We start from the raw sequence: 115,343 nt of genomic DNA, 5'->3' as shown, positions 1-115,343 counted from the left end.
GCGACTAAAACAAAGTCACAATTTGTTAAGTGGCGAGCAACAAAACCTTGAGGAGGAGAATCCATAAAACCTATCCATAAGTCTAATTGCTCTGAGATCAAATCAACACGATGATCAAATAAGCTGAGTTCAAGATTAACTAATGGGTTTTGTTCATGAAATTCATTGATATAAGGCGCCACATGATTTGAAGCAAATGACTGGGCAATACCCACCCGTAATGATCCTTGCTGGCTATCACCAAAAATCAACAGCTCACTCTCAGCTTCATTAATTTCATCGACAACAACTTCGCAATGTTTCGCAAAAATTCGCCCTGATTCTGTTAACGCAAAAGAACGTGTTGTTCGCTGTACGAGTTGTACACCTAGACGTTCTTCTAATTGTTGAACCAGTTTACTCACTTGAGTACGCGAAATTTCCAGTAATTGAGCAGCCTTTGTAAAACTCTTCTGCTTGGTTAGAGCATTAAACACCACCATTTGCTGCGCTTTTTTTAACATCGATAGCCTTTATTAACATAAAAAGTCTGGTTAGGAAGTCATTACAATTTAACTATCCATTACAACCGTTCATTTTACTATAGATAAAGTGTCAAACAACTTTCTGATATAGAGGCTCATATTCATATCGTAAATAAGCTTTCATCTAACAACGATTAAGTTCTACGCATCGTAACATTCAATCTTTGAGAATATAAATAGGTGAAAAATCGCTCACAAGCAGCTGTAACTATATAAATTACCCCATAAAAACAAGATACCAAATAGCGATAAAGCACACTTACCGCTTTAATAACATTCAATTAACGCCCCAATTAATCCCTATTAAGTATTTGTGACAACATTCATAGAGTGTTCAAAGTTCTGAAACATAAGTGTCACACAACTTTCCTAATCTTTGTCACGTTCATTTATATCTACAGTAATAAGCAACCACGAAGGACTAGGAAAATGAAAACAAAGATTATCGGTGCAATCGCTTTAGCAGGAACAATGGTAGCTAGCACTGCAGCAATTGCAGGTGAAACTATCTCTGTTGTAGGTTCAAGCTCAGTAACACCGCTTATGGAAGTTTTTGGTGAGACTTACGCGAAAGGAAACGATGTAACAGTAGAGGTTCAAGGCCCAGGTTCATCAGCTGGCATTCGTACTGCACACGATGGCTCAGCCGATTTTGGTATGTCTTCTCGTGCACTTAAAGCATCAGAAGAATCGCCTGAAGTACAAGAAGTGGTTATTGCTCGTGACGGTATCGCTGTTGTTGTTAATAACAACAACCCGGTTTCTGACCTAACAAAAGAGCAAGTTGCAAAAATCTATAAAGGTGAAGTAACTAACTGGAAACAAGTTGGCGGTGAAGATAAGCCAATCGTTGTTGCTACACGTGATACAGCATCAGGCACTCGTGGTGCTTTTGAAGACATCATGAAACTAAAGAAAAAAATCAATGGCGTTAAAGTTTCAGCTATTTCACAGAAAGCACAAGTTGCTAGTGGTAATGGTCAGCTGAAAACAACCGTTGCAAACAACCCATTTGCTATTGGTTATATCTCTTTAGGTTCAGTAGATAATACTGTTAAACCTCTAGCGATCGACGGTCACAAACCTTCTGTTGCTGCAATCAAGTCTGGTGACTACACAGTACAGCGTCCATTCCTTGTTGTGTTCAAAGAAGGCCGTCCATCTGCTGAAGCGCTAAAATTCCTATCTTGGATGAAATCAGCAGACGCACAGAAAATTGTTGAAAACAAAGGCTTCATTTCTACACATTAATTAGTATTTTACGCTCAGCTCATTAGGGCTGAGCGTTTTTTGTTTGTCAGTAACCGGTCACTTTTGTACTGGTTCTGGAGTAAGTAATGACCATCGCGAATATTGAAAAAACAGCAAAGAGCACTTCTTCGCTAAAATCAAAAAAACGAATTGATTGGCGAGAAATAGTCTTTAAAAATCTATTTATGCTAAGTGCCGCTATCGGCATTTTATCTCTTATTACCATTGGCTACTTTATTTTCCGCGAAGGTTATGCTGCCTTTGCGCAAGCTGGTGTAGCTGGTATCGTCCTTGGTACTGATTGGTTACCACCAGCGCTATACGGCATTGCACCAATGATCGTTGCATCACTGGTTTCAACGGCTGGTGCTGTTGTGTTAGGTGTACCCATTGGTGTTTTAACTGCTATTTTTATTGCAGAAGTAGCCCCAAAACGTCTAGCCGATTTAATTCGTCCAATGATCGAACTATTAGCTGGTATTCCTTCTGTCGTTTATGGTTTCTTTGGCTTAGTTATTATCGTGCCGCTTATCCAAGAAGTGTTTAATGTCCCTGCTGGTAACACTATTCTGGCGGGTATCATCGTGCTTGCCGTCATGATCTTACCAACAGTTATTACGGTATCTGAAACCTCTATTCGCGCTGTACCTCGTGCGTATAAAGAAGGGTCTTTAGCATTGGGAGCATCATCGATGTTCACCATTTTCAAACTACTGGTTCCGGCAGCTCGCTCAGGCATCATGACTGGCGTCATCTTAGGTGTTGCTCGTGCTCTAGGTGAAACGATGGCAATTATTATGGTGATGGGTAACTCCCCTGCTATGCCTGATGGTCTATTAGAGTCGGCACGTACACTAACGGCAAATATTGCTATCGAAATGTCTTACGCAACCGGTATTCACGCCAGTGCATTGTACGCTACAGGTATTGTCCTTCTGGTTTTCATCATGATGCTAAACGGCGCGCTTTTGTTTTTAAACCGTGAGCGTGCGAGGTAAAAGTTATGTCATTAACAGCAAATACATCGGTATTGGCCAAAGCCAACCCGCAAGCACAAAAACGTAAAGATCAGATCGCTTTATTTTTAATTTGGTTATCAGCAGGTATCACGGTTGGTTTTTTACTTTGGGTGATTTGGTACATTTTAAGTAATGGTCTAGCCCATGTTAATTGGTCCTTTATTACTTCTGGCTATACCACTATTGGCCAAGAGTCAGGAATTTGGCCAATGATCGTCTCAACTATCTATATGGTTATTGCTTCTATCTCAGTTGCAGCACCGTTAGGTATTATGACGGCTATCTACTTAACTGAATACGCAAAAGTAGGCAGTCGTTTAGTTAAAGTCATTCGATTCTGTACAGAATCACTCGCTGGTATTCCATCAATTATTTATGGTTTATTCGGTATGACATTCTTCGTGGTTGTTATGGGTTTTGGCTATTCAATTTTATCGGGTGCATTAACACTCAGTATTTTGATTCTGCCTGTTATTATTCGAACCACAGAAGAAGCACTAATGGCTGTTCCTCAAACCTACCGTGAAGGTTCTTATGGTTTAGGCGCATCTAAAATTTACACCATCTGGCGACTTATTCTTCCTAGTGCAATGCCAGGAATTGTAACAGCTATCATCCTCAGTGTCGGTCGTGTTATTGGCGAATCCGCACCGGTATTTATGACCGCAGGTATGGTTGCACGTATACCTGAAAGTGTTTTTGACTCTGGTCGAACGCTTACCGTGCACCTTTATAAGTTAACCCAAGAACTTTACACCGTTCATGAATGGAATCAGGCATACGGTACTGCCACTGTTCTTATTGTGATTGTTCTTATCATTAACTTAATTACCAAACTAATTGCGAGCCGTTTCAACACTGCGACTTACTAATTTTGAGGAAGATAAAATGAATAAATTTAATATTGAAAACCTAGATCTTTACTACGGTCAGAACCAAGCGCTAAAACAAATTAACTTACCGATTCCTAATCGTCAGGTAACCGCTCTTATTGGTCCATCAGGTTGTGGTAAATCTACCCTACTTCGTTGCCTTAACCGCATGAATGATCTTATTGAAGGCGTAAACATCAAAGGATCATTGACCATGGATAGTGAAGATGTTTATGGCAATATTGATGTCGCTCAGCTACGTATTAAAGTCGGCATGGTATTCCAAAAACCAAATCCATTCCCAATGAGTATTTACGAAAACGTTGCTTATGGTCTACGTGCACAAGGGGTTAAAGATAAAAAGACCCTTGATGAGATTGTAGAACAATCTCTTCGTGGTGCCGCATTATGGGACGAAGTAAAAGATCGTTTGAAATCACACGCATTTGGCCTATCAGGTGGTCAGCAGCAACGTTTATGTATTGCACGTACAATCGCAATGAAACCTGAAGTTATTTTGATGGATGAACCAACATCCGCACTTGATCCTATTGCGACCAAAAAAATTGAAGATTTAATGGAGTCACTGAAGAAAGATTTCACCATTGTTATCGTTACTCACTCAATGCAGCAAGCACGTCGTATCTCTGACCGTACTGCATTTTTCCTTATGGGTGAATTAGTAGAACATGATGAAACGCAAAACCTATTTAATAACCCTCAAGATGAACGCACTCGTGGTTATGTAAATGGTGATTTTGGTTAATTAATAGAAGTTAATTAACGTTCTTCCTCTTCGCATTTTTTAGAATAATAATAGCGATGGTACTTTTTGCCTCTTCCTTGTGAAGAGGCTTTTTTATATATGTTGCATTTGAAATACTTGTTTTAATAATTTAAACATGTATTATTAATACATGTTTAAGAAAGAGCGAGTAGTCCAATGTCAGATTTTGCTTTAACACACAGAGAAACCACTAAATTTTCTGAGCGCCTAGCGTATAAAATCACACAGCTTCTCAAGTATTCTCTTAATATTTTCTATGGCAAAAAATACGCTAAACGTGCTGTGATTTTAGAAACCATTGCTGCCGTACCAGGCATGGTTGCCGGTATGTTTAACCATTTAAAAGCCCTTCGCCGAATGAAAGATGATGAGGGGTGGATCAAAGAGTTATTAAGTGAAGCAGATAATGAACGTATGCACTTAATGATCTTTTTAGATATCGCTAAACCAAGCTGGGTTGAACGTGGACTTGTCTTATTAGGGCAAGCCGTTTTCATCTGTGTATACAGTATTATTTACCTCACTTCATCAAAGATTGCGCACCGTGTCGTGGGTTACTTTGAAGAGGAAGCTTGTAAAAGCTATACCGAATTTTTAGAAAAAATTGATAGTGGTGAACTTGAAAATGTCGCAGCGCCACAAATTGCAATTAACTACTATGAGTTACATGATGATGCAAAACTGCGAGATGTTGTATTAAGAATCAGAGAAGATGAAGCTAAACATCGCGATCGTAATCATAACTTTGCTGATTGTTATCAAAACAAGGATTTACCAGCTCACCAAGCCTAATCAAAAATAATATTGGAGAGAACTTATGGCATCTATTCCTAATAGCTTTATTAACTACAAATCAACCTCAGTATTTAATCGTGACACTGTGCCGAAAATGTTAGTTCATGAGCACAACACCCGTGAAGGTGTATACGGAAAAATTAGTGTTATATCTGGGACTCTGAAATTTTATGGCTTTACAGAAAGACGAGGAGAAATCGAACAAGAGGTTGTTATTCAGGCAAATGACTCACTCATCAGCCCGCCTCAATACTGGCATAAAGTTGAATTAATGACACCTGATACTCAATTTCAAGTCCATTTCTATGCAGACAAAGACAGTGAGATAGCGCGCCAAAACTTAAATGAACGTTCATAATAAAGTTACAATAAACCACGACAAGTCACTAAATTGTCGTGGTTTTCTATTTTTCATATCAACTTAAACGATTATTTGTACCATCCATTCTTCTTGTTGATTACTTGCAAATTTCTAACTTTCCGCTTTAAAACTAATATATAATCTGCGCCTATTTTCTCTAGCCAGCAAAAATATGCATTAATTGAATTGTATATATGGCTTTTCTTTGATTATGTTTACACCAGTAGGAGTTAACCGCATTATGCGCTTTCTGGTATTAATATTATTACTTGTGTCTTCTCTTAGCTTTGCCGAGAGTAAGACCGATACGTCCAAGCAAACCGTTAATCCTAAAGTAGAGCAACTACTTCAACTCAATAGTGAAATAGTAACCTTATCTAAGGAGACAACTACATTAACGGGATCTTCTCTCGATGTAGTCCGCTTACAAATACTAAATAAAAATAACGAACTTCGTGATATTCTCGCGAGTATGATTAAAAGCAACGATGTCGATAAAAAGTTGCTGTTAACACAAGTAGATAAACAAGTTGTATTTGTTAGAGAAGCCAATAAATTTCTTGATGAAAAATTAACACGAGATCAGGAAGTTCTCGATAAAGCTAAAGATGCTGACAAACTTGTTGCTTTAAAAACAATAGCTGAAACACGTCAGTTTTCAACTTCAATTCTAAAAGAAGAATGGCAAAATTATCAATGGCTAGAAAAGCTAGGAAAACCAGCCCCACAAGCTGTAAAAGAATTAACCGACAAAATTGAGCACCGCCTAGCATTTACTTCAACATCTCTAACTTTTGATAGCCAAGCATTAGATGTTGCTAATAAGCAATTAAAATCAGCCAGTGAAAGTGAAAAAAGTACACTTCAACTTTCCCAGATCCTAGCTCAACGTCAAGTTGATAATGATACGACTAACTTAGAAAATCTGATTGAGATTGCAGATACGGTAGGTATTGATACTGCTGAGTACAAAAAACAACTATTCGAACAAACCGGTAACGTTACTGATGATTTGCTAAATAGCAAAGTTATTTGGTCTATCGCATCGGGTTGGACAACAGATCTAAAAGATTGGTTACTAAGCAACCTGCCACAAATGCTATTTAAAGTGTTTATTTTTGTTTTGATCATCTTTGCATTCAAAACATTGAAAAACATTGTAAGAAAAATGGTAAAGCGTGCAGTTTCTACAAAGAACTTAAACATGTCTATCTTGATGCAAGAGTTCTTTATCTCTATGTCAGGGAAAGCCGTTTTTGCTATTGGTTTGCTTATTGCTTTATCTCAAATTGGCCTAAACCTAGCCCCTATTCTAACGGGTTTCGGCGTTGCCGGTATTATTGTTGGTTTCGCATTACAAGATACGCTATCAAACTTCGCTGCAGGTATGATGCTACTGATTTACCGTCCATTTGATGTCGGTGATCTGGTTGAAGCTGGTGGTATTACGGGTAAAGTAAGCCATATGAGTCTTGTAAACACCACAATCAAAACATTCAGTAACGAGATGCTAATGATCCCAAATAGTAAAATTTGGGGTGATATCATAAAGAACGTAACGCACGAAAAAGTACGTCGTGTAGACATGATCTTTGGTATTGGTTACAGCGATGACATTGAAAAAACAGAACGTGTGTTAAATGACATTGTTTCTGAGCATCCGGCAGTACTACGTAGCCCGGAGCCAACAATTAAATTACACACTCTAAACTCTTCATCTGTTGATTTTATCGTGCGCCCTTGGGTGAAAACAGACGATTACTGGGATGTATACTGGGATATCACACGTGAAGTGAAGATGCGCTTTGATCGTGAAGGTATTTCAATCCCATTCCCACAGCAAGATGTGCATCTTCATATGGTTGAAAAAGCCATTGAATCTAAAAAAGCTTAAATAGACCAAATAAGTATGGGCAAGGTATTACCTCATCTCTGTAATACCTGCCCTTTTTAGCGCTAGCTATATTCGTCATTTTATAACCATCACGTTATATCCATGCCTTCTCTCTTAAAACATGATTCATCAGCGATAACACGTTACAATATGAGAGATTTGGAATAATTAAATCTTCAAATAATCTTATACTTAGCATAACGAATTACATTTGGTTACGTAAATAAATGTAAAGTAATACTCTGGTAGAGTAATGTAAGCTATAGTTATTTATATAATGAAACAGTGTACAATAACGCCGACTTAAAAATAGAATTTATTCAGGAATGATTATTATGAAAAAGCGTCTTTTATCAGTTTTGGTACTTCCTTTGATGCTAACCGCTTGTGCAGGTAACAGTGCTATGAACTCAGCGCCACATAAAGTCACTGCAAACGAAATCAGCAATGGCAATTGGGAATTAGTTCAAATCGATCACAAAGCTCTTGCATTACAAGCACCTTTCCAAGCCCCTAGTCTAGAACTATCTTCGGATCTTGCCGCTAACGGTAACGCAGGGTGCAACCGTTACTTTGGTCAAGCAGAGCTTAAAGATGGACAACTACGCATTGAAAAAATGGGGATGACAATGATGCTTTGTCCTGACGATGCAATGAAAGTTGAGCAAACATTTTCAAAATCATTATCAGACTGGAACAAAGTTGCTATTTCTGGCGACACGCTGACACTAACAAATGCAAAACACACATTAACGTTCACGAAAAAAGTTGCTGATACTAAATAAGCATTTACTTTAGAAAAACAGACAGGCAGCCTTGAAGCTGCCTTTTTTATTTCTCTCTTTTACTTATTTATCCTACTGTTTTAATAAACTATTGACGTAGTAATTTCTGTACTGACCATATTTTCAAGTGCTGCTTCCTTTTCAAGCTAGTTATGTGTTTTCAAACCACAATCAGAGTTGCAAAATTTTTGATTTGCTTTCTGTTGTCTACACGTTGACATCCAAATATTCACTTTGATTATGAATATTTCTCATGTTGATAGTATGGCGATATAAACTCATCCACGCTAATATGGACGTGTAGCCATCTAGATGTTTGGGTTATAGCAAAAAACGATAAGTTGATAAAAGAACACGCTTTCACAAGGACGTAGACAAGCATGATTGAATTAAAACATCTTAGAACATTATCAGTATTACGAGATACTGGCTCATTAACAGCGACAGCTAATACATTGTGTTTGACCCAATCGGCTCTTTCTCATCAATTAAAAGATCTGGAACAACGTCTTGGTGGTCAGCTATTTTTACGAAAAACTCGACCTGTAAAATTTACTGCAGAAGGTGATATTTTATTAAACCTTGCAGATACAATTATTCCGCAAATCACTCATGCAGAACATGAACTTGCTAACATAAAACAAGATGCGAATGGTCGCTTACATATGGCGATTGAATGCCATTCCTGTTTTCAATGGCTAATGCCTGCATTGAAGGAATATCAGGGACAGTGGCCAGCTGTAACACTAGACTTCTCATCAGGCTTTGGCTTCGAACCATTACCTGCTCTTGCTTGCGGTGAGCTAGATTTAGTGATCACGTCTGATATTCAGCCACGTAGCGAGATCCATTATGAACCTTTATTTGATTTTGAAATGCGATTAATCGTTAGTGTTAATTCCCCTTTAGCAGAAAAGCCTTTTATCACACCGCAAGATATTGCCGCTCACACCATGCTGAGTTATCCCGTACAAAAAAATCGTTTAGATGTCGTGAAACATTTCCTACAACCTGCTGGCATAGAGCCGAAAGCTTGGAAACAGGCGGATAATACTTTGATGCTTGTGCAAATGGTGTCGGCTGGATTAGGCGTTGCCGTACTACCTAATTGGGCTATTCATGATTTTGCGCAACAGGGGTTAGTCGTAAGTAAGCCGTTAGAGCAAGGCTTATGGCGACGTTTATTTGCTGCGATTAGAGCATCAGAACAACAACGTCACTATCTACAAGCTTTTTTCGCAACGGCAAGGCAACAATGCCAGCTCCATTTAGAAGGTATTAAGTCGGCATAATTTAGACAAAATAAAAGCCTCACTTATGAGGCTAATTTATAGATTAATGTATTATCGGAATTGATTGGTTATTGGATCATACTGATAGCCTAGCTGTGCCAACTTATCTGTCAATTCGCCTTCATCTAGTTCATAACGACTTAATAATTCAGACATGCTACTGCACTCTAAACGTAAGCGTTCATTCACTATCCCAATGACAATATTGCCATCCATACTCAGTAGATTATTAATTTCCATACACCTTCCAGCTCCCTACATAATGGCTTAATTAAAAAGTGTTCATGTTACTCATTAAGCATAGACGTAGATAACCAATACAAAAAAGCCGCTATAAAAGCGGCTCTATTTCATTGTTTTTAATATCGATAGTTTTAAAACAAAACTAACTGTAAGCCCGCAGAAAACATCAACACTACAAGCGCAATCACTAATTGCCAATTGTTCGCTTTTTTATTTAATAAGATGTGACCTGACCAAATCACCAAGCCAATCACCATTAATGCTAACGCCGTAATAATTTCTATTATATGGTGGCTTGTAGTTACCTGACCGAGAGCCATGATCTGCCAGATCATAAATAAAATCGTTAATATTGCACTGATGAAACCAGCAAACGGCAATATACGATGAAATGCCTGTAAACGCGTACGCGCAAAAGTCAGTAAAACATGGGCTAATGCACTACCATATAATGCGATAGCAACTAGGCTAATCGCAATTTCAGGCATATTTAAGGTGGGTAATAACACAAGCCAACAAATAAAGGCTAATACATCACTGCCATATAAAACTTTAATAGGCCCAGCATCACGTGTTTTCCCTGTTTTCACTTTCATCGTAAAGAACGCTAATGACAGTAAAGGTAACACGGCTAAAGGCTGTGCTATAGCGGCGAGTAACCAACCAACAAGCAATACTGGTAACATTTTATGAACACGACCACGTTGACCTGGGCAAATTTCGCCCTTCATCAAAACAATGGTAAGGATAAGTTGCGCACCAAGTAGCGCGGGCACAAGAAAGGTTAAGTAGCCTGCCATAATAAACGTCATTGAGTAGATAAAAAGTACAGCGATTATACCGAGTTATTCTGTGATGTGAATATATGGCTAGATTTTCTAAATTGAGGCTACATTTTAAAATAAACCAATAATGTCATTTATTCTATTTGAGACGCATTTTGCATATTTTATTAAAAACTTCTTAACTATAAGAATTTTTAATAATTAAGCCATCTTTCATAGTGAAAGCGATAAAATTAAAAAGAAGTTTAGCTATTTAGTCTTTAACTTCTAATCATCATAATTATTCAAACTGCAGGAGGTTTATATGAGAAAATCACAACTTCTCCCACTGTTATTGCTACTTAGCAGTTCACCCGTATTTTCCGCTATTTATTCTTGTGCTGACATACCACCAGGAAGAAATACCTTAGAAACCAATAACTCAGAAATTAATGCCTTTTATGTCATTAATTGTTCTGATCAAACCTTAACCTATAGTTACCAATATAACCCAGCTTCTTTTAATTCAGAACAGTTGCATGGTTTAGCGAAAGAAATGATAAAAAATATGCACTCAGATAAAGCGATTTTAAATAAACAATATCCTTTTGTTAATTTTCTCAGTTTTAAAATATATCATGGTTCAACATTATTAGATTCAGTCATTGAGAAAATAAAATGATCGTTTTTAATCTAACTCCATAAGCGCATCAAAAGCAGCATCATCATCAATCAATATATCAAGATTATATTCTGTTGCTGCGGCTCTAACTCGGCGATCAGGATCTGTCGATAAAATGTGAATAAATCGTCCTTGCTTAGCCAGTAGCAAGCGCTGCTTTACGGTTAGATCTTTTATTTTATTTTCCATTTTTAATGCACCATCCATATACACCAAGTTTTATATAAGATACCTTAAATCACGTCTAAAATATATATAAAACTTTAAATATCAGTATCACTGACTATGAATGGATTTATCATCATTCTAATAGCCTGATATACTAATAAAATAAGGTCTATCTCTCTTTACTTTACTGGACAAGGCTATGAAATTCTTTTCCCGCTTATCACTCACTATTTGTATTTTATGTATCAGCTTATTTTCATCTCTTGCTTTGGCTGCAAATAAAACACAGGACGTACATTTTCAAAAAGGTGCAACTAGCGCTGAATATCCTGCAAAAATAAAAGGTTACGATTTTAACGATTATGTTTTTTATGCAAAAAAAGGGCAGGCACTAACGGCAAAACTTCTGACAAAAAGTACGAAGTTGTGGATTAACCTATCTAATAAGCACTTAGAATCAGGCGTTGATCTCAGTGAATACTCTGAAGCACTCAATAAACAAGGCGCTTATATTCTGCCATACAGCGGTAAATACACCATTCGAGTTGGTCAATATCGTGCTTTTGCTCGTCGTGGTGAGCACAGTGATTTCACATTATTGATTGAAATAAAATAGTTAAAGTACGTTATAGATCCTGTCTATAACGTACTATCAATATCCACTAGATCATTATCCAAGTTGTTCTATTATTTGCGCTTTACTTTTTCCGGCTTCTCGGGCTAATAATCCACATAAAATAAACATTGCACTATAAAGTACCGTTCCACCAGCAACGACACTTTCCCATCGGCCATGCTGCCAACAGTAAATTAATAAGAAGCCCCCTACACTACCGCCCACATAGTAATGCACTAAATACATCGCTGTTGCTGTAGCTTTAGCAACTTGTGCGTGTTTACTGACCCATGCATAAGCAAGTGAATGAGTAAAGAAAGCGCCAGAACTAATCAGTAATAAGCTAATGATGATCATTGGACGTGATTCAATTAGACCTAACCACATTCCTAGAAAACTAATCACTCCACCTAATAATATGCCACTCACAGGACTAAATCTATTAGCCCATTTACCGCTGAATCTTGATGTAAATGTGCCACTTAAATAGCAAAGGAAGATTAAAGCAGCCCAGCTCAATGGTAAATTAAACGGTGCCGCGACCAATCTAAAACCAGATACCGAATAAAGGTTAACAAATAGCGCAAAGTTAATACCGCCAATCAACATAGCGATCCATAATATAGGTTGCTTTATATGCTGTACCAAATGCTTGCCATGAACGCGAAAGCCTTGGCGATTAGGCTTAAAGTGTTGCTGTTTAGGTAATAACTTGATCACAATGATTGCACCAACCAAACTAAAACCAGCCAATCCTAATACGGCGAGATGCCAGCTATAGTGCTCACTGACAATACCGCCATATAATCGCCCAACGATCCCCCCTAGTGAATTCGCACTAATATAGCTTCCCACCGCAACCATAAGTGCTTTAGGTGTAAATTCTTCAGCCATATAAGCAACAGCAACAGCAATAAAGCCAGCAACAGAAATCCCCATTACAGCTCTTAAAATGGTAAGAGTGATTAAACTATTGCTAAAAGCCATGATGCTTCCAACGACGGGTAATAATGACAAACTCACTAACATAATCACACGCCGTCCGACAATTTCAGAAGCAATCGCCCAAGGGATCAAGCACACGGCTAACATTAATGTCGTTGCCGCTAGTATCCAATTAATAGCTGTCGCACTCACACCAAATTCTTGTGCCATAAGTGGCAGCATAGGCTGAAATAAATAAAGGTTACAAAACACAATAAAAGAACCTAATGCCAATGCAAAACAAGCTTTTTTATAATGAGACGAATGGAGTTCAATCATATATTCACCAGAAAATAATGCTCAATACATTACCCATATCATTGAGATAAGCATTAACGTGGGAAGAATTATCTATCAAAGAGTAGTTACGGTATCAATTGCCATGCAATAATGAAAATATATAATATATATAATCATAATAACTTTGGTTTATAGCTATGGATTCTCGACAACTTACCTATTTTGTCGCACTAGCAGAAACAAATAATTTTACGCGAGCAGCTGAAAAGTTACACATTGCTCAACCCGCGCTCAGCATGACAATCAAAAAACTAGAGCAACAACTGGGCTTGTGCTTATTTTCACGTAATGAACGCAAAGTAGAATTAACCGATGAAGGAAAAGTATTACTTCTTCACGCCAAAGCGATTATTCAGAAAATTAATGATGCACAAACCGCAATGGCTGAATTACGAGGATTAGAAAAAGGAGAAGTGCGTGTCGGTATTCCAAGCATGTTAGGCTCATATTTCTTTCCAGAAATCATTATGGGCTTTAAGAGTCAATATCCACATTTAAAACTGAGTATTGTAGAGGCTGGCACTCAATCAATCAGAAAGATGATCATTGATGGTGAGTTAGATTTTGGTGTGATCATTAATCATGAACTGCCTGATTCATTGCATCCAGAGCCGCTATTGAAATCACAAATGGTTGCTGTAGTTTCAGAGAATCATGAATTCTCAAAATATAAATCCCTTTCTTTTTCTGATTTTTTCAACCAAGAGCTAGTCATGTTTAAACATGGCTATTTTCATCGAGAAACAATCGATAGCATCTGTGAGAAATACCATTTCACACCTAACATTTCATTTGAAACTAACTTACTGGCGATGATTTTTAAAATCGTGAGACAAGATTTCGCCATCACTACATTACTAGAGATGGTGACAGAGTATGAACCAAAGCTTGTCCCAATTCCTTTTGAACAACCGATCTTACTTGATATCGTGATGGCATGGCGTAAAACAGGATATTTATCATTAGCTGATCAAGCATTTATTGATTATGTAAAGCAGCACTGCTGCCAACAATAATTGCATTCTATAAATATCATTCAACACTGCAATAGTTAAGTCGCTTTATCTTATTAATCGAGTTGATATTAAATCTTATTATCTCTTAATAGAAAACAATATGAATATTGTTATTTAACAGTTAGATAGTAACAACATTCAATTAATCACTATATTATTTATCATAAAATTAACAATCAACAGTAAATACTGTTTTAGATCATAACTTATCTGATTAAATCTCGTTAATAATTTTATTTTAGTTACATTACTAGCAGCAAATACCACCACATAGTAATAACTTTTTACAATTAGATTTAAAATGAAATGAGGAGTCTTCATGACGGAGCTATTAATAGGCTTGGTGATCACCATCGCCGTTGGCTATTACATTGTTAAAGGATATAAAGCTGCAGGAGTATTACTCACCGCGGGAGTTTCGTTATTAATTATTGCAGGCTTATTAGGTCATTCTGTTTTACCTGCAAAAGTTGCATCAACAGGTAATTTATTCACCGATTCTCTTGAGTATGTAAAATACATGCTGCAGTACCGTGGTGGCGGCTTAGGTCTACAAATCATGTTGTTATGCGGTTTCGCATCATACATGACCCACATTGGTGCTAATAATGTCGTGGTAAAACAATTTTCAAAACCTTTGTCATTAATTAAATCGCCTTATGTACTATTAGTTGCTGCTTATATTGTTGCTTGTTTAATGTCTCTTGCCGTGAGCTCTGCAACTGGTCTTGGTGTGCTATTAATGGCGACACTATTCCCAATGATGACTGCTATGGGTATTTCTCGCCCAGCGGCAGCGGCAGTCTGTGCCTCCCCTGCTGCGATCATCCTATCGCCAACGTCAGGTGATGTGGTGGTTGCTGCGGAAAAAGCAGGTTTACCATTACACGTGTTTGCCGTTGAAACCGTATTACCAGTTTCTATCAGTGCCATTATTGTAATGGCGGTCGCTGCTTTCTTCTGGAACAAATATCTTGATAAGAAAAACAACACACCAATGGAGCGTGTTGATATTTCTGAAATGGAAGTGACAGCGCCTGGGTATTACTCAATTTTACCTTTCATGCCAATCATTGGGGTATTCCTATTTAATGGTGAAACTATCCCTGGCCTAAAAATCGATATTTACACCATTGTTGTGTTATCTATTACCATTGGTGCAATTGTCGATTTTCTGACTAATCGCTTAAACGGCAAAGTTACACTTGAAAATCTAGAATCTTGCTACGCAGGTATGGGTGATGCATTCAAAGGCGTAGTGATGCTATTGGTCGCAGCTGGTGTGTTTGCGCAAGGCTTAATGTCTGTTGGTGCCATTGATAACCTACTCGCATTGGCTGATAAAGCGGGTGCCGGTGGCGTCGCGCTAATGCTATTACTAACAGCACTAACGGTTGCCGCTGCTATTGCAACAGGCTCAGGTAATGCGCCTTTCTATGCCTTTGTTGAACTTGCACCTCAACTTGCGGGTAAGTTAGGTTTAAACCCTGCATTCCTTATCATCCCTATGCTTCAAGCATCAAACTTAGGTCGTACTATCTCACCGGTATCAGGTGTTATTGTTGCAACCTCTGGTATGGCGAAAATCAGCCCATTCGATGTGGTTAAACGTACTGTTGTACCTGTGGTGTGTGGCTTAATTACCGTCATTTTAGGTACTGTCGTGCTTGTACCTATGTACGCTTAATCGAAATTAATATGATAAATACTCAAGCCTGTAGAGCGCTCTACAGGCTTTTTTTATTGCTTCTAAAACGGCAGAATAACCACTCAACCATCGATTAAAGTTAACTACAGTGGATAAACAACAAGCTATTTATCAAATTATGAGTTTTGGCCCTGAACGTGACAATGCCTTTTCTGTCTACCTTAATGCAGAGTCATCGGCTCAAGACACACCATTTATTGTTACTAAATCTTTGCTCATTCAAGTACTGAATAAATACTTAACGCAAGAGATTGATGATGACGATCTTGAACAATGGGCGAATTTGATCAATTTTCGTGACGATATTGATGGCGATGCGATTGAAGATTGGCTCTTTGCGTTAGGCAATCAAGAAATGATGGGAAATCACGGAAATAAAAAAGCGAACATTGAACGTATGCTCGCTTTACTCAGTTATCAAGAATAATTTATCACCGATTTTAGCCCGCTCTTAGGGCTAAAATCACTTTAATATCTAAGGGTTGCTGATATAGTGAAAACGCAACCTCGCGCTCATCTACTGCGAGAATAGACATCCTATCAGCTAATTCATTGCCTTCGATGCCGACGTGTCCATTCACATGGTAAATTTGGATCATATCTTTAATTGTCTGATAGCGCTCAAACATTGGTTGGATCAAATCTAGATTTTTGATCTCCCCCCCTGCTTTTTTCCAACCATTATTTTTCCACGATACCGCCCATTGAGTAATACACTGAATCGAATAACGTGAATCACAAAATATCGCGACACTTATGCCACCTGCAATATACTTTTCAGCTTGGAGTAAGGCTTGATATAACGCATTTAGCTCAGCGGTATTATTGGTGCCTTGCGGGTTATATAAACCAAACCACAATTCATTTAATTGGTTTTCTCGATACAGAGCTAAACCTGAACCTGCTTTACCGGGATTAGGATCACAACCGCCATCAGTAAAGATTTTAATCTCTGCTTTTACTGCAAGTACTTGCTCTGCGGTCAAAGAGCCTTTACTCGTTTTAACGGCTTTTGCGGTATTTTTTGTGGCAGCGGATGCTCTATATGTGGGAACTTTACCACCAAAAGCAACTTGCGCTTCTTCTTGGCTAGGAAATGACTTGTATTTAGCACCAGTGAACTTGTCCACTTGCTGTTTACAACTCGCCCAATCGGTATATATTCCCGGCTCTCGTCCTTGCCATACAACATAAAACTTTTTCGCCACGTCAATCTCCAACACACATCATTGAATATTCAGTTATATACTAACAGTCATTAGCTATTTTTTTCAGGTATGATGCGCTAATAGTTTATTATTAAATGTAATCAAATGGAGTGAGTCTGTGAGCAAAGAAGTTAGAGTTGATATCGCGCACATTTTATCCGAAATTGGTGTCAATATTGAACCGCATGACAATATATCAACAGTATTTTTCTTAGTGTTATGTGTTGGAGTCGCTTTTTTTACTTATGTGATCGTTCGCTGGGGATTACTGAAAATTGTCAATACCATGCTCAGGCGATCAAAGGCCTCATGGGGTTCAGTAATCGTCAAACATGCGGTGTTTGAAAAACTGTCACTGATCATTCCTGCCGTTGTGCTTAACTTACTCATCCCACTAGTACTTGATAAACATATTATTCTTAGTGGATTAATAGACCGTCTTCTAAGTTTATGGCTTATTTTGGCTCTTATTCGAAGTAGTTATGCTTTTTTAGATGCCAGTAATGATATTGCCGATATCAAATTAATGAGCCGTGATCTACCAATAAAAAGTTTTGTTCAATTATTTAAGTTAATCATCTTTTTAATTGGTTTTATCATTGCTATTTCAGTACTCGCCAATCGCTCTCCCGTTTATTTCTTAAGTGGTTTAGGTGTTGCGACAGGTTTAGTGTTATTAGTCTTCCGCGATACTATCTTAGGCTTTGTTGCTGGTATCCAGTTATCAGCAAACCAAATGGTAAAAGTAGGTGACTGGATCCAAATGGATAAATATGGTGCTAATGGCAGTATTGAAGAGGTCTCATTAACCACGGTAAAAGTGAAAAACTGGGATAACACCGTAACCAATGTTCCCGCTTATGCGCTGGTTCAAGATTCCTTTATTAACTGGCGCCAAATGCAAGAATCAGGTGGTCGTCGCATTAAGCGCTCTGTGTTAATCGATATTGATACCATCAAGTTTATCGACAGCAATGATGAAGCACAGTTAGCAACAATAAATTTTGTACCTGCAATTCTGACAAAGAAAAAACAAAACCTACCACCAAATACTGGCTTAACCAATGTTGCGATATTTCGTGGTTATCTTGATGTATATCTCAAACAACATCCTCAAATACGTCAAGATATGACTTTTCTTGTACGTGAATTAGAGCCGACCCCCAATGGATTACCAATCCAAATTTATGTTTTTGTGAATGATACGCGATGGGCTTTTTATGAAGATGTGCAATCAGATATTTTTGACCATATCTTTGCAATGATCCCTAAGTTCGGTCTAGCGGTTTACCAAAGCCCGGCAGCATCAGATGTTAGAAGTTTGCAACCACTTACGGCAATTGAACAACAGTCTATCGCTGAAAAACAAAACTTTTAATTATCGAACTTAGAAATGGCAAGCGATATAACGCTATACTCTCAGCGTTTATAGCTTGCTGTTTTACTCCGACAGTTACAAATACATTAAGGCGTTACCACACAGCGCCTAAATATATCCTGCATCGGCTTATAATTGCACACGACCCCTTGAATATTCGCATTAAGCCACTGCTCTGCGGTTACGCCACTAAAATTAATGTTATAGCCACAATTAATTACTATGTGTTCAAACAGTATTCGCTGTGTCCGCCCATTTCCCTCTCGAAAAGGATGTAATACATTGATATCGCAATAATATTGTGCCAATCGCTCAATCAACTCTTCAAAGGGTAACCCGACCAGATAACGTTCAGCTTCAAGTTGGTTGAATAAACGAGTGGTTTCTTGCGGTAAACGACTCACGTGACAAAAACGTGTATCGTCTTTTGATATATCAATCGTACGGCACTGACCCGCCCACTCAAACAAATCATCAAAAAGCCATTTGTGTAGCTGACAAAAATACGCGAAATCATAAGGTGGTGAGTCAAATTCAATTCCCATCGCCGCCAATATATTAAATTGAGTTTCTGCCTCATCAAATAAAGCTTCATCTCTAATATTGAGCTTATTAATCAATACATAAGAATTTTCGTAAGTATAAGGATCTTGATCTGTACCGTACTTATCGTCCACATTCACACCTTTTCAGTGTTCTCTTGTTGATAATACCTAATCAGTTGCAGGCGCAATGCATTACGCTCTCGCATATTTTTTATCGGTGAAGGCACACGAATGTCATAGCCTTCTAACCGCATACTTTGCGTAAAGTTAGCCATTTTAACTTGCTCACAATAGGCATGCTTATCTTCAAAGCTTGTTAATATCGGCAGCGATTTATTCTCCTGCTCATTAGTCTTCATCCATTTTCTCACTTCTCTTTTTTCGTCCATTGTAAACATTTTTATGTTTTATGATTCATAGTTCATTTAATACATCTAATTTAACGCTCTATATGAAATATTTTTAGCATAGTTAGCTATTATAAAAATGATGTTTCAGTAATGATTTATCCATAAAAATTCTCTGGTTTTATAGGGGCTAGTCAGTGATACCGCTAACCGTTATAATTCCCGCCTCAAAATATAGAGGTCAAAACATGCACACGAAAGTAACACCTATTGATAGCTATCCTAAGTATTGGGCTGAATGCTATGGCACAGCACCATTTTTACCGACATCTCGTAAAGAAATGGATGCGTTAGGTTGGGATAGCTGTGACATTATTATTGTTACTGGTGATGCCTATGTTGACCATCCTAGCTTTGGTATGGCGGTCATTGGTCGCCTATTAGAAGCCCAAGGTTTCCGCGTTGGTATTATTTCCCAGCCGAAGTGGGACAATAAAGATGAGTTCATGAAACTGGGTAAACCAAATCTCTTTTTTGGTATTACCGCCGGTAACATGGATTCGATGATCAACCGCTATACCGCCGATCGTAAGCTTCGTCATGATGATGCTTACACCCCGAACAATGAAGGGGGCAAACGTCCCGATCGCGCAGTACTCGTATATTCTCAGCGCTGCCGTGAAGCATTTAAAGACGTTCCTATTGTATTAGGTGGTATTGAAGCGAGCCTTCGACGTCTTGCACACTATGATTACTGGTCTGACAAAGTCCGTCGTTCAGTATTAATGGATGCAAAAGCCGACATTTTATTGTTTGGTAACGCTGAACGTGCACTGGTTGAAGTTGCGCACCGTTTAGGCAATGGCGAAGATATTAAATCATTAACGCGTATCGCGGGTACTGCGGTAATGGTGAAAGAAGTTCCTGAAGAGTATAAAGAAATTGACTCTTCACGTATTGAAAAGCCCGGCCGCGCAATGGTAATGCCAAACCCATACGCAACCGAAGAAAACTGTGACACTAATAAACAAGAACAAAAAAACGAAGCCAAAGTAGTACGTGTACAGCCGTCACGTCACGATGCAAAAACAACAGTTGTTCGTTTACCGTCATATGAAAAATTAGCTAATGACCGTATTCTCTATGCCCACGCTAGCCGTGTGATGCATTTAGAAACCAACCCCTACTCTGGCCGTGCTCTAATTCAAAAACATGCTGATCGAGAGCTTTGGGTAAACCGTGCACCGATCCCGCTCTCAACTGAAGAGATGGATTTTGTTTTCGGCTTACCGTTTGCACGTGTTCCGCACCCAAGCTACGGCAAAGCAAAGATCCCAGCTTATGACATGATCAAAACCTCAGTGAATATCATGCGTGGTTGTTTTGGCGGGTGTTCTTTCTGTTCAATCACTGAGCATGAAGGTCGAATCATCCAAAACCGTTCAAAAGAATCGATTTTGAATGAAATTAAAGATATTCAAGAAAAAGTGCCGGGCTTTACGGGTACTATTTCGGATCTTGGTGGCCCAACAGCAAACATGTATCGTTTAGGCTGCTCTGATGAACGTGCAGAAGCCAACTGTCGTCGTCCATCATGTATCTTCCCTAAGATCTGTGAAAAGCTGAATACTGACCATAAACATACTATCGATCTGTATCGTGAAGCACGTAATCTAAAAGGCATTAAGAAGATTATGATTGCGTCAGGCGTGCGTTATGACTTAGCGGTTGAATCACCAGAGTATGTTCGAGAACTTGTGACTCACCATGTTGGTGGCTACTTAAAAATTGCCCCAGAGCATACCGAAAAAGGCACCCTTGATCTGATGATGAAGCCAGGCATGGGTACCTTTGATCGCTTTAAAGAAATGTTTGAACAATACAGTCAGGAAGCAGGTAAGAAGCAATACCTGATCCCTTACTTTATTTCAGCACACCCGGGCTCCACAGATGAAGACATGCTTAACCTTGCATTATGGTTAAAGCAAAATGATTACCAGTGTGATCAGGTTCAGAACTTCTATCCGTCACCAATGTGTAATGCAACGGCGATGTATCACTCTGAAACAAACCCACTGAAAAAAGTAAAATATAAAGGCCGCGAAGATTTATCTGTTGCTAAAGGTGAACGTCAACGTCGCTTACACAAAGCACTATTACGTTATCATGATCCAGCTAACTGGGCATTGATACGTGATGCACTCATTTCGATGGGCAAAAAGCACTTAATCGGTAATCGTTCAAGCTGTTTAGTTCCACCACCAGGAACTGAAGCTGAGCTAACCCCAGCAGAGCGTCGTGGCTCAGGTCGCCATGGTTCTAAGCGATTTGCGACTAAGCATCCAAATCAACCAGATATCCGTAAAGATGGAAAGCGCAGCCCAACACCCCGTAACGGAAAGCCAACAGTAAAAGGTAAACCTTCAGCCAATGGAAGACCTACGGCTAATGGTAAACCTGAAGGGACAGGTAACCGAAGTGAGACAAACGGCAATAAGCGCCCAAATAACGGCAACAATGCAGGTGTCCGTAATGGCAAACCTGCAGGTAATAAAAATCGCAACGGAAAGGCAGGTCGACCAAATAAACCGACACGCAGTCGAGCTGGCGCTTAATATTCATTAACATAGCCCGTTACAAAAAACGCCACTTCTATGTGGCGTTTTATTTAACCAAATATTGACATTTGGTATGTATAATAGATAGTAATTGATACAAAACAAACTGTTAAAATCAGCTTGCTTAACTGTTATGTAACTTGCCTGCACTTATAATTAGGGACGTCAATTACTTGTGAAACCAGTATATAATTTCTGTTTATTAGCGATGTTTACAGCCCCTTGTGTTGTGACAGCGGCACCTAATGACGACTATGAGGCATGCTTATTGTATGCTGTAAAAAATCAAAGCGGTGATTTAAAACTTAGCCAAATCCGTAGTCGTTGTGAAAAATTAATAGCTGAGGCTAAAAAAATCAGTAACGAGCCTATGATCTCACAGCGTTTACAACGTGAACGTGAGACTACGTTTGATCCGTTTGTTATTACACCTCACCGTATGAACTACTTCCTTCCTGTTACCCTCACTGACAGTATTAATCGTGATGCTTATAACGGTACAGAATGGGATAATCACTTAAAGAATGCTGAAGCTGAATTCCAGATAAGTTTTAAAACACCATTAAACTACGATGATTTACTCATTGATGGCGATGGCGTATTTCTTGCTTTCACATTAAATTCTTACTGGCAGGTATATGCTAGTGACATTTCACGCCCATTTAGAGAAACCAACTATCGCCCTGAAATGTTTTACTTAGCGCCTACACCATGGAAACCTCTTGGTGGTAATACATGGGCAACAATAGGTATCGAACATCAATCAAATGGTCGAACTCAAGGGTTATCTCGTAGTTGGAACCGTGTATATACCGACTTCATCTTTGAAAAGGGAAATTTTGCCTTCTCATTTAGACCATGGTGGCGTATTCCTGAAGATAAGAAAAAAGAACCCACCTCTCCATCTGGTGATGACAACCCTGATATCGAACATTACATGGGGCATTACCAAGTCGGTGTGGTTTACAAGTGGGATGACTATGAATTCAGCTTTGTTGGACGTGAAAACTTTGCCTCTCATAAAGGCTATGGTGAAGTTGGTTTAACTTTCCCGCTCTGGGGTAAACTGCGCGGCTATACTAAATACTCAACAGGCTACGGCGAAAATCTGATTGATTATAACCACAAGCAGCAACGTATTGGTGTGGGTATTGCTCTAACTGATATTTTGTAATTATTGGATCTATCATGACGCTTAGTGTTTTCATATTTAAATAAATAAGCGTCATGCTGCTCTAGCGGAACAGCTCGAACCCCATAAAGATAATTGCAGCGCTACCTAATATGGAAAAAAGACCAACAACAACCTTTCTTTGGTTCGTAGGCGACATATAGCGCATAACCCAATAAGCAAACAGTAACAGACCAATTATCACAGCAATCTTCAACATATTTATCCCCTATTGGTCAAAGTGCGTTATTTAATGATGTAAAAATCTTCCTTTAAATACACGATATTATTACTTATTTTCTCTTTTTAGCTTAACACATAGTTCATCTTTAGGACAAAAAACATACAAACAAAAATAGCGCAGAACTGCGCTATTTAAGTAAATAATAAAAAGAATTAAATCTCAAACATTGGAATGCCTTTCAATTGCGGTATCACCTGTTGAAGTTGTTTTTCTTGCTCAGCCAGACCTTCAATAGAGCCACATAAACTATCTGCTTTTACTTTCATTTGCTGACTACGTTGGGCCATTTGTTCGCCTAAGCGTGCTTTTAATTCGGAAAATTTTGATTGAAGCTGCGTAAAATCTACATCACCGTTTTTCATTTCATCAGAAAGCGCCGCAAATAAACTCGCTATTGATTGAACACTGACTTGTTTCATTGCCGATTCAAACTCGGTTTTCCAATTAGTATCCATATTAGAAAACACATCAGCAGGCATAACAAACTCACCCTGCTGATTATAAAATTTCTCATTAGCCTGCTGACCAAACTGAGCAATTAACGTTTCAACGTTTTTAAAAGCATCTTGTGAATCAAAACTATTGGCTACTTCACCCAATACATCCGTTGCCATCCCAACGCCTTCTTGTGCTAGTTGTGCCATCTGCGGTAGGTAAGTCTGAACATTGTGGCTATAGGCCTCGACTGCTTTTTGCTGCATTGCCGTTAAATCAATTTTTTCACCATTAATATAAACTTCATTATTTTTATCAATCAGTAACTTAGGCTTACCTTGCTCATAAACAGAAATATTCCCCTTATCAATGTGAATTGGATGTGGCACATCTACAGGGCAACTCTGTGCCAATACTGAGCTTGAACTTAATAACAGTGTGCCGATCAATATCTTGTTCATCACTTTATCTCTTAAAATTATCTCTGCGAGTGATTGCCTTTTTATTAAGACCATAGTTTTCCAATTTTACTCCATATTCCATCGCGATTTGTTGCTTGTAACGACTCGTTATGTTTCTTTGAATAAAAAACCAACAATAACAACACATTGTTCAATAACAGTTGAATTATCCTCGTCATTTCTTCAACATAGCTTTTAAATTCAACCAATTTGGAATTCTCGTGGAAAAAGTGGCAATATTTGTTGATGTACAAAACATCTACTACACCGTCAAAGAAAAGTATCGTGCTAACTTCGACTACAATGCTTTTTGGGCGGAAGTTTCACAAGATAGAGAAATCATCGCAGCTTACGCTTATGCCATCCATAAAGGAGATGAAAAGCAAAGACAATTTCAAAATATTCTGCGAGCGATTGGCTTTGAAGTAAAACTAAAACCATTTATCCAACGCAGTGATGGCTCTGCTAAGGGAGATTGGGATGTGGGTATTACACTAGATGTTATCGAACATGCACAAGATGCTGATCGTATTATTTTACTTTCAGGCGATGGTGACTTTGATTTGTTAGTTGATAAAGTACAGACCAAATATAATACCAAGGTTGAAGTGTATGGCGTACCGGGCTTAACAGCAACATCACTTATCAATACCGCAACACATTACCGTGAAATTGAAGATACCCTTTTACTGGGACGTTAGTCGTTGTATAGCATAATAAATAAGGCCAGCTCTATCAAACAATAAAGCTGGCCTTATCTCGTTTACTCTCTTTATTTACTCATTACATGTGCCATTGGCTGACCATGAATTTCTAGTAGTTCGTGTACTGAAAGCCATACCATTTTTACAGGAACAATAATGAAATAAATCGACGCTAATACAACCATTGTTGGATCGGCATAGACTGCATATCCAGCATACTGCGTCATCATTAATAATTTAGCGATAAAGAAACCAGCAAGTACAGCAACACTGATCACCGTGTCCATAATCCACTGTTTTGCTTCAGCATCGGCTAACGCTGATTCAATATTCTCGCTCTTCAACTTAATATAACGGTAAGTCGCATAACAGCCAGTAACACTTACCATACCAAATGCAAGTGCAACGCCCGCATTAATATCACGACCACCCGCTAAAATTGCTTCAACGGCTGAATAAAAAGACCATAAACACATAATGGCAATAACAGAACCTTTAATCGCAATAACAGCAGGCTCAATCATCGCAAATTGAGGGGTTGTCTTATCCACTTCAGGCTTATGAATATAATGCGCAGCACCCAGTGATAACATGGTTAACGCTAAGCTGACGAGTGAATAGGCACCATCAAACACAATTACTAACGAGCCAACAATAGACCCTAAAACAATCCCTATTACTGCAAATGAAAATGATGATATTGTTGACAACAATAGCAATCCACGCTCTTGTTGTATCTTGCTAGACATATATACCTCAATCGACAAATTATTCGTCGTTTTTTGTTGTTGAATTATCCTAGGTACATAATACTGTGACTTAGATTAATAATATAATCTCTGAGCGACAAGTTATTCGTCGCTAATATGAGCATATAGGTTTGTATATTTAACGGGCAAAATTCTGCATGAGAACCAATCAGATTGAGATGTATTTGTATGCAATTAAGACAGGGTCTATTGCAGAAGCCGCACGAAAATTAGGAAAAAGCCGCACTACAGTCAGTGCCGCTTTAAGTGCGCTGGAAGATGAACTCGGTATTGCGCTTTTAAATCGAACAGGAAACCAAATAATTCCCACCAGTATCGGTGATGCAATTGCTAATGATTTCGAAAGAATGCTACTCATTGCCCGTGATATTGAAACCCGCTGTGATCAGCATTTAGCCGGTGTTGAATCCAGCATTCGTATCGCACGTGATGATTCATTACCAGAAGCTGTGTGGCGTAAACTACTGCGTGATATTCGTAAACAATTTCCCCAAACCAGTGTCTCTATTTATAGTGCTCCGCCACAAGAACTAGAAGAAATGGTGACCCAAAATCTTGTTGATGTCGCCTATGGATTATTACCAGATACCCATCAGTTGTCACGCGTCAATCAGATCGATTTAGGTCAAATTCGCATGATGTCCGTTGCCCATAAAGATCATCCGCTTAGTCAATTACGTAAAGTGACAGCAGCCGATCTTGAGCGTTTCACTGAAATTGCCGTAGCATACATCGACGAAGAAAACCTGAAAATTGTTACGCCGAAGGCTGGTAAATACATTGCATTATCATTTTACGAACACCTTCGTGATGCGGTGCTAGATCAAACCGGTTGGTCTTATTTACCTGCGATTCTAATTAATCATTACTTGCGCGACGGCACACTTAAAGTCATCAAGTATAACCGAGCAATGAACTGGCAAGCTTATGGTGAGGTTGTAGAAACCGAATCGCGCCGAACACCTGTCATTAAATGGCTTTCAGAGCAAATAGAAGCTTACTTGTTTGATGAAAGTGATTAGAAATTAATTAAATAGCCACTTAAAAGTCATAAAACCGCGATAGCGTTAAAATTCATCCTAAACAGAGTGTTGAGGAATCATGAATATCAATAGCTATCGCACCTTATGGCTATCTGATCTCTATTTAGGTAACCGTGATTGTAAAATTGATTACCTCCTCAACTTTTTAAACATAACCAAGCTGAAACCATTATTTTAGTGGGTGATATTATTGATTTATGGCCTCAAAGAAATCGCTCTTATTGACCATGCATTACTAAACCTATTACTCGATAAAGCACACCACGATTGTAAGATCATCTACATTCCAGCCAATCACGATGAAAAAATCCGTGACTTTCTTCACTACGATTTTGGTCATATACAACTCGAACGCCAATACACTCATACCACAGCGACTGGAAACAAAAGACTGGCGTTACACGGTGATGAATTTGATGATTTGATCACCATTCATCGCTTTCATAATTATTTAGGAGATAAAGGCTATGACTTCATGCTTTTTCTCAATCGCTGGCTACACCATAGTCGCTGTCAATTAAATAAACCTTATTGGTCCTTAGCTACATATTTAAAGTAAAGGATCGATAAAGCGCACCAAGCTATTGCTCGTTTTCGTCAAGCTGCGATTAGTCACGCAATAAACAATCCGGTTGATAGAATTATATGCGGCCATATCCACCAGCCAGATCTTCAATATTGTGACGGTATTATGTATGCCCATTGCGGTGACTGAGGCGAAAATTCCCCCCTTTTAACTGAAACTCATGATGGTGTAATTAAATGACGACACTGGACAGAGACCCATTGTGAATTAATTGCTGATAGTCGTAACTTATTTAATCAGAATAAAACACAGCCACTTAAAAAAATACCGCATAGTAATCAATGCTACAACTAGCAACTAACTCATTGATTTGTAATGTTTAATCACAAATCAATCACTACACTTAATTACACTTATAGTTAGTCATTCACTTCTGTGAATTCAGATAAATAATGATAATTTATCTTTAAATTAAATGGACACCGCTAGATAGAACGGTGTTTTTAATCCATTATGTGCGTCGTTTTTATAATATCTGGAACAGAAATATGATGAGAAAGTTGGTTGCCGAGTTTATCGGTACATTCTGGTTAGTGCTTGGTGGTTGTGGTAGTGCGGTTTTGGCTGCTGCTTATCCTGACTTAGGCATCGGTTTTCTCGGTGTAGCATTAGCATTCGGTTTGACTGTTGTAACTATGGCATACGCGATAGGTCATATTTCTGGCTGCCACTTAAACCCAGCAGTAACTGTTGGTCTATGGGCGGGTAATCGCTTCCCTACAGGTGACGTTATCCCTTATATTATTTCTCAAGTACTTGGTGCTATCGCTGGTGCTGCTGTCCTTTACGTTATCGCAAGTGGCCACGCTGGTTTCAATCTCGCTGGCGGTTTCGCATCAAACGGTTATGGCGAGCATTCACCTGGTCACTACTCATTATTATCTTCTTTCGTTACTGAAGTAGTGATGACATTTATGTTCCTGTTTGTGATTTTAGGTGCGACCCACAAGCTAGCATCACCACAAATGTCAGGTTTAGTTATTGGTCTTGCGCTAACACTTATTCACCTAGTCAGTATTCCTGTAACAAACACATCGGTTAATCCTGCACGTAGTACAGGTCCTGCTTTGTTCGTTGGCGACTGGGCAACATCTCAACTTTGGATGTTTTGGGTTGCGCCTCTTATCGGTGCGGTTCTAGCTGGTTGGGTATACCGTTGGTTAGCACCAAATAACGACTAATATCATTATTACATCAGACACTAAAAAAGCGAGCATCAGCTCGCTTTTTTAGTGTCTTCGCTTTATCAATAATTAAGCTTCTTGCACCGTTTTTAATAACACTTGTACAGGGTGCTGAAATTTAATGTGCTCAAAACGTTTTACTTGGCTTCGACAAGAGTATCCCGTAGCCAGACAACGTGAAGGATCTAATTTATCGATATTGGGTTTCCAGCTTAGGTTATACACCCCTTTAGAGGTCTCTAACTTATCTTTTTCATGACCAAATGTACCAGCCATACCACAACAACCCACCGCAACAGATTGAAGCGCTATACCAAAGTGACTAAATATCGTCTCCCATTGCTTTTCAGCATTAGGCATCTTGGTTTTTTCAGTACAATGAGCAAATAAATACCAAGGTTGTTCTTCTGTCGCTTTATATTGCTTTAACTCTGGCAATAAGGGTAATAACCACTCATGTGCGGTTAACACTTCAAAGTTACCACGGGTTTCTTTTAATACTTCAGCGTATTCATCGCGGTAACAAAGTACAAGTGCAGGATCGACACCCACCATTGGAATATTGAGCACGGCTAATTGATTCAAGAAATCAGCCGTGTTACGAGCGGTTTTCGCAAACTGACGCAAGAAACCTTTTACATGCTGCGCTTTACCATTTGGTTTAAATGGCACTAAAATTGGCTTTTTACCCAGTTTTTCAGCCAAAATAATGAAATCTTTTACCACTTCAGCATCATAGAAGCTGGTAAACGGATCTTGAACAATCAGCACATAATTCTGACGCTCTTGCTCTGACAGCGCTTGTAACCATTGCAGATCAAAACGCAGCGCATGGTGTCCATCAAGTTTCTCGGTTAATGTCGGCAAGGACAATAACGGCATATCAACATACCCAATCGCTTTTTCAGTGAGTTTTTTCGACCACTCCGGACGTGTTAAGGCATTCATCACCCCTGGCGCTTTAGCCATTAACGGTAAATAGTTTTCAACATACGCGACTAAATAATCTTTCGCTGGGCGTTGATAGCGGCTGTAATAGATATTCATAAAGCGTGAGCGGAAGCTTGGAACATCTACTTTGATTGGACATTGACTTGCGCAGGCTTTACATGCCAAACAGCCATTCATCGCTTCCATCACTTCATGGGAGTAATCATATTGCTTACGACGTTCGCCATAAGTATTTTTTAGACGATCAATGATCTGTTTAATCGTCGGTGTCGTGGTCAATAACTTATGTTCTAACTCATCCGCATTAACGCCCTGCTCTGCTAATTGACGTAGCCATTCGCGAACCAGTCCTGCTCGCCCTTTCGGAGAATGGCGACGATCTGCGGTGATCTTCATCGATGGGCACATAGGCGAGCTGGTGTCATAGTTAAAACACAAGCCATTACCATTACATTCCATCGCTTGTTTAAAGCTATCTCGCGTTGTTATAGGGATCTGACGATCAAAAAAACCTCGCTTTCGATCATCAACCTTCACTAATTGATCATCGCTCTCTAATGGCGTACAAATTTTACCCGGGTTTAAACGATTGTGTGGATCAAACGCAGATTTTATTCGACGTAACTCTGTGAATAACTCATCGCCAAAGAAAGCCGGACCATATTCAGAGCGGAAGCCTTTACCGTGCTCGCCCCACATCAATCCGCCATATTTTGCCACTAGCTCAACAACTTGATCAGAGACTTCTTTCATCAAGCGCTCTTGCTCTGGATCGCACATATCAAGTGCCGGACGAACGTGTAAAACACCCGCATCAACGTGACCAAACATGCCATAATTTAATTGCTTTTCATCAAGTAACTGACGGAATTCAGCAATAAAATCAGCTAAGTTTTCAGGAGGTACACAGGTATCTTCCGCAAATGCGATAGGTTTTTGACTACCTTTTGCTGCACCCAATAAACCCACGGCTTTTTTACGCATAGTGTAAATTTTTTGGATGCTCGCCAACTCTTCACAAACTTGATAGCCAATAATGCCTGCTTCATTTGCCGTTATCATGGCATCGAGTCGCTCACACAGTGCTTTTACTTGTTGTTGGTTCTCGGCAATATCGTTGCTTGCATACTCAACCATATTAATCCCAAGCATTTCTTTGCCAGGCACATCGGTTAATAAGTCACTAACAGTGTTCCAAACAATATCTTGTTTTGCGAGATTCAATACTTTGGAATCGATGGTTTCTACCGATAGCGCTTTGGCTTCAACCATCATTGGCGCATTACGTAGCGCTGAATCAAAGCTATCGTATTTAATATTTACAAGCGTTCGTGATTTCGGGATCGGCGTAATATTCAGTTTCGCTTCTGCAATAAACGCAAGCGAACCTTCTGCACCACACAACAAACGACCAATATCAAATTGTGTTAGTTCATCGTCATAAACATTTTTTAAATCATAACCCGTTAAAAAGCGGTTAAGAGGTGGAAACTTATCGATAATTTGCTGGCGTTTTTCACGACATATTTGTGCTGAGGTTTTCACAACTTTTGCAGCGAGATCATCACCTGATATCGACTCTATTTGCGTTTCATCTAACGCTTCGGTTTTTAATACTGAACCATCAACAAGGACTGCCGTTAACGACAATACATGATCAGACGTTTTTCCGTATTTTAACGACCCTTGACCCGAGGCGTCAGTGTTAATCATACCGCCCACGGTAGCGCGGTTACTGGTCGATAAATCAGGAGAGAAAAAATAACCGTGAGGACGTAACGCATCGTTAAGTTGATCTTTTACGACACCTGTTTGTACTCGAACCCAACCTTGTTCAGGATTAACTTCCAGTACCTTATTCATATGGCGTGAAATATCGACAACCACACCAGGCGTTAATGATTGGCCATTGGTTCCCGTACCGCCCCCACGAGGAGAAAAGGTGATTTTTTGATAGTTTTTCTGTTGACCAATTTGACCAATTAACACCAGATCATCGATATCTTTAGGTAAGATAACCGCCTGAGGAATAACTTGATAAACGCTATTATCTGTTGCAACAGCGAGTCGACTCGCATAGGTTTTCTCTATCTCGCCTCGAAAACCTGCCGCGGATAAATCGTCAAGGAATGAAAGCACCAGTTGCTCGATACTGTGCTGATGGGTTAATGCTGGTAACATTGTGCTCCTTCTCCAGTGTACGCTATCACTTATAGCGGAGTCGTGTCCTACGACTACTGGCCTTCTCTCATTTAATATTTATAGCCTGATCGTTATAAATTCGATCATCGGCACATCAATTGTAGATATTATTATCACTTTACTTTACCTTACAACGCGATAGAACAAAACAAACAATCCTTGCTTGTCACTTCCGCTTCCGCCTTGAAGGTGCTTATTTCAAACGATAGCTATGCGCAGTCATCAATACGCACGCCATAACCATGACGACAATAGCTAATGTTTTTATCAATAATATAGCGACTGTACTTATTACGATCTCTACCCATAATGAGCTCAAAAATCCAATCGCCAATACAGAACCAAGTAGCATCACTGCTAATTTCAATTTTTGAGTATAAGTAATTGTCTGTCGTGATTGACCTCTATCAATAAAGACAGCGGCACTCATTGCAAGCGTACAGGCTAATAAATACACTTGCTGAGGGACTTGAAAATAGCTCACACCCACAGCAATTATCACGCTAAGTAGCGCCCAAAACCGCCAATTACGCACATGCTGATAGGCTGAGCCTGAACGTTGCCACCAAATAAACAAAGCTAAAAGCATTATCCCAACACTCAAGCCAAGTACGGTATCTGAGATAAAATGCACACCGAGCCAAACCCTTGCGATAGCTTGTAAACTAATCGCAATAATCAACAGCGGCAGTGTCTTAAAGCGAAACGTCGTTAGGTTTGAAGTCAAGTGGGGTCGATAGCGATGAATCAACAACGGCAAATTGTACCAAAGCAATCCCCATAGTACCGTTGCCATTAATGTATGGCCGCTCGGCAAACCAAAGCCACTGGCTGCTGTTTGTTGTAACTCTGGCCAAATATAAAATGGACGAGGTGATGCTAGCGCTAATTTCATTACCGAAGCAATAAAAGTGACAGTCACAAGAACGCTTGATAAATACAACATTGCTGTGACACCAAAACCGACGGTAACAACGAGCAATAACAAGCCAATAAACAGCTTTTCACCGGGTAAGTTAAACACAGATAGCACTCGTTGAAAAAGTGATTGGTAACTATCAGGCAGCGATTTGATTTCTTGTTGAAATGACTGAATCTGTGTCAGCTCCCATTGATGTAACCTACTCACCGCTTGGTAGTCTGCGGCATTGGTTGTAATTTCACTATTGGGTACTTGTGATAATAAGTGTTGGATCAGTGGAACATCATTAGGATAGCGATAATCTTTTGGCGTAATGTTTTCAGCTGACAGTAAATATGCACACTTCACCTCTTTGGTAAAATGCTTCGCTTGCCAAGTACTAATTAACAAATCATCATTTTCTGTCGTTGTTAACGGTTGGGTATAAGGCGAGATCACTGTTGTTGGAATGGGCTGCTTCGCTACACACGCAAATAACGTTGTGTTACCCCGTAATTTTAGCAACTTCACCGCGTCAACATGAATGCCAGTTTCTTCATAGACTTCACGTACAGCAGCCTGCTCAGGGCTATTCATAGGATCAATTCGACCGCCAGGTAAAGCCAATTTCCCTGATATTTCTTCTTTTATAACGACAACTTTATTACCGTGACGGATCAAACATGCTGAGCCAACCAATGGAACAGCCTGAGCTGGGAACGAAAAAAAGAGAATAAGAAATAAAGTGAAAATAATCCTGTAAGGCTTTATTGCAGACAATGAAGGCGTCGTACTAATACGTACCATGGAAAATAGTATCCAAGAAGAATAGAAAGAAGAAAGCTGAGAAACGCAGTGTAACTCAGCTCGCTAGACATAACGCTAAAAGAATAACAAAATGCTATAAGCCACCCATTAAGGTGTATTTCATCTCAGTATATTCTTCTAAACCTTGATGCGCACCTTCTCGGCCAATACCTGATTCTTTTACCCCACCAAATGGCGCGAGCTCTGTAGAAATTAACCCTTCATTCACTCCGACCATGCCATATTCCAGTGCTTCACTCACACGAAAAGCGCGTGATAATGATTGGGTATAAACGTAAGCAGCAAGTCCTGAGTCAGTATTATTAGCACGTGTAATAACATCTTGCTCATCCGTAAACTTAAACACAGCAGCTAACGGGCCAAAGGTTTCTTCACTCGCCACTAACATATTATCGGTTACATTACTGAGCACCGTAGGCTGAACAAAGCAGTTTGTTGAAGACTCTCGTGTACCTATGACAAGGTTAGCTCCTTTCATCATAGCGTCGTTAATATGTTTTTCGACTTTCTCAACCGCAGCTCGGTTTATCAACGGACCTATGGTTACGCCATTATCAACACCATTGCCAACCGTTAGTGCTGACACTTTTTCTGCTAGCTTTTCTACAAATTGCTGGTACACATCACTATGAACATAAATACGGTTAGTGCATACGCATGTCTGCCCTGCATTACGAAACTTAGAAACCATTACCCCATCAATCGCGCGAGATAAATCCGCATCATCAAACACAATAAATGGCGCATTACCACCTAACTCCAAAGATACTTTCTTAACAGTAGCGGCTGATTGTGCCATCAAAAGCTTACCTATTGCCGTTGAGCCTGTGAATGAAACTTTGCGAACTCGCTTATTGCTCATAAGCTCTGCGCCAATTTTAACGGCATCTCCCGTAATAACATTAAACAACCCAGCAGGAATGCCCGCCCGATGCGCGAGCTCTGCAAAGGCGAATGCAGTATAAGGGGTATCAGGGGCTGGTTTTAATACCACGGAGCAACCCGCAGCAAAAGCTGGACCACATTTACGTGTGATCATTGCTGCAGGAAAGTTCCAGGGTGTTATGGCAGCAACCACACCAACAGGCTGGCGAGAAACTAAAATACGGGCGTCTTCTTTATGGCTTGGAATGATCTCACCGTTTAGACGCTTAGCTTCTTCGGCATACCATTCAACAAAACTCGCCGCATAGGCAATTTCACCTTTCGCTTCAGCCAGTGGCTTACCTTGTTCGGCAGTAAGAATATGAGCTAATTCATCACGGTGTGAAACAATTAACTCATACCACTGACGTAAGATCATCGAACGGTGTTTCGCTGTTGTTTTTGACCACAATCGATACGCTTTATCTGCCGCATCAATCGCAATATTGGTTTCTTCTACACCCATAAGTGGAACATGACCAATAACTTCATTTGTCGCCGGATTAGTAATATTTACCGTTTTACCAGAAAAGGCGTCACTCCATTGGCCATTAATAAATGCTTGCTGTTTAAACAAGCCACCAAAAGAAAAAGTCATTCGTGTTTCCTATTATTTCGTCAATATTGAGTATCTATTTAATGTTGATTATTGTAATACAAATAAATGTTAAACGTTTAATATTCAACTTTCATTTTACCAGTAACCAAATTTTTGTTGCTAATAATGCGGCAGATCGGCGAGTAAGCAACTAGGCTAAAGAAGAGTTGAATATTAATTTGTAATGGCATGATACATAGGCTTGTTTTCTAGCCTTACGAAAACAGGTAACAATAGCAATGACTAGAAAAATTGCAGTAATTCGGCACGGCATAAAACACGGTGCCATCGTCACCTATATCGATACCCCGCATCTTCCTGATACCAACCCCTTTATCCTTTGGGATCATTATTTATCTACTAACCGAGCACATAATGAACTAGGTTTTCATGGCCACTCAGGTATCGATGCTGTCAGCTATCCCGTTATCGGATCAATCCAAAACGATGACAGTATTAACGGTAAAAATCACATTCAAACGGGTGATATTCACCTCACCACCTGTGGTTATGGTATGGCACATAAATCACTGATGAAACCACACAATGGGATCGCAGAAGCGTTTCAAATGTGGACCGCTTCGCCTTCAGAGAAAGAAGGAGAAATGACTGCGCCATCAAGCACTCATATTGCCAGTAAAAAACTACCTCTCGTTGAAGGCACACACGCGACAACAAAAGTACTCATTGGTCACTACAATGGTGTTGAAAGCCCAATAAAACACAACTGCAATATTATCTATCTTGATATTATTGTCACGTCATACGGTAGTTGGACATTTACACCACCAGAGACCCATGTTGCAGGTTTTATTTATTTACGCTCAGGTCACGCCTATATCGCAAATAATCAACTACATCCGAATCAAATGGGAATTTTTGCTCACTCGCAATTACCCATTACCGTCACAACCACAAACCACAGTGCACGTTTTTTTATTGCGTTAGGCGAGCCATTAAACCAACCTTTAATAACAAAAGAAGGCTCGGTTCATTCTTCAAGCAATAATTTACACATCGCATTAAAAAATATTCAACAGATCATAAAACAATTACAGCCCATTGAAGAAAAAACATAAATAACAACGCCCTGTAATTTAAAAAGAAATAAATATTACAGGGCGTTAGAAAATTATGGGCGTGATGCTAACTGATAAGTACCATTGGATTGAAACCACAGCGCTTGTTTTTGTTTGCGACCCAATAGAATTGGACCATCATCAAAAAACAAAAAGTTTTTCCAGTTACGTTTAAATACACCCCATTTAGTTTCTACAATATTGTACTTTTCGTAGCAAAAATAAATCGTTGTATTATCTTCCCATTGCAAAGCTGTCAAAATAGCAGCTGGCAATGATGCATCATCATCGTTATCCCAAGCATCTTGCCAATCTTCAGGCTCTGACCAGTTTTTTGTATCTGCCGCCCAATCACCGTGCTCAAAGTGATCAGAATCCGGACTCTGTTTACTAATATGTTCCTGCCACAATTGCGAAGAACGCGCTTGGGTTAACGGTTTTATTTGCTCAAGATCTGTCGTAGGAACAGGCATCGAAGCATGGGTAAAAATCCACTTACGCGTGTAATTATCAAGTTCGGTGTAATTCATCAATTAGCCTAAATATATAATGACACCGCAATGTACATCAGACACAAAATTTGTTCCAGTTACAGGCTAAGAAAAAAGCATTCTTCATCGATGATCTCAATGTATCAAAAAAGCTACGATCATCATCGTACTTCATCCATCACTTCCCGTGATTATAATTATCCTGTTTTATTTTTCGTTACCCCATAAATTGCTTACCCAACCGCCTGCATTGTCATCATAATGACTATCATCAAATGTTGTTATTGGCTTTATGGGGTGTTCATTATTATGACTTTCTAGTAGCTGTGATATGTGCATCGCCATAGGATCACCTGTCGATTTCATTTGATGCCGAGTTGCAACTTCTTTGATAATTTGTAATCGATATGACGAGTTCATTTTTTTCATCACACACTCCTCTTTCTTTAGACATAAACGTATAAAAAATAGGCGCGCTAACACTAAACGTCAAATAACTGTATTACTAGTGTCACAACAGACAGGTATAGACCTCGAGATAAAATTTCTTAAATAACAACACGTTATTTTTTAATTAAAAGATGATCTTTACGACCGTTTACAATCAAAATCATAACCACATGATTTAAAAGGAATTAATAATAGATTAATTTTTTATTTCATTTCAGTCCTATTATTAATTATTACGCTGAAAAAGACATTTGCAGAATGATCTATATAATCGAAGTGGCTTGGTGCATAAAACACATGCTACTTGATCATCTTGTTACCAAACCTGTTAAACTATAAAACGCTAATGTTCGTTATATCTAAATGTTTAGGAGTACCTGTGCGTTTATTGTCTTTATTTACTACGTCGGTTTTATCTTTATTGAGTGTAACAGCCATTGCAGCACCGACAAGTAATCCTTCAACAGCACTACAAAAAGTAAGTCATGCCACCTATTCTTTTCCGAACCAATTTCATCAATGTAAAAAGACATTAAATTACAATATCTTTTTTAAAGGTCAGAAAATTGGTCATTATCAACGTCACATTGTTTGGAAAGGTGATAACGCTGATATTTATACCAACAGTGAGGTTGATGTTTTAATCACTAAATCAAAAATGCACTCTCATACTCAATTACATTGGTCAGATGCTGCTCAACGCTTCATCACGGATAAATTTCAACGAACGATCACTGGACTAATGGCAGGAAATGTCAGTGTAACGTTTAGTAACGATGGCCATAACTCTACAGTGACTGATGATGGAAAAACGCAGAAATATACCAATGCTTTCGCGCCTATTCTTGATGGAGACACAATTGGTAGCCAAATGCGTCTTGATTTAATTGAAGGTAAAAAGAACTTTGATTTCATCATGCAAAATAGTGACGAAACTAGCCACTACTACTTTGCAGTCGTGGGTAATGAAACAATCGATACTAATTTTGGTACTCTAAATACTATTAGGGTTAATCAAACGAGAAAAAGCGATCGCCAACTTTCATTATGGTTTGCGCCATCACTTGATTATCAACTCGTAAAGGCAACTTATCACCGTAAAATTGTCGATTTAGAAGCGGTACTTATGAGTAAAAAGATTGATTGCCCACCAAAGCAGTTATTCAAAAAGTAATCCTCATTGGTAGCAAGAAGCCGAGTTGACTTATAACTCGGCTTCTTATTTATTTCATCGTCACTTTGCCACCAATGATTTTAAATGCAGGTGTACCTCTTACTAATGCATCTCGTGCGAATACCACACCACATTCAGGGCATATTGCAGATTCAATCGTAAAATCTTTTACAATTCTTTCTTTAAAACATTTTACTAACGCCCCTTTTCCACCTTTTCGATATTTAAATAAGAGCGTTTTACATTTAGCACAAAAGATATCAACTGTTTTTGTCGGCCCTTTTTTATTCGGTTTTGCCACCGTAGATCTCGCTTAAATGATAACGATAAGCAGATCGTTAATTACCTGAAATCGTATTTTCAATGAGTATATCAATCTGCTTTCTATCAACATCATAAACGCCAGCTAAGTTGCCGTATTTAGGCGAATGACGATCATTTTGATAAGGGTATTGCCAGCCTGTCGTCGTTGCGATAAACATCTCTGCAAATTGATGTGAAATAGATAAACATCCCGCTAAAACCGTATCAACATAGGTTTGTGTAATAGGAAACTGCTGACAAGGTGGTAAAGCACTATTATTGATATACACCCAAACTGGTTCTGATAATGTGAGCTTCGTATTTTCTAACAATTCAATTTGTTGTGCAGTAATTTGAATACGTTGATAACCATGTTCTCTTTGGTCAAAGTCTCTCAAACCTTTTTCATCAACTTCAATTAACACGCCATTACAGACACCTTGTCCCGGCTTTACGACTAAAGGTGCGATAGGATAACTGCCATCAACATTACCCCATGAACGCTGTAAACCATGCACTAATGCAGGATAAGATTTACCAGTATTACCTGTACGGTTTCGCGAGTATTTATTGATCAGGCTTCCATAGCCGAAAATATACATCCAATCACCTTTCTTTCTTTTCGTTACCACAATTGAAAACATTAAAGAATCGACAGAAAGTAAACCATTTCTGTAACTCAAGTTCAAATCGCTCTGGGCTTAATGGTGAAAATCGGATTGAATCTCCCGGTTTTAATTGACTAACCAAATTAAGATCGCGCTGAGTAATGCAACCTAAAATAGGATATCCTCCCAACGTTTGTCGATCATTGAGTAAAATAATGGGCTCTCCTGATGCAGGAAATTGAACCGCTCCCTTTGCTATAGGTTGAGAGATCAATGTCATCTTATTGGGGAGGATCTTTTCCCCTACAAGCCGATAGCCCATGCGATCACTATGTTGACTCACTTGATATTCTGACTGATAAAACTGCTGCTTTTGCTGTGAAGAAAACCACTCTGCTTGATATGATTCAATAATAGATACCGTTAACTTTTCGGCATAATGGGGTATATAGCGTGCGGGTACTGCTTGAAAATGATAAACGTTATTTCCACCATATTTAGAAAGTCGTTGCCCCTCTTTTAGTGACTGCCCCGTACCATCAAAACCGCCCAGATGATTCCTAGCGACTGTCGATACACTACCTAGACTTTCTTTAACACAAAATCCACCGTCAATGGCTAAATATGCTCTTAACCCCTGACGTGCATAGCCTAACTGCAATACTTGCCCACGCAATAAGCGTACTGTTTGCCAGGGCATAACCTTTTTCCCATCAATCTTGGCTTGCATATCAGCACCAGTGAGAGCGATAGTACAATCGGTAAGAACGTTAAAACTGACTTGCCCTAATGTGATCTCTATTTGAGCTGCATTAGGATCATTATTTAACAATAAATTCCCCCAGCAGAAAGCATGAAGATCCATTGCGCCACCTTGGCTTAATCCATGCTCTGCCACACCATATCGACCGAGATCTTGCAACTGCATTAGCATCCCTGATTCAATGATCTCTAACGCTTCCATAACTGCCCTCCTAGATCTAAAAATTCTTGTTTGGTGATCGCAAAAAATTGCACCTGATCGCCAATTGAAAAAATAGATAACGGGTACTGATCAGCTAAAAATAAGGATTGCGGACAATTACCAATAATATGCCAACCTCCTGGACTTTGATCGGGATATATTGCGGTTTGGTTATCGGCAATACCGACGCTTCCTGCTGGTATTTGAAGCCGAGGTGACAACAGTCTAGGCATTGCGATTTCAGCATCCACCGAAGATAAAAAAGCAAACCCAGCAGTAAAACCTATTGCACCTACCTGATAGATTTTATCACTATGTCGAGTAATGACTTGTTGCTCTGTTAACTGGCTATGAGCGGCGACAGTAGCTAAATCTGGCGCAACATCTGAATGATAATAAACAGGTAATTGATGCAGTTTTGATGTTGAATGGCGAGAGCCTTTATAACTTAGTCGATGATCAGCAAACCATTGCTCACTTGCCGCAACCAATAAAGAATAACAATTACAGTCCAGCCGAAAATGTAACATCACTTTAGTATACGAGGGAGTAACATCGATTAATTCACGACTATATTGTGTTTTAATAAACGTCACGTAATCAGCAATCATGGCTGTTGTTTCAGCGGTAATTTTCTGCCCAAATTCCACCATCATGGCTGATTCAGTTAACCGACTAATAAGCATAATAACGTCCTATTTATTATCATTTGCTGACTGCAATAACAGGGCGATCTCTTTAATTGTTGCAATTGATTCAGGGTTATCACCATGCACACAAATGGTATCAACCTGTAATGTTAATAATTTCCCACTCTGGGTTCTCACTTTACCTTGAGCGAGTTGTAATACTTGCGCTTTTATCAAATCAGGATGGTGATGTACTGCACCAGCTTCATGTCGTGGAACTAATAATCCATCGGCTGTGTAAGCTCTATCTGCAAACGCTTCAAAAAGTAAAGAAACACCTTTTTGTCTGGCTATTTGAATATATGCCTCATTATTTGCTCGTGACAGGACCATAAGAGAAAGAGGAAGAACACGGGAAGTATTAAGTTTTGCGATCGTTGAAACAATGACTTCGAAAATTTCAGGATCTTGCATCATTTGGTTATATAACGCGCCATGAGGCTTCACATACGTAATAGATACAGCATTCAGCCGACATAACGCATCTAACGCCCCGACTTGGTAAGCCACACTATGACTGATTTCATCCAACGTATGGGGAATAGGCCGTCGTCCAAACCCTTCTTTATCATTATACCCAGGGTGAGCACCTATGATCACATCATGATGTTTAGCTAAAGCAATCGTTCTTGCCATCACTGTCGGATCGGATGCATGAAAACCGCACGCAATATTCGCCATATTGATCCATGGCATCACTGCTGCATCATCTCCCATATTCCAAGCACCAAAACTTTCGCCCATATCACAATTTAATTTCATCATGCCCTCCTTACAATCATGCCAAATCACGGACTATCAATAATTATCTTAGCCCTCCGAAGCATCAGAGTATTGGTATTTAGCAAACCAGCCTTTTCCTTTGTTATTGAAATATTACATAATTATCACATAAAACACTTTTTAAAATTTGCTAATACGTGACCTTTCAGCCATTCTTACGGCATTGTGAGTAATCGCAGAAATTTAACGCTGAAGCTGATAATTAATCAGTAATAAAGGATGTTTATGAAGAAGTTATTTATTTTATTAGGTGCTGTAACATTACTTTCTGCATGTACACCGGAAGTGGGCAGTGAAGATTGGTGTAACCAATTAAAAGAAAAACCAAAAGGTGATTGGACAGCGAACGAAGCAACCGAATTTGCTAAAAGTTGCATCATTCGTTTCGGCACTGATAGCGATAAATAACAAAAAAGAGCCTTTCGGCTCTTTTTTATTTGATGTACTCACATTACAGACGAAAAAAAAGCTCATCTAATGATGAGCTTTCTTTATAGATGGTGCCCCGGGCCGGACTTGAACCGGCACAGCGCGAACGCCGAGGGATTTTAAATCCCTTGTGTCTACCAATTCCACCACCAGGGCACGCAATTACTTGCGATGGGTAAGACACCATCTGTAGATATCGCTTATTCGCTATATCTTTTAATTCTATTTTTTCTTTTTTACCTAATAGGTAAAATAAAGATGGTGCCCCGGGCCGGACTTGAACCGGCACAGCGCGAACGCCGAGGGATTTTAAATCCCTTGTGTCTACCAATTCCACCACCAGGGCACGCAATTACTTGCGATGGGTAAGACACCATCTATAGATACCGCTTATTCGCCATATCTTTTAATTTGGAGCGACACACGAGGTTCGAACTCGTGACCTCAACCTTGGCAAGGTTGCGCTCTACCAGCTGAGCTAGTGTCGCATAATATTCTCAAAAGAGAATGGAGGCGCGTCCCGGAGTCGAACCGAGGTCCACGGATTTGCAATCCGCTGCATAGCCACTCTGCCAACGCGCCATTTTGTTCACACCGAGGAGTGAGTTGCTCTTCGGTATGGGGTGCATTCTACGTAATGTAGCTTTTGAGTCAATACTATTTTTTAAAAAATAATGCTAAGCGATTATTTTACAACCAAATTATATGATTCAGCCTGTGATTTGGTCATCATAAGATGTAAAAACATCATTGCGTTACATCATATCTCGCATTGCTGCAGCAGGGATCACTGCTTTAGAATGAGTCTGTACTTTTAAAGTCAGCTCTTTTCCAAGATTAAGTGAATGGCGAATGCTTTTACCGCTAATCCTTCCGGCCAGATATCCTGCAATAAACGCATTATCTGCAATATAATCCGTCGTCTGCCCTATTGGTTGGATCACAGATATCTTCATTTGAGTATGAAGGGCTTTAAGATCGCTTATCGGGTGGTCGCTATATTGTTTAATAACTAATTCACAGCAGTTCGAGTGACTATAGCGTTCAATAATGTCAAAGCTAGTGCCCCAGATTCGTTGTTCGTCTTTTATCTCAATGAAAGCAATGTCTATATATGGTAATAACTGACATATCCAGTATCTTGCTTGCTGTGGTGTCCACATATGAGGCCGATATCGATTATCAAAATAGACTTTGCCGCCATCTATTTTATATTTTTCTAACAGTACCAATAACGCTGCTTTTGCTTCATCGGTTAATAATGCAAAGCTTACTGCACTGATATAAATAGCATGATAGTTATAGTTACTTAATGCTATTTCAAGTGGTGATGACTCCCTTGAAAAGTAATAACGAGCAGCATTATCTTTATTCCAAAAATGGCGGTAACAGTGCCCTTCTCTATCTGTCTCGATATAACAAAGATCAGGGAATTTAGTCGAAAGATACCGGACTAAACTCGTATCAATGCCTTCTTGCTGCCAACACGATAATAATGATAGTGATAACTTATCAGTCCCTACGGCAGTCGCATAACTGACAGAAATAGCTCGAGATTGTCCAAGCCGAGACAAATACAAGGCTGTATTGGGTACATCTCCACCATACGTTGCATACTTAGTCGTGTTATTTATTTCAACAAGCGCTTCACCAAAGAAAACAATTCTCATACGGATACCCCATCGTCAGATATCTAAGATTATGCTTCCATTCATATTCATCGTTATGTTGTTTATTAAAGCCTAATACAAATACGACGAATATTGATAATACAATCATCTAGATTTAAAGTATTTTCAGTTCATTATATGGCATAAATGCAATCTCCATGATTAACGTTATTAATGACGTTTTATCAGCTCTCTTCGATGAAAATAGATAGCTACTGCGAAGATACTTTTGTCTCATTATTTAAAAGAAACGACTTAAATACTGATGATTATCTATGCTATTTTTGTCGGCAAGATCTCATCATTATATATTATTACGTTATTTAACTAAGGTATGTAATGTACATGGATTCAAGCCTTTTTATTTGATCTTGCTGTTCTTCTTTTTGCAATGTCGGTAGGTTTTGCCGTTTCGTTTCTAACAGTAAAATATGATGAGATTGATGAGGTAATTGAAAGCAAAATTGAAGCGTGTTTTTTCTCTGGGGCGCGCCTTATCGGTAGCGGCTGTATTGCTTATCTCTTGATGTAATTCAATTTTCAGAATAATTTGACCTATCTTTTACGCTTGTAGCCGTGACAAGCGTTTAATTCCTCTTCCGTATGCTTTAACCTCATTTATACGTTAAACTTTCATCTATCTATTACTTAATCGCTTTCTTAGCTTTAATAAGCAATAGATCATTGAATACCCAACGCCAACTAAATACTTGCCTTAAATAACGGAAGATGTAATGGAAGCGGAACAAATAGAAATTCTCAATTTTATCTCACAGTATCCGCCTTTTGATACTTTGCCAGAAGAGCAACTTCATCAACTTGCTCTTGAAGTCGAAGTCGCTTATTACCGTGCGAGCACCATGATATTGAATACTGGCGATAGCATTCATGATCTGTTTTTAATTCGAAGTGGTGCTGTTGAAATATACCGCCGTAAGGGCGAGCTCTACAATCGTCTTGATGAAGGTGATATTTTCGGCCAAATGGGCTTGTTGATGAACAACCGAGTCCGAATGCCAGCAAAAGCGCTAGAAGATACTCTACTCTACTGTATTCCCAATACTCTATTTATTGAACTTTGCGATAAATACGATAGCTTTGCGGATTTCGTTGAAGTTGAAGATGGGGCTCGTTTACGTCATGCCGTATCAAGCCAACATGATGAAAATGATCTGACGACATCAAAACTAAGAACTTTGATCACTCGTGATGCCGTCATCATTGATCAAAACGAAACCATTCAAACGGCAGCACAAACAATGGCTGAAGAAGGCGTTTCTGCATTATTACTCAGTGACAGTAATGCTACCGATGACGATGATGAAAACGATTATGTCACGGGAATTATTACTGATCGTGATTTATGTACCCGAGTATTAGCCGAAGGTATTTCAACCTCAAAGCCTGTTTCTTCAGTCATGACAGCAGAACCCATTACACTCGATCATAATGCCTATGTATTTGAAGCGATGCTGACTATGCTGCGTTATAACATTCACCATTTGCCTGTACTTAGAAACAAACAACCAATAGGTGTTATTAGCGTTTCTGATATTGTTCGCTATGAATCGCAAAATAGCTTACTTCTCGTTAGTAGTATTTATCAGCAGCAATCTGTAGAAGAGCTCATTCAATTATCAGCACAAGTTAAAGACTGCTTTGTGCGCATGGTTAATGAAGACGCTAACTCGCACATGATTGGCAGCGCAATGGCAGAAATTGGACGCAGCTTTAAACAGCGTTTATTAGAATTAGCAGAAGAAAAGCTCGGTCCACCACCTATTCAATACTGTTTCTTGGCCTTAGGCTCTATGGCACGAGATGAACAACTCATCGTCACAGACCAAGATAACGCCATTATTTTAGATAATTCCTTCGATCATGATAAACATAATGCGTACTTTGAAGCACTTGCGACTTTTGTTTGTGATGGCCTTGCTGCATGTGGTTATGCCTATTGTACTGGCGGCATTATGGCGACAAATCCAGAATGGCGAAAAACCCGACATGAATGGGAACAATGTTTTGCTGATTGGATTGATAATCCAAAACCTCAAGCGTTATTAAATAGCTCTATCTTTTTTGACTTAGGCGGTGTTTGGGGCAGATTACGTTGGGCTAAACAACTTAATGGTTTTATTGTTCGTCGTGCCCGTAACAGCCCTCGCTTTTTAGCTTGCCTTGCACGCAACGCAATCAATCGCACGCCACCATTAGGCTTCTTTAAAGATTTCGTAATGGAAAAAGATGGACGTCATAATAACTCGATTAATCTAAAACGTCGTGGTACAGCGCCATTAGCAGATTTGATTCGTGTCCATGCCCTTGCGGTAGGTTCACGTTCACAAAATTCGCTCGAACGTTTGGACGATATTATTGAAAGTGGAATTTTACCACCGGGACGTGCTCAAGATCTTCGCGATGCCATGGAATATATTTCATTGGTCCGTATTCGCCATCAAGCATTGGATGTTGAAGAAGGACAAGAACCTGATAATAGTATTGAGCCTGAAAATATGTCCGATTTTGAACGCCGTAATCTTAAAGATGCTTTCCAAATTTTAAGTAAAGCCCAAAACTTCGTGAAATATCGCTATCAAGCAACACGTTAAGGGTAACGAAGCATGTTTAGAGAAGTATTCAAAAAAACATCATCAACCCACTTCATTCGTAATACTCCGATAGTGGATTGGCAAACAAAGTTTGCGGAACTTGCCCATGATGCTAAAGACCAACGAATTAAACAATATTATCAACATGGTATTTTTAGTGGTGATACCCCATTAAAGGACATTGAATTTGTTGCTTTAGATTTTGAAACAACAGGGCTCAATGCTAACAAAGATGACATTATTAGTGTCGGGCTTGTTCCCTTCACCATCAATCGTATTTATTGCAGACAATCACAGCATTGGGTGGTAAAGCCAAAAGCAAAACTAGATGAAGACTCCGTCATCATTCATGGTATTACACACTCAGATGTACAAACGGCGCCAGATATACGTCGAATTTTAGAAGCGGTATTAGATTCTTTAGCAGGTAAAGTCGTAGTGGTGCATTACAAAGCCATCGAACGACAGTTTATGGATAAGGCATTACGAGTGCGATTAAACGAAGGTATCCAGTTTCCTGTTGTTGATACTTTAGCGCTTGAATCATTTATCCAAAACCAGCAATACAGTGGTATTTGGGCGAGATTAAAAGGGAAAAAGCCAGGTTCAGTTCGATTAGGGAAATGTAGAATTCGATATGGATTACCCGCTTACCAACCTCATCACGCGTTAACAGATGCCTTAGCGACAGCTGAGCTATTACAAGCTCAAATCGCATATCACTTCCCCCCCGATACGCCAATTGATCAAATTTGGGAATAAAAAAAAACCGCAGTATGAACACTGCGGTTTTTATTACCATTTTAGGCTAAATCACCCTTATAATTTTACTTGTACTTTTCTGTTCTAAAGCCAAGCAATAGGCTTACACACATTAGCAATAATATAATAGTAAACGGAAGTGCCGTTGAAATAGTGCCAGCTTGAAGCGCTTGAATTGCTTGAGTACCACCTACCCACAACAATGCAATCGCAATTAAACCTTCAATAACAGCCCAAAATACGCGTTGTGCCACAGGGTTATCAATTTTACCACCTGCAGTAATACTATCGATAACCAATGAGCCTGAATCTGATGAAGTAATAAAGAATACTAAAACAAGACAAACAGCAATAACAGATAAGATAGTACCAAAAGGTAGTGCATCAAACATCTGGAACATCGCCAGTGGCACTTCAGTAATACCATTTTTTCCTAACGATCCAATGCCATCCATCACTTGGTGAATGGCTTGACCGCCGAATACTGACATCCAAACAGTTGTAACCACAGTCGGCACAATCAAGACAGCAATTAAGAACTCACGAACAGTACGACCTTTTGAGATACGTGCAATAAATGAACCTACAAATGGTGACCATGAAATCCACCATGCCCAGTATACAATTGTCCAACCGTGTAACCATGCTTGGTCTGTACGTCCAAATGGGTTACTGAGTGGAATGAAGTTCTCTACATACCCCACAATCGTTGTTGGGATTGTATGCATAGAAACAGTAAAACCAACGGCGCCGACAAAAACAAGAAGAACTAATGCTACCAGCATATTGATATTGCTTAGCAATTTAACGCCAGAATCAATACCTTGTGCTACTGAGTAGATGGCAATTAAAGTAACGACAATAATAATGCCAATCTGTAATCCCAAACCACCATGAGTACCAAATACGTGGTTGATACCACTTGCCGCCTGCTGAGCCCCTAGCCCTAATGATGTCGCTAAACCGAATAGCGTCGCAAGCACAGCAAGAATATCAACAATATGGCCAGCCCAACCCCAAGTACGATCGCCAAGGATAGGATAAAACACCGAACGAATAGAAAGTGGTAAACCTTTATTATAAGCAAAAAATGCCATAGAAAGCGCAACAACACCGTAAATAGCCCATGGATGTAAACCCCAATGGTACATAGTTGCACCCATCGCGACTTTAAAGGCCTCTGGCGTTTCAGGTGTCACACTTAGCGGTGTTGAACCACCCCATCCGGTATAATACGCGGCAGGCTCGGCAACACTCCAAAACATTAAACCAATCCCCATACCTGCAGCAAACAGCATGGATAACCAAGATAAGGTTGTATGTTCAGATTCAGCTTCTTTACCGCCAAGGCGAATACGCCCGTAAGGAGAAATGATGAGCCCTAAACAAAAAATAACAAAAAAGTTTCCCGCTAAAAGAAACATGGTATCGAATTTATTTACGATAGCATTTTTAACACTATCTAACGCTGCTTTTGCTGTTGCAGGATCGCTGATAAGAATTGCTGCTAAAAAGAGAACAATTAATCCTGCACTAACGCCAAATACCGCATTATGGACATCAAAGCCCCATTTTTGGACATTATCTTGTCCAATTGTATAGTCGGTATTATGAATACTATATTTATCGTGCTTACTCATTTATAAAGTCCCGTTATGATTACAACTCAAACCATCAATACTTAGTCCTGTAAATAAAATCTGAGCGGCAATATATAACCATTTCATCATAATAACTGTCAATAGATGGCTTAATCGTCTAAAAACAATTCATTTGTTATAAAAAACACCATATCCCATAAAAAATAATGATATCAGTGTGTAAAATTAATAATGCTTTTCATTGTACTCTAACTACTACCCTATCAACTTTAGACTGTTTTTTTATCGTTGGCTGATAAATATAATTTTATCATCGTAGTTATTTTTATACTTTAATTCATGATGTTATAACTTAAGCTTAAATTTATAAAATTATCAGCTATCAAAGTTATCTCACTTCCGTAAATAGCTTTTTATTATTAATCACTGCATTAACTAGCAATATAAAAATAGAAATTGAGAATGCCGATTTGCTAGAAATAGTGTGCAACTCCGTAACACTCGTTATCAATAATGTGGGAATACTTACCTAAAAAAAACAATTCAATGGTGCTTTTTTATACACCCTACAATTAAAATATCCCCTTAACTAGGCGAAATCTAAATGAATATGAGTACAGCCTTTTTTACATGCAATCCCTGGTTGTTCGCTTTTTTCAGGTGGAACTAAGAATAATGATTGATCGCATTCTTTACAGTTAACTACTTTACCTTGCATCACTTTTTTAATAATAGCTTGTTGGTCACCAAACGATTGTTTGGCCTGTTTGTTTAATTGAGAAAAATCGAGTTTCATAAGGTCAGCTCATACATGTACTATTAATAGATATAAAAAAGGGCTTTTCAGCCCATTTTTATAATTCAAAATCATCAAACTCAGTTGCTTCAACTTGGCGCTCAAGAAAAGCGACTAAATCGTCATGACCGCCAATATATTTATCATCTAAAATAATTTGAGGTACAGTACGAACCGTTAGCCCTGCCTTTTGTTCGATGAAATCAACCATCACTAATTTTGATAAATTTAGTCCTAAAACAAGTGTTGTATACTCGATACCACGCTCATCAAGTAGTGCTTTTGCTTTCACACAAAACGGACAATTCGGCTGCGTAATTACTAAATTGTCGTATTGCTCAAGCTGTTCGATTGTTAGGTTTTTTACTTCAGTCATCACAATGCCACTTCTTCTATAAGATAAGTTGGTCAAGATAATTGAAACTTGCTTAATAGTAAAACATCTACTTCACACCTGTTTACGATCTAAACAATATTTAATTTTAGTTGCACTGTTCACTTTCTATTCGCAATTACTCATTGATAGTCAATTAGTAAAACCCCCTTTCCAACAGATAAAATATAACAATTTGTTTTATAAGAAATTAAAATACAAATACTGAATAAAATAACGATAGAAAAGTTAACAAATTTTAACCTTTCACATGTTGAACATTCATCGAAAATAGATGATATTAATTACCTCACTACCGTTAACTGTTTCGTCAGTCCTTTTGCATTCAAACACTAACGGATAATCAAAAGCAGCCCAATGAACAATAATAAATCGCTTTTATCACGGAATTTAACTGCTCTGTCATTACAGAGTTAAGGAGAGAGTTGTGGATATAATAGCTACACCACAAACATATAATAAAGGTGAGTTAACTCAATTACTGGATATTGCACGCAATGCTATTCATGACCATTTTTCTGATCGTCCGATAAATGCACCTCGGCTTAATCATTACACGCGAAAGATGCAACAACATGCAGCATGTTTTGTTACCTTAGAGGTGAATAATGCATTGCAAGGCTCTATGGGGACAACTATTGCTTCGCGTCCATTAGTCATAGAAGTTCATAATAAAGCCGTGGCTAGTGCATACGAAGACCGTCGCTTTATGCCTCTTTCTGAAGAACAACTTGATGAATTAACAATCGAAATCGAAGTATTATCGCCACTTGAAACGTTGCCAATTCACTCTCATCAGGCCTTAGTCGAACACTTACAAATACCTAGCAATCGCCAAGGTATTGTATTAATTGATCGCTACACGCAAACAACAATGCTACCAAGTGCGTGGAGAAAAGGGATCACACCAGATCATTTTATTCAGCAATTGAAACAAAAAGCGGGGTGGTCACCAAGCTATTGGTCACCCAATATGGTTGTTAAAACCTTCACAACTAGCGCACTGAAAGAAAAATACGCCAAAATTCGTAGTAAATATTTCTAACAGCCTACGCAAGCAGCAGTAACTGCTGTTGCTTGCTTATTCAAACCTTTCCGGTACTTTGTCAAAATATTTAATTGATATTGTTTGATTCTCAATCAATTCTATTATGCGTAAATATACCTTTACCCTTCCTATGCTATTTTGCAATCAATCCATACGGTATATGCTTGAACATTTGAGGATGGTCGCTTAGCGTCGGCGCTAAATGCGTTTCTTTCCAATCGAGTAACATTATCGCAAGTACATTGCGGTGCTCACCAGAGACTAAATCTATATCACCCGTTACTGATGGGATCATTCCATGCTGAGGATTTATTGCTTGCTGAATCACCTTGCGGGTTTTCTCTACTACGGGATCTGCCTCTAACCCTGCCAATAAAAAGTTAATCCCGACCTCTGCAATAACATCCTCTTTCGTTTCAGCAATAATCTTATCGATATTTTTGCGGTAGTAATCAAAAATCCATTGATGATCTTTTTCATGGAGCGGTAATTGATAGTATTTCGATGCCGCAAAAATAATATGCGTTAACCCATAAATTTTATTGCTGTATTGCAGAGAAGATAATTGATTGTCTTGACTATCAGGATAAGTTTCACGAAAAGCAATAATGAAATCATTCACCACATCTTGTTCACCCAGTTGTCTTAACCAATAGACTTGATTTGCAAGTTGTGCTGCCCACGCTTGGATCATTTCAGGATCAGTAACATATTTTTTAAAATCATAACGGCGAAGAACCTGCCTTAATTGCGCATCATTTTGATGCTTTAATCCATACTCATCGGCACGCGCCATTGAGCCGAGCAACCCAACGCCTAAATATACATATTCAGGCATCGTTTGAGTCGCTTTATATCGACGTTGGCTACGCTCTTTAGGTGATGTTTTATAATTCGCTAATCGCGCTAAACTGTATCGCTGTACTTGCTCAGGTGTCACAACTTCTGTTGAATAGCGATTTAAGTTACTCGCAACTCGCGCCATGTCCTGCCATATCGCGGCTGCGTATTTAGGATCTAACGACTGCCGATACATACGTAAGCCATAATGCCCCGCTGTATAGGCTGGCAATGTATATAACTGAGGCTCAAAGGTTTGGCGGATCTGATTAGCGCTTTGTCGATATGTCGGATTAAGCTGTAAACTATTTGCCGCAACAGACCAACAAAATAAAAGACAGAAAAACCAATAGCGGCTAAGTACCAAACGCATAATGACTCCCCCCGAAAAATAACCAGGGTGAAGAGTAACATTAGGTATTACTATCTCTGTTAACTTTTATCTCTAAATAATTGTTATAATATAAATATGCCAACATGATCACATCGTCATTTAGTCCGCAATATTAATATCAACCCACACCATTCGATGATCTGATCCTGCAGAAGGCTTTTCTCTACCTTTACAATCTAAAATAAGTTCACGTAATAAATCATGTTTATCCGGCCAAAAAACCCCCGTTTTTATCACATCTAAATTTCTTGACGGCAACACATAATCTAACCGCAACCCAGCTAAATGCGTCCACTCATTTTTACGGCCAGTACGCTTTTGCCAAGGATAATAATGCCTTGCACCTTCACTTTTAGGCGTCTGCTTGCCACTACTAACCCTTGTATTTATTTTATCGAGTTTCAGTAGGTGTTTAATCGCGTCCTTAAATCCGTCGCCATCATCTAAATCAGCATTTAAATCCCCCATTACAATAAAGGCATCATCAGGTTTTAATCCACCAACTTGATCATTATCGTCAACTAAATAGGATTCATCATTAATGATGTCGATTAAAAGCTGGATTTCATCATGATTACGTTTTGCATTTCGACGTTCGTTACCGTCAAACACAGGAGGGGTTGGATGACAACACAGTAAATTAATTTCTTTATCTTCAACAACAATAGGCACAACAACATGATTTTTAGAAGATAAACGTAATATCTGCTGAGCTTCTTTTGAATAATAATCGACAGGCATTAAGTTATTCGGCATATCCTTCCAAAGAAAGTGCTGCCACGTTCGAATATTCTCTTGCTGCAGTGGACATTTAGATAAAATAACAAAACCAAAATGACCATGAAATTCACCGTAACCTTGGGCATCTTCTGGTAACGTGCAGAGACCATCACCGTTTAGATCTATTTCGGTTATTAGGCCGGTATTGGATGAAGGGCAATAGCGATAAGGGTAATCAATCGCAGATTGTTGATATTGAGAATGAGATAAATAATGCTGACAAAAATTATCAAGGCTACCATCATCGCCCCCATTACCAGGGTGATCAAATTCACACAGTAACAAAACATCAGCATTAACATGCTGGATAATAGCGGCGAGTCGCTGAAATCTTTTATTAGTTAAACCCGATGTTTGCTGAAAAATACGCCCTTGTTCTGGCTCAGACATCGCGACATTAAACATAGCCACACGTAAGGATTGTTTTGTTTCTAAAACGGTTGGTAAAAACTCTGCCACACGTTATCTCGTTATCAATCATTGAAAACGGCATTGTAAACATCTAACCCATGTTTACAAATACAAACCTCGTAACTTAATTTTTCTAAAGATAAAATTTTAATTAAGATGACTTAACCAATGTATCTATCGCTAAGCGGATTTGTTTTGCATCATATCCTGCTTGATGCCTCATCGCCCCTAAGTTATCTAAAGCCAATTTAAAGTGTACCTGACCCAGTCCATTTTGATTTTTTAACCAATGGCTTACCTCTGTAAGCACAAAAGATGGACGCATATGTGCTGCATGGTATAAACGCCCCAGCCAGAATAGATCCCATTCACTGTCACATAAAACCAAATCATATTGACCTAAAGTCGTATTTAAATGTTGGCAAACATCCACTACTTGCATCCCAGTCTCTTCAATCATTGACCGAGATATCTTATGGATATTGTGTTGAACATCTTTATCCCAATGAGACCAGTTATCGGATGCAGATAGCGGATTAATTAACATGCTACTGTTTGTTCCATCTGGTAAAGAATACCCAACCTCAATCGGATATGAATGTTCAGATAAACCTGATGCCTCAAAATCAAGTATTGCCCACATTTCACACTCCCTGTCTTTATAACTATGCTGTTAATCATCAATGTCCCTACTGTGACAACAACCCAATAACTATTTAAAGAATGCCCACACCTTTTAACTTTAGACCGTCACTCATAACACAACAAAACTTTCATAGATAAGGATTACTTTTAAGACACACTACACATAAGTAATAAAAGACTTACTTTAATTAATCGTTAGTAAATACAGCGCATTGCTGCATTTCCCCATCATTTAACGATATAATTACTGACACTGTATTTTGACCTAAAAATAGCTATGATTACTTCTCCCACTCCTCTGATTGGCTTTGCGGGCTTTAGTGGCTCAGGAAAAACAACGTTATTAGAAAAAGTAATCCCGTTACTCAAGCAACGTGGTATTCGATTAGGTTTAATAAAACATAGTCATCATGACATTGAACCTGATGTACCAGGTAAGGACTCTTATCGATTACGTCATGCGGGTTGCGGGCAAACATTACTGGCAACAAAATCACGCCACATGCTTTATTTTGAATACCCAGAAGATGAACGTAAAGATCCTGAACTTAACGACTGTTTAGAGCAACTCGATCACAGCAAACTCGATCTTGTATTAATTGAGGGGTTCAGAGAGCAAGCTTTTCCTAAAATAGAAATTCATCGTCCGTCTTACAATAAACCCTTATTGTATCCTAACGATCCTTACATTATCGCATTTGCTACTGACGCAGATACTCAACTATGTCCGCTACCGCAGCTAAATATCAATGATCCTGAGTCTATTGCGCAATTTATTCTTACTTGGTTAGAAAAAGATGGTCACTAGAAAGATGACCAGTATAAATACAGCCCGTTTTTGTCCGCAGTGTGGCAAATCAAGCTTAACCCGTTTAACCGATAAGCAATTTACTTGTAGCGCCTGTAATTTTACCTATTTTCACAACCCAGCGGCTGCTGTTATGGTTGCGCTGTCATATGAAGATGAGTTACTGGTAGCAATAAGAGGTAGAAATCCAGGATTAGGATTATGGGATTTACCTGGCGGATTTGTTGACCCTAATGAATCCTTAGAGCAAGCAGCAATACGAGAAATACAGGAAGAACTCAACTTAACGCTGACTGATTTCACATACCAAGGCTCATTCAGTAATACGTATTGCTACAAAAATATTGAATATAAAACCTGTGATACTTTTTTTAGTCATCAATTATTAGATAAACCAACACTAACGGTACAGGATGATGTTGCTGATATTCTGTGGGTAAAAAAACAAGATATCAAACTAGAAAATTTTGCTTTTCCCTCAACGCAACGCGCTGTTGAGTTATGGTTGAATAATTAATAAGTTTAAGAATAAGAAGTATCAACGTCTATTGATACTTCTTATCAATGGGTTACAAAAGATTATTGATTATATGAGGATGGCTCTTTGGAGAAGATCATTACCCCCAACTGGCCGTTGACTTGATATGAAAGCGCTAATTTACCCGCGAAATAAGTGAATTGACTCACCCCACCTAATTGCTCTAAATATCGTTGTTGTTGTTCTGCAGCTAAAGGATTATTGCACTGTTTTTCAGTCACCAATGTATGCTGCTTTAATACATTAATAAAGCCCGGACGCGGCTCTGATGTAACGGAAACCGTATAATTATTACAGGCAACTGAACCAGTAAAATGTCCATTAATATAACGTAATCGAATATCGTTTTCGGCACTCACCGGATCGCCATAACGCCAGCTTTCTAGTCTCCATTCAGTATTAGATAAAATATCTGGGGTTAAACGAACAATTTTTCGTGTGTTCGGCTCTTCTATTAATTGATTATGACTATCTAAATGCCAGACATGTTGAACCACATCACCAGGACAACAAGCTGAATCGTTTTTACCCGGCTGAATAACATCTAAAATAATTTTCTTATTCAATATTTTTAGATCTTTAACTCGAAAACGATCGCCGACAAACTGAGTCGCAATATTTTTTAAATGGCCACTTTCTTTGTCAACAACAGCTATATACAAATATTGCCCTGTTCCACCCGGTGAGTAATTTAATAAAACCACTGCCATTTTGTTATTACTTTCCGTCAGTGAACCCACAGCTTTAATATCATCAAGCAGTATGACTTGTGGCATGACTGAACCACCAGGTTGATACGGTTCTCCTGCCCATAAACCATGCTGTAATTTAATCGGTGTACCAATATCTTCGATACCGTTATAGCGAGCATCTTTTAAATCGTGAAAACTATATGTGGCAAGTGGTGCCAGAACGGTGGCATTAATAGCGGTAAGATTATCTAAGCGAGAATGATAAGTTGACACTAAACAACGTTGAGCATCAGATTGATGTAAACAACCTTTTCTTGTTTCTAACCAGTTTTTCTGTGTTTCCTTTATCACAGAAGCTTCGCTTACCATCGACTGGGTTAAAACTTGCTGATACATGTCTACCATCAGCTTATGTAACAGTGATAATTTAGGATCTTTACAAATTAATATATCAACATTAGAGGTCACTAAATGGCAATCTGAGCCGGCATTATCGGCTGCCATGAGCGTTGTACTAAATGTTGCGATAGCTCCTACAAATAAGAGCACCAAACATCTCATTTTCATTCCTCTATTTTCCACTTACTGTTATCAGATAAACAGTTACTGGATTAATTCGACCGACATTTTATTAATTAGTTCCTTACTCTCAATAAGTTACTAAATAAATAATAACATCACGAATTGTTACATTAATTGTGAAATCAGTAACCTCATCGTCTATGCTTGCATCCTAAAGTAAAAAAAACTTTATTTTGCGGATAATTATAAGGAAATTATATGTTTAAACGCTCTTATCTCAGCTTGGCAATCCCAGCTATTTTGGCACTTTCTGGATGCGACCAAAAAACTAAAACTGAAAGTATTGAACCACAGCAAGTTACTAAACCTACCTCTGCTGCTGTAACCACTTTACCAGCAAAATTAGTGCATCATGCCGATACGATTTACTCCGGCGGCGATATTATTACAATCAATGATAAACAGCCTGAAGTTGAAGCCGTTGCAGTTAAAAATGGAAAAATACTGGCGACAGGTAGTCTTTCTGATATTGAAAAGCACAAGAATGCAGAAACAAATATTGTTGATTTAAAGGGTAATACACTAATTCCAGGGTTTGTTGATGCACACGGTCATGTCTTCAATGTAGGCTTACAAGCATTATCCGCTAACTTACTACCCCCACCAGATGGTGAAGGTCGTGACATTAATAGCCTGATTGAATTAACCAATCAATGGCATAAAGACTTTCCTGAGCGTAGTGATAAAGTAGGCTGGATTATTGGCTTTGGCTATGATGATTCACAACTAACCGAAAAACGTCACCCTACAGCTGAAGATTTAGATAAAATCTCAACAGAATTACCCGTTATTCTGATCCACCAATCAGGCCACCTTGCAGCAGTAAATAATAAAGCGCTGGAAGTTGCTGGTGTCACGGATAAAACTGAAGATCCTGAAGGTGGTGTTTTTGTACGTAAAAAAGGATCTCAACAACCTAATGGGACGTTAGAAGAAAATGCGTTCTATTATGTATTAGGTAAAGTACTTGCTAATATGAGTAATGAAGATAATGAAAAAATCTTCAAAGCGGGAATGGAACTCTATAGTCAATTTGGCTATACCACAGGCCAAGAAGGACGTGCATTTCCTAACATTATGCCGATCATGCAAAAAGTCTCGGAAGAAGGTAATTCCCCAATTGATGTCGTTGCCTATCCTGATATCGTGATCGCAAGCCAAACCATTTCTGGCCCTTACCTAAGTAATGACTACAAGAATAACTTCCGTATCGGTGGTGCAAAACTCACGATTGATGGATCACCACAAGGTAAAACAGCATGGTTAACTCAGCCTTACTTTGAGCCTCCTAAAGGCAAAGATGGCTCTTACGTCGGTTATTCTGCTATTTCAAATAACGATACCTTCAAATACGTCGATCAAGCCTTTGAAAATAACTGGCAAATACTTGCTCACGCCAATGGCGATGCTGCCATTGATGTTTTTATCGCCGCAGTAAAACAAGCTGAAGATAAATACGGCAAGAAAGATCGTCGCCCAGTCCTAATCCATGGACAAACCATTCGTCCAGATCAAATCAATAGCTTAAAAGAGCTAGGAATTTTCCCATCGTTATTCCCAATGCATACTTATTACTGGGGAGACTGGCACCGAGATTCTGTTTTAGGTCCTGAGCGCGCTGAATTTATTTCACCGACAAAAACGGTCTACGATAAAGGAATTAAATTCTCGTCACATCATGACGCGCCAGTCGCTCTGCCTGATTCAATGCGCGTATTATCTGCAACAGTTAATCGTCGTTCTCGTACAGGCGATATTATTGGTCCTACAGAACGTGTAAGCCCATTAATTGGATTGAAAGCGATGACAATTTGGCCTGCATACCAACACTTTGAAGAAGATAAAAAAGGCTCAATTGAAGTAGGGAAAGAAGCTGATTTCGTTATATTATCAGATAATCCGCTGAAAATAGATCCATTAAAAATCGAAGATATTAAAATCCAAGCTACGATTAACGATGGCAAAACAGTGTACCAAATAACTCAGTAATTCATGCACACCAGCTTTAATTGAAACTAGAACTGGTGTCTTCGCTTTGTTCTATATTCCACTTACTTTTTATCCCATCATCATCTATTTTTATAATCAGATGATGATTTAATTAATCGCCATCAATTGTCTTACAAATTATTTTCGCTAGAATGTCGCCTCGTTTGCCCTGATGGCAGATCAAACAGGTTCTATATGCGCTCTTTAAATCAAATTTTTATTACGTGCCTTTTTGTGATTAGCATGCCATGTTTAGCGGCAGCAAACACTGTCACACCTCCTATTCAAACCTTTGAGCAACTAGCTCAAGCTCAGCAGACGAAACAAGCAATACAAATTATTGATTGTCGAGACAGCAATTACTTCAACGGTTGGCCAAAGCGAAATGCAACTCGAGGTGGTCATATCCCTAACGCTGTCAATATTGATAGTCAATGGCTCACTCTTTTAACACCGATTCAGCTATCAAGCTTACTTAAAAATCGTCAGCTATCTCCGAAAGTACCAACCGTCCTGTATGGCGATAAAACCTCAACGACGGCAATGAGTGAAGCACTCAAACAACAAGGTTTTAGCGCTATATCTACAATTAATCAGCCCGTTACGGACTATGTAGGCAAACTGAAAGCACTTAAAAACTTTAAACACTTAGTATCTGCACAATGGTTAGATCAGCTAATCAATCACCAGCAGCCATTGTACGCACCACAGCACGGCTATAAAATTGTTGAAGTTGAATGGGGTCCACCGTCCACATATTTACTTTCACATATCCCCAACTCGCTGTATGTCAATACCAATGATATTGAAAGCAAGCCTTGGTGGAATAAAGTCAGTAATAATGATCTTAAAAAAGTCATTACTGATTTAGGCATTCGTTATAACACCACTGTCATTGTCTATGCTCGTAATAATATGTCAGCAGCACGCTTTGCTAACTTTCTAATGTATGCTGGCGTTGAGGATGTAAGACTACTCAATGGCGGCTGGAATGCGTGGGAAAACGCACATTACCCGACCCAAGCTTTCATTAATGAAAACCACGACGATGTGAGTTTTGGTAAAACGATTCCAGCAAACCCTCAATACCTGACGGATCTCCAGCAAGCAAAAACAATACTAAAAGAACCCCAAAGTACCCATTCACTCGTAAGTATTCGTACTTGGCAAGAATATATTGGAAAAACCAGTGGCTATGATTACATCAAGCCTAAAGGTCGTATCAAAGGGGCTAAATGGGGACACGCTGGTAGTGACTCTTACCATATGCAAGATTTTAATAACCCAGATGGCACAATGAAAAGTGGTTACCTCATCGCGAAACAATGGGCGAAATGGAATATTAAACCAAACCAACAAGTCGCCTTTTTCTGTGGTACTGGTTGGCGAGCATCTGAGGCATTTTTCTATGCTTATGTTATGGGATGGAAAGATATCAGTGTCTTTGATGGTGGGTGGTATCAATGGAGCGCAGATAAAAACAACCCTATTGCAGAAGGCTTACCTAAATAACATAGTTAAAGCTCTGACATAAAACGGTAGCTCTTAGCTGCCGTTTACTTATTCAAACTGTAATGACATTCACAAAGTTAAACTAATTTACTTAAAGAACAAGAAGCTAACATTCCTCTGACCAACAAATGACCATATCCTAACAGCCACTACGTTGAATGACATCTAACCACCTATTAACCTTGCACATCTTAAATAAAACTAAGTTGTGGAGGCCATATGTCAACGTTTACTATCGCTCCCGTATATTTAGTAAATAATAACGCAAAAAAAATGCGTTATGCGCAAGCCGAAATACCGCCGACCCAACCTCGGGTTAACCAAGAAAACTCAGAGAAAAAAATCTCTACCATTATGACTTTCAGTGGTTACGATAATCGTGGAGAAATACAGCCTAAAGCGCCAACTAAAGGCTGTACGATTAATATTAACGTTTAACACAAATCTCTGAACGCAAAGGGACTTGCTCAATCTGCGCCATAACCTTACTTGGGTTAGCCTGATACGCTTTACTTATCGAAGACACACCCAGCTTATGTTTCAGGTAATTAGTGTAATCATTAAACTTATACTGGCTATAGGCTTTGGGGTACATACGACTACAACTGTTATACCACTCAACATAACGTTTAAAGAACAGTGTTGCTTGCTGTGCTGTCATCTGCGACATCATTACTGCCATATCTTTAGATAATTGGAAATGCTGATAATCAATTGGCGAATTCCAAAAACCGCCCCAATATAAAAAGCCATTACGTGCAAAAATATCGACGACTGTTTCAGCCATCCCTTTTCTATCTGGTTTACCATAACGATAGATTTCACGGTTAGCATATTTTGTCCCTTCTACGGGGCTATATTTTGCCTGACCTGCGCGCGCAAAAGTCACAAATGGGTTTTGCACCGGATTTAAATCAATCGCTGCACCATAGGCGTGAAGCGATAAACTACTCGTCCCTTCTACTGGGCGATAGTTAAAAGCAGAAGTATTATTATCTGTCATCGATACCGTGTCATCACCGCGATATTTTTCAATCGGAACCGCTTTATGAATTGGAAATCCTTGTTGATATAATTCATCGAAAATTTTACCCACATAAGGCGCTGTTGCATCCATTACAATAATTTGACCATTAGTGTGAATACGATTAGAAAAATCACGATATTTAAATGTCACTTTTTTCAAACGTTGGCACTGTACTGGTGCCGAGCTCGACATCACGCCAACTTTTGACATTGCCTGACATTCAGCAGTTGTTAACGATGAAACAGTTGCAGCCAACACACTTCCACTCAAACAGCTAAAACTAATCACTAAACCTAGCGTAATAAATTGTTTATTCATCATCCCTTCTCATTAATCAGGCAAGAAAAAGACGCGTCATTGCGCGCCTTGTTTATAATAATGTTTTATCTTAAAAACTAATTGGCTTACGACCAGTCGCTGTATCTGGCTTTATATCAGCAGCTTTGTTGGCCGCTTTTTTGGTTACAGAACGATTTCCTGCAGTATTCGGTTTGCTAGTACTCTTTTTCTTATCAGCAGCTTTATTTGCTTTTTTTGACGCCGCTTTAGGAGATGCTTTTGGTTTTTCCTCTGCAACACGCATCATTTTTTCTTGTACTGGCTGGTCGCACAACACAACGTAAAACTCACCATTAAACTCAATCACATCACCGTCATATATCTTGCAACGTTTACGTAATTCAAGCTCACCGTTTACTGCAACATAACCTTCAGAGATGGCATATTTTGCTTCACCGCCACCACTGACTAAGTTGGCTATCTTTAACACTTTATATAATTCGATAGGTTGAGCTGAAACTTCAACACCAATTGCTTCAACTTCAATTTCTTCAGACATGTCGATAACTCAAATAAGAGAACAAAAAGGAATATATTTCTAATTCTACCCCACATTACAATATGAAGGAAAAAAATGAGCGAATAGAACAGTACTTCGTAAAAAAGTGATAAAAATCATTGATAGTAAAGATCTAAATGTTCACAAATTCTGAAAGAAAAGAAAATAAAGAATAAGAATCTCATCCCAAAAAACATGACAAAAATATAACTTTAGCAACTTACAATTCCTAAAAACCTGAACTAACCTTGTTTTTTGTAGCTTGATTTGCTGTGTAAATGGGCAACAAGCCTAACAGCTAGAGTAAAAAGCAAGCGAATAACGATTTTATTACGCATAGCTATGTTCTGGTTGATATAAGTAGTGCTATAATCCGCGACCTCACATGTGACCGTAATTGTTGATAGAGAAAAACAATGACAGATTTATCTAAATACAGAAACATTGGTATTTTCGCCCACGTTGATGCGGGTAAAACTACTACTACCGAGCGTATCCTTAAGCTAACTGGTCAAATCCATAAAACTGGTGAGGTTCACGATGGTGAATCTACTACTGACTTCATGGAACAGGAAGCTGAGCGCGGTATTACTATCCAGTCAGCAGCTGTAAGTTGTTTCTGGAAAGATCACCGTTTCAACGTTATCGATACTCCTGGACACGTTGACTTCACAGTTGAAGTTTACCGTTCTCTTAAAGTACTTGATGGTGGTATCGGTGTATTCTGTGGTTCTGGTGGTGTTGAGCCTCAGTCTGAAACAAACTGGCGTTACGCTAACGAATCTGAAGTTGCACGTATCATCTTCGTTAACAAACTAGACCGTATGGGCGCAGATTTCTTCCGCGTTACAGACCAAGTTAAAAGTGTACTTGGCGCAACGCCGCTAATCATGACACTTCCAATCGGTCGTGAAGATGATTTCGTTGGTGTTGTTGACGTTCTAAACCGTCAAGCGTACGTTTGGGATGACACTGGTCTTCCAGAAAACTACGAAATCACAGACGTCCCAGCTGACATGGTTGATGATGTTGAAGCTTACCGTGAAGAGCTTGTTGAAACTGCTGTTGAGCAAGATGACGACCTAATGGAAGCTTACATGGAAGGTGAAGAGCCTTCTATCGAAGACATCAAGCGTTGTATCCGTAAAGGTACTCGTACTTGTGATTTCTTCCCAACATTCTGTGGTTCTGCATTCAAAAACAAAGGTATGCAGCTTGTACTAGATGCTGTTGTTGATTACCTACCTTCTCCAACAGAAGTAGATCCACAACCACTAACAGATCCAGAAACTGGTGAGCCAACTGGTGAAGTTGCAACAGTTTCTGTTGACGAACCATTCAAAGCGCTAGCATTCAAAATCATGGATGACCGTTTTGGTGCCCTAACTTTCGTTCGTATTTACTCAGGTAAACTGAACAAAGGTGATACAGTTCTTAACAGTGCAACTGGTAAGACTGAGCGTATCGGCCGTATGGTTGAGATGCAAGCTAACGATCGTAACGAACTTACTTACGCGCAAGCTGGTGACATCATCGCTATCGTTGGTATGAAGAACGTTCAAACTGGTCACACTCTATGTGATGTTAAGCACGAGTGTACTCTTGAGCCAATGATCTTCCCAACACCAGTTATCTCAATCGCTGTATCTCCAAAAGATAAAGGCGGTTCTGAGAAAATGGGTATCGCGATCGGTAAGATGGTTGCAGAAGATCCATCATTCCAAGTTGAGACTGATGAAGATTCAGGTGAAACAATCCTTAAAGGTATGGGTGAGCTTCACCTAGACATTAAGGTTGATATCCTTAAGCGTACATACGGTGTAGACCTTATCGTTGGTCAACCTCAGGTTGCTTACCGTGAAACTATCACTAAACCTGTTGAAGATAGCTACACGCATAAGAAACAGTCTGGTGGTTCTGGTCAGTTCGGTAAGATCGACTACATCATGAAGCCAGGTGAAGTAGGTTCAGGCTTTACGTTCTCATCATCTGTAATCGGTGGTAACGTTCCTAAAGAATTCTGGCCTGCAATCGAAAAAGGCTTCAAAGGCATGATGGATACTGGTGTTCTTGCTGGTTTCCCTGTTCTTGATGTTGAAGTTGAGCTTGTTGATGGTGCATTCCACGCAGTTGACTCATCTGCTGTAGCATTTGAAATCGCAGCGAAAGGCGCATTCCGTCAATCTATGCCTAAAGCTGGTGCACAGCTTCTTGAGCCAATCATGCACGTTGACGTGTTCACTCCTGAAGATCACGTTGGTGATGTTATCGGTGACCTTAACCGTCGTCGTGGTATGATCAAAGACCAAATGGCTGGTACAACTGGCGTTCGTATCAAGGCTGATGTACCTCTTTCAGAAATGTTTGGTTACATCGGTTCTCTACGTACAATGACTTCTGGTCGTGGTCAGTTCTCTATGGAGTTCGCACACTACGCACCATGTCCTGCAAACGTTGCTGAAAAAGTAATCGCTGAGCAGAAAGAAAAGAACGCTAAGAAGTAATTTTTAATTACTCTAAGTAATCTTTTTAACCCCGAGGGCTTTGCTCTCGGGGTTATTTTTTATCACGTAAAAATCATTCCACATCACTATACACCTCCTATCATTTCATCTTTCCTCGTCTTTAAAGGTTGAGCATCTTGCACACCTTGTAACGCTATTGATAACAATCACAAGTAATCGTGTATGAAAAACAGCAAGGCTATAACTTTACTCTAATTAGAATAGTTACGATTATTCTCTCAACACCACCTATCGCGATCTCTCACTATTGTCGGTGTCGCAATAACCGCTGTTTCCGCTACAGGTATAACATTCTGTCTGACCTTGTTGAAGATGCTGATCAGCTAGCGCTGCTATCTCTTCTGATCTAGATATCGTTTCAAATAGGAACTAAATAGTACTGAACGTTTCATAGACATTAAAAAAGGGCACTGTATATGCCCTTTTCTCATCTAAATAGCTTTGATTATGCACTGATAAAGGTGGTTTCTAATATCGCGACAGATTGATCAAAGACTTTTTGTAGCGAGCTCAGATCTAAACTTTTAATTGAACCTTCTTTCGCATTTTTTTCAAATTCAGAGCAAATATGATGAAGTTGCATTAGCCCCATGGTTCCAGCTGCACCTTTTAAGGTATGCGCTTGTTTAGCCACTTCAGATAAATTTTTATCATCAATAGCCTGATGTAGTTTTGATAACGTTAAGCTCGATGATTCTCCAAATAAGTGAATAAGCTGCTTCACTTGCGCTTCGCCCAATACTTGAAGATCACTGCCTAATACGGACTCTTTTAATAGTGGAATCGTATTCTCTGTTGGCTTCACTTCCACGCTCTCTTCTCCAATACCTTTTTCGATAATCACGCGTTTCTCACCTTTTAAGATACTGCTCATTGTATCAATCAACTGCTTTTCAACTAACGGTTTAGGTAAGAATCCTGCAAAACCAGCATTTAAATATAACTCCACTTCTTCACGAAAAACATGAGCAGAAAACGCAACCATCGGCGTCGGCTCTTCCCATGCTTCATGGCTATTATCTTCTAAGCGGCGTAAACGACTGAGTAACTGAACACCGTCAGTATCAGGTAAGTTAATATCTAATAACGCGATATCAAAACGTTGTTTTTTGTATATTTCTTCAGCTTCAGCACCATCAGCAGCCGTGACAACAGTATGGCCTAAACGAGTTAAGAAACCTTCAGCAACCATACTGTTTACTGGGTTATCTTCTACCAGCAAAATATGAGCAGAACGCATAATCACTCTTTTATCATCGGTTTCTAAATTCCCTTCGCCATGCTCAAGAGGCAATGCAAACCAAAAACAACTCCCTTCACCAACTACTGATTCTAAACCAATTTCACCATCCATTGCCGCTACAATGTGTTTGCTAATTGCTAAGCCTAGACCTGTACCTTCAATGGATTTTCGTCCTGCTTCTGCTTGCTGGAAAGCACTAAATAAAAGGTTTTGCTCTTCTTCATCAATACCAATACCCGTATCTTTTACAGAAAACAGCAATTCATCTGGCATGTCGGGATGAGGCTCTACAAAAATTGAAACTTTGCCCGTATCTGTAAACTTAATCGCATTACCTACGAGATTTACTAGCACTTGACGTATGCGACTCTCGTCACCAAACCATATTCCTTCAACTTGTGGTGAAATATGGCACTCAAGACCAATACGTTTTGCAAACGCTCGCCCTTCTAACATATTAGACACATCAGTAACCATCCGAACAACGGAAAAGTTACTTGGCCTTATATCTAAATGCCCAGCTTCAATTTTCGAGTAATCAAGAATGTCATTTAAAATATCAAGTAAGGTTTCACCACTGCGGTTTATCACATCGAGATAGCGTTTCTGTTGTGATGTTAATTGTGTATCTGCTAATAACGATGCAGTACCTAAGACACCATTCATTGGTGTTCGGATCTCATGGCTCATAGTTGCAAGAAATGAAGACTTCGCGCGGTTTGCTTTTTCGGCTTCATCGCGCGCTTTATAATGATTATAAACTTCTTCATTTAAGCGACTGTTTATTTTCTCAAGCTCGCCAGTACGTTTTGCAACTAATCGTTCAAGGCTAGCTTTATGCTCTTGTAATTCTTGCCGAGCTTTTGACTCTGCTTGCGCCAAACGATATCGCTCATTAGCGGTGTCACGAGCCACTAAAATAGCTCGCCCCATTTGCGCTAATTCATCATCCCCTTTGACGTTAATTCTGACCCCTAAATCGCCTCGGGTTAAAGCTGATAACGCACGGCTATATTCGTTAATACGGCAAATCACCCTTGCATAAACAAATCGCCACATAATGAGCACTAACGCCAATAAACCAACCGCAGAGATCACTATTAACGTATTTCGGGCAAGTGTTAAAGTATGATCAACACGTTTAACCGCTTGCTGAGTATTCACATTAGCAACATCAATAATGTCATCAACGGTATTATTTAACTGCTGGAATAACACCAAATTTTGTTGATCAAGGCGCTCGACATCTTGCTTTGCATAAATTAGTTGCTCAATAACCCCAAACAACAAACGGCCACGATTAAGCTGAGTAGTTAGCTCAACTAATTGTTCTGAACGGCTAGGATCTTCTACGGATTTAACTCGCTGACTCATGATACCTACCGCGTCGTTATAGCGTTTTTTAAGCGCCACGAGAGATTTAATATCAACAATACGACTAGAATCATCCAGCATATTGATCACTTGTAACGATAAAAATCGCAGTTCAAATAAACGTTCAGATAAGTCCATATCCACTTCAACGAGACTATCTAATGCTTTATAGACAGCAGGTTTATTTCCATCTGCGACTAAATCATAAATGCGAGACACATTAGCTACCGCAATAGTATTGGCATTTGAAACCTGAGATTGGGATAAATTATCAATTTGATGAGTGGCTTTCGTCATCTCTGTTGTTAACTTATCTAACTGACTTTGAAGATCGATCTGACGCCCTACCAGTAAACCTAATAATGCTAAATTATCAACAATACGCTTTACATCTTGTTCTAATTTGACCATTAACGGTTGATCAAAAGAAAATTGTTCAAGTGAATGCAAACTTCGATTCAACGCTTCGATATGAATGGTTAATGCACGCCCTTGGCGCATACGTTCAGATTCTGCTTTAGATTTTGCTAATACTTGCGCATTAAAAATAATACGAGAACTTAAATCTGATAACTGTCGTGCTTCTGCTAATGCAGGCACAGCTGAATTAATTACCGTACGCTCAGTTTTAGCCACTAAAGAAAAACCTGCAACACCAATCATTACTGCAATGATCATCAAGCCTGCCATTGCAGAAAAAGCTATTAACAATTTTGTTCCGATACCTTTTAGGGTAAACGTCATAAATAATCTCTACATCTAAGTGTTTGCAGCCCATACATACTAAAGTGACTTTAAGCACTTAATAATGTAGCGTGTTGCCACTCAATTAAACATCTCAAGGTTACTTGGGTATATAATATCGTATATCTGTCGTTGCTCAGTATGCTCGCTATTTCACAAGAGAAAATAAAGCGTTACTATTTTGCCAGCGATACGACTTTAAACCTAAAATAATGTTGGTATAAATGCGCATTTTTTGTTTTGTTTTGTTTTTATTTTCCATCCAAGCTTCTTCTGCACAAGAAGTAATCTCCTATCACCCCCCTTTTAAGGCTGATAAAAAAGCGACAGAAATCCAATATGATTTTTTAACTTCCGTCACTAAGCCATGGAAGATCTGTGCAGTTTACCCACATTTAAAAGATTCATATTGGTTATCGATCAATTATGGAATGGTTAAACAAGCAAAAAAATTAGGCATAACATTAAAAGTGATGGAAGCTGGCGGTTATCCCAATTTAGATAAGCAAACATTGCAGCTTCAAAAATGCCATCAATGGGGTGCAGATGCGATTATCCTAGGTACGGTAGATGACAAAGCCTATAACGGAAAACTTTCTAAACTCATCGGTAACACGCCTGTATTTTTGATGACGAACAATATTGATTTTACCGATCCTGATATTCGCCAACATGTGAAAGCCAAAGTAGGCGTAAATTGGTATGACATGGGTAAAGCGACAGGAAAATACCTCGCTAAACGTCACCCGAAAGGTTCAGGTATAGTCAAAGTTGCTTGGCTACCAGGCCCTCAACTTCGAGGTGGTACCAAACCGGTTTCTCGTGGTTTTAAAGACGCAATTAAAAACAGCGATGTAGAAATTGTGACAACCTTATGGGCCGATAACAGTAAAGAATTACAACGTAATTTAATTCAGCAAATCCTCGCATCGAAAGAGGATATTAACTACATTGTGGGTGGCGCAGTGGCGGCAGAAGTAGCAATCAGTGAACTACGCACTCACGATATTCACAATATAAAAATTGTATCAACTTACCTCAGTCATGGTGTTTATCGAGGCTTAAGACGTCATCGCATATTATTTTCCCCTACCGATAAAATGGCGGAACAAGCCATGCTATCTATCGACCAAGCTGTTCGTTATCTTGAACATAAGCCAGTCGTACTCGATATTGCACCTTCAATTGTCAATCTCACACCAGAATATTTACCTAAAAAAGTGATTGCAGAGTCGTTATCACCCGCTGAGTTCCGCCCTTCTTTTTACGTTAAAGACCACCACGTAAAACAATAATGCTTTGTCCTGCGTCATAGGCTCTTTGACGCAGGATATTTTGTTCTCAAATATAATATTTGTATCACCGCTAATAATTAGATTATTGTGTTTTACTCATTTATAAGGTTCTGATATCTATTTATTTCATCATTACGATCAGAACATCTTAGCAAGGAAATATGATGCACAGAACAACCCGCACAATGGCATCCTCTAAACATATCGCCCTCGTTGCACACGATAACTGTAAAGTTGATCTACTTCGTTGGGTTAAAGAACATAAAGATAAACTGGCATCTCACGAGCTATACGCTACAGGTACAACAGGACACCTCTTATCAAAAGAAATAGGTTTACCGATCACTTGCTTAATCAGTGGTCCAATGGGAGGAGACCAACAATTAGGCGCACTGATTTCTGAAGGAAAAATCGATATGATGATTTTCTTTTGGGACCCACTCAATTCCGTTCCTCATGACCCAGATGTAAAAGCGTTACTCCGTATTTCAGCAGTATGGAATATCCCTGTTGCGACTAACCGTGCTAGCGCAAACTTCATGATCACCTCACCGCTTCTCGATCAAGAAGTCAGTATTGAAGTTCCTGATTACGATGCTTACCTAGCAGAGCGTATCAATTAATCCTTGGTTACTTTTAGCCTTTTGCCTTCATCGTAAAAGGCTCAAACAACTTCACCGTTACGAGAAAATAACAATTAATTGAAATCCCTTCCGTTTTGGCACAATTGCTTCAACTAAATGACGAAAATACATGTAATGCGTTATATTGTTAAATAGATTATATGTAGTAGAGGAAGTTGCCAATGCAAGCGTGGATGTTAAAACAGCCAAATGGAATAAGCGCACTATCTCTCGAAGAAACCGATAAGCCTACTCCTAGCGCAGACGAAATTTGCATAAAAGTCGCGGCTGTAGGGTTAAACCCCATGGATTACAAATTAACAGAATGGGGTTACGCAACATGGAATTATCCTCAGATAATCGGATTAGATGTTGCGGGAACGGTTGAAAGTATAGGCGAGAATGTAAAACAATTTTCAATCGGTGACAGGGTCATCTTCTTTGCCGATCCTCGAACTGCAGGTGGATTTGCCGAATATGCCTGCATCAAAGCCTCTGCCGCAAGTCGTATTCCTATTACCTTATCTTTCACTGATGCCGCCGCTTTACCCTGTGCTGGATATAGTGCATGGATAGCCGTTCACGACAAATTACAAGTCCAGAAAGGCCAACGTATTGCTATTACAGGAGCCGGTGGCGGAGTCGGTGGATTTGCAGCGCAACTTGCAAAAAAAGCAGGGGCGACAGTTTATGCGATTGCTGAACGTCAACACCACCAACGCTTATTAAGCTATGGACTTGATGCAGTACTCTCGCCAGAGCAAAATATTGCCCTCGAGATAATCAATCTAACTGAAGATCAAATGCTGCATGGCGTCATCGACTGTGTCTCTGCACGTTCTGGTAGCCTTATGAGCGCGCTAATCCGTTATAACGGACATATTGTGATGGTCGCCGATCAGTTTACTCAAGTGCCGCTATTAGCGACGACTAAAGCATTAAGTATCCATGAAGTGGCTTTACATGGCACCTATGCCCACGGAGCACCAGAACATATTGCTCATCTTGCAGATATTGGTAATAAACTCAGTGAACTTGTTGCTGACGGTGAGCTTAAAAGTATGGTAGAAAAAATCGTCCCTTTTCCCAAACTTCCTGACGCACTCACTAATATTCAAAATAAAAAACATAGCGGTAAAGTGATTGTGTATGTTAATCCCTAACTAAGCTTTCAAATAGAACAAAAACGAAGGACTCATATGAGTCCTTTTTTATGACGACAACTCATCAATACTCGCCACTTCATACCTTCATAAAAGATATAAATACGCATAACACCTTTCGTTTTATATTTTTATATGGATTTATTCGTTTAAAAAATATGAGCCATTTAACAAAACAAATACATTTTATTTTCATTTAATGCTCGAACGCTCACTTTTAATGTTTCTTTGTTTTCGAAATGTCGAATATTGTAGAAGATATGCCGTGCTCCCAGACAATAACATTCGATGTGAATAATAAGGATAATTAAAATGACAATAACGAAAGCCCCCTCACTACTCGGCGAATGTATCGCTGAATTTATCGGTACAGGCTTGTTAATCTTTTTTGGTGTCGGCTGTGTCGCCGCTTTAGTATTAACAGGCGCTGACTTTGGTCAATGGGAAGTCAGTATTATCTGGGGATTAGGTGTCACTATAGCCATATATTGTACTGCAGGCGTGTCTGGCGCTCACATTAACCCAGCCGTTACTATTGCTCTTGCTGCATTTCACGGTTTTGATAAAAAGAAAGTCGCACCTTACATTATTAGTCAACTTCTTGGTGCTTTCTGCTCTGCTGCGCTTATCTATGCCCTATATAGCAACCTCTTTACCCAATATGAAATTACCCATCAATTTGTACGAAGCAGTAATGAAGCATTGGCAACCGCAGGGATCTTCTCGACTTACCCACATGCCAGTCTGTCATTTTTCGGCGCATTTGCTGTCGAGTTTGTGATCACAGCAGTATTGATGTTCGCCATCTTAGCCCTTGGTGATGAAAATAATGGCGCATCCCGTGGTGCTTTAAATCCATTACTTATCGGAATTTTAATTGCCGTAATTGGTAGCTCTTTAGGTCCATTAACAGGTTTTGCTATGAATCCAGCGCGTGATTTTGGCCCTAAGTTGTTCGCCTATTTCGCCGGTTGGGATAAAGCACTGACAGGTGGCCTTGATATTCCTTACTTTATTGTGCCGATTTTAGCTCCCATTGCTGGCGCCTGTTTTGGTGGCTGGTTATACCCTAAAGTTGTTGCAGCGCATCTGCCTCAACAAGGACAAGGTTGTACAATTCCAAATCAATGTGACAAAAACACAGAAGAAGAAGCTCGCACGCAAGCTTAACCTCTACTACCTAGTATAATTATAATAGTTTGAAACAAAGGACAAAAACATGAACGATCCAAAATACATCGTAGCGTTAGACCAAGGCACAACAAGCTCTCGTGCAGTTATTCTTGACCACGATGCCAATATCGTAAGTGTCGCACAAAGAGAATTTACCCAAATTTATCCTCAAGCGGGTTGGGTTGAACATGATCCACTAGAGATCTATGCCACCCAAAGTTCAACCTTAGTCGAAGTATTAGGCCAGTCAGGTATTCGTAGCGATCAAATTGCAGCGATCGGTATTACAAACCAACGTGAAACTACTATTGTTTGGAATAAAGAAACAGGTAAGCCAGTTTATAACGCCATTGTATGGCAGTGTCGTCGTACCGCAGAGATCTGTGAAGAATTAAAGCAACGTGGATTAGAAGAATATGTACGCGAGAATACAGGTCTTGTTCTTGACCCTTATTTCTCTGGTACCAAAGTAAAATGGATTTTAGATAATGTTGATGGCGCGCGAGAAGATGCTGAGGCTGGTAAATTACTGTTTGGTACTGTTGATACTTGGCTAGTATGGAAAATGACTCAAGGCCGCGTTCACGTAACAGATTACACCAACGCCTCTCGTACCATGTTATTTAATATCAATACCCTTGAGTGGGATCAAAAGCTGCTCGATGAGTTAGGTATTCCTGCCTCTATGATGCCAGAAGTAAAACGCTCATCGGAAGTCTACGGTAAAACCAATATTGGTGGTAAAGGCGGCACACGTATTCCAATTGCGGGTATTGCCGGTGATCAACAAGCCGCTCTCTACGGTCAGATGTGTGTTGAGCCAGGGCAAGCTAAAAACACCTACGGAACGGGCTGTTTCTTGTTAATGAATACAGGACAAGAAAAAGTATCATCAACTCATGGTCTACTCACTACATTAGCCTGTGGCCCATCAGGTGAAGCATCCTACGCACTTGAAGGTGCTGTATTTATGGGGGGCGCATCGATTCAATGGCTACGTGATGAAATGAAACTATTAGCTGATGCCAAAGATTCCGAGTACTTTGCCACTAAGGTTGATACTTCAAACGGTGTTTATGTCGTACCGGCCTTTACGGGGTTAGGTGCGCCATATTGGGATGCTTACGCACGCGGCACAATTGTTGGCTTAACCCGAGGTGTGAACTCAAACCATATTATTCGTGCGACGCTTGAAAGTATTGCTTATCAAACCCGTGATGTTATTGACGCCATGAAAGCGGATTCAGGTATTCAGCTTGCCACATTGAAAGTTGACGGTGGCGCCGTTGCCAATAACTTCTTAATGCAATTCCAGTCTGATGTATTAGATACCGAAGTTCAGCGCCCAGAAGTCACCGAAGTCACTGCATTAGGTGCCGCTTATCTTGCAGGCTTAGCTGTCGGATTCTGGAGTAATATTGATGAGCTTAAAGATAAAGCCGTAATTAACCGCACTTTCAGTCCCCACGCTTGTGATGATAAGCGTGAGCGACGCTATAAAGGTTGGAAACGCGCAGTTAAATGCGCGCAAACATGGGCAGAAATGCATGATTGCGAAGATTAATTATTCATAAAACGAATAAAAGAGAAAAAGAGCGTTCTTTGTAACGCTCTTTTTTATTTGAATACAGATAAGAGAATTGAATCACTTCTATGGAAAGGAAAATTAAAGCACAATAGATAACATTATATTTAAATGTATATCTGGCAATGCCAAGTAAGACAGGGAATTTTTTAGTGAAACAAATACCAAGACACCAAGAAATTATAGAGTTGGTGAAAAAACAAGGCTATGTCAGTACAGAAGAGTTAGTCGAACGTTTTAACGTCAGCCCTCAAACGATTCGCCGCGATCTGAACGAACTCGCCGACGCTAATAAAATTCGTCGCTATCACGGTGGAGCTACGACGCCACTTAGCTCTGAAAATACCTCTTACATTACCCGTAAATCACTTAATTTTAGCGAGAAAGACTTAATCGCTGCAAGTCTTGTTAAACATATCCCTGATGGTGCATCGCTGTTTATTGATATCGGCACTACACCTGAAGCTGTCGCACGTGCGCTGTGTGTCCAACACAAACAACTACGTGTTGTAACCAACAACTTAAATGCTGCCACGATTTTGTTATCAAACCCAGAAATTAAAGTGATTCTCGCCGGCGGTGAAGTTCGTGATCATGATGGCGGTATCATTGGAGAAGCCACGCTCGATTTCATCCAACAATTTCGCTTAGATTTCGGCATCTTAGGGATCAGTGGTATCGATAATGACGGCTCGTTACTTGATTTTGATTATCATGAAGTGCGCGTAAAGCAAGCCATTATTGAAAATAGCCGCCGAGTATTTCTTGCTGTGGATCACTCTAAATTTGGACGTAATGCGATGGTCAAACTGGGCTGTATTTCGCAAGTGGATGCACTCTTTACCGATCAGCAACCACCTGAAAATATTCTTTCAATTATTAATGAACATCAATTACAAATTGAGGTGGTTTCAGAGCATGACCATAATGAGTAAAACATGCTAACAATCGCAAAACTCATTCAATATAAAAGCGCATTTTTTTATACAAATCACATAAACGAGCAAAAACGAACAACAAACGAAAACAATAAATGATCACAAACGAAACTTAAGTTATGCTTACATTATGCTCTCTTATGTTCGTTTGCTCATTTTTTAAGGTCGTTTTATGGATATCACTAAATACAATAGCGCAACCCCTCTTCTCGATATCATCGTCATCGGTGGCGGTATTAATGGTGCTGGTATTGCAGCAGATGCGGCTGGTCGAGGCTTAAATGTTGCTTTATACGAAGCAAATGATTTTGCCTCTGCCACATCATCTGCAAGTTCAAAGCTCATCCATGGTGGTCTACGCTACCTTGAACATTATGAATTTCGCCTTGTTTCCGAAGCACTCGCTGAACGTGAGGTGCTCTTAAAAAAAGCGCCTCATGTTGCCGAGCCGATGCGATTCCGCCTTCCTCACCGTCCTTTTTTACGCCCAGCTTGGATGATCCGCAGTGGTCTATTTCTTTATGATAATTTAGGCAAACGAACCACCTTACCTGCGAGTAAAAAAATTAATCTGGCACAATCTGGTTTACTTAAACCAGAAATGAAAGTGGGGTTTGAGTACTCTGATTGCTGGGTTGATGACGCGCGTTTAGTGCTATTAAACATTATGGCTATTGAAGAAAATGGTGGCGAAGTAGCCAACTACTGCAAAGTTGAAAGCGCGGTACGAGAAGGGGATATTTGGCGCGTTACCATGGTTGATCAACGTACAGGTGAGCGCTTTGAGCGACGAACCAAAGCGCTTGTTAATGCGGCAGGACCTTGGGTTAAACAATTTTTTGATAACGGTTTAGAAACGCCATCGCCTCGTAACATTCGTTTGATCAAAGGCTCTCATATTGTCGTGCCAAAAATTCATAATGAAGAGCAAGCCTATATTCTTCAGAACAAAGATAACCGAATTGTTTTTGTTATTCCCTACCTTGATGACTTTTCAATCATTGGCACCACAGATCTGGAATACAAAGGCGATCCTCGTCATGTCGCGATTGATGAGACTGAGATCGACTACCTAATTGATATTGTAAATCAACACTTTGTTGATCAACTCAACCGAGAAGATGTGGTGTGGACGTTTAGCGGCGTTCGTCCACTGTGTGATGATGAATCAAATTCACCACAAGCAATCACACGTGATTACACACTAGAACTTGAGCAAGAACTCGACCAAGCACCTTTGCTTTCAATTTTTGGTGGCAAATTGACGACCTACCGAAAGCTGTCAGAATCGGCGATGAAACACCTAGAACCTTTCTTCCCGCAAATGGGCAAATCATGGACAGCCAATCAAGCCCTACCTGGTGGAAATTTTAGCTGTTCACGAAAACAACTCGCAGAAAGCTTACAAAGCCGTTACCCATGGCTAAGTGATAAACAAGCACTACGTTATGTAAAACAATTTGGAAGTTACTGCTATAAGATGTTGGCAGATGTAGCTTGTATTGACGATATGGGCATTCAATTTGCTGATGGTGTGTACCAAAAAGAAATTGATTATGTTATCGCACATGAACATGTAAAAACGGTCGAAGACTTCTTATGGCGCCGAACTAAATTGGGGTTATACCTAACCGATGAGCAGCAATTACAGGTCAAAGAGTACATCGATGCCAATGCTCCATCAAACAACATCGTTAGTTTCCATAAAGTCGGCTAATAATGATAAAAGCCACAACTTACTTTTACAGAAATAAAAAAACCGACCTTTAATAGGTCGGTTTTTTAACAATCACATCATTACTTAATGCGTTTAATCTTATTATTTACAGGGTACTTATCTTCGATTAACTCATTGATAAAAGAAGATGTATTATGTGAACCAGCACATACCCATACATGTTTACGCGCACGTGTTAACGCCACATAGAACAAACGGCGTTCTTCAGCATCAGTATAGTTTTCAGTACGTGGTTGCATCACAGCAGCTAAACCTGTTTCACGATCTGGAGACGGGAAAATACCTTTGTTAACATCAACTATAAAGACATAATCAGCTTCACGCCCTTTACTCGCGTGGCATGTCATGTATTTCAAGTTAAGTTGTGGCCACTGTGCTTTCCAGTCTTCAAACTTTGCTGGTTTCTGCTTATTGTTACGACCCAAGATCATCACGCTCGTTTCTTTATTATCATAAAGTTTGGCTAAACGGGTTAAATCTTGCAGCATTAAATCACTATCAAGCAAAGTAACCGCTTTCTTATTTTGTTTCGTAAAGCTGGTCAACTGCTTTTTAATTTGGCTTGGGTTTTGTTGAATAAATAAGTTTGCCACTTCACCAATCATGCTATTAAAGCGATACGTTGTTGATAGCTCAGTGATATGAGATGAACCAAAACGCCCTTCAAAGTCAGTCGTTAGGTTAACATCAGCCCCCGCAAAGCGGTAAATAGCCTGCCAATCATCCCCAACGGCAAACAAGGTTGGTGTCGACTTACCTTCTACTTTCTGGCCGCATAATGCTTCAATTAGCGCTAAACGTTGTGGCGAAATATCTTGGTACTCATCCACCATAATAAAGCGCCAAGGTGACACAAACTTACCTTCTTTAACATATTGAGTTGCCACATCAATCATACTGTTAAAGTCGATTTGTTTCTTTGATTTTAAGTACTGCTGATAAGCTTGATAGCAAGGCCACAATAACTCTAATTCGCTCTTCATGCGCGGGCGCATCGCTGGGTTATTGTTATTTTGAATTTCTTCTATTAGCGCTTCTTTCGACAATGTCGATTGACCTAATAATTCAATATGGCGCCAAACCCAAGCTTGCAATTGCTCATTTTCAGCCTGCTGTTCCATCGTGTTTTCTTTGCTAAAACCCGGAACTCGCCATTGCGTAAGGTGACGTTGCCATTTGCTCGCTGACGCTGATTTATTCCATTGTTCAATCAACATACGGGCAATCCATGCTGAACGAACACGTGCATCAATAGCGACACCTGCTACATTAGGCTTTTCTTTTTCTACTTCTGCGATGATTTGCGAACCTAAGCTATGGAAGGTAGCAACTTTCACGCGATCGCTGACTTTCTCCCCCATACGCTCCGACATTTCTTCTGCCGCTTTTCGGCCAAATGCCAGCATCAAAATATCTTCAGGTACGGCTTGCTGACTCGCAATTAAGTAGCCTGCACGAGCCACCAAAACACTGGTTTTACCCGTACCTGCACCGGCAAGTACTAAGTTATGATCTTGGTTGATTAACGCCGCTTCTCGTTGAGAGTCATTTAATGGTGAACGCTCAAAACTATCAAACCATGATCCCCATTTTTCAGATTGCTGCTTAATCCAAGTCTTATTGTGTTCTTCAACCCAATCTTGATGTTCTTCTAGCCAAGGCGAAATTTTTTCAAAGCTACGAGGACGGAATGATGCCGCTAACTCTGGTGTTAAATCTGTATCAGCAAGCGATTGATGAAGGAAAGTATGTAACGATTCATGCTCAGAGCCACGTAAATAGCCCGGCTGTGATGAAAATTTGCCAATACGCTGTAAGATTTCAGGTAAAACAGCGTCTAATTTATCAACGCGATTTCTTGCCCAATCTTGATACGTGCGGATAAGAAAAGCGGCAAACGGCTTACATTCGCTCCAAGGCAAACCATGAATAGTCCAGCAATATTGCTGATCAGAAGAGGTTAGCTCTAACGCTCCCCATAACACACCACGATGTATTTCAATTGAGCCATCCCAATCGTCAAACGAGATCACTTCTGAGCCAACTTGGCTATCTAAAACCAATGCATTGTCATCTAAAGCGATACTGTAATAATCACCCTGCACTAACCATTGTGCTAACCAACTGGCACTTAATTGCATTATCTCACCAACTTTTCCATATTCTTATATGGGCGTAATATTGAACATAGCCGCGTAAAAAAACGTGCAGCTAAAATAGAAAAGGTCCAATCACCCTATGATCGGATGTCTACCCAAGTTTCTTGGGTTTATATCGCTATAGAGTACCAATAACTCCTGTTATGCCATAGCGTTCTAAGATTTATTTACTTATTAATTCCACTAGCAGAACAAACAAATGTATTTTTGGATTCAGCTTCAATAGTAAAGTTCAACCAATGAACAAAACTTGCTCGTTTTTATCAAACGAACGTTCTTTCATGAGATGTCGATGCAGTATCTATCACCAAATTCTGTTATCGTTAAGCCGATTTCTAAGCTACATAACCCAATAATTTAAGTCTTTATAGAACTTCCATTGGATCAAATTTACGGCAAGGTTATTCTAGCCGTTCGCTGTAATTATTTATCAGAAGATTGTTAATATCTATATGCAAACTAACAAGTTACATCTAAATTTTCGCCGTTACTGGGTGAACGATAGAATAAACTACTCAATTCGTGTTCTCATTGCGTTAGTTGGCGTCGTACTCCCTTGCTGGTATTACAATTCAAATAGCGAGGTGACACCGTTAGTACTAGGGGTTATTGCTGCTGCGCTAGCTGAAACTGATGACAATTTTCTCGGTAGAATTAAAGCGCTTTCGCTCACTTTACTTTGTTTTTTAATTGCATCTGTTTCGATTGAAGTCCTATTCCCTTATCCTCTCTTTTTTGCATTAGGACTGTTCACGTCAACATTTTGTTTCATCATGTTAGGTGCAATGGGATCACGCTACGCAAGTATTGCATTTGCTTCATTATTGCTGGCGGTTTACACCATGCTAGGTGCTGATCATAGTGTCGATTTATGGTCCCAGCCGATGTTGTTACTAGGGGGTGCATTTTGGTATGGCTGTTTATCCTTAGCATGGCACATCCTTTGGCCTAACCAACCCGTACAACGCAGCCTTGCTAATGTGTTTAGCGAGTTTGCCGATTATTTAGATCATAAAAGCCAACTCTTTGAACCTGTTGCCGACTTAGTGCCGCAACCTCTTCGATTAAAAGCTGCAAGCCAAAACGCACGAGTCGTTAACGCGCTAAATTCAGCAAAAGCCACCCTGTTACATCGAGCAAGACGCGGACAACCCAACACGACAGGCGATAGATTCTTAACGATTTATTTTATGGCACAAGATATTCATGAACGTGCCAGTTCTTCACATTATCGTTACCAAGATTTAGCAGCCAACTTTAACCGTAGTGATGTGCTATTTCGTTTCCAACGTTTATTACGTTCTCAAGCCGTTGCTTGCCGTGATATTTCAACTGCATTAGCAATGGGGAAATCGTACACCCACGATGAAAAAAGCATGAAAGCCTTAAATGAACTGCAAGATTCATTACAGTACCTTCATAGCCAAAATAAACCAGAATGGAACATGTTGTTAATCCAACTCGATTTCCTATTCAACAACCTCGCCACGGTTGAACGTCAGTTAATGAACATCAATAACCCTGATGCAAGCTATAACGAAGACAGTGACGAAATTCAGTTATCAGATAACGAAGCGCATGGCTTTAAAGAATTAGGTAAACGTATCAGCGCCCAGTTCAATACCGACTCCATACTTTTTCGTCATGCGATACGTATGGCCATAGCCTTAACAGTGGGCTACGGCTGTATTCAAGCACTCGATCTGCAACGGGGTTATTGGATATTACTGACCACCCTTTTTGTCTGTCAGCCAAACTACAGTGCGACTCGCCAAAAACTACGCCAACGTGTTATTGGCACTTTGGCAGGTATCTTCGCAGGTATTCCGCTGCTTTATTTATTCCCAGGACAAGAAGGTCAACTGGTATTGATGGTTGCTGCAGGCGTGCTTTTCTTTGCCTTTAGAATGGTGAAATACGGCTGGGCAACGGCATTTATTACCTTACTCGTCTTATTCTGTTTTAACCAATTAGGTGAAGGGTATGCTGTTATTCTGCCGCGTTTAGGCGATACCTTAATTGGCTGTTTATTAGCCGTTTTAGCCGTTACCTTTATTTTGCCAGATTGGGAATCTAAGCGATTACACAAATCGATGTCAGGCGCTATCAATGCCAATAAAGATTACTTAGCACAAATTATTGGTCAGTACCGAATCGGTAAAAAAGACAGTTTAAGCTACCGTATTGCCCGTCGTGACGCTCACAATACTGATGCCCATTTAAATACGGCGATCAGTAATATGTTAGCAGAGCCTGAGCGTTACCAAATTGATGCTAATGAAAGTTTCCGATTCTTAACCTTAAACCATGCCATGCTCAGTTATATCTCGGCATTAGGTGCACACCGAACACAGCTCGATGACGATAAAACCCATCAGTTAGTGTCTGAAGCGCACCGTATTATTCATGCTCACTTAGAATGTTTAGCGGCACAACTGACAGGTAACACATGTCAAAAGGCACCCGCATTAGATCTCGATTTGGATCAGCGTTTAGGACAATGGCGTGATGAAGACTGCACCTCTGTACGTATGGTGTTACAGCAACTTCACTTGATCCACCGTATGCTCCCTGAAATGCACAAACTGGCGGAGCAGCTAGCACCTAAAGAGAAAAAACAAGAAGTGCCTGCGTAGTATTTAATATTGTGAAAAACACAAAAAGGACTGAGTGGAAACATTCAGTCCTTTTTTAATGTTTACTATTTATTCAACTCTCAAGCCAGCGTTAACGTTTGTACACATGCTTAATAAGAAGCCCTATAGGCACTAAATTCAATTTAGTGTTGTTGAGGAAACAAAAGGCTTAACACTAAAAATAAAAGTATTGTCTCAAGAGACAAGGTCAACAGAGAAAATAATCAATATATTAAAAAAGGGAACCTGATTTCTCAGGTTCCCTTTCGGTGTTGCGTTACCGCAAGCTATCTATTTTTTAGCAAGTGATCTTACTCAGTTGCTTGCTCTGCCGCTGATTCTGCTGGTGCATCTTTAGCGTGAGCTTGTAGATATTTAAGTAATACACGCTCTTCGTTCTTATCAAGTGTGTAGTACTGTTGCATTGCTTTTAGGCCATCAACCCATGCGTTTGCAGTTAGGTGTTTTGGTTCTGGCGTTGCGTGACACTGGTTACAGCTTGCATCTAGGATTTCTTTACCGTAACCCCAAATAGGCTTGATGCTTGCAAGCATATCACGTTGTGTCATCCACGCTTCAACTTGTACTTGCTGCCATACTTGACCATCAGTCGCTGTTTGTGTGTTCAACACTTTCTGTGTTTTTTGTAGTTCAGGATCAATAGACGCGGTTTGGATTTGTTTCGCCATATCTTGAACTAACATACCAGTTGTTGAACCTTTGATTTCCCAACCGGTTAGTTCAACTTTTAGCATGTCACCGCTTTGGCCAACAACTTTCACTTCTGATGCTGGGTACAATTGACCTTGTGCATCATCAGAAGCTGCATCTTTCACAAACAACTGCTTAGATGTTAGAGAGTAAAGTGTTGTCGCTTCAGGCGCTTTCGCTGCATTAATGCTTAATTGCTTAAACGTTGCTTGGAAATCGTTGTTGATATGTGGCAACTGGTGAGCAATACCTTTGTGACACTCGATACAGTTCATATCTTTCGCTGCAGCGCCTGTCATTGCAGCCGCTGCTGCTGGTGATTGCTTAGCATGATCCATCGCAGTGTAAGAGTGACAGCTCTTACACGTCGCTGAATTGGTCTCTTTCATCATCTTCCAAACATTCTGTGCCATGCGTAGACGATTTTCTTCGAATTTCTTCGGTGTATCGATATCTTTACTAATGAACTCACTATAGATATCACCAATACCGCCCAATTTCGCCTTCATGAAAGCAATTGGGTTATTTTCAGGAATATGACAATCACGACACTGTGCACGAACACCATAAGCGTTCTTAAAGTGAATGCTTGTTTTATATTCGTTGTAGTTTTCCTTCATCGAGTGACAAGCAGTACAAAACTCGTTAGTAGAAGTGAATTCAATCGATTTGTGGAAAGTAAATACGCCTGCAAGTGTAATTAATACACAAACAACAGCAATTGCTAAAACGGAATAGCGACTGCTTGGCTTTATAAGAAAGTGCCAGAGCTTCTTCATTGATGTTCCAAAATGAATTAAACGTCAAAATGACGTTAAAAGAAAATGTTACGTACAAAAATAGCAGTCGAATATGAATACGGCAATGCGAGTTATTAATAAAAAATAAATTTTTATTAATATAATTCATTACGTTGATTTTGTGATTGATTATTAACCTAAATTATTTAGAGATCTAAATGTTTTTTATCTGTCAATAGTCTTTTACTATTTGTAACACAATCAAGAATTATTGAAACAAAATCACATTTATCTATTAATAATCAACTAATTGTCAGGTTAATGCTTGTCACAATTATTATTATACCATCTTAACAAGGTCGCTATTGATAATGATTTTCAATTAACCTTTGCTTAATGCGCTAAATATTCTAGGATTTATATCGACCATTAAACATATTAAACTTAGGTGATCTTTTTTGAAAACTTACTTTCCATTTGGCCCTATAATATATTTCTCATTTCCGTGTAGCCTATCAAGAATTATTAAAAAAATAGGCATCAATACCGAATAAATATTGGGCGCATATTTTGCCTTAATTTTTTATAACTCGGACTGTCTTCGGAATATAATCATGACCCTATCACGTCGAAACTTTTTAAAAGGTTCGGTAGCAACCGCAATTGCTGCCAACGGACTCACACTTTTTCCTGCAGGCAAGGTATTTGCGGCTGACACGCAAGTTATTCCATCTGCATCTCACTATGGTCCTTTTAAAGCGGTTGTTAAAGAAGGTAAGTTAATTGGCGTTCAACCACTGAACGACGTTGACCCATTCCCAACAGAAATGTTGACTAAAGGTGTGTTAAGCCGTACTTATTCTGACACACGTATTAAATACCCTATGGTGCGTAAGTCTCTGCTTGAAGATCCATTAGGCAATCACAATCCGCATTTACGTGGTAAAGAACCGTTTGTTCGTGTTGATTGGGACACGGCAATTGCCCTAGCGGCTTTCTGTATTGCGCGTACAATCGAAAATCACGGTAATGAAGCGGTATTCAGTTCTTCTTACGGTGGTTGGTCTCACAGTGGCCTTAACCGTCCACAAACCCTACAAGGTCGTTTCTTTAACCTTATTGGCGGTCAAAGTATCTGTGCGGGTGACTACTCAGCTGGTGCATCTGAAGTTATTCTTCCTCACGTTATTGGTGATATGGAAGTGTACTCACCACAAACCGCGTGGAAAATCATAGAAGATAATACAGAAGCTGTTCTATTCATTGGTTGTGATCCTTGGAAAACAAACCGTGTTGAATTCCGTGTTGCAGACCACTCAATGCAAAAGCACTGGGAAGCGTTTAAAGAGAAAGGCATTAAGTTTATCTCTATTAACCCTCAGAAAACCCAAACGGACAAAGCTCTTGACAGTGAAATGATCAATATCCGTCCTAATACGGATACGGCGCTATTTACTGCGATGTCTTACCACCTATGTAAAACAGGTAAGAACGATCAAGCTTATTTAGATAAGTACACTGTAGGTTTTGATAAATACCTTGATTACCTAATGGGTAAAGAAGACGGTGTTGAGAAAACACCAGAGTGGGCAGAAAAGATCACTGGTCTTCCTGCCGCTAAAATCGTTGAAATTGCAGAGCTTTGTGTAACTAAACGTACTCAAATCGCAGCGGGTTGGGCACTACAACGTGCTGATCACGGTGAAATGATCCACTGGTCTATCATCAACTTTGCAGCGATTGCAGGTAAGATTGGTAAGCCGGGTGAAGGGACAGGCTTTAGCTGGCACTATGGTAACGGTGGTATGCCAACGTCTGGTAAGCGTATGCCTATCGGTCTATCTCAAGGTCGTAACCCAATCACTAAAACATGTCCGGTTGTTATGATTTCAGATATGTTGAAAAACCCAGGTAAAGCCTACACCCGTGATGGCGCGAACCTAACGTTACCAAAAGCGAAATTGATCTATAACGCAGGTAACAACCTTCTTTCGCACCAGCAAGATACTAATGAGTTAATCCAAGCGCTTAACGAGAATATTGACACCATTATATGTCAAGACCCTTGGTGGTGTGCAACGGCGAAATACTCAGATATCGTGCTCCCAACAACAACAACACTTGAGCGTGACGACATCACTTCTGGTGGTACTTACAGCAACAACAAAATTTATGCGATGCGTAAAGTGGTTGAGCCTGTAGGTGAAAGCCTAGACGATTACGAAATCTTCTCTCGTCTTGCCTTCATGTTTAACGTACATAAAGAGTTTACTGACGGTAAAACCATGTACCAACACATTAGAGCCTCTTACGAAGCTTCTGATGCGACAGATGACTTCAAAACATTCTGGCAAAACGGCATTACTCACCTATCAACACCTGCTGATGCTAACAGCTTTGTTCGTCATGGTGATTTCTACGCCGATCCTGAGAAAAACCCACTTCATACGCCAAGTGGTAAGATCGAACTTTACAGTGAAACACTTGCGAAGTTTAAAGCCTTTGAGTGTCCACCCATGCCACAATGGATGCCCCCATTTGAATGGTTAGGTAATGCGAAGAAAGATCAGGTTCACGTACTAAGCCCACACCCATGGATGCGTCTACACTCACAAATGGCTAACGCTGATGTGAATAGCTACGAGTCTGTTGATGGTCGTCAGATTGTGCTTATCAACAAAGATGATGCGGCAGCACGTGGCGTGAAAGATGGCGATGTGATTGAAGTGTACAACGACCGTGGTGCGCTACTTGCGGGTGCACGCATTACTGATGAAGCAATGCCAGGTGTTATTTACATTCACGAAGGTGCATGGCTACAGCTTGATGAGAAAGGCCGTTGTAACTCCGGCTCTATCAACATGCTAACCAGCAGTAAAACAAGTAGTGGTTTAGCACAGGCAACCAGTGCTAATACCTGTTTGGCTTACTTCAAGAAATGTACTGATGTACTAACACCAAACAAAGCGTATGAGCCACCGCAAATTGTTAAGTCTAAATTCCAAGTGGATATTTGGTCACTACAATTAGGTAAGCGCTTAAAAGCGGTTGCAGCAGAGCAAGGTCCACAGCAATCACCGGGTGAGAAACTGTTCTACGGTAGCTGTACTCTATGTCACGCAGCACCACACCCAAGTGACTTCACTTACAAGCAGTGGAAAGGTATTACAACAAGTATGTTCCCACGCGCAGGTCTAAACGATAAAGACCGTAAGCTTGTACTGGATTTCTTAAAAGAGAATGCAAAAAAAGAGTGATTGAACCCATTCACTTTAAACGCTGAAATATTTTCGGTGACAAGATAATAAAAACAAAACGCAGCCAACTTGGCTGCGTTTTTCTTTATCTCTAACGCACCACTGATGCGTTAAGATTCGTGAGCGTTAATGTTCTTTTTGCGCTTTAATTTTTGCACCATCAAATACACACTTGGCACGACAAATAATGGATCAACAATACCTAGTGCCATACCAGCGATAATAATGATCCCCAGTGAGCCCATCGCATTAGCTCCCGGCCCTGATTCCCACAATAATGGTAACGAGCCTAATATCATTGTCAGTGAAGTCATTAATATTGGACGCAAACGGGTTTTGGTCGCTTTGAGGATCGCTTCTCGCGGTGCTAACCCTTCGGCTTGTAATTCATTAGCAAACTCAGTGATTAAGATACCGTGTTTACAAATCAAACCTATCAGTGTCACTAAGCCTATTTGTGAATACACATTTAAGGTGAAATCACTAAAATACAACGCCCATAGCGCCACTGATAATGTAATGGGGAGTGATAGCATGACCACTAACGCATCGACGACACTCTCAAATTGCGCACTCAATACCATATAGATGAAGATTAATGCAGCGATAAATACAAACAGCATTTGTTGGTTTGCATCAAGGTACTGTTTGGCTTCGTCCACATAGGTGTAATTAGCATTCGTGGGTAAAATATCTGGCAGCATACGGTTTAAGGCAGCAATGCCCTCACCCATGCTGACACCATCAGCCAATCGAATAGCCAGTGAGGCAGAGGTCGCCCTGTCATATTGCTCAAGTGAGCGTGGCCCTACTTCATTCTCTATACTAATCAACGCAGACATCGGCACTAATTGCCCTTTCTTATTAGCAATCATCAGCTGTTTTAATGAATCAGGCGTCAGAGTAAACAAGGATTCCAACTGTACATGAAGCGGATAATTGGTTCCTTGATAGCTCATATCATTACTGAAACTCTTACCACTCATTGCCAACTTGAGGATTTGCTGAATATTGCGGAGCGGCACATCATATTGTGAAGCTAATACGCGATTAATATTAATCTTAAATTGGTTCTGATCGAATTTAAGATTACTACGCGCATTAGAAAATAACGGTGACTGTTGGATTTTATAAGTCACTTCGGTCAGCTCTTTTGCCAGCACTTGCTCATCAACACTACTACTGACATTGATATCGATACCGCCACTGTTACCACGACGACCACCACCTGTTTCAATTGCAGGAATAACGCCGGTATAAACACGGTTGCCACCTGCTTTTAATCGCGCATTGATCATTTCACTGATTTTCTGTGCTGATAAATCACGTTCTTGCCACGGTTTTAAGGTCACAAAACCACGAATAAAATCAGTACTAGCAAGAATCGCAACATGCGCAATATCAGGAATATGCTTAAGCTGCGTATTCATGTTATCGATCATTTTTTGCTGACTGGTGTCGTCGCTACTTCCCACCAAGGGCTGAAATAAAAATATTTGCCCTGAATCCTCATCTGGTAGCATTTCTGATGGCGTTTGGGTAAATGGCCAATAGCTACTAGCCAAAACAACGACCATCACTAATAAGGTCGTTTTTCGCCAATCAATGGTGACTGATAGCATTCGATGATAAGCATTAGATAAGCGATCTAATTGTTTATTCACTCCATTTTCAAAACGCCCTGCAGGTTTATGATTCATCATTTTGCTGCACATCATGGGTGATAATGTCAGCGCTACAATACCAGAAATAATCACCGTTCCCGCTAAAGTAAAAGCGAACTGCTGGAACAATTGTCCAGTAATCCCATCGACTAAACCTACCGGTATATAAACCGCAGCCAGAGTTAAGGTTGTAGCAATAATCGCGAAACCGATTTGGCGACACGCAATGACTGTTGCCTTAAATACGGAATCATGGAAACGTAATTGACGGTGGACATTTTCGACCACTACGATAGCGTCGTCCACCACCAGCCCTACCGCCAATAGCATCGCAAGGAGTGTCAAAGAGTTAATGCTAAAACCTGCCAATTTAAGAATGATGAACGAACAGGATAAACAGACAGGAATAGTCACAATTGGAATCAAGGCAATACGCAAATTACCAAGGAATAACCAGATAACACCCGCAACCAGTATTACCGCTAGACCGATCGCAATATACACATCTTCTAGTGCGGTAATAATAAAGGTCGATTTATCCAGCAAGACTTTCGCTTGCATGCCGCTTGGTAAGGTCATTGAATCTAACAAGCCGTGAACTTGTTCAGAGAGTACCAGTGGGTTTGCCGTTGCGGTGTACTGAGGATTTAACACAAACAACATGGCATTTTTCTTCGAGAAATCCACCAGCGGTTTCACTTCACGTTGGCTACTTGGCGTACCAATCGTGATATCTGCCACTTGATCTAATCGAATAGGTTGCTGCTGATAAGTCGCAATAATGGTCTTTTTAATATCATCAAGACTTGAAATCGCCCCAGTTGAGACCAACTGATACTGGCTTTCTGTACCGGATGTTTTTCCGCTGATCGCTGTAATGCTGTTTACGTCAGTGATTTTGTTAATCACATTATTCAGCGTCAAACCATAGTAATACACTTTATCGGGATTTAGGGTGATCAACACTGATTGACTAGAGCTTGGCGCTACACTTACCGCGCCTGCGGCAGGTAATTGTTCTAATTGAGGTAATAGCGTATCAATACCATACTGATGAAATTCATATTCCGCTTGATGAGGGCCCGGTGTTAAACCAATCAACATCGCAGGCATTCCCTGATCGTCTGATTTGGTCACTTTCGGCGAAATATCATCAGGTAACTTGTTTTCAATATTACCAATATCATTATGAATTTCACTGACTAAGGTATCGATTTCACTGTCATCAACACTCGATGCGACATCGATAATGATATTGCCTCGCCCTTGACGTGCAGTCGCTGATAAATGGCTGATTCCCTCTGTACCAGCAATAGCATTTTGAATCGGGATCAACACTTCAGTCATCATATTTTGTGCCGCTAACGCACTATCATGGACGGTAACTTGAATTTTGGATTGGCTGATTTGTGGGGTATAGCGCCAAGGCAATTTTTGACAAAAAATCAGACCAATGAATACAGGGATCAACCACAAGACAGTACATAACACCGGACGGCGTAAACACAGCTCCGTTAATTTCATTTTTTACCTGCCGTTACTGACTGTAATGATGATTGTGTCGTTGTCTGTTGCGCGGACGTGACTTCCACTTTTTGGTCAGTTCGTAGGTAGTTTTGTCCATTAATCACTAATTGATCTCCTACCGCTAACCCAGACAGAATCTGTACATAACCGTCGTAGTACTGACCGACTTTAACATCGCGTAATCTGGCTTTATTGTTCACAACAATAAATACCTGTGCGCCTTGAATATTGGTGATAAGTGATGAGGTGGGAATCGTAACTTGCTGAAGTAATTGTCGTGTTTGCTGAACAACTTTCACGTTTTGCCCTGGTGAAAACTGTTTCGCGTCTGGTAACTGCGCTTTTAAAGTCACAAGGCCCATTGCAATATTAGGCGACACGTAACTTACCGTGCCGTGAGCATATTTAGAAGGTGTAAGCTCTGAATAAACCGTCACGGTTTGATCAAGACGGTAATCTTGTTTTTGTGCTGCTGGCAGTTGATATTCAATCGACAATTGATCTGGGGTGTACAAGGTTGCAAGGGTATTACCCACAGTTACCACGTCGCCAACATGAAAATCAGTTTGACTGATCACACCATCAAATGGCGCTTTGATTGCCAACTCTGTAAGTTGAGATTCATCTTGCTCTAGTTGCGCTAAGGCCTGTTTATAATCACTTTCGCTGTCATCATAAGCACTTCGCGCAACGACACCTTTGTTCACTAACTCTTTTTGTCGTAGCCATGTTTGTTTAGTGGCGTTAAGTTGTGCCTGATCTCGTGCAACTTTTGCTTTAGCCGACGAAGGATCAAACTGCACTAATAGCTGGCCTTTCTTAACTGCTTCCCCAGCCTTGAAGTAGATAGCGGTTATTTGACTCGTCTCTAAACTTTTTAGCGCAACCGAATTATGGCTTTTCACTACCCCATAGCCCATGACCTGCTCCGTCAACGTGCGAGCTGTTACGGGCTGGGTCTCTACTTGAACGACCTTCGATGAATGCTGTTTATGAGGAGAAGAGTCGGACAGGATCTCTTGGTTACAACCCATAAGCATAATACTTACAGCAGCGAAGACTATAACTGGAATGTATTTATGTTTCATCATCATCTACTTATCTGGAAATTAAACAATATAAGCAAGGCGCTTATCTTAATTGCCAGCACCTCTAAACATACCTATAAAGAATTATATATTAACAAGGATATTTGTGAGGGTAAGTCAGAGCTATGTTGCTTTACAGTTATTTACATTCAGCTGAATGATAATATAAAAAACAAAAACAAAGGGTGGCGATAAATCGCAACCCTTTATATTTATTTGATCATCACTATATCTATTTATGGCTAAGAAAATAGCATTTCCATTGACTGATGAGGAATATTGGCTTCCATAAATTCATCACCGTATGGAGTGAAACCCAGTTTACGGTAAAAATCGACAGCATGGGTTTGCGCGCCTAAGTCTACTCGGGGATAACCTTGCTGTTTAGCATAGTTCACTAAAGCTTGGACGACTTTGACACCTAAGCCTTGCCCACGTGCAGCCTTCATGATAGCAATACGACCGATATGACCATCAGCAAGAATGCGCCCCGTGCCTAATGGCTGTTCACCATCGACCACAAGTACATGCACCGCTTGTGTATCTAAGCCATCAAACTCAATTTCAGGATCAATTTGTTGCTCTTTAATAAACACCTGCTCACGTACTAAGCGAATACTCTCTTTATTCGCATCATCAAAAGCAACAATTTTTACATCTACCATGAAATATCCTATTTATCTGAATCACAGACCTTTTTTATATTGCTGAGAAATAGTGCCAATAATGGTTTGCTCTAATGTTGCTCTCGCATTGATATCACCATGAATATACGCATTAAACAAAGAGACTAACATTGCTTTATCAGCATTTACTTCCGTTTCCGTTTTAATATCACGGAGATCGATCATAAAGCGAGTAAACTTATCAGGAAAATCTGTAACCGCCTGTAAATTCATATAGTTTTGCTGGCTATATAGCGCATTATGCGCGCCTCTTTGTTTATCCAATACAAACGAGGCGTCTTTTAAACTCAAGATAGACGCTGACTTATCACACTTACGTAGGCACTTATTATCAAAATGCTTTTTCTTACAACCTACGGTTTGATGGAATAAACACTGGCGGCTCATTAACATCATTAATGGATGATAAATACTGTAATGTAATTCAAAGTTTTCAGGGCATACCATTGGGTTAATTTGCTTACGATTGATCTCGTTAGAAACGAATGCCCCCTTCGCATTAAATTCATCAGCAATGCACTGTAGGCTAAATGAGTTAGTTAAGTTCAAGTAAGGCCCTGCAATCCAATCAATACCCTGCTGATAAGCCACATGCGCAATACCACTGTTATTCGTCACAATACAATTAGGTTTCACACGCTCAATAAACGCCACTGCCGCTTGGTAATTTTCACCAATTAAAATTGCTGGGAACCATGGCACAAGATGAGAATGCGCTTCAAATAATGCTACCGTTTTTTCCAATTCCATCGCTAAACCTTCAGGAATGGTGTAATACAGCACGGCATTATTATCTTGATTTAATACCACATCACTTGGATCAGAAATTAGTATCGCCAGCTCTGGCGTGATCCCTGTTGGTTTACGGTGATTGATACTATTACGTGGCTTTGGCGTATCAATCGGCGCTACTAACGCTTTTTCACCATTTAACTGATAACCAATTTGTTCTTTTAATTGTGCTAATTCCGTAAAAGGAACTGACGTATTTTCGGCTAATCCTGAAATATCAACATGGGTGATCTGATACTCACCTTCATTAGCCAAACTTTGAAAACGTTTTTCTAATAACTCATGAGTTAATACGTGTTTTTGTGCACGAATAAGTGCTGACTCTGATTGTAACTCTATCGTTTGATCAGGCGTTGTCACTATTACCGTTAAACATTGACCCTCTTTACCGCTAAAAATCATGGTCATGGGTAGCGAGCTAACATCCATGGCTTTCGTGACATCTTCAACGGTATTAATAATCGCTGTTTTGTCATCGTACAATTTCTGTTTTACGCCATTTACTGCATCAATTGTGGTTGCTTGATAGACCTGAGTAAAATGACTCACAGAGTTATCACGAGGGTTATCAATAAACATGCTCTTATTGATATCACCTTGGAGATACGAGTTAGAAAAATCGCGGTTAAAGACCGTAAACAGTGACGTTGTATCAGTTAGTAACGGCTTTTGCTCACAGTAACGATCGATTTGCTGACGCCATTGATCGACCACGGTATACACGTAGTGTGATTTTTTAATTCGCCCTTCCACTTTCAGTGAATATACCCCAGCATCAGCCAACTCAACCATATTCGAAAAAGCTGAGTTATCTTTCATATTTAATGGGAAATCTTTACCAGCGGCAGTGGTTTGGTATTGATCACGGCATGGTTGACTACAACGCCCACGGTTACCCGAGTTACCATTTTTCACTGAGCTGATGTAACACAAACCAGAGAAACCGATACAGTAAGAACCATGAACAAACACCTCCATAAGGACATCATGTTGATGTCCAAATTGAGCCAGATGCTTAATTTCACGAATGTTCAATTCACGAGATAAGTTAACACGGCTTGCTTGAAGCTGTTTTAAAAACAGAATTTGACCATCGTTATGGGTATTGATTTGAGTTGAAGCATGGACATCTAAAGTTGGAAAATATTCTTTAATGATGTGGAACAAGCCTAAATCTTGCAAAATCACACCATCAACCTTGGTGTTCACCAACTTATTCAATAAGCGAATAACCGCAGGAATTTCACTATCTAATACGACGATATTTAAGGTAAGAAAAATCTTACAATTGTTCTGATGTGCTAAACGAATAATGCCACTTAATACATCAAAGGTAAGGTTAGTGGCTCGATTTCGAGCGTTGAAGCTATCTAAACCACAATAAATTGCATCAGCGCCAGCAGCAATGGCAGCTTTAATAGATTCGATATCGCCACCGGGTGCCAATAACTCAAAATTCTTAGTTTTCGCAACATTGCTCATCAACAATTGTACCTTGTATAACCGCATTAAATGTGAGGACGGCTATTTTACGCGCAAGCTTTCAATAAAGTCCAATAGTGAGAGTTAAATCACACAATGGATTGAGAGGATATTGAAATCACAACTAATCGAAATGTACAGATAAGCAATTTCTGATTACAGTTATTCCAACCCCAGACCAATATCGCTATTATGAATAAAATTTGGCAACTTAGCCCTTCTGCTATCGCTCTATCGAGCTATAACTAGGATAAAAAATAATGACAAATGCAAACCCAGTAGAACTAACAGATGCGCAAAAAGAAGCGATTGAAGCAATGGTAACTGATCGTATTAATGCCATGAATAACGATAAAGTCTTGTGTGATGCGATTGATGCAAAAGTACATGAAATGGAAGAACACCTAAAAGAATATTTTCATAAGCGTTTTCATTTTCACAGCAATAAAGCATAAAACGTCTATTTGTTATTGAATTTCAAAAAGGATCACTCGTTATAGTGGTCTTTTTCTTTTTTAAAATAAGAAAACGGGATTATCTTTTAGCTTGTGGTAAACCCTGATTGGTTAAACAATTCCGTCACCAATTGAGTACTTGATGCTGAGCTCGCTAAACCAAGATCGGCAGCTTGAATATTATCTAAGGTGATGGTTTGCGTATTGCTGTTAGATGCGGTGATCATCAATTCTAGTTTGCCACTTGAAGCGTCAGCACTAATACCTGCTAATAAATCGTCGAGTTTTAACCCATCACCTGCACTATCATCCAGTACATCCGTTAAGTCTATTTTATCTTCACCTAATGCAAAGTCGGTGATGACATCGATACTGCCATCAATATTATCCAGCTCCCAGATGAACAAATCATCCCCTGCATTACCAGTTAAAATATCATTACCGCCACCAGCATAAAATATATCGTCATCATCACTGCCGATAAGCGTTCGGTCTTGATCATCATCAACAATCAATTCACCGCGACCACTAGGTGAAATGCTGGCATCAATCTCAGTTGTTGTATCTTCACCAACATTGATATTAAGTGTAATAGAGGTTGCTGATAAAACACTATTACTGTCGATGGTCGATTCTGCTTCAACAATTAAACTGGTGCTGCCCGTTGATAACCCAGTGAGATACAAATCATCTAATTGGCTAACTGGCACACGATAGGTGCCAGCTGCCATTAGATCGCCAACGATTGTGCCATTACTATCAACAAGATCGCCATCATTTAAGCCACTCACCACAATTGAAAGTTCATTAGGTGCGGGGTTAACCACCGACGCCATAATGCCAATTAATGGCAGCATGGTTCCAAGTACGGTATGAATAGAGGAAGTTTGCGGCCTATCAAGCTCAATAATAGGTACATCCGGTTTGGGCGCAACAGTAATACTGGTTTGGGTACTGTCTGTTTTAGCCCCTCCCGAGCCTGAATTACCGTTATCGTTGGTTAACATACTTAACGTATCATCGCCGTAAAAGTTAGGATCGCTTTGATAATGGATTCCAGCCGCTAATGCTGCATTAAGGTCATCTAATTTACCCGTTAACATAACATCCGATGTATTGTTGTTATCAACCGTGACCCCTGTGGTACTCAATACATTCAATGCACCATGATTAACCGATAAGTTAACTGTCATATTGCCATTATCTTCCGTTGCATCGACATCTTTTACACTGATCCCCGAAATAATAACGCCTATATCCTCTTCGGCACTAATACCAGCAGGCAAAGTATTTACTGGCGCATCATTAACGGCAGCTACATCAAATGACAGGGTTTGAATCACAGCAAGACTATTGGTCGCAAGCACACCATTATCAGATGAGCGCATGTCAAAGTTCATGGTGAAATTACCGTTCGCATCGCCGGGGTGAAACACCAAAGTATCTAACGTTGTACCACCTGAAATAATAATCCATGAGCCATCAGGTTGCTTTTCTGCACTGCCGCCGACTGGTGCATCAAAAAGACTGGAATCAGGCACATCAGTGACGACTACATGCAATTTTTCTGGGGAATTTTCTGTTGCATTTGAATGTGACGGTACAATACTATCCGTATTATCTCTTACTGCTAAATCGAGTGTCAGTGTAATAGGCTGATCTTCTTGTCCTGTATAAGAGGTTGTTACATCAGAATCAATTTTGTCGCCTACAGGTAGAATATCAACATTTATGGTTGCGGTATTTTGTGCAATATCATCCAATAAATCCTCTTTGGTAAAGACCAACACTCCCAATGCTAATGTACCACTGTAATTTTCAGCAGGTACAATATTAACCCCAGTAAGACTGCCTGTTTGCATACCGACAGGTAACGTAACACTCCACTCGCCATTCCCTAAATTACCTACAGGCCCTGTTAAGACAAAGCCATCAGGTACGTTGGTGATCTTGGCTGAAATAATTTGCTCTGAGCCATCAGTATCTCCGACATCAAAACTGATGCTACCAAGACTGATACCACCCGCCTGATCTTCATTACCTTTAATGGTGGTATCAACACCTGTAAATTTGACCGGGTCATCGACTGGGATCACATCAAAATCGACTGTTGCAGTAAACGTACCTGTCGCTTGCGCGGTTGCTGGTGTCGTTAAGGTATAGGTCACATCATCTTCAACGGTAGCAACCGCTGATATTGATACATTACCGCTAAAATCTTTTACCGGTTGAAATGGAATATTATCCAATTCCGTTTTATTAACGGTGATCGTTTGTACTGCCGTTCCATCTGTTTGAATGAAGGAACCTTGGCTGGCATCGACGGTTAACTCGACTTGTTTTAGGCTTTCAAGCCCTGATGTCAATGAGGTACTGATATCTTTTAACGACGCTGATATTCCTAAAATAACCGAGCCATCTTCATAGGCATGATTATTTTTAATGACTTCAGGCTTACCTGTATTGGTAATCGGTTGATCGTCATCACCGAGATTCTCTGTGCGCAGTACTTCCAGTGATAACGTCGGATCGCCATGAGGTGGGACATCAACTACAGGCTCTATACGAACTGTAACGGGCTTAATAAGATTTTTAGTATTACCACTGGTGGTATCGGTGTTGACAATGTGAAGATCAAATTGAAAATCACCCGCGAAGTCGGTTGCAGGATTTAATGAGATACCACTTACATCAACTTTTCCTGCCCCATCGACAGGTACTATCATGACGTATTCACCATCGATGAAGTCAAAATTAGTCCCTAAGATGGTGACCCCGCTGGGCAGATCCGCCGCTTTAATTACAATCGTCACTGAGTCATGATTTTGTTCGCCATTAACAGAGCCAATAACGATATTATCTTCAATTTGGTCACCAAGATTAATGACATTATCTTCAGTGCCAGTTACCACGTCAGGATTGAAAACAATATCCCCTGCAAGCTCAGTGATCATGCTGGTATTCGGGGTAAAATCTAATGTGATGGGTGTGGTAAATGGCACAAGTGCACTGACATCACCTTCACCGTTATCACCTAAATCTTGTACTTCAGCGCTAATGGTAATATCGATAGTGGAGTTAAAGCCCGTTGGTGCGGTGATTTTCAAGTTATCGAGTTGCGATTCAGGTATTGTCCATGCCCCAGCTCCATCACTGATACCACCTATCACAACAAAATCACCAGGCTCTGCTACTGATTGAGGAAACTTCACCACAATACGCCGTATCACTTCATCACTATGATCAATAGCAACTGGGGTATTCTCTCCTGTAAAGGAGACACGTCCAAGCGATGCTGCATCTGTTGATAGATCAATCACGCCACCTGTGGTACTGGTTAACATGGTTAAGACCGCGTCACTTGAGTCTCGAACAGCAAGAATACCATCAGGTTCAACCACGGCTTGAATATCAACAACGAGCTGTCCTGTGATTTCTTTAATCGCAGTATTTTCACCATCACTATCCGTCTGCGCTACCGTTAAATAAGATTGAAAGGTTAAATCACGATCAGAATTTTGAGGCGCGCGAAGTTGTAATGGTTTACCAGCAAGTAACTCATCACGTTGACTATCCGTTAATGTGATCTCTCCAGCGACCAATGTTAAAGGAATGCCATCAATCAATAAGGTGTAATCGGAAGGAATACCACCAAAACGTATCTGAGTAATCGTTTCGCTGCTATCAGTAAATCCTTGTGCTGCAGTTGGTCGCCATTGCACCGTATTATTTTGATCTTCTAATATATTGTTATCACTGACTAAGGTGTAATTATCTGCATCAATAACAGGCTGAATATTGATCAGAATTTTTCGATCAAAACTATGTACATCACCATCATTTTCAGTGACTAATATTTTAGCTTCTAGTTCAATATCTTGAGTGCTGTTTAATGGTGGTATTATTTCAATATTTTTTAATGACGAAAGTTCAATCTCATAAACAGGCTTACCTTCAGTATCATAACCAGTAAACACTAAACTTTGATCATTACCTTCAGCGTCTTTTAATGTGACCCCTGCGGGAATACATGATAACACTACACTTAACGTTTCAGAGTTATCATCTAATTGCTTTAAAGGCGTTTCACCACTAATAATACTGATTCCAGAAATGACTGAACTGTCTTCATCTATTAAGGTTTCAATACCTTGTGTCGGATCGTTGTTGATATAAGCCCACTCACCGACATCTAACACACCATTACCATTACTATCAATATCGATATCAAATATCGGTACGTCAGCCACGCCTTTTAAGCTTACTTCAAGCTGTTGCGTTGCCGTGACATATTCATCATTAGCGTTAACCACGACATTACTGCTATTGGTAAAACTCGCGCTATCTTTCACAACACCTTGCACTGTAATTTCAAAATCAACATTGCTTTCAGGTGTTGGTTTTAGCTGAACATTAGCAATATCTGCATAGTTAACCTCATACACACCGGAGCCTGACGGGCTTTCAACTACAACAGCGCCATTGAGTAGTATTTGTGCCCCCACGGGTAAATTAGAAAAACGAACACATTCTATTTCTGAGCCGTCCTTATCTACAGTTTCTGTTAACGTCACGTGATCGCTTAGATTAATTAACACATCTTCATCAGAACTAATTCGGGTAACTTTTAATGTGGTTTCATCAGCAACAGGTTCAACATTAATAATGATTTCACGCTCAACAGAATCAGCGGTTTGCTTGCCCGTCACAAAAACCACGTCTTCTTTACTTTGCGCCACGGCCGTGAGTTTTATGTCACCACTGTAATTCGCTGTCGGTGTGACAGATAAACTCCCCACATCTGCCGCTGATACTTGATATTGATCACCACCAAGATCAACAAGATTATTTCCTTTCAACTCACCATTGATCTTGCCACCAGCATCTGGCTCTAACGTAATAATATAAGATAATGTTTCAGAGCCATCGATATCATTAAGATCGGCTTTAAGCTGCAAATCAACACCTGTTGAATCTTCATCAATGGTGTAATGTACTTGCGTTTGAGTATCATCCCACGTTGGGATATCAGCAATCCCTTCCACAATAATTTCAAACGACGTGATCGCTTCAGGCAATGGAGCACCACTAGTCACACCAACTTGCGCTTTAACTTCAAACACTAAATTGCCATTTGCCGTAGAGAAATCAGCATCGGGAATAAAAGTGAGTCCCACTAACTCGTGTACTACATTATCTGTCGTGGTGAAATCGCCGACAGGCACAACATAAGATAACCCATCTCCACTGGTCGCAAGTGTGGTACCGTTTAAATAAAATGAACCGTGTACCTCTGTCGGAATCGTGATCAATACTTGTTGTAAAAACTCACCGCGATCATCATCACCAATATCAATTTTAAGTGATACAGGCGCCCCACTTGGTGGAGCAATGATCGTTTCATCAGGATCTTCTACTCGTCCTACATCTTCATAAGTGACAATCGGATCGGGCTCGATAATGATCTTGGCTTCTTGATCATCAATTTGTAATGTAATCGTCCGTAATTCAGTATCATCATCACCATCTGTGACCCGATAGTTAAACGTATATTCCAGTACCTCATCTGTCTGTGTTATTTCAGTGGCTGCCGAGAAAGAAACCTCACCATTAGGCTTAATCGATAACTCGCCTAATAGCTGGCCAGGAGAAATGGTATCTCCTCCTTGATGAATTGGAATAACCGTAAAACCGTTACCCACTAATGGTTGCTCTACTGCAAGATCAACAACACTCACTACAGTCGCACCATCTGCACCTTCTAATGCTTGTGTCAGTAACGACTCTCCAACGACATTTGCTTGTCCTTCATCAGCTTGAATAATGATATTTCGACCATCGGCAATATCATCAACAATGGTTAGCTTAATGGTTGAAAATGTACTTTCATCACCATCATCATCAATCGCAATCACAGGTAAAAAAACATCTTTACTGTCTTTACCGGGATCGGGGTGATCAATTGCACCAAAGAGGTTTACGGTATATTCACCCGCCGCCGTAAATGCCACAGTAAAAATCGTACGAGAATCAGCAAATGCTGAGTACGTTCCGACAGAATGCTCAAATAAGGTAACCGCCTGTCCTTGGCTTGTTAAGGTTGAATTTAAAGTGGTAAATTGCGTGGTATCTAAACGGTACTGATGAACTAAATCACTGCCTTCATCAATCGTTAATGTTCCCGTCGCGCGGTCCCCATCTTCATCAGGTGTTGAGCCTTGATGATGAGGGCCATCGGCACGAATATCACTTTCTTCAACAGTGATATCTTGTGTATTAATAATTACCGGATCAAACCCATCACTGATATTAAGCATAACGGCCACTGGGGTTTCTAAATAATCACCATCGGTATCTTGGATTTGGACTTCGAGATCAATACTAATGAGAGCACCTGAAACATTGATATAGCCACTACTATTTCCTCCACTATTGTGATCAAGTGGTAAGAATTGCTCATACGTTACCGTCACATCAGCATCTTTAGAATTCAAGACATTAACGGCTGATAAGGTTAGTGTGAAATAAGTCTGGCTGTTATACGAAGCCGTTAAAACATGGGTACTAGGATCAAAATTATAATCGAGTGTCTGCCCCCCCAATGCTGTGATTTCTGCACGTAACTCTGCGAGTAAATCAGTAAGATAATTAGCACTAAAACCAACTTTATCGGGATCTAGACGATCAACACCTGCGGTTAATGTAAAGGTTGTCGAATCAGAAACTGGATAGCCAGTAAGCGAACCTGTCGGTGCACTAATATCACCTTCAATCACATCTAAATCAGTTATGCCGGTAAAATTCCCCGTAGGATCGAGTCCATCAATAATAGTGATATTAATTTCACCATCGGTTGGACTTATATCTAAATCTTGATCGGTTGCAGTGACAGCTAAGGTAATCGCTAATTTATTGGTGGTGTCAGACTGATCCAACGGCTGTGATTGCACGACGTTGTAATCACCACTTTGTAGTAATTCAATAGTTAATACTTCAAGCGTAGGATCATCTTGCCTTACCACAGTAACCGTATTGCCGACTACGCTATATTCCGTTGCGTAACCATTACTGGTTAAGTGGGTTAAATTTGGCTGAAGCGCTGTTAAATCAATGTGGATGATCTCATCACTACCAATGTTGGTTGCTATTTTTCCGCTATCGCTATCAATTTCAGTAAATTCAGTTCCAGCATCAATACCAAAACTGGGTAAATCACCGTCTGCAATATTCACGGTAAATATTGCAGGATTTAATAATGGATCATCATCGGCATCATGCATCTGAAGCGGAATCCCTATCGCTAAATTAGCTTGGGTCATCGTCACTACCCCTGCTGTCAGTACTCCGTTAAGGTGATCAATGGGTAATGATTCAACTAATTGCGATTGTAATTCAACATTTCGGCCATTTTGACTAGGTGTAATAGTCAGCTCAAAAATGGTGTCTTGGGCAAGATTATCTTTAGTCAGCGTAATTGAAATTATCTTACTGGTGGGATCTTGGACAATAGTAGCAAGTGTATTATCACCTTGTGATGTGACTTGCTCTAACGCCGTTTTGATTGCCGTTATATTGTCACTACTCAGTAATACACTATCGGCCAGTAATATATCGTTAGTTGCAGGAATGGTTGTGGTATTGCTTGTAGTAACAGGGTTTCCCGATGTTGATGGCCCAATAGTCGGTGGGACTAAGTCACCTTCAACCACGTTAAATTCAGCATTAATTCCATTAGGATCGAGCCCATCTTTGATGATTAATTGCAGATTCGCAACATTACTTTTATCACCATCAAAATCCATCAATTGAACATCAAGATTCACCACATTTTGATTCGGCAATAGCGGCTGATCAATCGGCAAATATTGCTGAATCGTATATTGCCCATCAGGATCTATAGCGATACTTAACACTTGGGTTGATGTTCCTGCTAACTGAACATCAAATTGATTCGGTATGGACGGATCAAATACCACTTCTAATGCTGTGCCATTACTGGTTATCCCTGTAAACGCCTGACTTGGTTCGATAAACTGAACCTGTTTTATTTCATCACTATGACTGCCATAGACTAAACTTCCCGTTACCTCTTGAGGCGCTGTAATAGCACCATCAAACCCTTCAGTCCATGTTATGGATTGCTCATTAATAATAGGGATAACACCATCTTCAAAAACCAGCTTTACCTCAACAGGATCCACTAATTGATCAAAGTCAGTATCATGCATAATGATCGGAATGGTAATGTCAATTTTTCCGTCATCTAATGAAATATATTCTCCACTGACAAAATGAGAAGGATCATGATCTAAAGGTTGAAATTGAGTTAAGGTCATTTCTACTTTGACATCATCATCTTGTTGAATCGGTGTGAGCACTAACTCAAATACCTCAGCGCTATTTGATGCTTCTTTTACTTCTAAAGTCATTAAACCACTCAGTGCATTAGTGATATCAAATCTAACGCCTTTTCCACCTGTCGTAAGCTTGAGCAGCTCTGCCCCTAATTTAAAAAACACGGCATCAGTTAAATTTAAACTACTAGCAACCAAAGCATCATTAACAGCAGTAACAACAAAATTACTTGATGATGAAACAGGATAACCTTGCCCACCCACAGGTGGGTTTAAATCTCCCTCGATAATATCGAGTTCTGCAATGACACCTTGACCAGTAGGGTTCTCACCATCATTAATATCGACAATCAGCTGGCCAATATTACTGTCGTCACCATCTTTATCGACGACAAAAACGTCAAGAGCGAGATTATTAACGTTGGTTGTAAAGTTCTGATCTAAAGGTCTATTTTGCTCGACGGTATAACTTCCATTTATATCCAAGGTTATGGTTAATACATTTTGCTCAGGTGTACTGCCAATAGCCGGAACATAAAGCTGTAAAACATTTCCGTTAAAGCGATAGTCTGTTGCTTCGGCATTACTGGTTAAGCCAGCCAAGCTAGGTTGTTCAATAGCAAAATAAGCATTAGCAATATCATCACTGCCGACATCAACAGGAATGTGCCCCTGCTCTATTTGGGTTGTCATGATCTCGGTATAATCAGTGCCGGTATCTGTGCCTAACACAGGATCAACACCGTCTTTAACGATAATAAGCAACTCACCTTGCGCTTTATCACCATCATAATCTTGCGCGGTAACGGCTAACGTTAAGCGATCTTCGTTTGATACGATGGGTTGATTTAAAGGTAAATGCTGAGTGACGGTATATTTACCATCAAGCTCAATAACAACATTCAGTACCACTGAATCATCGCTAGATAAACGTATATTTAGCTCATTACCGAGCACTTCCACGTAGGTAGGTGCGCTATTACTTAACCAACCGATTAATCCTGTTTGCGTACTATCAAAAGTGAGTGTTTTAATCTCATCACTACCGAGTTCTAAGCCTATTTCACCTTCTGCCACTGTTGCTACCGCGCCTTTTTTAGGATCGGTTATCGTTGTTCCAGTATCGATTTCAAATAGCGGATCGGCACCATCTTCAACGCTGATAGTGACGATGGCGGGTTGAGAAAACGGATCGTCATCCCCGTCATTCATCATCAATGGGATGTCGATAGCAAGCTTATCATTATTGAGTAAGACGTATGTTCCACCACTATCAATTTGATGATCAAGCGGCAGTAATTGCTGCCATGCTATTTTCACATCAACATCACGCCCCATTTGTGCTGGCGTCAGGGTGATGATAAAAACATCTTGCTTAGTAACTGAATCTATTGCGGTGATGGTTTGCGCCGCAGTGATAGGATCTGCGATGTGGCTGATTTCTAGTGCTTGGTCAGATGACGTTAAACTCGATAACTCCGTGATTAATGCCGTTAATACATCGGGTAATATCACCAATGACGTCGCAACTAAACTGTCATTTGCCGCAATGATTGATAAGGTTTTTTCACTTTCAACCGGGTATAACGAAGTTGACGGTTCACGGATAGGTAAAGCGAGATCTCCTTCAACCGTTTCAAGAGTAATATTCGTACCAGTCGGATTTTGACCATCGGTAATCACTAAAGTTAACGTTGCATCATTGCTGCTGTCGTTATCAAAATCCACCACATGAAATGGCAGACTAATCGTATTGGTATTAGGTGTGACAGGTTGATCAATCGGTAAATATTGCGTGATGTTATAGTACCCGTCAGTGGCTATAGACAGCGATAAAACTGGGGTTGTCGTGCCAGTTAAAAACACCATTATTTGATTGGATTTGCCATCATCAAATTTCGCATCAAGCGCGATACTATCACTGGTTAAGCCAGCAAAAGCTGTTGTAATATCACCAATGACAACCTGTTTGATCACATCACTATTTACATCAAACTCTAATTGCCCCGAAATAGATTGTGGCTCTGCCACGGTACCTGAGAAAGCTTCCGTCCATGTTTTGATTTGGCTTTCGATAACGGGGGCTTTACCGTCTTCTAATATCACTAACGCATTCACAGGTTCGACTAAAGGATCAAAATCGCTATCATGCATTTCTAGTGGTAAGCGAATATTTATCCCGTTACTTGTAAGAGAGACATACTCTCCCCCTGAATACACCGTTGGATCATGATCTAACGGCTTTAACTGCTCGACATTCATAGTGACAGTAACGTTATGGCTGTCTTGAGTTGGTGAAAAAGTAACAATTAACACATCCGCATTAGTACTGTCTTTCCCTATAAGGGTAACAAGGCCAACGCTACTGGTTGTAAGAGTAAAACGTAGGGCTAATCCAGTCGCCGTGAGCTGCTCTAACTCACTGATTAATTCTGTTTGTACACGTGATGATATATTCAAACTTGACGCAACCAAATCATCATTCACCGCAGGGATAGTAAACGAGCTTGAAGCATCAACAGGGTAGGCATCAGCGATATTTTTAGGAGACAGATCCCCTTCAGTTAAACTTACTTGTGCTGTAATGCCCGCGCCTGTTGGGTTTTCACCATCAGTGATATTAATAATGAGTTGTCCTACGTTACTGTTATCACCATCAGCATCCGTGACCATAACAGCAAGAGCGAGATTATTTACATTAGTCGTAAAATTCTGATCTAGTGGTTGGCTTTGTTCTATTGTGTAACGACCATCAATTTCAAATACCACAGTTAATACGGGTTGTTTTGGTGATGATCCTTGCGCAGGAACAAACAACTCCAACTTGTTACCAACAGTACTATAATTCGTTGCTTGTCCATTGCTGGTTAGACCGTTTAGTGTGGTTTGTTCGAGGTTGAAAGTTGCACTAGCAATATCATCACTACCCACATCGACCGTAATTTGTCCGGTAAAGGTTTGTGGTGACATGGTTTCAATAAAACTAGTAGCAATATCCTTACCTAAAATGGGATCTGGGCCATCAACAATGGTAATATTTAATTCACCGACATTACTTTTATCGCCATCGGTATCAATCGCAATAACGCCTAAAGTCAGTTTATCTATATTCGTTTTAACAGGTTGGTTTAGTGCCTGATACTGGGTAACGCTATACTCGCCAGACGTATTAATCTCAATCGTTAATACTTCAGTCTGTGGTGCATCTGCCAACTGCAAGATGATTTTATTACCTTCAATGCGATAGACAGTCGGTTTACTATTACTCAATAACCCATCAAGGGTAGGCTGTTGAGGTTCAAAAAACATCGCCTTGATTTGATCACTTCCCACGTTGATAGGAATGCTGCCTAAAACGGTTTGGGGCGTAGCAATATCTTTGTCTTGTTCAATGATCGTAGTACCGCTATCAATGCCTAAAACAGGATCAACACCATCATTAATCTTAATGACTAATTCACCCTCATTACTGATATCACCATCTCGATCCGTCGTCGTTAATAATAAGGATAATTGTGTTTGATCTAGCGCGTTATCTTGATTGAGTGCTTGATATTGAGTCACACGATATTGACCATTAGTACTGACTTCTATTGCTAAAACCGGTGACTGATCATCAACTCTGATTACTGTGATTTTATTCCCTAGTACTGCAAAGCTTGTTGCTACGTCATTACTTAATAGTCCAATCAATGACGGTTGCTGCTCGGCGAATGTCATTACACCAATTTCATCACTTCCGATAAAAACAGGAATATCACCAGTAACACTTTGTGGCGTAGTAATATCACTATCTTGTTCTGTAAATTCAGTGCCGTTATCAATGCCTAAACCAGGAATTTTTCCATCTTCTATCACGGCTAAAAAATTAATTGGGGTTTGGGTTAGATTACCGTTGGTATCTGCAATTTGAACAGGAAGCGATAGGCGGATTTGTTCTCCGTTAATCACAATCGGTGCACGGTTAGATTCCCCTGCAAAATGATCTAAAGGAAGAAACTGTGTCACTGTCATTATCACATTAGCATCTCGACCATTGAATAATTCAGCACTTAATCCAATGGTTAAAACAATGCTTTCATCGCTACGGCTAATGCCTTTATCACTTCGACCAATGATTTGATTCGTTTCAATATCGTAACTAAAAATAATGGGGCGATCGTTAGATGATAATTCACGATTCATCGTGGCGAGTAAACTATCAATTTGTAAACTATCGAAGGCTACCGTGTTGCTATCAAGTGGCAGTGTGGCAGCTTCAACTGAAACGCTACCACTAGCAGAAACGGGATAAGTAATAGGAACCAGATCGCCTTCAACAAAGTAAACATCATTATAAAATTCACCACCGTCTGGCGATAAAATAGGAAGCGAGATATCGTCTTGTCGTCTAATTTCTGGATTATATGCAGTGTTAAAACCCGCGGTTGCAAGTAATTGGTCATTGTCATAAAGAATAACTAAGCCATCAGTAATTGATGAACTAATATCCTTAATACCAGCCGTTGTAATACCAGCCGCTGTTGCTTTTTGAATTTTAGTCGGATCTTCACCTGATAATATTGCTGCTTGTAAAGCTGCAATACTGGGCTCTAAATCCAATTCAGGTAAGGGCAAATGAACCAATTTATTATTAGAAAGGCATGCCTTACAATGTTGATTAAGCCATATATTCGTACCATCGACATGCACTAACACTTCACTACGATCAGTAAAAAGTAACGTTGTTCCTATCGCAAGATCATCACCTACCTTAACAGGAAAATATTCCCCTACCGGCATAAGAACAAACACCTGCCCTTTTACTTGTTCAACGACAATGGCTTGATCCACATAAATCTTAAACACAGCTCCTTCCCCTCAGTAAAAAGGATGCCTTAAGTATTAATCAACGGTATAAATTTCGGCACGTCTGGGCGTCTTAAATATAAGAATGTTGTGTATTTTTCACCTTGCCCCAAGAAACAAAGCATTAAAACAAACTACAAAGTACAGAACATAACAATCACAAAGTAATAACATTACAGAGATATAAACCAATAAAGATACAAAATGAATGATTTAATATTACTCAGTAGGTAAAATACACATCCTCTCTTGCTCTATTTAGTTAAAGAACCATGATTGATTTAAATGTATTACCTCTCTACCTCACTGCTGTTATCGCTTTATTATTAATTCCAGGGCCAGATATGTTACTGATTGCCAGTTCAAGCCTCAGTTACGGTCGCAAGGTGGGTATTTTTGCAAGTTTAGGTAATGCTACATCGGGTATTTTATTAACTATTTTGGCAGCTTTAGGTGTCTCAGCCTTAATTGCCGTTAACCCTATAGCATTGCAAATTCTTCGCTTACTTGGTGGCGCTTATCTATTAAAGATGGGATGGGACTGCATGCGAACACAACCTGCCGATGCGCCGGAAGAGCTCACTAAAAGTAATAAAATGGCAGCAACGCTATACCGTCGTGCCGTGTTCACTAATTTACTTAACCCAAAAGCACTTATTTTCTTTGTTCTATTCTTGCCTCAATTTGTTTCGACTCACGTTGCTGCAACATCTGGCCAACAAATGTTAGTGCTTGGTTTGTTACTAAATGTATTAGGTTTACTGTTTAATTTATTCTTGGTCACCACTGTTGGCACGTTTGGTAAATCACTGTTGAAAAGTGAAAAATTCCGTGCAAATCAGCATAAATTTATGGGTTTGATCTTCTTTGTTTTAGCCATTTGGCTATTAGCATCCCAACTTCCAACACCTGTAACACACTAATTCCCCCCCCCTGTTTAGTAGCGTTACCTATTTTGGTGACGCTATCATCATTTTAAAAGTATTTGTCTGTTAACTATCAATAATGAAAATACACCTCTCATTTATGTCTATCTAATAGTGAAATATAAAATCCCTCACCATTTTCACCTTGAATTTCACCCTAAATATCCTCATATATCTTAATAATAAGTGTTGCGTACACTCTTTGATTCACTTCTTATTAATTAATGCGCAGACATAATATGCCCCATAACAAATTTGGCGCATTAAGGATTATTATGATTATTCATGTTGGTATTATCGATCAGGACCCTGTCCGTTTGATCACCCCTTTACTAGATGAAGCCGTTCCGGCTACAAAAATGATATTTATTGGTACTGAGCTTCAGCGAGAACAGTATGACCGCCTAGCGTCTATTTTGACGCCACGTAACATAGATGTTGATTTTTTTGTGATCCCTGACAGCATTAATATCACGCTGATTAGAAGCGAGATTCATCAACTCGCAGAAGATATTAAAGCAACAGGCTGCGAAGTTTGGTTTAACGCAAGTTGTGGTTTACGTCACCGTCTTCTTTCTGCTTACGAAGTTTTCCGCTCTTATCACTGGCCAATTTATGTTATCGAACCTTACAGTGATGAAATGTGCTGGTTGTTCCCAGCTGACCGTGAGCAACAACAGGTTCAAGACCGGATCCAAATTACCGACTATTTAACTATTTTCGGTGCCCGTTGCGAGCTTTCTGATAATCCTATGCCTGAATCACTTAACGATCAGCTTTGGGAGTTAGGTCAACGCTGGGCAAGTTCTGCACTTGAATTAGGTCCAGGCCTCGCAACCTTGAATTACCTCGCGACCACGTGCCGTAAAGAACAAGTTCTTCATGTTGAGCTGAGTGATAAACAGCAAGGCTACAAAGAGCTCGGCACATTGCTATCAGACTTAGAAGAAACAGGTTTAGCAACGTACCATGACGGTGTTTTAACCTTTAAACACGAAGAAGCTCGCCGTTTTGCAAATGGGGAATGGTTAGAAAACCTTGTTCATAGCACCGTTCGCGCTATTCAAAATGAACTGCCTACAATTCAAGATCACTCATTAGGTGTGCAGGTTTACCGTAAAATTGGTGAGCGTGAGGTACGTAATGAATTGGATGTTGCAACTATCGTTAATAATAAGCTGCATATCATTGAATGTAAGACGAAAGGTATGCGTGATGATGGTGACGATACACTCTACAAACTAGAATCACTACGTGACTTATTAGGTGGCTTACAAGCACGTGCGATGCTTGTCAGTTTCCGTCCCCTGCGTCATCACGATTTAGTTCGAGCACAAGATTTAGGCCTCGCGATTATTGGCCCTGATCAGTTAGGTGACTTACGCATCCATCTGTACGAGTGGCTAAAAGGTGCGGGTGGTGAAGATCACTCTCATAACCCAGCCTAAAGCATAACGTTACTATTTAAAAAGACCTCAATTGAGGTCTTTTTTATTCTCTGTTTATAACACGGTTACGCCACACCATGCCCTTTAGACGCTTCTAACAAGCGATACCATTGTTCATGAGTTAATTGTAACTGCTCGGCAGCAACTGCCGTTTTCACTCGCTCAATTTTACCCGTGCCCAATAGCAAAGCAGGACGTGTAGGCAGACGCATTAACCAAGCATAAATCACCTGATCAATAGAATCAGCATTGAGCTCTTGCTTTAATACATTTAATGTTTCACGTACTCGATGAGCCTGTTCTGAAGTCCTGTTATAAATATCACCCCCAGCTAAGCAAGACCACGCCATTGGTCGTACTCTATGCTGCTGTAGCTGCGCTAATGTACCGTCTTCAATCGCATCAGTATGTAATGGATTAATTTCAATTTGATTAGTGATCAGTGGAAACTCTACCCGAGATTGCAACAATGAAAATTCATCTTTTGAGAAATTCGACACCCCAAAATGTTTTACTTTTCCCGTCTGATGCAGTTGCTCAAAAGCGCTATTGATCTCATCAGCATCCATTAATAGATCAGGACGGTGAATCAGCAATATATCCAGTTGCTCGATACCTAAACGCTGTAAAGACCCCTCGACTGAAGCAAGAATATGGCTTGCTCGGCTATCGTAATACGCCACTTGCGACGTACCGTTGACCTCTTTACCGCCAACGATGCCGCATTTAGAAATAATCGTTAATTCATCACGAATACTTGGCTGTAATTGTAATGCTTCACCAAATAAAGATTCACACGCTGAGGCGCCATAAACAGGCGCATGATCAACAGACGTTACACCAAGTGCTACATGTTGCTTGATAAATGATAATCGCTGCTGCGCCGTCATTCCCCACTCAGCCATTCGCCAGTAACCTTGAATAAAGTTAGAGAACAAAGCGTCATTAAGTGGTTGTTGGTTCTTCTCAGTCATCTTTACATCCATCTTGTATTTATCGTCAGCACAATTTGCGCTCACCGAACGTAACACAGGGATACAATGACTAAAGTGACAGGTTTCAAAGAATGAGAATAGTTCGACATGCAGTTAATAGAGAAAAAGCACTGATAACAGTGCTTTTTCATAACTATCTAACTCGCAAATTAATCCGTTAATTTACTTTTCACTTCAGGATCACTGAAGATTTCAACTAATTGCTCTCGGTAGGCTCGAAGTACATTATTCTGTGGTGACTCATCACTTTTTTCTTCAATTACATCACGCCCTGCAATTTGTTTTTCTAAGATCTGCCCATCATTTACTTCATAAATTTTAACTAACGTATCAGTATCAAAATTAAAAGCAGACACCCAGTTTAAATTAATACTGAAAAACCATTCATTAATGTTTAATTGCATTAGTTTATCTGCTTGATTATCAGCTAATAACACCATGATATCACTATCACTTGCACCCGAAGGAACCTTAACAGCTTCAACATTCCAACCCTGTTTTTGTAAGCCATGTAAAATTCGATGCTCAAGAAAATCTGCTAATGTTTTCTCTTTATCGCCTTCTTCAGTCGCTAAAACTTGAGATACATGCCAATCCACGGGAATCCCAAAAGTCGCATGAGCTACACCAACAAAATCTTCTGGCTTGCCTTCTTTTACTCGCTCACGTTGGTCATTGACAGAAATTAATACTTTCTTCGTAACGTTATAGTTAGTATCTGGCGCTTGTTCATGTAAGGGAATAGGACTTACACAGCCAGTAATAAAGAACGTTACCAATAATAACAAAAAGTGCTTCATTTTAATCATGTCAACTTCCATCCTTAGATTTACAAGCAAAATAGAGCAAGCAAGTTAACATAGAGAAAAAAATATTTAAGTGATAATTATCATAACAGTAACAACTTTACTACGTCGTATTTTCAACTCAATTGATGATACCAACGGTAAGTACGTCGCAGTGTAAACATGGTTAACGCTAAATAATATGCCGCTAACACAATGGCAGGTAATGCATCACGATCGGACACACTGATGATGGAATACCCACAGTACACCACAATAATGGCAGGAATAATCAAGGCAGGTTTTACTGAAGAATAAAGATTAGTAGCCAGTAACACCACATGCGCTACTACCAAAATCAGTGGTAACGTAATCATTAAAAACCACAACATAATCAATCCCTTTCTTTAATCCGTAAGCATTACATCATAGCTCTGAACAAGAGTTAGGCCAATACATTGTGGTTGGGGAATGTGTAAGTAAAAGCAATGAAGCTACACCACTGCCCCCCATAAATTATCTAATTTCGCTAATGGTTGATGACTCTGTGCCGATAATTCCACATAACTGTGTACCAGCTTAATTTTGTGCTCATTAAAGTCATGTCCCCAAATATTTGGATCTGATAAGTCAAAATGTTGGGGTATTACCTTTTTTAGTCCTGACTCGGGTTTGCGATCATTAAGCTCTAACTGAATAAGCGATTGTTGTGCCGCTTGTTGCGCTAATTTTTTATGGCCCAGTTTATCGAGTAAAGATATTGCATGGGCATGAGTAATACCATGAAGTTTATCGCCAGCGAAAAAATGCTCATCATTATTATGGTAAATATCTTGTGTACTTCGCTCAACAGCAATAACACAATGTTGCTGAATATCTATCTCACCTTTATTTAATAAACTGGATGGCTGATATTGACGATAATCAGCTAAACCGTAATAACGTCCCCAATTATCATCCATACAATTAACAATTAGCTTAGCGATATTCGAAACCATACGCTGAGTAACAACAACGTTATTATTAGCGACAGCATTTAAAAATAATGCACCATATATGATCCCATGACCTGAATGACATAATTGCTGCGCGTTAAGTGCTATAGCATTTACAACTTCACTATAATCGGTTGTTTCAGGGCTATTGGATAATGGATTCATTAAATGCTGATTATCATCGGTAAACTGCACTAACATTGCTTGTAAACTCTTTGTAGATACATTGTTGAGTGCTCCGCCATTAAGTAATGCATCACCTGCCAATAATGCCGCCCCCGTATGCCCTTGAAACCATGCGGTACTGTCAACTTCCACCACATTGGCTAACGCTAACATCCCTTTATCAATAAACTGTTCCATTGTTTTCTCCTTGTTTTAATTTCTGTAATTTCGTCACCAACGAGATTGATATAATGCAAGGATAAAACCTCAAGTTATATTGAGGTCAAACGAATATTTAATACTACCGAATCAATCCAGATAACACGATAAAAGCGAACGATTACAACAGACTACAAGGTTACCTGAAATAACAAGTAGTTAAACAATCTAAATACTGTTCTGAAATTCATTGCATTAACATTATCTTACAGAAACCTCCAACATCCCTTTAGAGAATAATGTATTGTCCACGAAACAATTTGGAGGATAAATGAAATTAAAATTTGCACCTGTATTATTTGGCTTATTTGCCAGTCTATCTGCCCAGGCCTCAGAGCCACAAGCCTTTATTGGTGTTGGTATCAATGACGGTGTCAGTAGTATCAATAATCGCTGGGAATTTAATCCAAGTGTAAGGATCGGTGCTAACTTTAACGATTATCATAGACTATACAGCTACCTGGAATTTCAAAAGGATGCATACAATTTTGTCGCTTCTTATGATTACTTTATACCGCTAACTAATAGTAAGAATTGGCGTTTCTTTATTGGAGCCAGCTCAGGAATACAAATTGCAGAATCGAGCAAAGATGATCTTATTTTAGGCGCGCAAACAGGGATTAATTATCGAATCAATAAGAACTTTAATACTGAATTGGGGTACAGAGTTCATGATACAAGAAGTGTTTGGAAAGAGCGTAATATGTCGCAACTTGATACTTTCTATATCTCTCTAGACTTTGCCGTTTAATCTAAAAGTAATTTACTGGTCATGTCACAAGCCTATTTTATTTAAACCTTTTTATTCATGACAGTAAAAAATAAAGCCGATTTTTTATTCGGCTTCATTATAAATAGACTTACCTATTACTTAGCACTTCCTTTATAATCACTGAAAACTCATACATATAATTAAAATCATATTCTGAATCTAATAATTTATAGCAATACTCATTATTACTCTTTTTTAAAATTGCTCTATGAGAAATCAATCCTGTTGAAAATGAAAAATTAACATCAAATTCAATATCACCTTGTAATAAATAATCATCAAAACTTTGACTATAATAACTTATATATATTGGCTTTTTATCCTCTGAACAAACAATAGATTTTGTATTATCAATAAGATATGGCCCATAATTACCTTTACACTTAGTTCCAAACTCTTTATTAAGAAATTTAGCCAAACTCCATAAATTATACTCTAAATCCTGAAAACTTCTTTCTTGTATTTTCTTCTGTGAAATAAGCTCAGAATCAATTTGTTCAAATAATGATTTTTTTGTCACTGTACCAAATTTAAAAAAATCAACAATCCATCTTAACATTAGACTAAACCCAAAAAAACAACCTCAGCATTCTAACATTAAGAATTATATTGACTATTTATAACATATTATTTTGTTAAGTTTATCTCGTAAAAAACATAAAAAAGCCGCTCCTAAGAGCGGCTTTCTAATATAAACATTTAAGACTTAAATCTTATTCAGCCAGCATTTTACGTGCCGCTTCTACCACGATCTTAATTGATTTCGCTTCAGTTTCTTTTAGCGTTGCGTGATCAGGGATCTCTTTTTGTGTACGGTTAATAATAACACCTGCGACACAACCTGCACGTAAACCAGAGCTTGCACACATGGTTAATAGTGTTGCTGACTCCATTTCAAAGTTAAGCACGCCCATTTCTTGCCACTCTTTCATTGAGCCTTGGAAACGACGAACTACGCGACCTGAGAATGTGTCGTAACGCTCTTGACCTGGGTAGAATGTATCACTTGATGCTGTTACACCCGTGTGTACTACAGCATGCTCATCATCACATGCTTGCTTCATTGCCGTTGCAACACCAAAATCAGCAACAGCTGGGAATTCCATAGGGGCGAAGTGCAGACTTGCACCATCTAAACGCACTGAGCCTGTCGTTACAATCATATCGCCTGGGTTAATGTTAGGCTGAATTGCGCCTGTTGTACCTACACGTAGGAAAGTGGTTACACCTAACTGTGCTAATTCTTCAACAGCAATAGAGGTTGATGGACCACCGATACCCGTTGAACACACAACCACTGATTTACCGTCTAATTTAGCGCGAAATACAGTGTACTCACGAGAGCTTGCTAAAAACTCAGGGTTATCCATTAAGTTTGCAATTTTCTCAACACGTGCTGGATCACCGGGAATAATCGCTAATTCTGCACCATTAAGATCAGCTTTATTAACACCTAAGTGGAAGACTTTATTATCAGACATAATGTTACCCTTTAATTTAAACAGCTCTGTTGTAGGTTCAGAGTGATTCTTATGAGTTATTACTATTTTAATCAATTTTTTGATAGAAAGAGTCAAACATACTGCAACATGCTCTATCAAAAACATGTGGTAACAATAACCAATGATTCAATTACTTTTAGTGAGCATGGTCACACCAATAAAAAGCAATTGAAAAATATGTTACATAAAAGTCTGATATTAATCACGCGAAAACGATATCTTATTGCCGGAATCACAAAAATTCGTTTTCTCGCGCATGTACTCTTTACTCTGTTTACCTGCCTTATAGCGAAAAAAAACGGCATGATAAACAATACATCATTGTTCGTATCATGCCGTTTAGACTAATCACTAATCACTAATGCTCAGAGCGATTAGTTTTTACTTTTCGCTTTGCGGTTTAAAGCGTAATAAACGTAATGCATTCAGTGTTACTAACGCTGTTGCGCCACTGTCTGCAAGTACTGCAACCCAAAGCCCTGTAAAACCAAATAAGGTTGTAACAAGGAACACCGCTTTTAAACCTAATGCTAAGCTGATGTTTTGACGAATATTACTCAATGTCGCACGAGACAATTCAATCATCACTGGCAATTCTGAAACTCGGTTATGGGTAATTGCTGCATCGGCAGTTTCTAATGCTACATCTGTACCACCGCCCATCGCCA

The 115,343-nt window shown here is 39.6% G+C and carries 91 protein-coding genes and 4 tRNA genes (2 of these 95 only partly in view); 46 read left to right on the top strand and 49 right to left on the bottom strand.

All coding sequences use genetic code 11. The features are described 5' to 3' along the window. A protein-coding gene (locus tag C9J41_RS04475; protein WP_107206301.1) for a LysR family transcriptional regulator crosses the window boundary here: on the bottom strand, positions 1 to 503 show its 5' portion. It extends 412 nt beyond the left edge of the window; the window shows 503 of its 915 coding nt (coding positions 1–503); it begins with the start codon at positions 501 to 503; its stop codon lies off the left edge, out of view. 450 nt (positions 504 to 953) lie between these two features. Here C9J41_RS04475 and C9J41_RS04470 point away from each other — a divergent pair, with 450 nt between their 5' ends. The 9 genes from C9J41_RS04470 to metR all read left to right on the top strand — a co-directional run bounded on the left by C9J41_RS04470 (position 954) and on the right by metR (position 9,580). Beyond that, entirely contained in the window at positions 954 to 1,775 is an 822-nt protein-coding gene (locus C9J41_RS04470) for a phosphate ABC transporter substrate-binding protein (protein ID WP_107206300.1), read from the top strand. A gap of 86 nt (positions 1,776 to 1,861) precedes the next feature. Continuing rightward, positions 1,862 to 2,773, top strand: coding sequence for a phosphate ABC transporter permease subunit PstC (gene pstC / locus C9J41_RS04465; RefSeq protein ID WP_107206299.1), 912 nt, complete (start codon positions 1,862 to 1,864; stop codon positions 2,771 to 2,773). 5 nt (positions 2,774 to 2,778) lie between these two features. Then, on the top strand, positions 2,779 to 3,666 hold the full coding sequence (gene pstA / locus C9J41_RS04460) for a phosphate ABC transporter permease PstA (protein ID WP_107206298.1): 888 nt from the start codon (positions 2,779 to 2,781) through the stop codon (positions 3,664 to 3,666). A 16-nt stretch (positions 3,667 to 3,682) separates the two neighbouring features. Further along, complete coding sequence (gene pstB / locus C9J41_RS04455; protein ID WP_107206297.1) at positions 3,683 to 4,432, top strand: phosphate ABC transporter ATP-binding protein PstB; 750 nt, start codon at positions 3,683 to 3,685, stop codon at positions 4,430 to 4,432. A gap of 177 nt (positions 4,433 to 4,609) precedes the next feature. Further along, a complete protein-coding gene (locus tag C9J41_RS04450; protein ID WP_105059943.1) occupies positions 4,610 to 5,245 on the top strand; it encodes an alternative oxidase in 636 nt (211 codons plus the stop codon). A gap of 25 nt (positions 5,246 to 5,270) precedes the next feature. Next, positions 5,271 to 5,606, top strand: coding sequence for a DUF1971 domain-containing protein (locus C9J41_RS04445; RefSeq protein WP_045084364.1), 336 nt, complete (start codon positions 5,271 to 5,273; stop codon positions 5,604 to 5,606). A 244-nt stretch (positions 5,607 to 5,850) separates the two neighbouring features. After that, positions 5,851 to 7,503, top strand: a complete 1,653-nt coding sequence (locus tag C9J41_RS04440) for a mechanosensitive ion channel family protein (protein ID WP_107287109.1) — start codon at positions 5,851 to 5,853, stop codon at positions 7,501 to 7,503. A 335-nt stretch (positions 7,504 to 7,838) separates the two neighbouring features. Next, positions 7,839 to 8,288, top strand: coding sequence for an META domain-containing protein (locus C9J41_RS04435; protein ID WP_107206294.1), 450 nt, complete (start codon positions 7,839 to 7,841; stop codon positions 8,286 to 8,288). Between the two features lie 380 nt (positions 8,289 to 8,668). Next, on the top strand, positions 8,669 to 9,580 hold the full coding sequence (metR, locus tag C9J41_RS04430; RefSeq protein WP_107246003.1) for an HTH-type transcriptional regulator MetR: 912 nt from the start codon (positions 8,669 to 8,671) through the stop codon (positions 9,578 to 9,580). 51 nt (positions 9,581 to 9,631) lie between these two features. Here the strand turns inward: metR and C9J41_RS04425 are convergent, their stop codons facing one another. Then, positions 9,632 to 9,820, bottom strand: a complete 189-nt coding sequence (locus C9J41_RS04425) for a DUF4250 domain-containing protein (RefSeq protein WP_005368511.1) — start codon at positions 9,818 to 9,820, stop codon at positions 9,632 to 9,634. Between the two features lie 134 nt (positions 9,821 to 9,954). Beyond that, positions 9,955 to 10,623: a hypothetical protein gene (locus C9J41_RS04420; protein ID WP_107246001.1), complete on the bottom strand. Its 669-nt coding sequence runs from the start codon at positions 10,621 to 10,623 to the stop codon at positions 9,955 to 9,957. A gap of 289 nt (positions 10,624 to 10,912) precedes the next feature. On the opposite strand from C9J41_RS04420, the gene C9J41_RS04415 reads away from it, so the two are divergent. Further along, positions 10,913 to 11,269 (top strand): hypothetical protein, encoded by a 357-nt coding sequence (locus tag C9J41_RS04415; protein WP_107294263.1) that lies wholly within the window; start codon positions 10,913 to 10,915, stop codon positions 11,267 to 11,269. A 6-nt stretch (positions 11,270 to 11,275) separates the two neighbouring features. On the opposite strand, the gene C9J41_RS04410 is transcribed toward C9J41_RS04415, so the two are convergent. Next, positions 11,276 to 11,458, bottom strand: coding sequence for a hypothetical protein (locus tag C9J41_RS04410; protein WP_107206473.1), 183 nt, complete (start codon positions 11,456 to 11,458; stop codon positions 11,276 to 11,278). Positions 11,459 to 11,636: 178 nt separating this feature from the next. Here C9J41_RS04410 and C9J41_RS04405 point away from each other — a divergent pair, with 178 nt between their 5' ends. Further along, entirely contained in the window at positions 11,637 to 12,053 is a 417-nt protein-coding gene (locus C9J41_RS04405; protein ID WP_107206290.1) for a hypothetical protein, read from the top strand. Between the two features lie 54 nt (positions 12,054 to 12,107). On the opposite strand, the gene C9J41_RS04400 is transcribed toward C9J41_RS04405, so the two are convergent. After that, positions 12,108 to 13,316: an MFS transporter gene (locus C9J41_RS04400; RefSeq protein WP_107206289.1), complete on the bottom strand. Its 1,209-nt coding sequence runs from the start codon at positions 13,314 to 13,316 to the stop codon at positions 12,108 to 12,110. A gap of 158 nt (positions 13,317 to 13,474) precedes the next feature. Between C9J41_RS04400 and C9J41_RS04395 the strand changes: the two genes are divergently transcribed. The 3 genes from C9J41_RS04395 to C9J41_RS04380 all read left to right on the top strand — a co-directional run bounded on the left by C9J41_RS04395 (position 13,475) and on the right by C9J41_RS04380 (position 16,488). Continuing rightward, positions 13,475 to 14,353, top strand: a complete 879-nt coding sequence (locus tag C9J41_RS04395) for a LysR family transcriptional regulator (protein ID WP_107206288.1) — start codon at positions 13,475 to 13,477, stop codon at positions 14,351 to 14,353. Between the two features lie 319 nt (positions 14,354 to 14,672). Beyond that, positions 14,673 to 16,040, top strand: a complete 1,368-nt coding sequence (dcuC, locus tag C9J41_RS04385; RefSeq protein WP_107206287.1) for an anaerobic C4-dicarboxylate transporter DcuC — start codon at positions 14,673 to 14,675, stop codon at positions 16,038 to 16,040. Between the two features lie 109 nt (positions 16,041 to 16,149). Then, on the top strand, positions 16,150 to 16,488 hold the full coding sequence (locus tag C9J41_RS04380; protein WP_107245994.1) for a hypothetical protein: 339 nt from the start codon (positions 16,150 to 16,152) through the stop codon (positions 16,486 to 16,488). 13 nt (positions 16,489 to 16,501) lie between these two features. Here the strand turns inward: C9J41_RS04380 and C9J41_RS04375 are convergent, their stop codons facing one another. Next, positions 16,502 to 17,269 carry a ribonuclease H family protein gene (locus C9J41_RS04375; RefSeq protein ID WP_107245992.1) on the bottom strand — a complete coding sequence of 256 codons (768 nt, stop codon included), beginning with the start codon at positions 17,267 to 17,269 and terminating at the stop codon, positions 16,502 to 16,504. Positions 17,270 to 17,387: 118 nt separating this feature from the next. On the opposite strand from C9J41_RS04375, the gene C9J41_RS04370 reads away from it, so the two are divergent. Further along, positions 17,388 to 18,647, top strand: coding sequence for a mechanosensitive ion channel family protein (locus C9J41_RS04370; protein WP_107206284.1), 1,260 nt, complete (start codon positions 17,388 to 17,390; stop codon positions 18,645 to 18,647). An 86-nt stretch (positions 18,648 to 18,733) separates the two neighbouring features. Here C9J41_RS04370 and C9J41_RS04365 read toward each other — a convergent pair whose 3' ends face one another. Further along, the gene (locus C9J41_RS04365) at positions 18,734 to 19,324 is read right to left on the bottom strand and encodes a putative adenosine monophosphate-protein transferase Fic (RefSeq protein WP_107294261.1); all 591 of its coding nucleotides are present in this window, start codon (positions 19,322 to 19,324) and stop codon (positions 18,734 to 18,736) included. 2 nt (positions 19,325 to 19,326) lie between these two features. Next, positions 19,327 to 19,551, bottom strand: a complete 225-nt coding sequence (locus C9J41_RS04360; protein WP_233220297.1) for a YhfG family protein — start codon at positions 19,549 to 19,551, stop codon at positions 19,327 to 19,329. Positions 19,552 to 19,787: 236 nt separating this feature from the next. On the opposite strand from C9J41_RS04360, the gene C9J41_RS04355 reads away from it, so the two are divergent. Beyond that, a complete protein-coding gene (locus C9J41_RS04355) occupies positions 19,788 to 22,154 on the top strand; it encodes a YgiQ family radical SAM protein (RefSeq protein ID WP_107287112.1) in 2,367 nt (788 codons plus the stop codon). Between the two features lie 211 nt (positions 22,155 to 22,365). Beyond that, complete coding sequence (locus C9J41_RS04350) at positions 22,366 to 23,331, top strand: phospholipase A (RefSeq protein WP_107287210.1); 966 nt, start codon at positions 22,366 to 22,368, stop codon at positions 23,329 to 23,331. Between the two features lie 393 nt (positions 23,332 to 23,724). Here the strand turns inward: C9J41_RS04350 and C9J41_RS04345 are convergent, their stop codons facing one another. Further along, positions 23,725 to 24,468 (bottom strand): YggN family protein, encoded by a 744-nt coding sequence (locus C9J41_RS04345; RefSeq protein ID WP_233217620.1) that lies wholly within the window; start codon positions 24,466 to 24,468, stop codon positions 23,725 to 23,727. Between the two features lie 221 nt (positions 24,469 to 24,689). Between C9J41_RS04345 and C9J41_RS04340 the strand changes: the two genes are divergently transcribed. Next, positions 24,690 to 25,169 carry an NYN domain-containing protein gene (locus C9J41_RS04340; protein WP_005368538.1) on the top strand — a complete coding sequence of 160 codons (480 nt, stop codon included), beginning with the start codon at positions 24,690 to 24,692 and terminating at the stop codon, positions 25,167 to 25,169. A gap of 71 nt (positions 25,170 to 25,240) precedes the next feature. Here the strand turns inward: C9J41_RS04340 and C9J41_RS04335 are convergent, their stop codons facing one another. Continuing rightward, positions 25,241 to 25,921: a cation transporter gene (locus tag C9J41_RS04335; RefSeq protein WP_107206281.1), complete on the bottom strand. Its 681-nt coding sequence runs from the start codon at positions 25,919 to 25,921 to the stop codon at positions 25,241 to 25,243. Positions 25,922 to 26,079: 158 nt separating this feature from the next. Between C9J41_RS04335 and C9J41_RS04330 the strand changes: the two genes are divergently transcribed. The 3 genes from C9J41_RS04330 (at position 26,080) to aqpZ (ending at position 28,752) form a co-directional block, all read left to right on the top strand. Then, on the top strand, positions 26,080 to 26,964 hold the full coding sequence (locus C9J41_RS04330) for a LysR family transcriptional regulator (RefSeq protein ID WP_107206280.1): 885 nt from the start codon (positions 26,080 to 26,082) through the stop codon (positions 26,962 to 26,964). A 211-nt stretch (positions 26,965 to 27,175) separates the two neighbouring features. Beyond that, positions 27,176 to 27,544 carry a hypothetical protein gene (locus tag C9J41_RS21990; protein WP_233217618.1) on the top strand — a complete coding sequence of 123 codons (369 nt, stop codon included), beginning with the start codon at positions 27,176 to 27,178 and terminating at the stop codon, positions 27,542 to 27,544. Between the two features lie 518 nt (positions 27,545 to 28,062). After that, the gene (gene aqpZ / locus C9J41_RS04320; protein WP_199194428.1) at positions 28,063 to 28,752 is read left to right on the top strand and encodes an aquaporin Z; all 690 of its coding nucleotides are present in this window, start codon (positions 28,063 to 28,065) and stop codon (positions 28,750 to 28,752) included. Between the two features lie 72 nt (positions 28,753 to 28,824). Here aqpZ and C9J41_RS04315 read toward each other — a convergent pair whose 3' ends face one another. The 3 genes from C9J41_RS04315 to C9J41_RS04305 form a co-directional block, all read right to left on the bottom strand. Next, on the bottom strand, positions 28,825 to 31,887 hold the full coding sequence (locus tag C9J41_RS04315; RefSeq protein WP_107294259.1) for an FAD-binding and (Fe-S)-binding domain-containing protein: 3,063 nt from the start codon (positions 31,885 to 31,887) through the stop codon (positions 28,825 to 28,827). Positions 31,888 to 32,101: 214 nt separating this feature from the next. Beyond that, positions 32,102 to 33,616 carry a phosphatase PAP2 family protein gene (locus tag C9J41_RS04310; protein WP_107294258.1) on the bottom strand — a complete coding sequence of 505 codons (1,515 nt, stop codon included), beginning with the start codon at positions 33,614 to 33,616 and terminating at the stop codon, positions 32,102 to 32,104. Between the two features lie 94 nt (positions 33,617 to 33,710). After that, positions 33,711 to 35,159 carry an NAD-dependent succinate-semialdehyde dehydrogenase gene (locus C9J41_RS04305; RefSeq protein ID WP_107294257.1) on the bottom strand — a complete coding sequence of 483 codons (1,449 nt, stop codon included), beginning with the start codon at positions 35,157 to 35,159 and terminating at the stop codon, positions 33,711 to 33,713. A gap of 239 nt (positions 35,160 to 35,398) precedes the next feature. On the opposite strand from C9J41_RS04305, the gene C9J41_RS04300 reads away from it, so the two are divergent. Then, positions 35,399 to 36,238 (top strand): pirin family protein, encoded by an 840-nt coding sequence (locus tag C9J41_RS04300; RefSeq protein ID WP_107245984.1) that lies wholly within the window; start codon positions 35,399 to 35,401, stop codon positions 36,236 to 36,238. Between the two features lie 53 nt (positions 36,239 to 36,291). Here the strand turns inward: C9J41_RS04300 and C9J41_RS04295 are convergent, their stop codons facing one another. Further along, positions 36,292 to 36,768 carry a DUF2947 domain-containing protein gene (locus tag C9J41_RS04295; RefSeq protein ID WP_107287116.1) on the bottom strand — a complete coding sequence of 159 codons (477 nt, stop codon included), beginning with the start codon at positions 36,766 to 36,768 and terminating at the stop codon, positions 36,292 to 36,294. 168 nt (positions 36,769 to 36,936) lie between these two features. Continuing rightward, positions 36,937 to 37,158: a hypothetical protein gene (locus C9J41_RS04290; RefSeq protein WP_107206273.1), complete on the bottom strand. Its 222-nt coding sequence runs from the start codon at positions 37,156 to 37,158 to the stop codon at positions 36,937 to 36,939. A gap of 400 nt (positions 37,159 to 37,558) precedes the next feature. Between C9J41_RS04290 and C9J41_RS04285 the strand changes: the two genes are divergently transcribed. Further along, positions 37,559 to 38,353, top strand: coding sequence for a DUF3108 domain-containing protein (locus C9J41_RS04285; protein WP_107206272.1), 795 nt, complete (start codon positions 37,559 to 37,561; stop codon positions 38,351 to 38,353). 49 nt (positions 38,354 to 38,402) lie between these two features. Here C9J41_RS04285 and C9J41_RS04280 read toward each other — a convergent pair whose 3' ends face one another. From C9J41_RS04280 to C9J41_RS04260, 5 genes are read right to left on the bottom strand one after another with little or no spacing between them, the layout of a single operon-like run. Continuing rightward, on the bottom strand, positions 38,403 to 38,654 hold the full coding sequence (locus C9J41_RS04280; protein ID WP_107259608.1) for a hypothetical protein: 252 nt from the start codon (positions 38,652 to 38,654) through the stop codon (positions 38,403 to 38,405). 37 nt (positions 38,655 to 38,691) lie between these two features. Beyond that, positions 38,692 to 39,258 (bottom strand): gamma-glutamylcyclotransferase family protein, encoded by a 567-nt coding sequence (locus C9J41_RS04275; RefSeq protein ID WP_107245983.1) that lies wholly within the window; start codon positions 39,256 to 39,258, stop codon positions 38,692 to 38,694. A gap of 4 nt (positions 39,259 to 39,262) precedes the next feature. Next, a complete protein-coding gene (locus C9J41_RS04270) occupies positions 39,263 to 40,228 on the bottom strand; it encodes a biotin-dependent carboxyltransferase family protein (protein ID WP_107294256.1) in 966 nt (321 codons plus the stop codon). After that, on the bottom strand, positions 40,216 to 40,914 hold the full coding sequence (gene pxpB, locus C9J41_RS04265) for a 5-oxoprolinase subunit PxpB (RefSeq protein WP_107245979.1): 699 nt from the start codon (positions 40,912 to 40,914) through the stop codon (positions 40,216 to 40,218). Before pxpB ends, C9J41_RS04270 begins: the two co-directional genes overlap by 13 nt. Before the next feature lie 9 nt (positions 40,915 to 40,923). Then, on the bottom strand, positions 40,924 to 41,679 hold the full coding sequence (locus C9J41_RS04260) for a 5-oxoprolinase subunit PxpA (RefSeq protein ID WP_107245978.1): 756 nt from the start codon (positions 41,677 to 41,679) through the stop codon (positions 40,924 to 40,926). A gap of 246 nt (positions 41,680 to 41,925) precedes the next feature. On the opposite strand from C9J41_RS04260, the gene C9J41_RS04255 reads away from it, so the two are divergent. Continuing rightward, complete coding sequence (locus C9J41_RS04255; protein WP_005368573.1) at positions 41,926 to 42,108, top strand: DUF3012 domain-containing protein; 183 nt, start codon at positions 41,926 to 41,928, stop codon at positions 42,106 to 42,108. Positions 42,109 to 42,198: 90 nt separating this feature from the next. Here the strand turns inward: C9J41_RS04255 and C9J41_RS04250 are convergent. The 5 genes from C9J41_RS04250 to C9J41_RS04230 form a co-directional block, all read right to left on the bottom strand. Beyond that, positions 42,199 to 42,285 (bottom strand) — tRNA-Leu (locus C9J41_RS04250). A gap of 103 nt (positions 42,286 to 42,388) precedes the next feature. Next, positions 42,389 to 42,475 (bottom strand) — tRNA-Leu (locus tag C9J41_RS04245). A gap of 66 nt (positions 42,476 to 42,541) precedes the next feature. After that, positions 42,542 to 42,617, bottom strand: a tRNA-Gly gene (locus tag C9J41_RS04240). Between the two features lie 20 nt (positions 42,618 to 42,637). Beyond that, positions 42,638 to 42,711: transfer RNA gene (locus tag C9J41_RS04235), tRNA-Cys, on the bottom strand. A 173-nt stretch (positions 42,712 to 42,884) separates the two neighbouring features. After that, entirely contained in the window at positions 42,885 to 43,799 is a 915-nt protein-coding gene (locus C9J41_RS04230) for a PfkB family carbohydrate kinase (RefSeq protein ID WP_107206266.1), read from the bottom strand. 734 nt (positions 43,800 to 44,533) lie between these two features. Between C9J41_RS04230 and C9J41_RS04225 the strand changes: the two genes are divergently transcribed. Both C9J41_RS04225 and C9J41_RS04220 read left to right on the top strand, forming a co-directional pair. Next, complete coding sequence (locus tag C9J41_RS04225; RefSeq protein WP_107206265.1) at positions 44,534 to 46,411, top strand: DUF294 nucleotidyltransferase-like domain-containing protein; 1,878 nt, start codon at positions 44,534 to 44,536, stop codon at positions 46,409 to 46,411. Positions 46,412 to 46,423: 12 nt separating this feature from the next. Further along, on the top strand, positions 46,424 to 47,173 hold the full coding sequence (locus C9J41_RS04220) for a 3'-5' exonuclease (protein WP_107206264.1): 750 nt from the start codon (positions 46,424 to 46,426) through the stop codon (positions 47,171 to 47,173). 65 nt (positions 47,174 to 47,238) lie between these two features. Here C9J41_RS04220 and C9J41_RS04215 read toward each other — a convergent pair whose 3' ends face one another. The 3 genes from C9J41_RS04215 to C9J41_RS04205 form a co-directional block, all read right to left on the bottom strand. Continuing rightward, positions 47,239 to 48,813: a BCCT family transporter gene (locus C9J41_RS04215; RefSeq protein WP_107245973.1), complete on the bottom strand. Its 1,575-nt coding sequence runs from the start codon at positions 48,811 to 48,813 to the stop codon at positions 47,239 to 47,241. Positions 48,814 to 49,363: 550 nt separating this feature from the next. Further along, on the bottom strand, positions 49,364 to 49,570 hold the full coding sequence (locus C9J41_RS04210) for a hypothetical protein (RefSeq protein WP_105059910.1): 207 nt from the start codon (positions 49,568 to 49,570) through the stop codon (positions 49,364 to 49,366). Positions 49,571 to 49,628: 58 nt separating this feature from the next. Then, positions 49,629 to 49,946: a glutaredoxin domain-containing protein gene (locus C9J41_RS04205; protein WP_107206262.1), complete on the bottom strand. Its 318-nt coding sequence runs from the start codon at positions 49,944 to 49,946 to the stop codon at positions 49,629 to 49,631. Positions 49,947 to 50,391: 445 nt separating this feature from the next. On the opposite strand from C9J41_RS04205, the gene amrA reads away from it, so the two are divergent. Beyond that, the gene (gene amrA / locus C9J41_RS04200; RefSeq protein ID WP_107206261.1) at positions 50,392 to 51,009 is read left to right on the top strand and encodes an AmmeMemoRadiSam system protein A; all 618 of its coding nucleotides are present in this window, start codon (positions 50,392 to 50,394) and stop codon (positions 51,007 to 51,009) included. 136 nt (positions 51,010 to 51,145) lie between these two features. Here the strand turns inward: amrA and C9J41_RS04195 are convergent, their stop codons facing one another. From C9J41_RS04195 to C9J41_RS04185, 3 genes are all read right to left on the bottom strand, one after another. Next, positions 51,146 to 52,225 (bottom strand): DUF3541 domain-containing protein, encoded by a 1,080-nt coding sequence (locus C9J41_RS04195; protein WP_107287121.1) that lies wholly within the window; start codon positions 52,223 to 52,225, stop codon positions 51,146 to 51,148. 120 nt (positions 52,226 to 52,345) lie between these two features. Next, entirely contained in the window at positions 52,346 to 53,485 is a 1,140-nt protein-coding gene (locus C9J41_RS04190; RefSeq protein ID WP_107294255.1) for an endonuclease/exonuclease/phosphatase family protein, read from the bottom strand. A 103-nt stretch (positions 53,486 to 53,588) separates the two neighbouring features. Further along, a complete protein-coding gene (locus C9J41_RS04185; RefSeq protein WP_107206258.1) occupies positions 53,589 to 54,080 on the bottom strand; it encodes a hypothetical protein in 492 nt (163 codons plus the stop codon). A 279-nt stretch (positions 54,081 to 54,359) separates the two neighbouring features. Here C9J41_RS04185 and mobB point away from each other — a divergent pair, with 279 nt between their 5' ends. Next, positions 54,360 to 54,890, top strand: a complete 531-nt coding sequence (gene mobB / locus C9J41_RS04180; RefSeq protein ID WP_107245969.1) for a molybdopterin-guanine dinucleotide biosynthesis protein B — start codon at positions 54,360 to 54,362, stop codon at positions 54,888 to 54,890. 4 nt (positions 54,891 to 54,894) lie between these two features. Beyond that, positions 54,895 to 55,407 carry an NUDIX domain-containing protein gene (locus C9J41_RS04175; RefSeq protein WP_107294254.1) on the top strand — a complete coding sequence of 171 codons (513 nt, stop codon included), beginning with the start codon at positions 54,895 to 54,897 and terminating at the stop codon, positions 55,405 to 55,407. Positions 55,408 to 55,469: 62 nt separating this feature from the next. Here the strand turns inward: C9J41_RS04175 and C9J41_RS04170 are convergent, their stop codons facing one another. Continuing rightward, positions 55,470 to 56,687, bottom strand: a complete 1,218-nt coding sequence (locus C9J41_RS04170) for an META domain-containing protein (protein ID WP_233219055.1) — start codon at positions 56,685 to 56,687, stop codon at positions 55,470 to 55,472. 213 nt (positions 56,688 to 56,900) lie between these two features. Between C9J41_RS04170 and C9J41_RS04165 the strand changes: the two genes are divergently transcribed. The 3 genes from C9J41_RS04165 (at position 56,901) to C9J41_RS04155 (ending at position 60,641) form a co-directional block, all read left to right on the top strand. After that, positions 56,901 to 58,691 (top strand): amidohydrolase, encoded by a 1,791-nt coding sequence (locus tag C9J41_RS04165; RefSeq protein ID WP_107206254.1) that lies wholly within the window; start codon positions 56,901 to 56,903, stop codon positions 58,689 to 58,691. Between the two features lie 243 nt (positions 58,692 to 58,934). Then, positions 58,935 to 60,203 (top strand): rhodanese-like domain-containing protein, encoded by a 1,269-nt coding sequence (locus C9J41_RS04160; RefSeq protein WP_233217673.1) that lies wholly within the window; start codon positions 58,935 to 58,937, stop codon positions 60,201 to 60,203. Between the two features lie 219 nt (positions 60,204 to 60,422). Further along, positions 60,423 to 60,641, top strand: a complete 219-nt coding sequence (locus tag C9J41_RS04155) for a hypothetical protein (RefSeq protein ID WP_107245966.1) — start codon at positions 60,423 to 60,425, stop codon at positions 60,639 to 60,641. Here C9J41_RS04155 and C9J41_RS04150 read toward each other — a convergent pair. Then, positions 60,631 to 61,551, bottom strand: a complete 921-nt coding sequence (locus tag C9J41_RS04150) for a M15 family metallopeptidase (protein WP_107287124.1) — start codon at positions 61,549 to 61,551, stop codon at positions 60,631 to 60,633. The genes C9J41_RS04155 and C9J41_RS04150 overlap by 11 nt on opposite strands. A gap of 67 nt (positions 61,552 to 61,618) precedes the next feature. Next, positions 61,619 to 62,068 (bottom strand): RNA-binding S4 domain-containing protein, encoded by a 450-nt coding sequence (locus tag C9J41_RS04145; RefSeq protein WP_107259619.1) that lies wholly within the window; start codon positions 62,066 to 62,068, stop codon positions 61,619 to 61,621. Between the two features lie 416 nt (positions 62,069 to 62,484). Between C9J41_RS04145 and fusA the strand changes: the two genes are divergently transcribed. Beyond that, the gene (fusA, locus tag C9J41_RS04140; protein WP_107206249.1) at positions 62,485 to 64,572 is read left to right on the top strand and encodes an elongation factor G; all 2,088 of its coding nucleotides are present in this window, start codon (positions 62,485 to 62,487) and stop codon (positions 64,570 to 64,572) included. Between the two features lie 466 nt (positions 64,573 to 65,038). Here the strand turns inward: fusA and torS are convergent, their stop codons facing one another. Beyond that, positions 65,039 to 67,954 carry a TMAO reductase system sensor histidine kinase/response regulator TorS gene (gene torS, locus C9J41_RS04135; RefSeq protein ID WP_107294253.1) on the bottom strand — a complete coding sequence of 972 codons (2,916 nt, stop codon included), beginning with the start codon at positions 67,952 to 67,954 and terminating at the stop codon, positions 65,039 to 65,041. A 224-nt stretch (positions 67,955 to 68,178) separates the two neighbouring features. Here torS and torT point away from each other — a divergent pair, with 224 nt between their 5' ends. The 7 genes from torT (at position 68,179) to glpD (ending at position 76,448) form a co-directional block, all read left to right on the top strand. Continuing rightward, positions 68,179 to 69,249: a TMAO reductase system periplasmic protein TorT gene (torT, locus tag C9J41_RS04130; protein ID WP_107294252.1), complete on the top strand. Its 1,071-nt coding sequence runs from the start codon at positions 68,179 to 68,181 to the stop codon at positions 69,247 to 69,249. A 164-nt stretch (positions 69,250 to 69,413) separates the two neighbouring features. Next, positions 69,414 to 69,872: a methylglyoxal synthase gene (locus C9J41_RS04125; protein WP_107206246.1), complete on the top strand. Its 459-nt coding sequence runs from the start codon at positions 69,414 to 69,416 to the stop codon at positions 69,870 to 69,872. Positions 69,873 to 70,054: 182 nt separating this feature from the next. After that, positions 70,055 to 71,035: a zinc-binding dehydrogenase gene (locus C9J41_RS04120; protein WP_107206245.1), complete on the top strand. Its 981-nt coding sequence runs from the start codon at positions 70,055 to 70,057 to the stop codon at positions 71,033 to 71,035. A 312-nt stretch (positions 71,036 to 71,347) separates the two neighbouring features. Then, complete coding sequence (locus C9J41_RS04115) at positions 71,348 to 72,205, top strand: MIP/aquaporin family protein (RefSeq protein WP_107245958.1); 858 nt, start codon at positions 71,348 to 71,350, stop codon at positions 72,203 to 72,205. A 49-nt stretch (positions 72,206 to 72,254) separates the two neighbouring features. Then, on the top strand, positions 72,255 to 73,772 hold the full coding sequence (glpK, locus tag C9J41_RS04110; RefSeq protein ID WP_107206243.1) for a glycerol kinase GlpK: 1,518 nt from the start codon (positions 72,255 to 72,257) through the stop codon (positions 73,770 to 73,772). A 173-nt stretch (positions 73,773 to 73,945) separates the two neighbouring features. Next, positions 73,946 to 74,728 carry a DeoR/GlpR family transcriptional regulator gene (locus C9J41_RS04105; RefSeq protein ID WP_107206242.1) on the top strand — a complete coding sequence of 261 codons (783 nt, stop codon included), beginning with the start codon at positions 73,946 to 73,948 and terminating at the stop codon, positions 74,726 to 74,728. A 175-nt stretch (positions 74,729 to 74,903) separates the two neighbouring features. Further along, a complete protein-coding gene (gene glpD / locus C9J41_RS04100; RefSeq protein WP_107294251.1) occupies positions 74,904 to 76,448 on the top strand; it encodes a glycerol-3-phosphate dehydrogenase in 1,545 nt (514 codons plus the stop codon). Between the two features lie 80 nt (positions 76,449 to 76,528). On the opposite strand, the gene helD is transcribed toward glpD, so the two are convergent. Then, positions 76,529 to 78,610: a DNA helicase IV gene (gene helD, locus C9J41_RS04095; RefSeq protein WP_107287127.1), complete on the bottom strand. Its 2,082-nt coding sequence runs from the start codon at positions 78,608 to 78,610 to the stop codon at positions 76,529 to 76,531. A gap of 470 nt (positions 78,611 to 79,080) precedes the next feature. Between helD and yccS the strand changes: the two genes are divergently transcribed. Then, on the top strand, positions 79,081 to 81,264 hold the full coding sequence (gene yccS, locus C9J41_RS04090; RefSeq protein ID WP_107245955.1) for a YccS family putative transporter: 2,184 nt from the start codon (positions 79,081 to 79,083) through the stop codon (positions 81,262 to 81,264). Positions 81,265 to 81,575: 311 nt separating this feature from the next. Here the strand turns inward: yccS and torC are convergent, their stop codons facing one another. Then, on the bottom strand, positions 81,576 to 82,754 hold the full coding sequence (torC, locus tag C9J41_RS04085; RefSeq protein ID WP_107245953.1) for a pentaheme c-type cytochrome TorC: 1,179 nt from the start codon (positions 82,752 to 82,754) through the stop codon (positions 81,576 to 81,578). Positions 82,755 to 83,329: 575 nt separating this feature from the next. On the opposite strand from torC, the gene C9J41_RS04080 reads away from it, so the two are divergent. Continuing rightward, a complete protein-coding gene (locus C9J41_RS04080) occupies positions 83,330 to 85,972 on the top strand; it encodes a molybdopterin-dependent oxidoreductase (RefSeq protein ID WP_107290524.1) in 2,643 nt (880 codons plus the stop codon). A gap of 110 nt (positions 85,973 to 86,082) precedes the next feature. Here the strand turns inward: C9J41_RS04080 and C9J41_RS04075 are convergent, their stop codons facing one another. The 4 genes from C9J41_RS04075 to C9J41_RS04055 all read right to left on the bottom strand — a co-directional run bounded on the left by C9J41_RS04075 (position 86,083) and on the right by C9J41_RS04055 (position 93,211). Next, entirely contained in the window at positions 86,083 to 89,160 is a 3,078-nt protein-coding gene (locus C9J41_RS04075; RefSeq protein WP_107294250.1) for an efflux RND transporter permease subunit, read from the bottom strand. After that, positions 89,157 to 90,257 carry an efflux RND transporter periplasmic adaptor subunit gene (locus C9J41_RS04070; RefSeq protein WP_233220382.1) on the bottom strand — a complete coding sequence of 367 codons (1,101 nt, stop codon included), beginning with the start codon at positions 90,255 to 90,257 and terminating at the stop codon, positions 89,157 to 89,159. Before C9J41_RS04070 ends, C9J41_RS04075 begins: the two co-directional genes overlap by 4 nt. Before the next feature lie 236 nt (positions 90,258 to 90,493). Next, positions 90,494 to 90,916, bottom strand: a complete 423-nt coding sequence (locus C9J41_RS04060; RefSeq protein WP_107294247.1) for a GNAT family N-acetyltransferase — start codon at positions 90,914 to 90,916, stop codon at positions 90,494 to 90,496. A gap of 21 nt (positions 90,917 to 90,937) precedes the next feature. After that, positions 90,938 to 93,211 (bottom strand): peptidase U32 family protein, encoded by a 2,274-nt coding sequence (locus C9J41_RS04055; RefSeq protein ID WP_107294246.1) that lies wholly within the window; start codon positions 93,209 to 93,211, stop codon positions 90,938 to 90,940. Positions 93,212 to 93,471: 260 nt separating this feature from the next. On the opposite strand from C9J41_RS04055, the gene C9J41_RS04050 reads away from it, so the two are divergent. Beyond that, the gene (locus tag C9J41_RS04050) at positions 93,472 to 93,666 is read left to right on the top strand and encodes a hypothetical protein (RefSeq protein WP_107206230.1); all 195 of its coding nucleotides are present in this window, start codon (positions 93,472 to 93,474) and stop codon (positions 93,664 to 93,666) included. 86 nt (positions 93,667 to 93,752) lie between these two features. On the opposite strand, the gene C9J41_RS04045 is transcribed toward C9J41_RS04050, so the two are convergent. Further along, complete coding sequence (locus C9J41_RS04045; protein WP_146151673.1) at positions 93,753 to 106,868, bottom strand: retention module-containing protein; 13,116 nt, start codon at positions 106,866 to 106,868, stop codon at positions 93,753 to 93,755. A gap of 272 nt (positions 106,869 to 107,140) precedes the next feature. Between C9J41_RS04045 and C9J41_RS04040 the strand changes: the two genes are divergently transcribed. Together C9J41_RS04040 and C9J41_RS04035 are read left to right on the top strand one after the other, a co-directional pair. Continuing rightward, complete coding sequence (locus C9J41_RS04040; RefSeq protein ID WP_107206228.1) at positions 107,141 to 107,791, top strand: LysE family translocator; 651 nt, start codon at positions 107,141 to 107,143, stop codon at positions 107,789 to 107,791. Between the two features lie 278 nt (positions 107,792 to 108,069). Beyond that, positions 108,070 to 109,242, top strand: coding sequence for a Card1-like endonuclease domain-containing protein (locus tag C9J41_RS04035; protein WP_107206227.1), 1,173 nt, complete (start codon positions 108,070 to 108,072; stop codon positions 109,240 to 109,242). Positions 109,243 to 109,307: 65 nt separating this feature from the next. Here the strand turns inward: C9J41_RS04035 and C9J41_RS04030 are convergent, their stop codons facing one another. From C9J41_RS04030 to C9J41_RS04015, 4 genes are all read right to left on the bottom strand, one after another. Next, positions 109,308 to 110,216, bottom strand: a complete 909-nt coding sequence (locus C9J41_RS04030) for an aldo/keto reductase family oxidoreductase (protein WP_107206226.1) — start codon at positions 110,214 to 110,216, stop codon at positions 109,308 to 109,310. Positions 110,217 to 110,386: 170 nt separating this feature from the next. Continuing rightward, complete coding sequence (locus C9J41_RS04025) at positions 110,387 to 111,046, bottom strand: hypothetical protein (protein WP_107206225.1); 660 nt, start codon at positions 111,044 to 111,046, stop codon at positions 110,387 to 110,389. A 113-nt stretch (positions 111,047 to 111,159) separates the two neighbouring features. Next, positions 111,160 to 111,414 carry a hypothetical protein gene (locus tag C9J41_RS04020; protein WP_107206224.1) on the bottom strand — a complete coding sequence of 85 codons (255 nt, stop codon included), beginning with the start codon at positions 111,412 to 111,414 and terminating at the stop codon, positions 111,160 to 111,162. A gap of 102 nt (positions 111,415 to 111,516) precedes the next feature. Next, positions 111,517 to 112,380 carry a hypothetical protein gene (locus tag C9J41_RS04015; RefSeq protein ID WP_107294244.1) on the bottom strand — a complete coding sequence of 288 codons (864 nt, stop codon included), beginning with the start codon at positions 112,378 to 112,380 and terminating at the stop codon, positions 111,517 to 111,519. 292 nt (positions 112,381 to 112,672) lie between these two features. Here C9J41_RS04015 and C9J41_RS04010 point away from each other — a divergent pair, with 292 nt between their 5' ends. Then, positions 112,673 to 113,152 (top strand): outer membrane beta-barrel protein, encoded by a 480-nt coding sequence (locus C9J41_RS04010; RefSeq protein WP_107259643.1) that lies wholly within the window; start codon positions 112,673 to 112,675, stop codon positions 113,150 to 113,152. A gap of 109 nt (positions 113,153 to 113,261) precedes the next feature. Here the strand turns inward: C9J41_RS04010 and C9J41_RS04005 are convergent, their stop codons facing one another. The 3 genes from C9J41_RS04005 to C9J41_RS03995 all read right to left on the bottom strand — a co-directional run. Next, the gene (locus C9J41_RS04005) at positions 113,262 to 113,732 is read right to left on the bottom strand and encodes a hypothetical protein (protein WP_107294243.1); all 471 of its coding nucleotides are present in this window, start codon (positions 113,730 to 113,732) and stop codon (positions 113,262 to 113,264) included. A gap of 154 nt (positions 113,733 to 113,886) precedes the next feature. Beyond that, positions 113,887 to 114,654, bottom strand: coding sequence for a uridine phosphorylase (gene udp, locus C9J41_RS04000; RefSeq protein WP_005368660.1), 768 nt, complete (start codon positions 114,652 to 114,654; stop codon positions 113,887 to 113,889). A gap of 402 nt (positions 114,655 to 115,056) precedes the next feature. After that, positions 115,057 to 115,343: the 3' end of a zinc/cadmium/mercury/lead-transporting ATPase gene (locus C9J41_RS03995; protein ID WP_107259645.1), read on the bottom strand. The gene runs 2,293 nt beyond the window's last position; the window shows 287 of its 2,580 coding nt (coding positions 2,294–2,580); its start codon lies off the right edge, out of view — the gene reads right to left on this strand; its stop codon occupies positions 115,057 to 115,059.

It is taken from the genome of Photobacterium sp. GB-50 (assembly GCF_003026755.1).
GTDB lineage: Bacteria > Pseudomonadota > Gammaproteobacteria > Enterobacterales > Vibrionaceae > Photobacterium.
Note: the sequence above shows the minus strand (reverse complement) of the source record. Positions and strands in the feature narration are given on the sequence as shown.

Coding starts and splice junctions, on each gene's coding strand:
- C9J41_RS04470 (WP_107206300.1), top strand. CDS start 954: ATGAAAACAAAGATTATCGGTGCAATCGCTTTAGCAGGAACAATGGTA.
- pstC (WP_107206299.1), top strand. CDS start 1,862: ATGACCATCGCGAATATTGAAAAAACAGCAAAGAGCACTTCTTCGCTA.
- pstA (WP_107206298.1), top strand. CDS start 2,779: ATGTCATTAACAGCAAATACATCGGTATTGGCCAAAGCCAACCCGCAA.
- pstB (WP_107206297.1), top strand. CDS start 3,683: ATGAATAAATTTAATATTGAAAACCTAGATCTTTACTACGGTCAGAAC.
- C9J41_RS04450 (WP_105059943.1), top strand. CDS start 4,610: ATGTCAGATTTTGCTTTAACACACAGAGAAACCACTAAATTTTCTGAG.
- C9J41_RS04445 (WP_045084364.1), top strand. CDS start 5,271: ATGGCATCTATTCCTAATAGCTTTATTAACTACAAATCAACCTCAGTA.
- C9J41_RS04440 (WP_107287109.1), top strand. CDS start 5,851: ATGCGCTTTCTGGTATTAATATTATTACTTGTGTCTTCTCTTAGCTTT.
- C9J41_RS04435 (WP_107206294.1), top strand. CDS start 7,839: ATGAAAAAGCGTCTTTTATCAGTTTTGGTACTTCCTTTGATGCTAACC.
- metR (WP_107246003.1), top strand. CDS start 8,669: ATGATTGAATTAAAACATCTTAGAACATTATCAGTATTACGAGATACT.
- C9J41_RS04425 (WP_005368511.1), bottom strand. CDS start 9,820: ATGGAAATTAATAATCTACTGAGTATGGATGGCAATATTGTCATTGGG.
- C9J41_RS04420 (WP_107246001.1), bottom strand. CDS start 10,623: ATGGCAGGCTACTTAACCTTTCTTGTGCCCGCGCTACTTGGTGCGCAA.
- C9J41_RS04415 (WP_107294263.1), top strand. CDS start 10,913: ATGAGAAAATCACAACTTCTCCCACTGTTATTGCTACTTAGCAGTTCA.
- C9J41_RS04410 (WP_107206473.1), bottom strand. CDS start 11,458: ATGGAAAATAAAATAAAAGATCTAACCGTAAAGCAGCGCTTGCTACTG.
- C9J41_RS04405 (WP_107206290.1), top strand. CDS start 11,637: ATGAAATTCTTTTCCCGCTTATCACTCACTATTTGTATTTTATGTATC.
- C9J41_RS04400 (WP_107206289.1), bottom strand. CDS start 13,316: ATGATTGAACTCCATTCGTCTCATTATAAAAAAGCTTGTTTTGCATTG.
- C9J41_RS04395 (WP_107206288.1), top strand. CDS start 13,475: ATGGATTCTCGACAACTTACCTATTTTGTCGCACTAGCAGAAACAAAT.
- dcuC (WP_107206287.1), top strand. CDS start 14,673: ATGACGGAGCTATTAATAGGCTTGGTGATCACCATCGCCGTTGGCTAT.
- C9J41_RS04360 (WP_233220297.1), bottom strand. CDS start 19,551: ATGAAGACTAATGAGCAGGAGAATAAATCGCTGCCGATATTAACAAGC.
- C9J41_RS04355 (WP_107287112.1), top strand. CDS start 19,788: ATGCACACGAAAGTAACACCTATTGATAGCTATCCTAAGTATTGGGCT.
- C9J41_RS04350 (WP_107287210.1), top strand. CDS start 22,366: ATGTTTACAGCCCCTTGTGTTGTGACAGCGGCACCTAATGACGACTAT.
- C9J41_RS04345 (WP_233217620.1), bottom strand. CDS start 24,468: ATGAACAAGATATTGATCGGCACACTGTTATTAAGTTCAAGCTCAGTA.
- C9J41_RS04335 (WP_107206281.1), bottom strand. CDS start 25,921: ATGTCTAGCAAGATACAACAAGAGCGTGGATTGCTATTGTTGTCAACA.
- C9J41_RS04330 (WP_107206280.1), top strand. CDS start 26,080: ATGAGAACCAATCAGATTGAGATGTATTTGTATGCAATTAAGACAGGG.
- aqpZ (WP_199194428.1), top strand. CDS start 28,063: ATGAGAAAGTTGGTTGCCGAGTTTATCGGTACATTCTGGTTAGTGCTT.
- C9J41_RS04315 (WP_107294259.1), bottom strand. CDS start 31,887: ATGTTACCAGCATTAACCCATCAGCACAGTATCGAGCAACTGGTGCTT.
- C9J41_RS04310 (WP_107294258.1), bottom strand. CDS start 33,616: ATGGTACGTATTAGTACGACGCCTTCATTGTCTGCAATAAAGCCTTAC.
- C9J41_RS04305 (WP_107294257.1), bottom strand. CDS start 35,159: ATGACTTTTTCTTTTGGTGGCTTGTTTAAACAGCAAGCATTTATTAAT.
- C9J41_RS04300 (WP_107245984.1), top strand. CDS start 35,399: ATGACTAGAAAAATTGCAGTAATTCGGCACGGCATAAAACACGGTGCC.
- C9J41_RS04295 (WP_107287116.1), bottom strand. CDS start 36,768: ATGAATTACACCGAACTTGATAATTACACGCGTAAGTGGATTTTTACC.
- C9J41_RS04290 (WP_107206273.1), bottom strand. CDS start 37,158: ATGAAAAAAATGAACTCGTCATATCGATTACAAATTATCAAAGAAGTT.
- C9J41_RS04275 (WP_107245983.1), bottom strand. CDS start 39,258: ATGTATATTTTCGGCTATGGAAGCCTGATCAATAAATACTCGCGAAAC.
- C9J41_RS04270 (WP_107294256.1), bottom strand. CDS start 40,228: ATGGAAGCGTTAGAGATCATTGAATCAGGGATGCTAATGCAGTTGCAA.
- pxpB (WP_107245979.1), bottom strand. CDS start 40,914: ATGCTTATTAGTCGGTTAACTGAATCAGCCATGATGGTGGAATTTGGG.
- C9J41_RS04260 (WP_107245978.1), bottom strand. CDS start 41,679: ATGAAATTAAATTGTGATATGGGCGAAAGTTTTGGTGCTTGGAATATG.
- C9J41_RS04255 (WP_005368573.1), top strand. CDS start 41,926: ATGAAGAAGTTATTTATTTTATTAGGTGCTGTAACATTACTTTCTGCA.
- C9J41_RS04230 (WP_107206266.1), bottom strand. CDS start 43,799: ATGAGAATTGTTTTCTTTGGTGAAGCGCTTGTTGAAATAAATAACACG.
- C9J41_RS04225 (WP_107206265.1), top strand. CDS start 44,534: ATGGAAGCGGAACAAATAGAAATTCTCAATTTTATCTCACAGTATCCG.
- C9J41_RS04220 (WP_107206264.1), top strand. CDS start 46,424: ATGTTTAGAGAAGTATTCAAAAAAACATCATCAACCCACTTCATTCGT.
- C9J41_RS04215 (WP_107245973.1), bottom strand. CDS start 48,813: ATGAGTAAGCACGATAAATATAGTATTCATAATACCGACTATACAATT.
- C9J41_RS04210 (WP_105059910.1), bottom strand. CDS start 49,570: ATGAAACTCGATTTTTCTCAATTAAACAAACAGGCCAAACAATCGTTT.
- C9J41_RS04205 (WP_107206262.1), bottom strand. CDS start 49,946: ATGACTGAAGTAAAAAACCTAACAATCGAACAGCTTGAGCAATACGAC.
- C9J41_RS04195 (WP_107287121.1), bottom strand. CDS start 52,225: ATGCGTTTGGTACTTAGCCGCTATTGGTTTTTCTGTCTTTTATTTTGT.
- C9J41_RS04185 (WP_107206258.1), bottom strand. CDS start 54,080: ATGTGGGCAATACTTGATTTTGAGGCATCAGGTTTATCTGAACATTCA.
- mobB (WP_107245969.1), top strand. CDS start 54,360: ATGATTACTTCTCCCACTCCTCTGATTGGCTTTGCGGGCTTTAGTGGC.
- C9J41_RS04175 (WP_107294254.1), top strand. CDS start 54,895: ATGACCAGTATAAATACAGCCCGTTTTTGTCCGCAGTGTGGCAAATCA.
- C9J41_RS04170 (WP_233219055.1), bottom strand. CDS start 56,687: ATGAAAATGAGATGTTTGGTGCTCTTATTTGTAGGAGCTATCGCAACA.
- C9J41_RS04165 (WP_107206254.1), top strand. CDS start 56,901: ATGTTTAAACGCTCTTATCTCAGCTTGGCAATCCCAGCTATTTTGGCA.
- C9J41_RS04160 (WP_233217673.1), top strand. CDS start 58,935: ATGCCATGTTTAGCGGCAGCAAACACTGTCACACCTCCTATTCAAACC.
- C9J41_RS04155 (WP_107245966.1), top strand. CDS start 60,423: ATGTCAACGTTTACTATCGCTCCCGTATATTTAGTAAATAATAACGCA.
- C9J41_RS04150 (WP_107287124.1), bottom strand. CDS start 61,551: ATGATGAATAAACAATTTATTACGCTAGGTTTAGTGATTAGTTTTAGC.
- C9J41_RS04145 (WP_107259619.1), bottom strand. CDS start 62,068: ATGTCTGAAGAAATTGAAGTTGAAGCAATTGGTGTTGAAGTTTCAGCT.
- fusA (WP_107206249.1), top strand. CDS start 62,485: ATGACAGATTTATCTAAATACAGAAACATTGGTATTTTCGCCCACGTT.
- torS (WP_107294253.1), bottom strand. CDS start 67,954: ATGACGTTTACCCTAAAAGGTATCGGAACAAAATTGTTAATAGCTTTT.
- torT (WP_107294252.1), top strand. CDS start 68,179: ATGCGCATTTTTTGTTTTGTTTTGTTTTTATTTTCCATCCAAGCTTCT.
- C9J41_RS04125 (WP_107206246.1), top strand. CDS start 69,414: ATGCACAGAACAACCCGCACAATGGCATCCTCTAAACATATCGCCCTC.
- C9J41_RS04120 (WP_107206245.1), top strand. CDS start 70,055: ATGCAAGCGTGGATGTTAAAACAGCCAAATGGAATAAGCGCACTATCT.
- C9J41_RS04115 (WP_107245958.1), top strand. CDS start 71,348: ATGACAATAACGAAAGCCCCCTCACTACTCGGCGAATGTATCGCTGAA.
- glpK (WP_107206243.1), top strand. CDS start 72,255: ATGAACGATCCAAAATACATCGTAGCGTTAGACCAAGGCACAACAAGC.
- glpD (WP_107294251.1), top strand. CDS start 74,904: ATGGATATCACTAAATACAATAGCGCAACCCCTCTTCTCGATATCATC.
- helD (WP_107287127.1), bottom strand. CDS start 78,610: ATGCAATTAAGTGCCAGTTGGTTAGCACAATGGTTAGTGCAGGGTGAT.
- yccS (WP_107245955.1), top strand. CDS start 79,081: ATGCAAACTAACAAGTTACATCTAAATTTTCGCCGTTACTGGGTGAAC.
- torC (WP_107245953.1), bottom strand. CDS start 82,754: ATGAAGAAGCTCTGGCACTTTCTTATAAAGCCAAGCAGTCGCTATTCC.
- C9J41_RS04080 (WP_107290524.1), top strand. CDS start 83,330: ATGACCCTATCACGTCGAAACTTTTTAAAAGGTTCGGTAGCAACCGCA.
- C9J41_RS04075 (WP_107294250.1), bottom strand. CDS start 89,160: ATGAAATTAACGGAGCTGTGTTTACGCCGTCCGGTGTTATGTACTGTC.
- C9J41_RS04070 (WP_233220382.1), bottom strand. CDS start 90,257: ATGATGATGAAACATAAATACATTCCAGTTATAGTCTTCGCTGCTGTA.
- C9J41_RS04060 (WP_107294247.1), bottom strand. CDS start 90,916: ATGGTAGATGTAAAAATTGTTGCTTTTGATGATGCGAATAAAGAGAGT.
- C9J41_RS04055 (WP_107294246.1), bottom strand. CDS start 93,211: ATGAGCAATGTTGCGAAAACTAAGAATTTTGAGTTATTGGCACCCGGT.
- C9J41_RS04050 (WP_107206230.1), top strand. CDS start 93,472: ATGACAAATGCAAACCCAGTAGAACTAACAGATGCGCAAAAAGAAGCG.
- C9J41_RS04040 (WP_107206228.1), top strand. CDS start 107,141: ATGATTGATTTAAATGTATTACCTCTCTACCTCACTGCTGTTATCGCT.
- C9J41_RS04035 (WP_107206227.1), top strand. CDS start 108,070: ATGATTATTCATGTTGGTATTATCGATCAGGACCCTGTCCGTTTGATC.
- C9J41_RS04030 (WP_107206226.1), bottom strand. CDS start 110,216: ATGACTGAGAAGAACCAACAACCACTTAATGACGCTTTGTTCTCTAAC.
- C9J41_RS04025 (WP_107206225.1), bottom strand. CDS start 111,046: ATGATTAAAATGAAGCACTTTTTGTTATTATTGGTAACGTTCTTTATT.
- C9J41_RS04020 (WP_107206224.1), bottom strand. CDS start 111,414: ATGTTGTGGTTTTTAATGATTACGTTACCACTGATTTTGGTAGTAGCG.
- C9J41_RS04015 (WP_107294244.1), bottom strand. CDS start 112,380: ATGGAACAGTTTATTGATAAAGGGATGTTAGCGTTAGCCAATGTGGTG.
- C9J41_RS04010 (WP_107259643.1), top strand. CDS start 112,673: ATGAAATTAAAATTTGCACCTGTATTATTTGGCTTATTTGCCAGTCTA.
- C9J41_RS04005 (WP_107294243.1), bottom strand. CDS start 113,732: ATGTTAAGATGGATTGTTGATTTTTTTAAATTTGGTACAGTGACAAAA.
- udp (WP_005368660.1), bottom strand. CDS start 114,654: ATGTCTGATAATAAAGTCTTCCACTTAGGTGTTAATAAAGCTGATCTT.